The sequence below is a fragment of the Planomonospora corallina genome (genome assembly GCF_042650625.1).
Taxonomy (GTDB): Bacteria; Actinomycetota; Actinomycetes; order Streptosporangiales; family Streptosporangiaceae; genus Planomonospora_B; species Planomonospora_B corallina.
The window spans coordinates 108,008-206,268 of record NZ_JBHSBM010000005.1 but is presented as its reverse complement, the minus strand read 5'-3'; the positions used below and the strand labels follow the sequence as shown (position 1 = coordinate 206,268).

At 74.7% G+C, this 98,261-nt stretch carries 80 protein-coding genes and 1 pseudogene; 41 read left to right on the top strand and 40 right to left on the bottom strand.

Annotated elements, in window-relative coordinates; translation table 11 throughout:
- Positions 1 to 37: 37 nt before the first annotated feature.
- The gene (locus ACFOWE_RS01580; RefSeq protein ID WP_377284922.1) at positions 38 to 442 is read right to left on the bottom strand and encodes a VOC family protein; all 405 of its coding nucleotides are present in this window, start codon (positions 440 to 442) and stop codon (positions 38 to 40) included.
- Between the two features lie 88 nt (positions 443 to 530).
- On the opposite strand from ACFOWE_RS01580, the gene ACFOWE_RS01575 reads away from it, so the two are divergent.
- From ACFOWE_RS01575 to ACFOWE_RS01555, 5 genes are all read left to right on the top strand, one after another.
- Positions 531 to 1,547 (top strand): helix-turn-helix transcriptional regulator, encoded by a 1,017-nt coding sequence (locus ACFOWE_RS01575; RefSeq protein WP_377284921.1) that lies wholly within the window; start codon positions 531 to 533, stop codon positions 1,545 to 1,547.
- A gap of 113 nt (positions 1,548 to 1,660) precedes the next feature.
- Positions 1,661 to 2,230, top strand: a complete 570-nt coding sequence (locus ACFOWE_RS01570; RefSeq protein ID WP_377284991.1) for a PadR family transcriptional regulator — start codon at positions 1,661 to 1,663, stop codon at positions 2,228 to 2,230.
- Positions 2,231 to 2,346: 116 nt separating this feature from the next.
- Positions 2,347 to 2,727: an SgcJ/EcaC family oxidoreductase gene (locus ACFOWE_RS01565; RefSeq protein WP_377284920.1), complete on the top strand. Its 381-nt coding sequence runs from the start codon at positions 2,347 to 2,349 to the stop codon at positions 2,725 to 2,727.
- Positions 2,724 to 3,122, top strand: coding sequence for a hypothetical protein (locus ACFOWE_RS01560; RefSeq protein ID WP_377284919.1), 399 nt, complete (start codon positions 2,724 to 2,726; stop codon positions 3,120 to 3,122). The genes ACFOWE_RS01565 and ACFOWE_RS01560 overlap by 4 nt, the downstream gene beginning before the upstream one ends.
- Positions 3,123 to 3,304: 182 nt before the next feature.
- Entirely contained in the window at positions 3,305 to 4,009 is a 705-nt protein-coding gene (locus ACFOWE_RS01555; protein ID WP_377284918.1) for a class I SAM-dependent methyltransferase, read from the top strand.
- Between the two features lie 40 nt (positions 4,010 to 4,049).
- Here ACFOWE_RS01555 and ACFOWE_RS01550 read toward each other — a convergent pair whose 3' ends face one another.
- From ACFOWE_RS01550 to ACFOWE_RS01535, 4 genes are all read right to left on the bottom strand, one after another.
- On the bottom strand, positions 4,050 to 5,366 hold the full coding sequence (locus ACFOWE_RS01550; protein ID WP_377284917.1) for a threonine/serine exporter family protein: 1,317 nt from the start codon (positions 5,364 to 5,366) through the stop codon (positions 4,050 to 4,052).
- Positions 5,367 to 5,403: 37 nt separating this feature from the next.
- On the bottom strand, positions 5,404 to 8,619 hold the full coding sequence (locus ACFOWE_RS01545; RefSeq protein ID WP_449301194.1) for a chromosome partitioning protein ParA: 3,216 nt from the start codon (positions 8,617 to 8,619) through the stop codon (positions 5,404 to 5,406).
- A 157-nt stretch (positions 8,620 to 8,776) separates the two neighbouring features.
- Positions 8,777 to 10,138 (bottom strand): hypothetical protein, encoded by a 1,362-nt coding sequence (locus tag ACFOWE_RS01540; RefSeq protein ID WP_377284915.1) that lies wholly within the window; start codon positions 10,136 to 10,138, stop codon positions 8,777 to 8,779.
- The gene (locus ACFOWE_RS01535; RefSeq protein WP_377284914.1) at positions 10,125 to 11,345 is read right to left on the bottom strand and encodes a hypothetical protein; all 1,221 of its coding nucleotides are present in this window, start codon (positions 11,343 to 11,345) and stop codon (positions 10,125 to 10,127) included. The genes ACFOWE_RS01540 and ACFOWE_RS01535 overlap by 14 nt, the downstream gene beginning before the upstream one ends.
- Positions 11,346 to 11,563: 218 nt before the next feature.
- On the opposite strand from ACFOWE_RS01535, the gene ACFOWE_RS01530 reads away from it, so the two are divergent.
- Positions 11,564 to 12,220, top strand: coding sequence for a response regulator transcription factor (locus ACFOWE_RS01530; protein ID WP_377284913.1), 657 nt, complete (start codon positions 11,564 to 11,566; stop codon positions 12,218 to 12,220).
- A gap of 114 nt (positions 12,221 to 12,334) precedes the next feature.
- Here the strand turns inward: ACFOWE_RS01530 and ACFOWE_RS01525 are convergent, their stop codons facing one another.
- From ACFOWE_RS01525 to ACFOWE_RS01490, 8 genes are all read right to left on the bottom strand, one after another.
- Complete coding sequence (locus ACFOWE_RS01525) at positions 12,335 to 14,359, bottom strand: prolyl oligopeptidase family serine peptidase (protein ID WP_377284912.1); 2,025 nt, start codon at positions 14,357 to 14,359, stop codon at positions 12,335 to 12,337.
- 26 nt (positions 14,360 to 14,385) lie between these two features.
- Positions 14,386 to 16,110, bottom strand: coding sequence for an ATP-binding cassette domain-containing protein (locus ACFOWE_RS01520; protein WP_377284911.1), 1,725 nt, complete (start codon positions 16,108 to 16,110; stop codon positions 14,386 to 14,388).
- Complete coding sequence (locus tag ACFOWE_RS01515) at positions 16,107 to 17,960, bottom strand: ABC transporter ATP-binding protein (protein ID WP_377284910.1); 1,854 nt, start codon at positions 17,958 to 17,960, stop codon at positions 16,107 to 16,109. Before ACFOWE_RS01515 ends, ACFOWE_RS01520 begins: the two co-directional genes overlap by 4 nt.
- An 84-nt stretch (positions 17,961 to 18,044) precedes the next feature.
- Positions 18,045 to 18,176: a SapB/AmfS family lanthipeptide gene (locus tag ACFOWE_RS01510; RefSeq protein ID WP_377284909.1), complete on the bottom strand. Its 132-nt coding sequence runs from the start codon at positions 18,174 to 18,176 to the stop codon at positions 18,045 to 18,047.
- Positions 18,177 to 18,219: 43 nt separating this feature from the next.
- Complete coding sequence (locus ACFOWE_RS01505) at positions 18,220 to 18,354, bottom strand: SapB/AmfS family lanthipeptide (protein ID WP_377284908.1); 135 nt, start codon at positions 18,352 to 18,354, stop codon at positions 18,220 to 18,222.
- A 15-nt stretch (positions 18,355 to 18,369) separates the two neighbouring features.
- A complete protein-coding gene (gene lanKC / locus ACFOWE_RS01500) occupies positions 18,370 to 21,000 on the bottom strand; it encodes a class III lanthionine synthetase LanKC (RefSeq protein ID WP_377284907.1) in 2,631 nt (876 codons plus the stop codon).
- 145 nt (positions 21,001 to 21,145) lie between these two features.
- Positions 21,146 to 21,814, bottom strand: coding sequence for a sensor histidine kinase (locus ACFOWE_RS01495; protein WP_377284906.1), 669 nt, complete (start codon positions 21,812 to 21,814; stop codon positions 21,146 to 21,148).
- A 250-nt stretch (positions 21,815 to 22,064) separates the two neighbouring features.
- Complete coding sequence (locus ACFOWE_RS01490) at positions 22,065 to 22,772, bottom strand: M50 family metallopeptidase (protein WP_377284905.1); 708 nt, start codon at positions 22,770 to 22,772, stop codon at positions 22,065 to 22,067.
- A gap of 170 nt (positions 22,773 to 22,942) precedes the next feature.
- Here ACFOWE_RS01490 and ACFOWE_RS01485 point away from each other — a divergent pair, with 170 nt between their 5' ends.
- Entirely contained in the window at positions 22,943 to 23,419 is a 477-nt protein-coding gene (locus tag ACFOWE_RS01485) for a nuclear transport factor 2 family protein (protein ID WP_377284904.1), read from the top strand.
- Between the two features lie 81 nt (positions 23,420 to 23,500).
- Here ACFOWE_RS01485 and ACFOWE_RS01480 read toward each other — a convergent pair whose 3' ends face one another.
- From ACFOWE_RS01480 to ACFOWE_RS01465, 4 genes are all read right to left on the bottom strand, one after another.
- Positions 23,501 to 25,678, bottom strand: a complete 2,178-nt coding sequence (locus ACFOWE_RS01480; protein ID WP_377284903.1) for a thiamine pyrophosphate-dependent enzyme — start codon at positions 25,676 to 25,678, stop codon at positions 23,501 to 23,503.
- Between the two features lie 172 nt (positions 25,679 to 25,850).
- Complete coding sequence (locus ACFOWE_RS01475; protein ID WP_377284902.1) at positions 25,851 to 26,702, bottom strand: ABC transporter permease; 852 nt, start codon at positions 26,700 to 26,702, stop codon at positions 25,851 to 25,853.
- Between the two features lie 473 nt (positions 26,703 to 27,175).
- Positions 27,176 to 28,174, bottom strand: a complete 999-nt coding sequence (locus tag ACFOWE_RS01470; RefSeq protein ID WP_377284901.1) for an alpha/beta fold hydrolase — start codon at positions 28,172 to 28,174, stop codon at positions 27,176 to 27,178.
- Between the two features lie 106 nt (positions 28,175 to 28,280).
- Entirely contained in the window at positions 28,281 to 29,159 is an 879-nt protein-coding gene (locus ACFOWE_RS01465; protein ID WP_377284900.1) for an alpha/beta fold hydrolase, read from the bottom strand.
- A 109-nt stretch (positions 29,160 to 29,268) separates the two neighbouring features.
- Between ACFOWE_RS01465 and ACFOWE_RS01460 the strand changes: the two genes are divergently transcribed.
- Positions 29,269 to 30,156: a LysR family transcriptional regulator gene (locus tag ACFOWE_RS01460; protein WP_377284899.1), complete on the top strand. Its 888-nt coding sequence runs from the start codon at positions 29,269 to 29,271 to the stop codon at positions 30,154 to 30,156.
- A 68-nt stretch (positions 30,157 to 30,224) separates the two neighbouring features.
- On the opposite strand, the gene ACFOWE_RS01455 is transcribed toward ACFOWE_RS01460, so the two are convergent.
- Positions 30,225 to 30,824 carry an SACE_7040 family transcriptional regulator gene (locus tag ACFOWE_RS01455; RefSeq protein WP_377284990.1) on the bottom strand — a complete coding sequence of 200 codons (600 nt, stop codon included), beginning with the start codon at positions 30,822 to 30,824 and terminating at the stop codon, positions 30,225 to 30,227.
- 121 nt (positions 30,825 to 30,945) lie between these two features.
- Between ACFOWE_RS01455 and ACFOWE_RS01450 the strand changes: the two genes are divergently transcribed.
- From ACFOWE_RS01450 to ACFOWE_RS01435, 4 genes are all read left to right on the top strand, one after another.
- Positions 30,946 to 32,514: a carboxyl transferase domain-containing protein gene (locus tag ACFOWE_RS01450; RefSeq protein ID WP_377284898.1), complete on the top strand. Its 1,569-nt coding sequence runs from the start codon at positions 30,946 to 30,948 to the stop codon at positions 32,512 to 32,514.
- A gap of 94 nt (positions 32,515 to 32,608) precedes the next feature.
- Positions 32,609 to 34,669 (top strand): acetyl/propionyl/methylcrotonyl-CoA carboxylase subunit alpha, encoded by a 2,061-nt coding sequence (locus tag ACFOWE_RS01445; RefSeq protein WP_377284897.1) that lies wholly within the window; start codon positions 32,609 to 32,611, stop codon positions 34,667 to 34,669.
- A complete protein-coding gene (locus ACFOWE_RS01440) occupies positions 34,666 to 35,607 on the top strand; it encodes a hydroxymethylglutaryl-CoA lyase (protein ID WP_377284896.1) in 942 nt (313 codons plus the stop codon). The genes ACFOWE_RS01445 and ACFOWE_RS01440 overlap by 4 nt, the downstream gene beginning before the upstream one ends.
- Before the next feature lie 7 nt (positions 35,608 to 35,614).
- A complete protein-coding gene (locus ACFOWE_RS01435) occupies positions 35,615 to 36,769 on the top strand; it encodes an acyl-CoA dehydrogenase family protein (protein ID WP_377284895.1) in 1,155 nt (384 codons plus the stop codon).
- Positions 36,770 to 36,957: 188 nt separating this feature from the next.
- Here ACFOWE_RS01435 and ACFOWE_RS01430 read toward each other — a convergent pair whose 3' ends face one another.
- The 4 genes from ACFOWE_RS01430 to ACFOWE_RS01415 all read right to left on the bottom strand — a co-directional run bounded on the left by ACFOWE_RS01430 (position 36,958) and on the right by ACFOWE_RS01415 (position 40,650).
- Positions 36,958 to 37,443, bottom strand: coding sequence for a hypothetical protein (locus tag ACFOWE_RS01430; RefSeq protein ID WP_377284894.1), 486 nt, complete (start codon positions 37,441 to 37,443; stop codon positions 36,958 to 36,960).
- 541 nt (positions 37,444 to 37,984) lie between these two features.
- The gene (locus ACFOWE_RS01425; RefSeq protein WP_377284893.1) at positions 37,985 to 39,235 is read right to left on the bottom strand and encodes a glycosyltransferase; all 1,251 of its coding nucleotides are present in this window, start codon (positions 39,233 to 39,235) and stop codon (positions 37,985 to 37,987) included.
- Positions 39,236 to 39,445: 210 nt separating this feature from the next.
- Positions 39,446 to 39,838 carry a VOC family protein gene (locus ACFOWE_RS01420; RefSeq protein ID WP_377284892.1) on the bottom strand — a complete coding sequence of 131 codons (393 nt, stop codon included), beginning with the start codon at positions 39,836 to 39,838 and terminating at the stop codon, positions 39,446 to 39,448.
- Between the two features lie 47 nt (positions 39,839 to 39,885).
- On the bottom strand, positions 39,886 to 40,650 hold the full coding sequence (locus tag ACFOWE_RS01415; protein ID WP_377284891.1) for a Clp protease N-terminal domain-containing protein: 765 nt from the start codon (positions 40,648 to 40,650) through the stop codon (positions 39,886 to 39,888).
- Between the two features lie 347 nt (positions 40,651 to 40,997).
- Here ACFOWE_RS01415 and ACFOWE_RS01410 point away from each other — a divergent pair, with 347 nt between their 5' ends.
- Positions 40,998 to 42,380: a glycoside hydrolase family 6 protein gene (locus ACFOWE_RS01410; RefSeq protein ID WP_377284890.1), complete on the top strand. Its 1,383-nt coding sequence runs from the start codon at positions 40,998 to 41,000 to the stop codon at positions 42,378 to 42,380.
- A gap of 215 nt (positions 42,381 to 42,595) precedes the next feature.
- On the opposite strand, the gene ACFOWE_RS01405 is transcribed toward ACFOWE_RS01410, so the two are convergent.
- The 4 genes from ACFOWE_RS01405 to ACFOWE_RS01390 all read right to left on the bottom strand — a co-directional run bounded on the left by ACFOWE_RS01405 (position 42,596) and on the right by ACFOWE_RS01390 (position 47,142).
- The gene (locus ACFOWE_RS01405; RefSeq protein WP_377284889.1) at positions 42,596 to 43,408 is read right to left on the bottom strand and encodes a class I SAM-dependent methyltransferase; all 813 of its coding nucleotides are present in this window, start codon (positions 43,406 to 43,408) and stop codon (positions 42,596 to 42,598) included.
- A 59-nt stretch (positions 43,409 to 43,467) separates the two neighbouring features.
- Complete coding sequence (locus ACFOWE_RS01400; protein ID WP_377284888.1) at positions 43,468 to 45,072, bottom strand: hypothetical protein; 1,605 nt, start codon at positions 45,070 to 45,072, stop codon at positions 43,468 to 43,470.
- Positions 45,073 to 45,136: 64 nt separating this feature from the next.
- The gene (locus ACFOWE_RS01395) at positions 45,137 to 46,198 is read right to left on the bottom strand and encodes a carbohydrate kinase family protein (RefSeq protein ID WP_377284887.1); all 1,062 of its coding nucleotides are present in this window, start codon (positions 46,196 to 46,198) and stop codon (positions 45,137 to 45,139) included.
- Between the two features lie 5 nt (positions 46,199 to 46,203).
- Complete coding sequence (locus tag ACFOWE_RS01390) at positions 46,204 to 47,142, bottom strand: pseudouridine-5'-phosphate glycosidase (protein ID WP_377284886.1); 939 nt, start codon at positions 47,140 to 47,142, stop codon at positions 46,204 to 46,206.
- Positions 47,143 to 47,467: 325 nt separating this feature from the next.
- On the opposite strand from ACFOWE_RS01390, the gene ACFOWE_RS01385 reads away from it, so the two are divergent.
- From ACFOWE_RS01385 to ACFOWE_RS01355, 7 genes are all read left to right on the top strand, one after another.
- Entirely contained in the window at positions 47,468 to 48,373 is a 906-nt protein-coding gene (locus tag ACFOWE_RS01385; protein WP_377284885.1) for a LysR family transcriptional regulator, read from the top strand.
- Positions 48,374 to 48,637: 264 nt separating this feature from the next.
- Positions 48,638 to 50,155 (top strand): phytoene desaturase family protein, encoded by a 1,518-nt coding sequence (locus tag ACFOWE_RS01380; protein ID WP_377284884.1) that lies wholly within the window; start codon positions 48,638 to 48,640, stop codon positions 50,153 to 50,155.
- Positions 50,156 to 50,313: 158 nt separating this feature from the next.
- The gene (locus tag ACFOWE_RS01375; RefSeq protein WP_377284883.1) at positions 50,314 to 51,024 is read left to right on the top strand and encodes a response regulator transcription factor; all 711 of its coding nucleotides are present in this window, start codon (positions 50,314 to 50,316) and stop codon (positions 51,022 to 51,024) included.
- Positions 51,021 to 52,499 (top strand): HAMP domain-containing sensor histidine kinase, encoded by a 1,479-nt coding sequence (locus ACFOWE_RS01370; RefSeq protein ID WP_377284882.1) that lies wholly within the window; start codon positions 51,021 to 51,023, stop codon positions 52,497 to 52,499. Before ACFOWE_RS01375 ends, ACFOWE_RS01370 begins: the two co-directional genes overlap by 4 nt.
- A 137-nt stretch (positions 52,500 to 52,636) precedes the next feature.
- Complete coding sequence (locus ACFOWE_RS01365; RefSeq protein ID WP_377284881.1) at positions 52,637 to 53,923, top strand: glycosyltransferase; 1,287 nt, start codon at positions 52,637 to 52,639, stop codon at positions 53,921 to 53,923.
- Positions 53,920 to 56,067: a glycosyltransferase family 39 protein gene (locus ACFOWE_RS01360; RefSeq protein ID WP_377284880.1), complete on the top strand. Its 2,148-nt coding sequence runs from the start codon at positions 53,920 to 53,922 to the stop codon at positions 56,065 to 56,067. The genes ACFOWE_RS01365 and ACFOWE_RS01360 overlap by 4 nt, the downstream gene beginning before the upstream one ends.
- A gap of 201 nt (positions 56,068 to 56,268) precedes the next feature.
- On the top strand, positions 56,269 to 56,916 hold the full coding sequence (locus ACFOWE_RS01355; RefSeq protein ID WP_377284879.1) for a TetR/AcrR family transcriptional regulator: 648 nt from the start codon (positions 56,269 to 56,271) through the stop codon (positions 56,914 to 56,916).
- A 67-nt stretch (positions 56,917 to 56,983) separates the two neighbouring features.
- On the opposite strand, the gene ACFOWE_RS01350 is transcribed toward ACFOWE_RS01355, so the two are convergent.
- The 6 genes from ACFOWE_RS01350 to ACFOWE_RS01325 form a co-directional block, all read right to left on the bottom strand.
- Positions 56,984 to 57,244, bottom strand: coding sequence for a hypothetical protein (locus ACFOWE_RS01350; RefSeq protein WP_377284878.1), 261 nt, complete (start codon positions 57,242 to 57,244; stop codon positions 56,984 to 56,986).
- 64 nt (positions 57,245 to 57,308) lie between these two features.
- Positions 57,309 to 58,160 (bottom strand): helix-turn-helix domain-containing protein, encoded by an 852-nt coding sequence (locus ACFOWE_RS01345; RefSeq protein ID WP_377284877.1) that lies wholly within the window; start codon positions 58,158 to 58,160, stop codon positions 57,309 to 57,311.
- Between the two features lie 100 nt (positions 58,161 to 58,260).
- The gene (locus tag ACFOWE_RS01340) at positions 58,261 to 58,467 is read right to left on the bottom strand and encodes a hypothetical protein (protein WP_377284876.1); all 207 of its coding nucleotides are present in this window, start codon (positions 58,465 to 58,467) and stop codon (positions 58,261 to 58,263) included.
- A gap of 197 nt (positions 58,468 to 58,664) precedes the next feature.
- Positions 58,665 to 59,501 (bottom strand): enoyl-CoA hydratase-related protein, encoded by an 837-nt coding sequence (locus ACFOWE_RS01335; RefSeq protein WP_377284875.1) that lies wholly within the window; start codon positions 59,499 to 59,501, stop codon positions 58,665 to 58,667.
- Positions 59,502 to 59,664: 163 nt separating this feature from the next.
- Positions 59,665 to 61,446: a serine/threonine protein kinase gene (locus ACFOWE_RS01330; RefSeq protein WP_377284874.1), complete on the bottom strand. Its 1,782-nt coding sequence runs from the start codon at positions 61,444 to 61,446 to the stop codon at positions 59,665 to 59,667.
- Between the two features lie 149 nt (positions 61,447 to 61,595).
- Positions 61,596 to 62,957 (bottom strand): FAD-binding oxidoreductase, encoded by a 1,362-nt coding sequence (locus ACFOWE_RS01325; protein WP_377284873.1) that lies wholly within the window; start codon positions 62,955 to 62,957, stop codon positions 61,596 to 61,598.
- A 321-nt stretch (positions 62,958 to 63,278) separates the two neighbouring features.
- Between ACFOWE_RS01325 and ACFOWE_RS01320 the strand changes: the two genes are divergently transcribed.
- The 3 genes from ACFOWE_RS01320 to ACFOWE_RS01310 all read left to right on the top strand — a co-directional run bounded on the left by ACFOWE_RS01320 (position 63,279) and on the right by ACFOWE_RS01310 (position 67,357).
- Positions 63,279 to 66,014 (top strand): immune inhibitor A domain-containing protein, encoded by a 2,736-nt coding sequence (locus tag ACFOWE_RS01320; protein WP_377284872.1) that lies wholly within the window; start codon positions 63,279 to 63,281, stop codon positions 66,012 to 66,014.
- A 153-nt stretch (positions 66,015 to 66,167) separates the two neighbouring features.
- A complete protein-coding gene (locus tag ACFOWE_RS01315) occupies positions 66,168 to 67,106 on the top strand; it encodes a diacylglycerol/lipid kinase family protein (RefSeq protein ID WP_377284871.1) in 939 nt (312 codons plus the stop codon).
- 77 nt (positions 67,107 to 67,183) lie between these two features.
- On the top strand, positions 67,184 to 67,357 hold the full coding sequence (locus tag ACFOWE_RS01310) for a hypothetical protein (protein WP_377284870.1): 174 nt from the start codon (positions 67,184 to 67,186) through the stop codon (positions 67,355 to 67,357).
- A 151-nt stretch (positions 67,358 to 67,508) separates the two neighbouring features.
- Here ACFOWE_RS01310 and ACFOWE_RS01305 read toward each other — a convergent pair whose 3' ends face one another.
- Positions 67,509 to 68,510 (bottom strand): LacI family DNA-binding transcriptional regulator, encoded by a 1,002-nt coding sequence (locus ACFOWE_RS01305; RefSeq protein WP_377284869.1) that lies wholly within the window; start codon positions 68,508 to 68,510, stop codon positions 67,509 to 67,511.
- A gap of 272 nt (positions 68,511 to 68,782) precedes the next feature.
- On the opposite strand from ACFOWE_RS01305, the pseudogene ACFOWE_RS01300 reads away from it, so the two are divergent.
- A pseudogene (locus tag ACFOWE_RS01300) lies at positions 68,783 to 68,971 on the top strand (beta-galactosidase); the annotation flags it as partial.
- A 160-nt stretch (positions 68,972 to 69,131) separates the two neighbouring features.
- Here the strand turns inward: ACFOWE_RS01300 and mads6 are convergent.
- Positions 69,132 to 70,688 (bottom strand): methylation-associated defense system protein kinase MAD6, encoded by a 1,557-nt coding sequence (gene mads6 / locus ACFOWE_RS01295; protein ID WP_377284868.1) that lies wholly within the window; start codon positions 70,686 to 70,688, stop codon positions 69,132 to 69,134.
- Between the two features lie 204 nt (positions 70,689 to 70,892).
- Between mads6 and ACFOWE_RS01290 the strand changes: the two genes are divergently transcribed.
- On the top strand, positions 70,893 to 72,839 hold the full coding sequence (locus tag ACFOWE_RS01290) for an ABC1 kinase family protein (RefSeq protein WP_377284867.1): 1,947 nt from the start codon (positions 70,893 to 70,895) through the stop codon (positions 72,837 to 72,839).
- Between the two features lie 28 nt (positions 72,840 to 72,867).
- Here the strand turns inward: ACFOWE_RS01290 and ACFOWE_RS01285 are convergent, their stop codons facing one another.
- Entirely contained in the window at positions 72,868 to 73,533 is a 666-nt protein-coding gene (locus ACFOWE_RS01285) for a response regulator (RefSeq protein WP_377284866.1), read from the bottom strand.
- Positions 73,530 to 74,795: a sensor histidine kinase gene (locus ACFOWE_RS01280; protein ID WP_377284989.1), complete on the bottom strand. Its 1,266-nt coding sequence runs from the start codon at positions 74,793 to 74,795 to the stop codon at positions 73,530 to 73,532. The genes ACFOWE_RS01285 and ACFOWE_RS01280 overlap by 4 nt, the downstream gene beginning before the upstream one ends.
- Positions 74,796 to 75,198: 403 nt before the next feature.
- On the opposite strand from ACFOWE_RS01280, the gene ACFOWE_RS01275 reads away from it, so the two are divergent.
- From ACFOWE_RS01275 to ACFOWE_RS01255, 5 genes are all read left to right on the top strand, one after another.
- Positions 75,199 to 75,600: a phage holin family protein gene (locus ACFOWE_RS01275; RefSeq protein ID WP_377284865.1), complete on the top strand. Its 402-nt coding sequence runs from the start codon at positions 75,199 to 75,201 to the stop codon at positions 75,598 to 75,600.
- Positions 75,597 to 76,610 carry a DUF3618 domain-containing protein gene (locus ACFOWE_RS01270; RefSeq protein ID WP_377284864.1) on the top strand — a complete coding sequence of 338 codons (1,014 nt, stop codon included), beginning with the start codon at positions 75,597 to 75,599 and terminating at the stop codon, positions 76,608 to 76,610. Before ACFOWE_RS01275 ends, ACFOWE_RS01270 begins: the two co-directional genes overlap by 4 nt.
- Positions 76,611 to 77,639, top strand: a complete 1,029-nt coding sequence (locus ACFOWE_RS01265; RefSeq protein WP_377284863.1) for a YihY/virulence factor BrkB family protein — start codon at positions 76,611 to 76,613, stop codon at positions 77,637 to 77,639.
- A 248-nt stretch (positions 77,640 to 77,887) separates the two neighbouring features.
- Complete coding sequence (crtI, locus tag ACFOWE_RS01260; protein ID WP_377284862.1) at positions 77,888 to 79,354, top strand: phytoene desaturase family protein; 1,467 nt, start codon at positions 77,888 to 77,890, stop codon at positions 79,352 to 79,354.
- Complete coding sequence (locus ACFOWE_RS01255) at positions 79,351 to 80,298, top strand: phytoene/squalene synthase family protein (protein WP_377284861.1); 948 nt, start codon at positions 79,351 to 79,353, stop codon at positions 80,296 to 80,298. The genes crtI and ACFOWE_RS01255 overlap by 4 nt, the downstream gene beginning before the upstream one ends.
- 17 nt (positions 80,299 to 80,315) lie before the next feature.
- Here ACFOWE_RS01255 and ACFOWE_RS01250 read toward each other — a convergent pair whose 3' ends face one another.
- The 4 genes from ACFOWE_RS01250 to ACFOWE_RS01235 are packed head-to-tail and all read right to left on the bottom strand — an operon-like array spanning position 80,316 to position 84,623.
- A complete protein-coding gene (locus ACFOWE_RS01250; protein WP_377284860.1) occupies positions 80,316 to 81,173 on the bottom strand; it encodes a spheroidene monooxygenase in 858 nt (285 codons plus the stop codon).
- Positions 81,170 to 82,408 (bottom strand): glycosyltransferase, encoded by a 1,239-nt coding sequence (locus ACFOWE_RS01245; protein ID WP_377284859.1) that lies wholly within the window; start codon positions 82,406 to 82,408, stop codon positions 81,170 to 81,172. The genes ACFOWE_RS01250 and ACFOWE_RS01245 overlap by 4 nt, the downstream gene beginning before the upstream one ends.
- Positions 82,405 to 83,838, bottom strand: coding sequence for a phytoene desaturase family protein (locus tag ACFOWE_RS01240; RefSeq protein ID WP_377284858.1), 1,434 nt, complete (start codon positions 83,836 to 83,838; stop codon positions 82,405 to 82,407). Before ACFOWE_RS01240 ends, ACFOWE_RS01245 begins: the two co-directional genes overlap by 4 nt.
- A complete protein-coding gene (locus ACFOWE_RS01235; RefSeq protein WP_377284857.1) occupies positions 83,826 to 84,623 on the bottom strand; it encodes a carotenoid biosynthesis protein in 798 nt (265 codons plus the stop codon). The genes ACFOWE_RS01240 and ACFOWE_RS01235 overlap by 13 nt, the downstream gene beginning before the upstream one ends.
- Before the next feature lie 409 nt (positions 84,624 to 85,032).
- Here ACFOWE_RS01235 and ACFOWE_RS01230 point away from each other — a divergent pair, with 409 nt between their 5' ends.
- From ACFOWE_RS01230 to ACFOWE_RS01180, 11 genes are all read left to right on the top strand, one after another.
- Positions 85,033 to 85,551: a MaoC family dehydratase gene (locus tag ACFOWE_RS01230; protein WP_377284856.1), complete on the top strand. Its 519-nt coding sequence runs from the start codon at positions 85,033 to 85,035 to the stop codon at positions 85,549 to 85,551.
- Between the two features lie 112 nt (positions 85,552 to 85,663).
- Positions 85,664 to 86,824, top strand: a complete 1,161-nt coding sequence (locus ACFOWE_RS01225) for an acyl-CoA dehydrogenase family protein (protein WP_377284855.1) — start codon at positions 85,664 to 85,666, stop codon at positions 86,822 to 86,824.
- A gap of 119 nt (positions 86,825 to 86,943) precedes the next feature.
- Entirely contained in the window at positions 86,944 to 87,495 is a 552-nt protein-coding gene (locus ACFOWE_RS01220; RefSeq protein ID WP_377284854.1) for a TetR/AcrR family transcriptional regulator, read from the top strand.
- A 65-nt stretch (positions 87,496 to 87,560) separates the two neighbouring features.
- A complete protein-coding gene (locus ACFOWE_RS01215) occupies positions 87,561 to 89,789 on the top strand; it encodes an MMPL family transporter (RefSeq protein ID WP_377284853.1) in 2,229 nt (742 codons plus the stop codon).
- A gap of 285 nt (positions 89,790 to 90,074) precedes the next feature.
- A complete protein-coding gene (locus ACFOWE_RS01210) occupies positions 90,075 to 91,271 on the top strand; it encodes a sensor histidine kinase (RefSeq protein WP_377284852.1) in 1,197 nt (398 codons plus the stop codon).
- Between the two features lie 67 nt (positions 91,272 to 91,338).
- Positions 91,339 to 92,637, top strand: coding sequence for an MFS transporter (locus tag ACFOWE_RS01205; RefSeq protein ID WP_377284851.1), 1,299 nt, complete (start codon positions 91,339 to 91,341; stop codon positions 92,635 to 92,637).
- Positions 92,638 to 92,693: 56 nt separating this feature from the next.
- Complete coding sequence (locus tag ACFOWE_RS01200; protein ID WP_377284850.1) at positions 92,694 to 93,455, top strand: LytR/AlgR family response regulator transcription factor; 762 nt, start codon at positions 92,694 to 92,696, stop codon at positions 93,453 to 93,455.
- Positions 93,452 to 93,919, top strand: coding sequence for a hypothetical protein (locus tag ACFOWE_RS01195; RefSeq protein ID WP_377284849.1), 468 nt, complete (start codon positions 93,452 to 93,454; stop codon positions 93,917 to 93,919). The genes ACFOWE_RS01200 and ACFOWE_RS01195 overlap by 4 nt, the downstream gene beginning before the upstream one ends.
- A 67-nt stretch (positions 93,920 to 93,986) precedes the next feature.
- Positions 93,987 to 95,717 (top strand): sodium/solute symporter, encoded by a 1,731-nt coding sequence (locus ACFOWE_RS01190; RefSeq protein ID WP_377284848.1) that lies wholly within the window; start codon positions 93,987 to 93,989, stop codon positions 95,715 to 95,717.
- A 349-nt stretch (positions 95,718 to 96,066) separates the two neighbouring features.
- Complete coding sequence (locus ACFOWE_RS01185) at positions 96,067 to 96,357, top strand: DUF485 domain-containing protein (RefSeq protein WP_377284847.1); 291 nt, start codon at positions 96,067 to 96,069, stop codon at positions 96,355 to 96,357.
- The gene (locus ACFOWE_RS01180; protein ID WP_377284846.1) at positions 96,354 to 97,964 is read left to right on the top strand and encodes a solute symporter family protein; all 1,611 of its coding nucleotides are present in this window, start codon (positions 96,354 to 96,356) and stop codon (positions 97,962 to 97,964) included. Before ACFOWE_RS01185 ends, ACFOWE_RS01180 begins: the two co-directional genes overlap by 4 nt.
- The last annotated feature ends 297 nt before the right edge of the window (positions 97,965 to 98,261 follow it).

Below are 98,261 nucleotides of genomic sequence, written 5' to 3'. Positions count from 1 at the left end.
GGTCACGTGTCCCGGCCGGCGCCGTCCGGGAAGCGCGTCACCGGTCCAGCATCTCGAGATAGTGCCGGTTGTACATGACGCCGAGGACGTTGCCGAAGGGATCGACCACGGAGGCGGTGACGAAACCGGGGCCGCGCTCGACCGGCTTGTCGTGGACCGTGGCGCCCAGGGACAGCAGCCGCTCGAAGGCGGCCTCGACGTCGTCCACGTGCCAGTAGACCACCACGCCGCCGGCCGTCCCGGAACGGGGGTGGGGCGCGAAGCGGCTGTCGACGATGCCGAGCTCGTGCAGGTGGTCGCCGGCGCGGAACTCGACGTAGGCGGGCGGCCCGTCCACCGGGCGCGTGAAGTACGGCTCGACGCCCAGCAGGCCGGCGTACCAGCGGGCGGCGGCGGTGACGTCGTCGGCGAAGAGGCTGACGGTGGTGAGGCCTCGCAGCATCGGGGGTTCCCCTCTCGGTGGGTGACGTCTCCCATGCTCCGCCGTAAAGTGCTCATCTTCTGAGCACTTTGCGGGAGAATCCGGGACCATGCGCGCTGACCGTCTCGTGGCCGCCCTGCTGCTGATGCAGGTCCGCGGCAGGGTGACCGCGGCCGAGCTGGCCGCGGAGCTGGAGGTGTCCGTCGCCACCGCCCGCCGGGACCTGGAGGCGCTGTCGGCGGCGGGGGTGCCGGTCTACCCGCAGCCCGGCCGCGGCGGCGGCTGGTCCCTCGTCGGCGGCGCCCGCACCGACCTGTCCGGCCTGACCGCGGCCGAGGCGCAGGCCCTGTTCCTGCTCCTCGGCCCCGCCGCGGCCGTCTCCGCCGAGGCCCGGGCGGCGCTCCGCAAGCTCGTGCGGGCCGTTCCCCGCACCTTCCGGGCCGACGCGGAGGCCGCCGCCGACGCCACGATGGTCGACCCCGCCCGGTGGGGCGGGCGCGACCGCCCCCGGCCCGCGATGGTCACCCTGCTGCAGACCGCCGTGGTCCGCCGTCGCAGGGTCCGCCTGGCCTACGCCGGCCGTACCGGGGAGCCGTCGCGGCGGCTGGTCGACCCGTGGGGCCTGGTCGACAAGGACGACGTCTGGTACCTCGTCGCCGGGACCGGCCGGGGGCGGCGGACCTTCCGCGTCGACCGGATCACCGGCGCCGAGGTGACGGACGAGCCCGCCGAGCGTCCCGGCGACTTCGACCTCGCCGCCGCCTGGCAGGAGATCGCCGGCGAGATCGAGCTGCGCCGCTCCCGCACCTGGGCGACCGTGCTCGTCGAGGAGCGGTTCGTACCGGTCCTGCGCGACCAGTTCGGCCGGCACTGCCACCCCGAGGAGGGACCGGGCGGCCGCCCCGGGGACGGACCGGGCGGCGGGACCGGCCGGGGGCGCGTCCGGGTCCGCCTCGCCGCCCCCACCCCCCTCGACATCGCCCGCCACCTCGCCGGCTGGGGCGCGCTGATCGAGGTCGTCGAGCCGCGCTCCGTGCGGGACGAGCTCGCCCGCATCGGCGCCGAGCTCGTCGCCCGCCACGGCGGCGCACCGCGCCCGGCCGCTCCCGCCGCACCGGAACGGTAGGAATGACCGCACGGCGGATCTACCGGAATTTCCTTGAAGATTGCTATAGTGCGTAATGCAATATAGAAGGAGGCATCACCGTGGCCAGGCGTCCTGATCTAGTCGGATTGACCGTGCTGGCCATGCTCTCGGTGCGCGCCTGCCACCCCTACGAGCTCCACCGCCTCATCGTCGACACGCACAAGGACTATGTGACGGGGTTGCCCAGAAGCCTCTACCACGCGGTCGAGAGGCTCGCGGGCGAGGAGCTGATCATCCCGGTCGCGACCAGCAGGGAGGGGCGCCGCCCGGAGCGCACGGTCTACGAGATCACCGACGAGGGCCGCAGGGAACTGTCGACCAGGCTCCGCGCCCTCCTCGAGAACCCCACCCCCGACCGCCGAGCGTTCGCCGCGGCCGTCTCCCTCGTCGGCACCCTGCCGGTGCCCGACGCGCTGCGCGCCCTGCGCACCAGGGCGGCGGCGATCGAGGGACTGCTGGCCGGAATGAACGCCCATCTGCGCGTCATGAAGGACAGCGGCCTGCCCGACGTCCTGATGATCGAGGTCGACTACGAGCGCATGCTGAACGAGGCCGAGCTGTCCTGGGTGCGGGCCGTCATCGCCCGCCTGGACTCGGGGGAGCTCGGCTGGTCGGACACCACCCGGCATGACCTGTTGTCACAGGTGCTCGACGAACCATGAGAAAGCGGCTGCCAGGGTGCGCCAACACCCTGGCAGCCGGAGATCCGAACAAGGCGCCCGCCCTGTCTGGACTCGCGATCCCCAGGATAGGCGCCACGACCGGAAGGAATCGCGCCATGTCCGTGCACACGGAGATCATCGGCCTGCTCACCCGCCTCGCCGAGGCGTGGAACGCGGGCGACGCCACCGCCTACGCCGGCCTCTTCACCGAGGACGCCGACTACATCACCTTCAACGGCATGCACAGCGAGGGGCGGGTGGCCATCGAGTCCTCGCACCGCCGGCTCTTCGACGGCCCGCTCAGGGGCTCGACCATGTCCGCCCCGGACGGCCGGACCAAGGTCAAGCCGCTGGCCGACGAGGCGGTCCTGGTGGTCGCGAGAGGCGGCACCGACCTGGCGGGCGAGCACCGCGAGTCGATCGTCTCCTTCACCGCCGTCAGCACACCCGGAGGCTGGCGGTTCGCCTCCTTCCAGAACACCCGGGTGGCGCGGTGAGCGCGAAGAAACTGATCACCGAGGTCGCCGGGATCGTCGAGGCGCCGGTCGCCGCGGTCTTCGACGACCTGGCCGGCGCGCTGCTGCCCGAGGGCAGGCGCACCGGCCGCTTCACCGTCGAGGACCTGCCCGGGCACACCTCCACCGTGGAGGTCGCCGGCCACACCATCTCCTTCCAGGGCGGCTGGTGGTACCGGGGCGAGTGGAGCGTCGAACCGCACCCCGAGGGCGCGCTGCTCGTGCACCGGGTCTTCAACATCGCACAGAGGATGCGGTGGGGCGTGCCGGCGGCCAACCGCTTCTTCATCGGCTTCGCCGGCAGCACGCGGCGGAGGTTCGCCGAGAACCTCGCCCGGATGGGGCAGCGGTTGGGGTGCGGGACGCGCCTGCTGTAGGAGACCTCCGGATGCCCGGCCCCCGCCGTGGACGGCCGCGGGGGCCGGGCATCCGGAGGGCGGGTGCCGCGCCCGGGTCGCGTCCCGGCGCCGCCCGGGACGGCGGGTGCTCCGCGCCCCGGAGAAGCGTCGCGCCCCGGAGAATCGCGCACGGCCGCCCGCGACGTCCCAGAATGGCGGGCATGACCCCAGAGCGGATCTACCACGGCACGGGCCCGGGACCGATCACCCCGGACGGGTGCGCGGTCGACTACTACGCCACGCTCACCGCGGGCGGCGAACCGGAGCTCGTCCACGCCGCCGTCCCGCCCGGGGCGAGCATCCTCGAGCTCGGCGCCGGAACCGGGCGCGTCACCCGCCCCCTGCTCCGACTCGGGCACGAGGTCGTCGCCGTCGACGAGTCCCCCGAGATGCTCGCCCACATCACCGGCGCCGAGACCGTCTGCTCCCCGATCCAGACCCTGGCCCTGCCCCGCGCCTTCGACCTGGTGCTGCTGATGTCGTTCGTCGTCGAGACCGCCGACGACGCCCTGCGCGCCGCGTTCCTGCGCACCTGCCGCCGCCACGTCGCCGACGACGGCTGCGTCATCCTGCAGCGCAAGCCGCCCGAGTGGTACGACACCGTCCGGCCGTTCGAGCGCCGGACCGATGACGGCCGCATCGTCCGCATGACGGCCGTCAGCCGCCCCGGCCCCGGTCTGCTGGAGGCCACCATGGAGTACACGATCGGCGAGCGGCGCTGGACCCACACCTTCGTCAGCCGCCGTCTCGACGACGACCGCCTCGGCCGCGAGCTCGACCGGACGGGCCTGGCGCTCGCCGGGTTCCTCGACGACGAGCGCGAGTGGGTGCGCGCCGTCCCCGCCGGCCCGCCGTACCAGGGATGACGCCCCGCCGTACCGGGGCCGGCGGATCCGGGGCCCGCCCTCAGTAGCCCCTGGTACGGCGGGCGGCCGGGCGCCGGATCCGCCTGGCCACCTCCACGCCGCCGAGGGCGCGCAGGATCTCCGCGCCCAGCATGACGCCGGCGCCCAGGGCCAGCGCGGTCGACAGGGCCTGCAGCAGGCTCGTCAGGCCCGCCGAGGTGTGGTCGAGGCTGATCTCCAGCATGGCGCGGTACAGGGCGGTGCCGGGCAGCAGCGGGCAGATGGCGGGGACGGTGAGGACCAGCGAGGGGATCCGGGCGCGCGTGGCGTAGGCGGTGCCCAGCAGGCCGACCGCCGCCGCCGAGACGGCCGTGGCCAGCACGACCGGGACCTGCCAGTAGGTGGTCAGCTGCACGAAGACCGCCCAGATCAGCGCACCGCCGACCGCCGTCTGCAGCAGGTGGCGGGGCGGCACGAGCAGCGCGACGGCGAACGCCAGTGTCACCCCGACGGCCCCGAGGAGCTGCTCGGCCCGCAGCGAGAGCGGGGCGACGGGCACGTTCTCCACGCTCAGCGGCACGCCGAGCCGCACCGCGACGTACAGCGTGAGGCCGATCCCGCAGATCACCGCGGTGATGGTGAAGAAGACCTCGAAGAGCCGCCCGGTCGCCGTCACGTACTCCCCGGCGATGCCGTCCTGCACGCAGGCCACCATCAGGCGGCCGGGCAGCAGCGCGACCACCGCCCCGACCACCACCGCCGAGGCCGTGACCGGCGCGTCGGCCCAGATCAGCAGGACCGCGACCAGTGAGCCGAGCATCGCCGCCACCGCGAGCTGGAAGAACTCCGCCACGCCCCGCCGGGCCAGCCACGCGCTGGCCCGGTCGCCCAGCACGGTCGCGAAGAACGCGGCCAGCGCCACCTGCGGACCGCCGCCGACCAGGATGCTCGCCGAGGCGGCGATCAGCGCGAGCGCGACCACCAGGAGCCAGTTCGGGTAGACCGGCACCCGCCGGGTGATCCGCCGCAGCCGCGCCCGCGCCTCACCGATCGGCACCGACCCGGCGGAGATCTCCCTCACCAGGTCGTGGACCGCGATCAGCCGGTCGTAGTCGGGCAGGCGGCGCCGGACCCGCCGCTCGGCCGTGGTCGGGGCGCCGCCGTCGGCGGGCACGTGCGACAGCGTGATGGCCGACAGGTTGACGTCGGCCTCGCAGTGCGGCACCCCGTAGGCGTCGGTGACCCCGCGCATCGTCGCGGAGACGATCTCGGTGGCCTCCCCGCTGCCGAGCAGGAGCTCGCCGACCCGCAGCGCCAGGGCCATGGCGCGGTGGACGTCGGACGTGTCGGCCTCCCGGCCCGGTGGCGAGGCCGGCACCCGCTGATCCCTCCCAGAGACGGACTCCTCCACGAGGCTAACGGCTCACCGCCGCCGCCAGCGCGCGCACCCGCCCGGCGTGCCGGTCGTGGCCGACCACCACCGGCGGCTCGTTGTACGGCAGGGCGTCGGAGGAACGGCGCAGCTTGACGTACTGCCCGCAGGCGTCCACCGCGTAGGGCTCCATGTCGTCCTGGAGGGCGCCGATCACCGTGATCCCGTAGGTCTCGCCGATCCGCCGGAACAGCGCCACGGCCTCGCGCCGGTGCTCCTTGCCGAGGTTGCGGCCCAGCTCGTCCAGGACCAGGCAGAGGTGCCCGCCGCCGGAGGAGGCGATCGCCGCGGCGCAGACGAGCTTCACGGCCTTCTCGTCCATCAGCGCGGTGTTGGCCCGCCGGTTGTAGGGCACGAAGGGCTGCCCCTCGCCCCGGCGCCACTTGGGCGTCACCCGCCACGCCCAGCGCTGCTCCGGGTCGGCGGGGGCGGCCGGCACCGGGAACTCCAGCGTCGCGCCGTACCCGCCGTAGGCGGTGTCCAGCTTGTCGAACTCCTCGGCCACCCGGGCCAGCCGTGCTTTGATCGCCGCGGTCAGCGCCGCCCGGTGCACGGCGGTGGACTGGGCGGCCTCCTCGGCGCCCTTGGCGGCGGCCGTCAGGTCGCGCTGCCGGGTGGCGAGCTGGGCCTCGATCTGGCGGCGCTGGTGGCGCTCGTACTCCTCCTGGCCGCGCAGGTAGGAGGCGAGCGCCGCGCACACGCCGGGGAACGTCGCCTGCTCCCGCGCGGTCCGGCCCGCGCCGGGCTCGGTCCGCCGCCGGATCAGGAACAGCAGCTCCTCCGGCATCTCGCCGTCCTCGCCGGAGGACCCGGCAGGGGACTCGCCGGAGGACCCGGCGGGGAAGGTGTCGCGCAGCGCCTCGTCCAGGCGGCGCTCGGCCGTCCGCCACCACTCCTCGGCGGTCAGCGGGCGCTCGGCCTCGGGCAGCGCCCGCAGCCACTCGCGCCCCTGCTCGGCGGTGCCGCCCCACTCGCGGGCCAGCTCCGCGAGGCCGAGCGCCTCGCGCTCCGCCTCGACCGCGGCGGCCCGCCCGGCGGCCTGGTCCCGCTCGGCCTCGTGCCGGGCGCGCAGGCCCTCCAGCCGTTCGATCTCCATGTTCCTGGTCCGGGAGCGGAAGTCCAGGGCGCTCGCCCGCCGTTCGGCCTCGGTGACGGCCGGGGCGAGCCGGGCCAGCGCCTCGGTCAGCTCGGTCAGGCGGGCCCGCCGCTCGGCCAGCCGCCGCTCGACGTCGGCCAGCTGCACGGCCGCCCGGGCGCCCTCCAGCCGCCGCCCGGCCTCGGCGACGGCGTCCTCGGCGGCCCGCACCGCCTCGGCCGCCGTCTCCTGCAGGTCGCGCGCCCGGTGCAGGCGGAGCTCGGCGGCCTTGATCCGGGCCTCCCGGCCGGTGGCGACCGCCTCGAAGGCCCCCACCACGGTGACGCCCGCCGCGCTGACCAGCACCGAACCGGGCAGCGCGGCCAGGGCCCGCGCGGCCGCCGGAAGGTCGGCGGCGTCCACGACGACCGCGTGCTCCTGCGGCCAGCCCCGCAGCCCCGTCACGGCCGCGGGCACCACCGCCCCGCTCCCGCTCCCGGTCCCGCTCCCGGTCCCGCTCCCGGTCCCGCTCCCGGTCCCGCTCCCGGTCCCGCTCCCGGTCCCGCTCCCGGTCCCGCTCCCGGTCCCGCTCCCGGTCCCGCTCCCTGTCCCGGCCCCGGTCCCGGTGCCCTTCCCGCTCTCCGCGGCCTCCGTCCCGCTCCGGTCCGCCGCGGCCCCGGCTGCAGCCCCGGCGGCCCCGGTGGCCCCGCCGTCCCGGGCGTGCTCGGCCACGTCGACCGCGTCGAGCAGGCCGGTCGCGCCCACCCCCGCCTCGGCCAGCGCCCTCAGCTGGGCGGCGGCCGGGCCGCCCTCGGCGTCGTCCAGCGCGGCCCGGGCGTCCGCCACCTCGCGGTCGGCCACGCCCAGCGCCTTGAGCACCGCGCTCAGCCGGGTCCTGGCCTGCGCCAGCTCCCGCTCGGCGGCGGGCACGTCCCGGCCGTCGGCCAGCCGGCGCCGCTCCTCCAGGCCGGGGATCCGGCCGCGCAGCTCGTCGGCGGAGTTCTCCGCCACCGCCCGGTCGGCGTCCAGCCGCGCCGCGCGGGCCTGCAGCGCGGCCAGCTCGGCGCGGGCCTCGGCCAGGCCGCGGTCCAGCGTGTCGTCCTTCAGCGTGGCGATCTCCGCCCGGACCGTCTCGGCCGCCTCCGCCGCCCGCTCGCCCCCCTGCCGGAGCAGCTCCAGGGCGGCGGCGAACTCCGCGTCCCGGTCCGCCGCGTCGGTGAGCCTGCGGGCGAGCCTTCCTCGCCAGCAGCGCAGCGCGTCCGCCAGCCGCACCCGGGCCCGGTCGCGCCGGTCGAAGGTGTCCAGCAGCGTCCGGGACTCCTCCTCGAACTCCCGGAGCATCTCCACGGCCCGCTGGGCGCGCACCCGCTTGGCGTGCTCGTCGCGCCGGGCCTCCCGCTCCTGGTCGAGCTCGGCGTCCAGCCCGGTCAGCGCGGCGATCGCCTCGAAGACCCGCTCGGGGGAGATCTCGTTGAGCGGCTGGGAGAGCAGGTTCGTGGCGACCTTGCTCCGCACCGAGGTGGACAGGAACGACACGCATCGCACCCGGTCGCCGTAGAGGAACCTGGTCAGGTCGCGCGCGACCACGTCCCGCCGGCCCGCCGAGCGCGGCAGGCCCGCCCACACCTCGTCGGCGCGGGCGACCCGCTCCGCCTCCGAGACGCCGCCGGCCATCCGCACCCCCCGCGTCCAGCGGACCTCCAGGTGCGGCGCCTCCTGGTTGACCCGCAGCCACACCGTCACCGCGTCGGGCAGGCCCTCCTCCCAGACCCCGGGGTGGTCGAAGACCCCCACGATGTAGCCGTGGCCGGCGCTGGCCCACGTCCTGCCGCCGCCCCCGGCCGCCAGCTCGGCGTTGAACAGCAGCTCCGTGACCGACCGGGCGCCGGAGGCGAAGCGCCACTGCTCGTCGCCGAGCAGGGCGGTGATCATCGCGATGAACGAGGACTTGCCCGCTCCGTTGGAGTCCTTCGGGCCCGCCCCGGCGACCACGACGAGCGTGCCCGGCACGATGGGGACCGGGTGGGTCGACAGGCGGGAGATGTTGACCGCCTGCACGGCGATCAGCACGCGGTCGCCGACCACGTCGGTGTCCGGTCCCGCCGTCCGGATCTCCACCGGCATCAGGCTCGGCTGCTCGGCCAACCTCGTCGTTCCTTTCCTGCTGTCGTGTGCTTCAGCCGGGACCGGCGCTCCGCCGGTCCCGGACGGCCCGCGCGGCGGGGTGCCGCGCGGCCGCTGCCGTCATCTGACCCGTACGGCCGTCATCGCCGTCCGGCCGCTACCGCCGCCTGGCCCGTACGGCCGCCGCCAGCGGGGTGTGCGGCCCGGCGGCGAGGATCAGCTCCTCCTGCAGGCGCCGCCGGGCCGCCGGGGTCAGCCGGTGGAACTGCGGGCCCGGCACGTAGCCGCCCGCCTCCTCCCCGGACTTCACCTGGGTGACCAGCCCCGCGTGGCGCAGGGTGCGCAGCGCGGCCTCCAGCTCGCCGATCGGCAGCCTGGTGTGCCGGCGCAGCTCCTCCGTCTGGGCGGGGAACGGCGACAGCCAGCTGTCGGCGGGCAGCAGGCCCTCGGCCCGGGGGATCGCCACGGAGTGGACCAGCACCAGCACCAGGACCGCCCGCTCGGACTCGTCCAGGGCCCCGGCCCCTGATCCGGACCCTGACCCGGACTCTGACCCGGCCCCGGACTCGGCCCCTGACCCGGCCGCAGGGCCGTCGGCGCCGCCGAGTTCGTCCGCGTAGCCGGAGGTCCATGCCTGACCGGCGGAGACCAGCACCCGGCCCCTGCGCCGGAGCATCTCCGCCAGCACCCGGCGGAGCACCGGGTCGCGCAGCGCGGCCAGCCGCGCCTCGTGCACCGGCTCGGCCGCGTGCTCCACCGCCATGAACGCGGCGACGAGCTCCGCACGGCGGCGCTCGTCGAACGGTCCGAGCAGGTCCTCGTCCACCTCCTCGGGGAACTCGGCGCCCGTGCCCTCGCCGTGCCGCCCGGGGCCGTCCGCCTCCGCCACGGGCAGCACGCCGGGGACGGCCGCCTCCTCACCCGGACCGGGCAGGCGGCGCACCAGCTCCCGCAGCTGCGCGTGGGAGGCGGCGGGCCAGGAGGCGCACCGGGGGCCGAGCCGCACGGTGCCGTCGGCCACCACCAGCCAGGCCGAGTCGTGCAGGCGGCGCAGGGCGCCCACGGCCCAGTTGCGCATGAGGTCGTCGGAGCGCCCGATCAGCGCCCGGTAGGCCGCCAGCACGTCGTCCACCGGCGCGGGCACGCCCGGCCACGGATCGGCGGTCAGGTCGCTCCAGCAGCACTTCAGCGCCGCGGCCAGCACCCGGCGGGTCTCCCCGGAGCGTTCCACGGGCACCGGTGCGACCTGGTACTCGGCCAGGAGCGAGGGGGTGACCCCGTCCGGCCAGACGGGCAGCGCCACGGCGCCGCCGTCGCCGCGGCCCAGCCGCGCCATGCCCGGCGGCGCGGGCTCGCCGGGGCCCAGCGGGAGCGGGCCGGTGGACCTGGCCCGCACGTGCGCGGCCTCGGCGCTCCAGGACGCCGGGCCCGCGGCGGCTCCGGCGCTTCCGGCGCTCCCGGGCGCCGTGTGTGCGGCGGCTCCGGCGGCCCCGGGCGGCGCGGTCTCAGCCGTCGTCATGGCCGGTCCTCTCCAGCACGCCGTGGGAGAGCCAGGAGGGCTCGGCGCCGGGCGCCGCGGACAGGCCGTCGGACCAGCGCAGCCGGTAGGGCGAGCCGGGACGCAGGTCGATCGAGACCAGATCGGCGAGCAGGCGGCGGGCGGAGACCCACTCGCCGTCGGCGGTGAGCAGCTCCTCCAGCCGGGCCGCGGAACGCCCGCCGAGCGCGGTCTCGGCGACGGCGGCCAGGCGGTCGAGGTCGCCGGACTCCGGCTCGTAGGAGCCGGCCGGGCCGGGGTCGGGCAGGTCCGGGCGCGGGGGAGCGGGCTGGACTGGGGCGGGGCGCGGGCTCTCGTCGACCGCCCGGACGATCGCCGCCGGGTCGTGCCACGGGGCCGGGGCGTCGAAGACGAAGCCGTCGAGCACCGCGGCCAGGCGCTCCTTCCCGGCGGTCTGCGCGAACGTCCGCCAGGTCTCGGCGGGCAGCAGCGTGAGGTTGCGCGTCGTGCCCGCGGAGTCGGCCAGCCGCCCGGCGGCGCGGCGGGAGGCGTCGCTGTAGGCGTAGATCGCGGCGCGCAGCTCGGTGCAGGTGCGGTCGAGGTCGGGCCAGCGGGTCAGGATCGTGGCGTGCAGGCTCTGCGCCCGCTGGGCGATCTCCTCGGTGCCCCAGAGCTTGGGCGCCTGCTCGCGCAGCTCCTCGATGGTGCCGGCGGTCAGCGTGATCAGCTCCAGCGCCCAGAGCCGGAACGCCCGCGCCAGGTTCTGCGCGCTGGCGCGGGCCTCCTCCATGGTCGTGCGCGGGTCGGCGACGTTGAGGTCCTCCAGGGCGAGCAGCCGGTGGACCTCGCTCTGGCCGCCGTCGTGGAGCATCCGCCGGATGAACATCAGGCCCACCATGCTGGTGAACGAGGCCCGGTAGCGGAGCTGGTGGGGCTTGGGGAAGACCTCGCGGATCGCGCCGAGCCCCTTGAGCACCCGCAGGCGGTTGTCGAACATCTCCTGCGGGTAGGCGCGGCAGGCGTGCCGCATCTGCTCGTGGGTCAGCCACTCCTCCCCGGCCTCGGCGAACGCCGCCAGCAGGGTCTCGGCGATGTCGACCAGCACCGGGTCGTCCACCACCGCGCCGCTGTCGCGGGCGAGCGCGGCGAACATCCGGCGGTAGGTCGCGAGCACGGCCTCCTCGCTGAGGGCCGAGTCCAGGGTGATCTCGTGGTCCGTCTCTGGCACGCGCCCTACCGTAAGGCCTGCGGCGGACAATCACGCCCTCGGTGTCCCGGGCGGCGCGGAACGGGGCATCGCACCGGATGAGACGGATTGTTCGGGGAAACGCTCGACGTTCACCGTTCGATCGGGTCAAATTTGGGTAACGCGGTAGTCGGCCGGTTCCTCTGAGTAGTACGGAACCGGCCGACGGCCCATGCGCCGCCGTTCGAGGGAGACGACGCGTGATAGATGTCCTGATCGCCGAGGACATGCATCTTGTTCGGGGGGCGATGGTCGCCCTGCTCTCGCTGGAGGAGGACATACAGGTCGTCGAGGACGTGGGGCACGGGGACGAGGTGGTCGAGGCGTGCCTGCGCCACCGGCCCGACGTCGCGCTCGTGGACATCGGGCTCCCGGGCACGGACGGCATCTCGGCGGCGGCGGACCTGAGCCGCAGGCTGCCCGGCTGCCGGACGGTGATCCTGACCGGCCTCGCGACACCGGTGGCGCTGCGCCGGGCACTGGACGCCGGCGCGCGGGGCTTCGTCGTCAAGGACAGCCCGGCCGGGCAGCTGGCCGAGTGCGTGCGGCGGGTCGCGGCCGGGGAGCAGGTCGTCGACCCCGACCTGGCCGTCGCCGCGCTCAACGCCAGGGAGAACCCGCTCACCGGCCGGGAGATGGACGTCCTCAAGGTCGCCGCCGAGGGGGCGCCGGTCGACGAGATCGCCGACCGGCTCTACCTGTCCGGAGGGACCGTCCGCAACTACCTGTCGCGGATCCTGTCCAAGATCGGAGCCCGGACCCGGGTGGAGGCGATCAGGATCGCGAAGCAGGACGGCTGGCTCTGGCCGGACGACCTGAGCGAGATCGGGCTGGTCCGCCACCGCCCGCGCACCTGAGTCCGCCACCGCCCGCGCACCTGAGGCGGGCCCTCCGCCGGTCCCCGTGAGGGCGGGATCCTCCGCAGACCCCGTGAGGGCGGGCCGCCGGCGGACCCGGCCCGCCCGGTGGCGCTACCGTCCCCGCGGCGGCGCCGCCAGCCCGGTGTGCGCGGCGAGGAACGCCAGCATGTCCGCGGCCAGGGCGGTCGCCCGGCCGGCGGCCCTGGCGCCGTGCCCGACGCCGCCCTCGTGGCGCAGCAGGACCGGCCGCGGGCCCGACGTGGCGTGCTGCAGCGCCGCGCACATCTTCCGCGCGTGCAGGGGGTCCACCCGGGTGTCGCCGCCGAACGAGGTCAGCAGCGTCGCCGGATAGTCCACGCCCTCGCGGACCCGGTGGTACGGCGAGTAGCCCAGCAGCCACCCCAGCTGCTCCGGATCCTCCGCCGAGCCGTACTCCCCGCGCCAGGCCGGGCCCAGGCCGGAGCGCTCGTAGCGGACCATGTCGAGCAGCGGGGCCGAGCACACCGCGGCGGCGAACAGCTCGGGCCGCTGCGTGACCGCGGCCCCGACCAGCAGCCCGCCTCCCGACTCCCCGCAGGCGGCGAGCCGGTCGGGCGCGGTCCAGCCGTCGGCGATCAGCCGCTCCGCGGCCGCGACGAAGTCGTCGACGGCGTTCTGCTTGCGCTCCAGCATGCCGTCGCGGTGCCACCGGGCGCCCTCCTCGCCGCCGCCGCGCACCTGGGCGAGCACGAAGACGCCTCCGGCCTCCACCCAGGGCAGGACGTAACCGGAGTAGGACGGGCTCAGCGCGCGCCCGAACCCGCCGTAGCCGTACAGGATCGCCGGGCGGGGCCCGCTCCCCGGCCGGGCGAGCACGACCATGCGCACCGGTGTGCCGTCGGCCGAGGCGTAGACGACCTGGCGGGCCGTCAGCTCGGGCACGTCCACGGCGCCGGGCGCGGCGGCCCACGGCGTGGTCCGCCCGGTGCGCGCGTCGTAGCGGTGCACGCCGGGCGGAGTGACGCTGTCGGTGTAGGAGAACCAGGCCTCGTGGCCGCCCTCGGGGCGCGTGGAGATCCGGCCCACCGCGCCGAGCCCGGGCAGCGGCACCCGGCCGGTCCGCTCGCCGGTGGCCGGGTCGTGGACCCCGATCTCGCTGATCGCGTGCCGGGTCCGCCCGACGAGGAGCACCGGGCCGCCGGGGAGCCCGGGGCCGTCGAGGAGGGCGAAGTCGCCGGTCACCGCCTCGGGGTCCTCGCCCACCAGCTCCCGCCACCCCTCGGGGCCCGGGTCGGCCGGGTCGGCGACGCACAACCGCCCGCGGGGCGCGTCCAGCGTGGTCAGCAGGTACAGGCGGCCGTCCCGGCCGACGGCGGGCACCGTGACCGCGCCGATCCCCTTCTGGACCACCCGCAGGCGGGGCCGCTCGGGAGGGGAGGCCGACAGGTCGGCCAGCCAGACGTCGTTGCCGCCCTCCGCCGCCGCCGAGACCACCAGCCAGCGGCCGCCGGGGCCGGAGCCCAGGCCGTAGGAGCGCTCCTCGGCGAGGATCACGACGTCGTCGTCGGCGGCCGTGCCGAGCCGGTGCAGGCACACCCGCCGGTCCCGGACGTAGAAGAACGCCTCGCCGTCCGGCAGCCACACCACCGGGGCGTAGCGGCAGCGGTCGATCGGGCCGTCCACGATCCGCCGGGTGGCGACGTCCATGACGTGCAACTGCGAGCGCTCGTCCCCGCCCCGGGACAGCTGGTAGGCCAGCAGCCGGCCGGACAGGTCGGGCTGCCAGTGGTCGAGGACGGTCAGGCCGGAGGGGTCGAGGGCGCCGGGATCGACCAGGGCCTCCTCGCCGCCGCCGGGGCCGGCGGCGTACAGCACCGGGTGCTGCCGCCCGGCCGTGCTCCGCAGGAAGAACCGGCGCCCTCCGCGCCACAGCGGCGCGGTGACCGTGCCGGCCGCGCCCAGCTCGGCCACCCGGGCGTGCCAGTGGTCGCGGCCGGGCAGCGCGGCGGCGCAGGCCCGCCACAGGGCGTCCTGGGCCGCCAGCCACTCCCGGGTCCGCGGGTCGCCGGGATCCTCCAGCCACCGGTACGGGTCCGGCACGGCGCGGCCGTGCAGGCGGTCGACGATCGGCTGCCGTTCGGCGGGGGGATAGATCACGGGACGGCTCCTGGCGTTCGATGGTGTCAGGCCGCGTGGCCGGGGGGAGCGGGCTGCGGGGAGTCGTGCCGGGGGCTCCACCGGCCGGCCAGGTCGGCGTAGAGCGGGGAGGAGGCGAGCAGCTCCTCGTGCCGCCCGAGCCGCACGCGCGTGCCGTCCATGACGAGGACGCGCCGCGCGCGCAGGGCGGAGGCCGGGCGGTGGGCGATGACGAGGAGCGTGCCGCCGCGGCGGGCGAACGCCTCCTCGACGCGGGACTCGGCCACCGGGTCGAGGTGGCAGGTCGCCTCGTCCAGGACGACCAGCCGCGCCGAGGTCAGGTAGGCGCGGGCCAGTGCGACGAGCTGGCGCTCACCCGGCGACAGCAGGCCCGCGGAGATCTCGGCGGAGCAGCCGCCGAGCCGCTCCACCAGCGCGGTCAGGCCGAGCGCCGCCACCGCCCCGTCCACCTCCTCCCGGGTGGCGCCGCGGGCGAGGTAGGTCAGGTTCTCCAGCAGCGTGCCCCGGAAGACGTAGGCCTCCTGGGGGATGAGCACCCGGTCGGCCGGGTCGACCCGGTGGGCGGGCACGCCGCCGACGAGGACCTCTCCGGCGTCCGGGCGGAGCACGCCGGCGACGAGCGCGGCCAGCGTGGACTTGCCGATGCCGCTGGGCCCGGCCACGGCCACGTGCTCCCCGTCGGGGACGGTCAGGTCGAGGCGGTCGATCACCGGCTCGGCGTGCGGCCCGTAGGCGAACGTCACCCCGCGCAGCTCGATCCCCCCGTCCGCGGCCGGCGACCGGGCCTCCGCGGCGCCGGGCCGGTGCCCGCCGGCCGGCCCCGGAGCCGTGATGCGGCGGAGAGACACGTGCAGCCGCACCGCGCTCACCCCCAGGCCCTGCACGAGGTTGCCCAGCGCGGGCGCCAGCGACTGCGTCACGTAGGCCAGGGCGCCCAGGACGGCTCCGGCGCCCGCCCCCTGGGCCAGCAGCCAGGGAGCGCCGGCGAGGATCAGCAGCACCGGCAGCAGGCCGCCCACCGCCAGTGAGAGCGTGCGGACCGCGGTCACCCGGGCGAGCGCGCGCCCGGCGGCGGCCTGCCCGGCCACCCGATCCTCCACCGCGGCGGCCACCCTCTCCTCCGCCGCGCAGGCCGCGATGTCCCGCAGCCCGCCGGCCACGGCCGTGACCGACTCGGCGGTGCGCTCGTCGGCCAGCAGGAACTCCCGCTGCCGCCGGGCCAGCACCGGGAGCGAGAGCAGGAAGAGGCCGAGCCCGGCCGCGAACGGGGGGAGCACGAGCACCAGCACCTGCGGCATCAGCGCCGTCAGCCCGAGCAGCACGCTCACCGCGGTGAACACGAACGACCGCACGACCGTGACGACCGAGGCGAGGGCGTCGCGGGCCAGCTCCACCTGGAGGTTCATCCGGGCCACCGCGGCGGTGTCCGGCCGGTGCCCCAGCGCGGCCGAGGCGGTCAGGGCGCTGTCGACGACATGGCCGAGCAGGTCCTCGCGGAACGGCTCCACGATCGCGGCGACGGCCAGTACGGCCTGCCGCGCACCGGCCGCGGCGACCAGCCAGGCGGTGCCGAGGACCGCCAGCCAGGCCAGGCCCGTGCCCGGCCGCCCGGCGGCGAAGCCGTCGTCGATCGCCCCGGCGACGGCCAGGCCGACCACGAGCGCGGGCGCGGTCTCGGCGACCGACCACAGGCCGAGCCGGGCCAGCAGGCGCGGATCGCGCAGGAGCGCCCGGCGGACCGGCCGGTTCACGGCGCGACCACCCGCCCCGCCGACGCCGTCGACGGCTCCGCCGCCGTGCGTTCCGGTGCGCCCGCCCGCTCCGCCGTTCCCACCTGCTCCGCCGTTCCCACCTGCTCCGGTGCGCCCGCCTGCTCCGCCCGCCCGTCCGCGCCGGCCCGCCGCACGCCGAAGACGGCGCGGTAGGCGGGGTCCTCCCAGAGCACCCGGTGCCGGTCGTAGCCGCGGACCCGGCCGCCCTCCAGCCAGATCACCCGGTCGGCCGCCGCCGCGGTCGCCGCCCGGTGCGTCACGATCAGTCGTGTACGCTCGCCCAGCTCGCCGGCGAGCGCCTGGCTCACCCGGCGCTCGGTGATGCTGTCCAGGCTGGAGGTGGCGTCGTCCAGGACGAGCAGCCTCCGGCCGTGCGCGAAGGCGCGGGCGAGGCCGAGCCGCTGCCGCTCCCCGCCGGACATCGGCGCGTCCCGCAGCGGGGTGTCGTAGCCGAGGGGGAGCCGCCGGACGAAGTCGTCGGCGCACGCGGCGCGGGCCGCCGCGCGCAGCCGCTCCATCTCCTGTGGGCTCCACCCGGTCCCGGCACCGTCCCCGGCGCGGTACGGCAGGCCGAGGCCGATGGCGTCGGCCACGGTCCCGCCGATCAGGACGGGGCGTTCGAACGCGTAGCCGACGGACGCGCCCAGGGCCTGCCGGGACAGCTCCGGCAGCGGGACGCCGTCGAGGAGCACCGTGCCGCGGGACGGGTCCGCCAGGCGGCCGGCGAGGGCGGCGAGCACCGACTTGCCCGCGCCGGAGCGGCCGACCACCGCCACCGCGGATCCGCCGGGCACGACCAGCCCGACGCCGGCCAGGCCGTCGGCGGCGACGTCCCGGAACTCCAGGGTGCCGGGACCCGGAGGCAGGGAGCGGTCACCGCAGGCCCTGCGCGGCTCCTCCGTCAGCTCGGTGATCCGGCCGGCGGCGGCCCGCGCCCGGGCCAGCCTGCCCAGGTGGCCCAGGGCCGAGCCGATGCCGGCGCCGAGCGCCGCGTACCGGGCGGCCGAGTACAGCTCTCCGGGGGACAGCTCGCCGGCGGTGAGCAGGAGTCCGCCCACGCCGAGCACGGCCACCTCCAGCAGCGGCACCACGACACCGGCCTGCACGCCGGCGCGGGCGCCGGCCCGCCACATGTCCATGGCGTGGGCGCGCAACCGGGGGAGCACGGCCAGCACCCGGGCCCTCTCCTCGGCCAGGGTGCCGGCGGCGCCGATCGTGCGCGCCCCGGCCAGGGCGTCGAGCAGGCGTGCCGCGATGTCGCCCTGCGCATCCTGGTAGCCGCCGGCGAGGGTGGTGCTCAGACGGAGGAAGGCCCGCAGCACGAGGACGATGACGACGAGGCCGGCGGCGAGCGTCACCGTCAGCCAGGGGTCGATGAAGGTGAGCGCGACCAGCCCTCCCGCCGAGGGGATGACCAGTGCCGCCCCGGTGACGAGGGTCTCCGGGGCGCGGCCCGCCTCCTCGGCGTTGACGCCCGCCCTGGCCGCCAGGTCCCCTTCCGGGAAGCGGCGGCCCAGCGCGGGACCGGCGCCCAGCACGTGCCGCACGATCCGCAGGCGCAGCCGGCGCGCGGCCTCGGCGCTCCCGGTCCCGGCCGCCCACATGCCGAGGGCGTCGCAGACCACGATGGCGGCCACGACGGCGGCGCAGACGACCGGCCACGTGCCCCACGCCGGCCCGCCCGCGACGAGGCCGTCGACCGTGCGCCCCAGGACGAGGGGGAGGGCCAGCTCGGCGCACGCGCCGGCCACGGAGGCGACCGCCAGGACGGCCGGCCACGGGCCGCTCCGCCGTACGGTCCGGACGATGAGCCGATCCGCGGGCCGCACCGGTCCCTCCTCCCTGCGTCCGGGGTTCACTGACGGCCGTGCCCGGGGCGGCCGCGGTGGCCGCCCCGGGCACGGGAGCATCGGCTAGTGGCAGAGCACGAGGCTCAGGTTGCTCGGGGCGGCGGATTCGCAGCCCAGGACGGTCAGCGTGCTGCCGCCGCCACCGCCGTGGCCGCCGCCGGGGGTCTCCAGGGACTGCAGGTCGAGAAGGACCATGGGATTGCTCCAGTTCTGTCGAAGCCGTCGAAGGGGGGGACTATCAGTGGCAGAGCACGAGGCTCAGGTTGCTCGGGGCGGCGGATTCGCAGCCCAGGACGGTCAGCGTGCTGCCGCCGCCACCGCCGTGGCCGCCCCCGCCGGGGGCTTCCAGGGACTGGAGATCGAGAAGTACCATGTCGTTGCACCTCCTTCAGTGACTCGTGGGGGTGAGAGGCCGCTCGGCGGTTTCACGGGCAGGCGGTTCCGTGGCAGCGGCGCCTGCCCCGCCGGGCGGCTGGACAAAGGGGAGGAACACCGGGCGCTCGTGCAGCGCGGTGCTCATCGCGAACAGGACTCCGGCCGTGCCGGTCGCGAAGTCCATCGAGAGTCTGAGCAGCTGGTCGCCGGGGAAGGCGAGCCCGCCGGCGTACGGCAGCGCGTGCCAGGCCAGCCCGTGGAGCAGCCCGCCCGCTCCGGCGCCGGGATCCTCGGGGGCGGGTCCCATGCCTCCGTGCAGCGCCGCGATGATGCCGCTCCGGCCGGCGAACATGCCGGGCTGCACGAAGTAGCGCGCCCGGGTGACGCGCCGGCAGGCGTCGAGCGCCGCCGCGAAGGCCTCGTCGTCGCGATGGGCCAGATAGCGGGCCAGGACCAGCCCGACGCCCGCCGAGCCCTCGGCGAGGTAGGGCAGCGTCCGCCATCCCTGGTCGACCTGGAGCGAGCCGTCCTCGGTCGTCGTGCAGCGGCGGAGGTCCTGCCGGAGCGCCGTGGCCGCCCGGTCGAGCAGCGCCGCCTCACCTGTGCGCTCGTAGGCGTGCAGGAAGAGCAGGGCGGGCCCGGACGAGCCGTACATCAGGCCCGCGCGGGGGTTGTCCCCGCCGCTGATCTCCGGCACGTCGCCGGGGCCGCCGAGCCGGTCGGAGCAGGCGGCGGCGATCCGCAGCGCCGTCTCCTCGAGGGCTGACTCACCGGTGGTCCGGGCCAGGTGGAGCAGGTTCAGGCCGATCCCGGCCAGACCGCCGAACAGGCCGAGTTCCAGGTCGTCCCAGGCGCCGCGGAGGGACGCCTCCACGAGGTCCAGCGCGTCCTGGCGGTGACCGAACCGGTCCAGGACGTGGGCGACGCCGTGCAGGCCGTCGTAGAACCCGGGGCGCATCCGCCGCCCGGAGGCGGAGACCCGGCGGCGCAGCCATTCCTCGTGCTCGGGGAAGCGCCCGGCTCCGGCCGCGTCCAGCGCGTAGAGCACCCCCGCCGCGCCGTACGCGAAGCAGAGGCCGCCGCCCGCCTCGAACTGCGCGGGGTCCCCGGGAAAGAGGCGGTCGTCCCGCTCGGGGGTCGCGCTGGCCAGGACCGCCCGGACCAGCGCGTCCCGCACCCGGGGCCAGCCGTCGCGGTCGGGCCGGGGGATCTCGGGCGCCGTCACCGCCTCCGCGCCGAGGACGGTGCGCACCGCCTCGCCGATCAGCTCCGGCGGGACCGGGAAGGTCTCCGTGATGAGGTCGGCGAGCTGGACCACCTTGGAGCGGCCGAGCGGCAGCATGATCGTCAGCTGGGGGGCGAACATCCCGAGGCAGAGGCAGGCCAGGGCGTAGACGTCCACCTCGGTGCCCCGCCGGTCGGGCGGCGCCGTGAACGCGGGATGGGCGAGGGCGGCGCGCTCGCCGCTCGTGGCGAGGGTCGCCACCTCGTAGTCGATCAGGACGACCCGGCCCTCGGCGGTGACGAGGACGTTGCTCGGGTGCAGGTCGCCGAAGACCACCCCGCGCCCGTGGAGGGACGCGACCGCCTGCCGGACCTTGGGCAGGACGTCGGCGACGACCCACGCGGTGTAGTCGTCGAGGGCCCGCCGGTCCCCGCTCGCCCGGCTCAGCGGGTACCTCTGCACGAGCAGCCGCTGCAGCGGATTGCCGTCGACGAACTCCTGGACCAGGAAGTGGTGCCCGCCCAGCGTGAAGTAGTCGATCAGCTCGGGCACCGCATCGAGCCCGGCCAGCCGTTCCAGCATCTCCCGCTCGTGCGCCAGCCGGGCGACCGCGTCCCGCCGGGCGGCGTCGAGCCCCGCGTACGGCCGGGCCTCCTTCAGCACCACCTGCCGGCCGGTGCGCGTGTCCCGCCCCAGGTACACCCCGCCGCCGTTGGAGAAGTGCATGACGCTCTCGATCGCGTACGGCAGGCCGGTGGTGGTGACCGCGTTGCGGGCGGCCAGGTGGGGCTCCAGGAAGGCCGGGAGCGTCACCCACGGGGGCACGCTGAAGGCGGGACCGCGGACGTCGGGGACCAGCCTCCCCTCGCCGTCCTCGATGGCCGGCACCAGCTCGCCGCTCCCGTTCAGGCAGTCGCGCGCCAGGAAGCCGCCGTACCGGACGAAGAGCGGGCCCTCGCCGTAGCGCAGGTCGCTGAGGACGTAGGGGCCCTCGACGCCGCGGAGCAGGACGTCGAGCTCCTTGAGGGCGAGCTCCAGCAGGTCCTCGTCCGCGGGGTAGATCGTCACCAGCTTGCCGCTCGACCCGCGGGGGGCGGCCTTGGAGCTCATCATCGTCATGACCGACGGGCTGCGCAGGAACTTGAACGCGATGCCCCGCGGCACGCAGTAGTCCCACACCGTCTCCATGGCGCGCTCGGCGTCCTCCGGCCGGGCCGACACGTGGATCTTCCATCCCTGCGACGGCATCGTCCCGCCGGCCGGCGCGTAGTGCATCCAGGTGTCGGTCGCCTGGTGCGTCCAGCCCTCCGGGACCTCGCGGGAGGCGAGAGGGAAGTCCGGGCGGTCGCCGCGGCGACCGTCGAGAACGTCGTAGAACAACGGATCCGCGAGGCAGTAAAGCTCATAGTGGTCATTCACGGCGATCCCCTCGGTTGCTTCCCCAGAGAGAATCGCGGATGGCCGGGACGGTTTCCAGTTACAAGTTCAACTGCTCTTATATGCGTAATTCACAGTCCAGATGGTGAAGAAGTGATCCACCTGGCGAAACCCGGTGCGGTGTGATTTACTCGTACGCCCTCAGGGGCGCTTCGGCGATGAGCCGGAACCAGCCGTCCGGACCGGGCGCCGCCTCCACGGTGCCCCCCACCCCGGCCATCCGCTCCCTGAGGTTGACCAGGCCGCTGCCCGCCGGGTGCGGAGCGGCGCCGGGCCTGGGGCCGCCGGCGGGGAAGCGCGGCGGGGCGGCGAGGCCGTCGTTGGCGACGGTCAGTGAGACGCGGTCTTCGTCCCGGTGGAGTTCGATCACGCACTTGTCGACCGCGCTGTGCCGCAGCATGTTGGTGACGCCCTCCCGGACCACCGCGGCCAGCGCCGCGTTCAGGTCGGAGGGCAGCCCGCCGGCGTCCACCTGGATCAAGCAGTCGGCCCCCAGGCTCCAGAGCAGGGCCTCGGCCCGGACGACCTCGCCCCGGAGGGAGAGGTTCCGGTCGGGCCTGGAGGCGTGCCGTACGGCATGGGCGGCGTGCCGTACCGCCCGGAGCGCCTCGGCGAGCTCGCCGCGGAGCCGGTCGTCGCCACGGGCCTGCCGGTAGGCCAGCTCGCTCTTGACCGACGCGAGCCAGAGCCAGTGGCCCACGAGGTCGTGCACGTCCCGGGAGAACTCCTCGCGCGCCCGGGCGATGGCTCGCTCCCTCTCGGCCGCCTGCTGGGCTCTGAGCCGCCTGAGCCGCACCCAGAGAAAGACTGCGGCGCCCAGGGAGGACAGGAAAAGCAGAAGCGCGATCGCCACTGCGGTTTTTACGTGGGGCGGCATCGACCGACTCTCGCCGGAGGGGATGATCTTCGCTATAAGACCACCAACTAGACTAACTGTCAACAATACATAACTAAACTAGATAAAGTCAATTCATCGGAAATATCCCGATTGGCCGGATATGTAAGTTTCATGGCGGCCCTCTCCGGGTGGGCGGGCCGGTGGGCCGTCAGCCGGCCGGGAGCGGAACCAGCAGGTAGGCGCCGGTCAGCAGCGCGGCCCCGGCGACCAGCAGGAAGAACACCACCCAGAATCCCGCGGGCAGGAAGGTCAGCCGGGCGAGCTGGTCGGCGTCGGAGTCCGGGACGCGGCCGTGGCGGCGCTTGCGGCCCAGCTCCAGGATCGGCCGGACGCCGCCGAACAGCAGGAACCAGACGGCCAGATAGGCGATGACCGCGTCCACCTCCGCCGGGGCGTACCAGGTGAGCGCCGCGAGCGCCCCGCCGACGGCCAGCAGGCTCACCGCCCCGAACAGGTTGCGGATCACCACCAGCATGCAGACGAGCAGCGCGATCACGACGGCGATGAGCACGGCGACGCGCCCGGAGGAGGTCAGCAGCGCGCCGCCCAGCCCCAGCAGGGACGGGGCGACGTAGCCGGCGGCGGCGGTCAGGATCATGCCGGGGCCGGTGGGCCGGCCGCGGGTGAGCGTCACGCCCGAGGTGTCGGAGTGCAGCCGGATGCCCTGCAGCTTGCGCCGGGTGAGCAGCGCCACCAGCGCGTGCCCGCCCTCGTGGGCGATGGTGACCAGGCCGCGTGAGATCTGCCACGACGTCGACCACGTCACCACCGTCAGGGCGGTCAGGGCGGACAGCAGCACGACCCACGCGGGCGGCTCCGGCTGGGCTGTGGTCAGGGCCACCCAGACCTCGGTCACTTCACTTCTCCTCGCTGACGCCGGGGAACGCCGGATCAAAGCGTCCCACGCTAGGAAGTCTGGCGTAGACGGCGCGGGAGCGCTCAAGGTCTGAGAGCTATCGGGTGATATTAAGCTTGGTGTGCACAGGATGCCTTGATGTGCAGATTGTCAAGGAACGGGAGAGGCCCGTGAACGACGCGGACGCCGCACTCATCAGGACCTTCTACGACGCGCTCGCGCGCCGGGATCTCGCGGCCATGGAAGGCTGCTACCACCCCGAGGTGACCTTCGGAGACCCGATCTTCCCGGAGGTCGAGGGCCGGGACCGGATCATGGCCATGTGGCGCGTGCAGCTGGGTCACGGCGCCGACCTGGACCTCACCCTCCGCGCGGTGACCGCGCTGCCCCACGCGGTCACCGCGAGCTGGAACGCCGGCTACACCTTCACCGCGACCGGCCGGAGGGTCGTCCACCAGGTGGACTCGCTGTTCCGCTTCGAGGGCGGGCTGATCATCCGGCACCACGACGAGTTCGACTTCAAACGCTGGTCGAAGATGGCCCTCGGCAGGCCGGTCGGGCTCGTCGTCGGCTGGACCCCGGCCTTCCGGACGAGGATCCGCGACCGGGCCAGGCAGGGCCTCGAGCGGACCGCGGCCGCCGTCTGAGGCCGTATCCGCGGGCTTCGGCGGTCGCATCCGCCGGCTCAGCGGTCGTATCCGCGGGCTTCGGCGGTCGCATCCGCCGGCTCAGCCCAGCAGCTTGCGGGCGGCCTCCTCGATCTCGCTCTCCGAGAGCAGCACGTGCCTGGCCGCCTCGCCCAGCGGGACGAAGCTGTCGCAGGAGGTGACCCGGGCGATCCTCCCGGTGAACCCGGCGTCCAGCAGCTCGGCGACGACCCCCTCCGAGACGCCGCCGCCGCGGCGGGTCTCGTCGGCGATCAGCACGTTGCCGGTCAGCTCGGCCGCGCGCAGCAGGTCCTCCACCGGGAGCGGCGCCAGCCAGCGCAGGTCGAGCACCCGGCAGCTGTAGCCCTCCGCGGTGAGCCTGACCGCGGCGCGCAGGCTCATCCGCAGGCCGTTGCCGAAGGTCACGATGGTCAGGTCGCGGCCGTCGCCGTAGCTGCGGGCGCGGCCGACCGGCACGTGGGTCTCCGCCCACCGGGACGGCGGCGCGTACGGCGCGAGCCAGCCGTTGTCGCCCTCCTCGAACATGTCGCGGGTGTTGTAGAGGGCGATCGGTTCGAGGAAGACGCAGACGCTGCCGTCGGTCCGGGCGGCGGCCAGGCAGGTCCGCAGCATCGCCGCGGCGTCGTCGGGCCGGGAGGGGGAGGCGATGACGAGACCCGGGATGTCGCGCAGCGCGGCGACGGAGTTGTCGTTGTGGAAGTGGCCGCCGAAGCCCTTCTGGTAGGCGTAGGAGGGCAGGCGCAGCACCATCGGGTTGCGGAAGGCGCCCCGGGAGAAGAACTGCAGGGTCGCGGCCTCGCCGCGGATCTGGTCCAGCGCGTTGTGCAGGTAGGCGAGGTACTGCACCTCGGGGACCGGGAGCAGGCCGGACACGCCCGCGCCCAGCGCCATGCCGAGCACGCTCTGCTCGTCCAGGAGCGTGTCGATGACCCGGCCCGCGCCGAAGCGCTTCTGCAGGCCGCGGGTGACGCCGTACACGCCGCCCTTGCGCGCCACGTCCTGGCCGAAGACCAGCACGTCGGGGCTCGCGGCCAGGGCGTCGGCCAGGGTCCGGTTGACCGCCTGGGAGAGGGTGAGCGGCCCCTCGTGCTCGGGCAGCCGCCCGCCGAAGGCCTTCTCCCGGACGGCGGGAGCGGCGCAGGCCGTGACCGCCTCGGCCACCGCCTCGGGCCGGCGCGGGGCGAGCGGCTCCATGATGTCGACGGCGGAGGTCAGCCTCGGGCGCCGGGAGCTCTCGCAGGCCATCCGCAGCACGTGCTCGCGCAGCGTCTCGTACCGGGCGACCAGCTCGTCGGGGGTGGCCAGCCCGGCCTCGACGAGCAGCCGGGCGGTGCCGACCAGCGGATCGCGCGCGATGTCGGCGTCGATCTCCCGCTTGGTCCGGTAGGCCAGCTCGACGTCCGAGCCGGCGTGGCCCATCAGCCGGACGGTGGCGATGCGCAGCAGCGCGGGGGAGCGGCGCGTGCGGACGTGGTCGGCGGCGGCCCGCGCCGCGTCGTGCACGCCGGCCAGGTCGCAGCCGTCGGCCTCGAAGTACTCCAGCGACCGGTGGCGGGCGGCCTCCACCCAGCCGCTCGGGGTCCGCACGCTGATGCCCAGGCCGTTGTCCTCGCACACGAACAGCAGGGGCATCGCCAGGCCCAGGTAGGAGACGTAGGCGGCGGTGTTGAAACCGGACAGGGCGCTGGCGTGGTTGACCGAGGCGTCGCCGAAGCTGCACACCGCGATCGCGTCCTCCGGCCACGGGCCGGGCACGCCGAGCTGGCGGGCGCGCTCGATGGCGAAGCCCACGCCCACCGCGCGCGGCAGGTGGCTGGCGATCGTCGAGGTCTGCGGGATCACCGCGAGGTCGGGATGGCCGAAGACCTTGTGCCGCCCGCCGGCGATGGGCTCCTCCGCCGCGGCGACCAGGCCGAGCAGCACGTCGCGCAGCCCCTGCTCGGGCAGGCGCCCGGCCATCGCCGAGCGGGTCAGGTAGAAGGCGCCGGAACGGTAGTGGAGCAGCGCGGGGTCGGTCGGGCGCAGCGCGTCGGCGACCGCGGCGTTGCCCTCGTGACCGGCGGAGCCGATGGTGTAGAAGCCGTCGCCCCGCTCGCGGAGGACCCGGGCGGCGACGTCCAGCAGCCGGCTGCCGAGCTGGAACTCGAACAGCTCGCGGCAGCGGGCGCCGGTCAGGCCCGTGCCCTCGCGCACCGGCAGTGCGGGGTCGCGTGGGACCCCGGGGATCAGAGCCGTCACCGCTTCGGAGAAATGAGTCTCAACAGTGTCGCGCGCCACAGACCCGATTATGTCCCCCGGAGCCGCCCGCGTCGCCGCCCTGGCCGCTTTTGGTCCGCCGGATCTCACCGGACCGGCCCGTACGGCGGGCGCCGGGCCCGGCCGGTCCGGCGGGAGCGGGTGCCCGCGGGGTTCAGCCGGTCCGGCGGAAGCGGGCGACCGCCACGCCGAGCAGGACGGCGCCGGCGGCGACCAGGCCCAGCTCCACGAGGACCGGGACCCGCCAGCCGGCCCAGCTCACGCCCGGGTCGAGCAGCGCCGCGGCCCGCGCGGGCACGTCCAGGTGGGAGAAGACCGCCTGGCGGAGCGGGTCGACGGCGTAGGTCAGCGGGTTCAGCGTGGTCAGCACGTGCAGCCACGACGGCAGGTTCCCCAGCGGGAACATCGCGCCGGACAGGAAGACCATCGGCATCACGGCCATCTGCATGAGCGCGAAGAACGTCTGCATGTTCTGCATCCGCGCGGCCAGCGTCACGCCGAACGCGGTGACGGCGAACGCGGCGAGGAACATCTCCGCCAGCAGAGTCAGCATCAGCACCGGGTCGTACGGCACGCCGACCAGCCCGCCGAGGGCCAGGATGACGACGCCCTGGCCCACCGCGACGATCGCCCCGCCCAGGCACTCGCCGGCCACGATCGCGCCCCGGCCGACCGGGGCGACGAGCATCTCGCGCAGGAAGCCGAACTCGCGGTCCCACACGATCGACCCGGCGGAGAACATCGCCGTCATGATCACCGTCATCGCGATCATGCCGGGGAACATGAAGGTGCGGTAGTCGACCCCGGGGATCGCCCCCTGCGCCAGCGAGCCGAACCCGGTGCCCAGGACGAACAGCCAGAGCACCGGCTGGACGACCGTGGAGAGCATGCGGGTGCGGTCGCTGGCGAAGCGCAGCATCTCCCGGTGGAGCACCACCTTGACCGCGCGCAGCTCGTGACCGAGGGAGCGGGCCGGCACCCGCACGCCCACCACGCCCGTGGTCATCTCCGCCTCCCTCCTCTCAGCGGCGGGCCATCGCCCGCATCCAGGCGTTCGCCGTGCCCTCGGCCTCGGCGTCGCGGATGGTGGAGCCCGTGTACGACATGAACACGTCGTCGAGGGAGGGCCGCGAGACGCTCACCGAACGGATCGGCACGCCCAGCTCGGCGAATCGGTCACCGGCGCCGTCCCCGGCCGGGATCCGGGGAGACGGACCGGCGGATCCACGGGACGGGACGGCGCGGGTGCATCGGGCTCCTCCGTTCCAGCTATCGAGATATTTTGAAGATATATCGAGATGGTCGGCGGGACAACGCTTCTCCCGGCTCTGCCCCGAGTGCGCTCCCGCCACCCGGGGACGCGGCGCCGCCGCTCTCCGGCAGGCCGTCACGCCGCCGCGCGCACCGGGAGGGGCCGTGGTTCCGGCGGGTGCACGGCAGGTCTCCACCGGGGCTTCGACCGGCGCGGGAGGTCGCCGGTCACCGTGGGCCGGCGAAGAACGCCCCCAGGTGCCGGTTGACCGCCTCCGGGCAGTCCAGCTGGGGGGCGTGGCCGCAGCCGTCCAGGATCCGGAGCCGGGCGTCGGGCAGCAGCTCGGCGAGGCGGTGGGCGCGCTCGACGGGCTGGACGGTGTCCTGCCTGCCCCACAGCACCAGGGTGGGGGTCCTGGTGGCGGGCAGGGCGCGTTCGGTCTGCGCCCAGTCCAGGCGGCGCTCCAGCAGGTAGGTGGCGCGGATGTTGTCGTGGAAGGTCATCGGCGCCCACCACTCGTCCAGCAGCTGGTCGGTGACGCGCTGCTTGTTGACCATCATGCCCTCGGCCAGGGCGCGGACGGTGGACTTGCCGGTGGACAGCTTGACGGCCAGCTCTCCGACGACGGGGATCTTCAGCGACTCCCACATCAAGGTACCGGGCAGGTCCAGTCCGGTGGCGTCCAGCAGGGCGAGCCTGGTGACGCGGTCGGGATGGCGCTGGGCGAAGGCCAGGGCCCAGCCGCCGCTCCAGGAGTTGCCCGCCAGGGCCGCCCGCCGTACGCCGACGGCGTCCATGAACGCCCCGACGGCGGTGGTCATGGCGTCCAGGTCGAAGGCGAAGCCGCGGTCCTTCAGCCGGGTGTAGCCCTGGCCGGGAAGGTCGACCACGTACACGGTGTGGTCGCGGGCCAGTGCCGGCAGCTGGTCCTTCCATCCGATGACCGAGGTGCCGCCGGGCGAGAGCAGGATCACCGGACTGCCGGAGCCGGCCTGGACGTAGTGGAAGCGGGCGATCGGGGTCTCGGCGTAGCGGGATCCGACCTGGGCCAGGTACGGCGAGCGGAAGGCGCGGCCGTCCTCGCCCGGCTGCCAGCCGTAGGCGCCGAACAGCAGCGCGGCCACCGGCAGCGTGATCGCGGCCGCCCACCGGCGGCGCCGGCGCCGCCCGCGCACCGGCTGCCCGGCGGAGGCCGGGGGCGTGTCGTCAAGGTGGACCATGGTCATCCTCTGTCCTGGTCGTCGGGTCGTTCACGCATACGGACGGGCGGGCGCCGGCTCCTGTGACGGTCGCGGCGCGTGATCCGGATCACACGCCGCCCGGCGGGCCCGCTCACCGGGCGTGCCAGACCCGGTCCAGGAAGCCGGCGACCAGGGGGGCGATCTGCGGCAGGTGGGTCTCGAGGGCGAAGTGGCCGGTGTCGAACAGATGCACCTCGGCCTCGGGCAGGTCGCGCAGGTAGGCGCGGGCGCCGGGCTCGGGGAAGAACGGGTCGTGGCGTCCCCATACGACGAGCGCGGGCGGGGTGTGCGCACGCAGCCAGGCCTGCCAGGCCGGATAGGACGCCACGTCGGTGTGGTAGTCGAAGGCCAGGGCGACCTGGGCGTCCTTGCGGCCGGGCAGCTCCAGGAAGTGCTGGTCGAGGGTCCAGTCGTCGGGGTCGACCAGCTCGCGGTCGGCCACACCGGCCTCGTACTGGCCCCGCGTGCCCTCCGGAGTCAGCAGGTCGCGGATCCGTTCCTCGGCCCCCGGGCGGCCGGGGCGCAGCGCGGTGAACTCGCGGGCGCCCTCGGACAGGCCCTCGGCGTAGGCGTTGCCGTTCTGCACCACCAGACCGGCGATCCACTCCGGCCGCCGGGCCGCCAGCCGGAAGCCGACGGGCGCGCCGAAGTCGAAGACGTACATGACGAACCTGGACAGTTCCAGCCTGACCAGGAAACCCTCCACGATGCCGGCCAGCCGGTCGAAGGTGTAGGCGAACCCCTCGGGGGCCGAGGTGCGGCCGAAACCCGGGTAGTCCGGGGCGACGAGCCGGTAGCGGTCACCGAGCGCGTCGAACAACCGCCGGAACTGGTGCGACGCCGACGGGAAGCCGTGCAGCAACAGCAGCACGGGCGCATCCGCCGGCCCGGCCTCCCGGTAGAAGACGCGTACGCCGTCGACCTCGACGGAGCGGTGCCGCACATGGGGGATGACGCGTTCGGACGGCATGCCGAAACCTCGCCTTTCGTCAGGGGATTCACCGACGCCCAGCATCGGCCGGGACCGCGGAGTGATCAACGTAGACTTCGTCCGCCATCAATAAACGGGAGTTATCGACGTGGAGACACGGGACATCGAGATCCTCCTCACCTTGGCGGAGGAACTCCACTTCGGCCGGACCGCCGAACGGCTGCACCTCTCGCAGGCCCGCGTCAGCCAGGTCATCCGGAAACTGGAGCGGCGTGTCGGAGCCCCCCTCTTCGAGCGCACCAGCCGCCGCGTGAAGCCGACCCCGATCGGCCGGCGCCTCTGCCATGACCTGCAGCAGGCCCTCGACCTGATCCAGACGGGGCTGGCCCGTGCCGAAGCCGCCGCCCTGGACACGGGCCGGGCACTGCGGCTGGGCGTCATGGGCATCCTGGGGCTCGAACTGCGCCGCCTCGTCGACGCGTTCCGCGACCGCTACCCGGGAAGCGAGGTCCAGATCACCGAGTTCCACTTCAGCGACCCCTTCACCCCGCTCCGCACCGGCCAGGCCGACCTCCACCTGCTGTGGCTGCCCGTCAGGGAGCCCGACCTCACCGTCGGCCCGGTCGTGCTGACCGAGGGCCGCGTCCTGGCCGTCGCCGCCGGCCACCCCCTGGCCGCCCGGGACTCGGCGTCCCTGGAGGACCTCGGCGACCATCTCGTCGTCGACGGCGGGGCCGGCGCGCCCGACTACTGGGTGGAGTCCATGGTCCCCTGGCGTACTCCGAGCGGCCGCCGCATCGGTCGGGGGCCGAGCGCGCGCACCTTCCACGAGGTGCTGTCCCTCGTCGCCGAGGGGCGGTGCGTCTCACCGCTGAACGCTCACGTCACCCGCTACTACAGTCACCCGGGTGTCGTCTTCCTGCCCATCGCCGACGCCCCCGCCACCCGGTGGGCGCTGACCTGGCGCACCGCCGGCGAGAGCGCGCACATCCGCGCACTGGCCCAGACCGCCCGCGACATCGGCGCGCACGCGTAGAGGGAGCGGGACGCCCTCAGGGCACGCCCCACGGCCGGCGCCTGGCCGCCAACGGAGGTTAGCGGCCGTTAACGTCGCACCTCGGCCAGGGCCGCGCGGGCCATGGCGCGCAGCAGCGGGGCCATCGTCTCCGGTGGCAGCTCGCCCGCGCTGTGCGGGGTGGAGTTGAGCAGGCCGAAGACCGCGTGGGTGGCGGCGCGCAGCCGGGCCGGCGGGCAGTCCGGGTAGAGCTCGCTGAGCACGGTCACCCACTCCTCCACGTACAGCCGCTGCAACCGCCGGATCCGGCGGCGGGCCGGCTCGGGGACGTTGCCCAGCTCGCGGTCGTGCACGGTGATCAGCGCCGGATGGCTGAGCGCGAACTCGATCTGCCCGGCCAGCAGGGCGTCCAGGGCGCTATCGGCGTCGGGCGCCGCGGTGACGCGCTCGGCGGCCGAGGCGTGCAGGCGCTCGCTGATGTCCAGCAGCATCTCCGCCAGCAGCGCCTCCTTGCCGCTGAAGTGCCGGTACAGCGCCGGGCCGGAGGTGCCGACCGCGCCGCCGATGTCCTCGATGGAGACGCCGTGGAAGCCGCGCACCGCGAACAGCTCCGCGGCGGCGTCCAGGATCTCCACGCGCCGCGACCGGCTCTCGCGGGTAGGGGTACGGGCGGTCGTCACGCATCGAATGGTAGACGGTGGCGTTAACGGTGACTAACATCGCCGGTGGAGTTAGCGGCCGTTAACCGCCGGCAACGGAGCCGGGCGGTGATCCACGGTGAACCGCCGTGGTCCAGGAAGGAGGCCCGCATTGAGCAGCTGGCCGGTGCTGCGCAGCACCTGCGACCCGGGCGGTGAGAGCTTCAAGGCGAACGCCGAGGTCAACGAGCGGCTCGTCGCCGAGCTGCGCGAGCGCGTCGCGACCGCCGCGCTCGGCGGCCCCGAGCGCTCCCGGGCCCGGCACGTCGCCCGCGGCAAGCTCCTGCCCCGCGACCGCGTCGACACCCTGCTCGACCCCGGCTCCCGGTTCCTGGAGCTGTCCCAGCTCGCCGGGTCGGGCCTCTACGACGACCAGGCCCCCGCGGCCGGGATCATCACCGGCGTCGGCCGGATCTCCGGCCGCGAGTGCGTCGTGGTCGCCAACGACGCGACCGTCAAGGGCGGCACCTACTACCCGATGACGGTCAAGAAGCACCTGCGGGCCCAGGAGGTCGCCCTCCACAACAACCTGCCGTGCGTCTACCTCGTCGACTCCGGCGGCGCGTTCCTGCCGAAGCAGGACGAGGTCTTCCCCGACCGCGAGCACTTCGGCCGGATCTTCTACAACCAGGCCACCATGTCGGCGCGCGGCATCCCGCAGATCGCCGCGGTCCTCGGCTCCTGCACCGCCGGCGGCGCCTACGTGCCCGCGATGAGCGACGAGGCCGTGATCGTCCGCAACCAGGGCACGATCTTCCTGGGCGGCCCGCCGCTGGTGAAGGCCGCCACCGGCGAGGAGGTCACCGCCGAGGAGCTGGGCGGCGGCGAGCTGCACTCGCGGGTCAGCGGCGTCACCGACCACCTCGCCGAGGACGACGCCCACGCGCTGCGGATCGTCCGCGACATCGTGGCCACCCTCGCCCCCCGCCCGGACGCGCCCTGGGAGCGGGTGCCCGTCGAGGAGCCCGCGCACGACCCCCGCGACCTGTACGGCATCGTCCCCGCCGACACCCGCACGCCGTACGACGTGCGGGAGGTCATCGCCCGGATCGTCGACGGCAGCAGGTTCCTGGAGTTCAAGGCCGAGTACGGCACCACGCTGGTGACCGGCTTCGCGCACGTGCACGGCCACCCGGTGGGGATCATCGCCAACAACGGCATCCTGTTCGCCGAGTCCGCCCTCAAGGGCGCGCACTTCATCGAGCTGTGCGACCGGCGCAACATCCCGCTGGTCTTCCTGCAGAACATCAGCGGCTTCATGGTCGGCAGGGCCTACGAGGCCGGCGGCATCGCCAAGCACGGCGCCAAGATGGTCACCGCCGTCGCCTGCGCCCGGGTGCCGAAGTTCACCGTCGTCATCGGCGGCTCGTTCGGCGCCGGCAACTACGCGATGGCCGGCCGGGCCTACTCGCCCCGCTTCCTGTGGATGTGGCCGAACGCCCGCATCTCGGTGATGGGCGGGGAGCAGGCCGCCAACGTGCTGTCCACCGTCGGCGACGCCGACCCCGACGCGATCCGCCGGCAGTACGAGGAGCAGGGCAACCCCTACTACTCCACCGCCCGCCTCTGGGACGACGGCGTCATCGACCCCCTCGACACCCGCACCGTCCTCGGCCTGGCCCTGTCCGCCGCCGCGGGCGCGCCCCTCGACCCCGTCGGCTACGGCGTCTTCCGGATGTGACCGCCATGACCCGTCCACCGGTTCCCCGCCCGTCCCTGGACCGGCCCGCCTCGCCGCGCCGGTCCCTCCGCTCACCACGCCGGGGGCAGCGCTGATGCTCTTCCACACCGTCCTCATCGCCAACCGGGGCGAGATCGCCCTGCGGATCATCCGGACCCTCCGGCGGCTCGGCGTGCGCTCCGTCGCCGTGTACGGCGACGCCGACGCCGGCGCCCCGCACACCCGCGCGGCCGACACCGCGGTCCGGCTGCCCGGCGGTTACCTCGACATCGAGTCGATCATCGAGGCCGCCGCGGCCACCGGCGCCCAGGCCGTCCACCCCGGCTACGGCTTCCTCGCCGAGAACACCGCCTTCGCCCGGCGCTGCGCCGAGGCCGGCCTGGTCTTCGTCGGCCCGCCCGCCGAGGCCGTCGAGGCCATGGGCGACAAGATCCGCGCCAAGGAGACCGTCGCCGCGGCCGGGGTGCCGGTCGTGCCCGGCGCGGCCGAGCCCCGCGACGACCTGCTCACCGCCGGCGTCGGCTTTCCCGCGCTCATCAAGCCGTCGGCGGGTGGCGGCGGCAAGGGCATGGTGCTCGTCCGCTCCGCCGCCGAGCTGCCGGAGGCGCTGGAGTCCGCCCGCCGTACGGCCGCCGCCGCGTTCGGCGACGCGACCCTGCTGATCGAGCGGTTCGTGGAGAACCCCCGGCACATCGAGATCCAGGTGCTGGCCGACGCGCACGGCAACGTCGTCCACCTGGGCGAGCGCGAGTGCAGCCTGCAGCGCCGCCACCAGAAGATCGTCGAGGAGGCCCCCTCCCCGCTGCTGGACGAGGCCACCCGGGCCCGGATGGGCGCCGCGGCGGTCGAGGCCGCCCGTTCCGTCGGCTACGTCGGCGCCGGGACGGTCGAGTTCATCGTCCAGGGCGCGACGGCCGACTACTACTTCATGGAGATGAACACCCGGCTCCAGGTCGAGCACCCGGTCACCGAGCTGGTCACCGGCCTCGACCTGGTCGAGCTCCAGCTCCGGGTCGCGGCCGGCGAGCCGCTCCCGCTCACCCAGGACGACGTGCGGCTGCGCGGCCACGCCGTCGAGGCCCGTGTCTACGCCGAGGACCCCGCCCGCGGCTTCCTGCCGACCGGCGGCCGGATCCTCGCCTTGCGCGAGCCCGGAGTCCAGGGCTTCTCCGGCGCGCCGGAGACCTCCCCGGCCGGCGTGGTCCGCACCGACTCCGGGATGGCCGCCGGCATGACCGTCGGCAGCGACTACGACCCGATGCTGGCCAAGGTCATCGCCTGGGGTCCCGACCGGGCGGGCGCGCTGGGCACCCTCGACCGGGCGCTGGCGGAGACGACCGTGCTCGGCGTGACGACGAACGTCGCCTTCCTGCGGGCGCTCGTCACCCACCCCGAGGTGGCCGCCGGCGACCTCGACACCGGTCTGGTCGAGCGCCGCCTCGGCGAGCTGGTCCCGCCCGCCGGAACGCCGGACGACGTGCTGGCCGCCGCCGCCCTGCTGCTCCAGCACGAGCGGGTGCCCGCCGCGGCGGCCGCCGACCCGTGGGAGGTGCCCGACGGCTGGCGGCCCGGCGCCGCGCCCGCCTGGACCGTCTGGCGCCTGGAGGGCCCCGGCGGGGTGCGCGAGGTCGCGGTGCGCGGGCTGCCCCCCCGCGGCGCCGAGGTCCGGCTGCCCGCGAGCGGGCCGTCCGGCGACGGCGACGGCGGTGACGGTGATGGCGGTACGGCCGCCGCGGCCCGGATCCTCCGCGCGGAGCTGGCCGTCGACGGCTCCGACGTGCTCGTCACCCTGGACGGCGTCCGCCGCCGCTACGCCGCCGCCCGCGACGGCGACACCGTCTGGCTCGGCCGCCAGGGGAGCGCCTGGGCGCTCACCCGCCACCACCTGGGCGACCCCGGCGACCGCGCCCGCGGCGGGGCCTCGGGCGACGGCGCGGTCCGCAGCCCGATGCCCGGCACCGTGCTCGTGGTGAAGACGGCCGTCGGGGAGCGGGTCGAGGAGGGCCAGGCGCTGGTGATCGTCGAGGCGATGAAGATGGAGCACACCGTGACCGCGCCGGTCGGCGGGACGGTGGCCGAGCTGCCGGTCCGCGCCGGGCAGGCGGTCGACATGGACGCGGTGCTCGCCGTCGTCCGGCGGGAGGAGGAGTCGTGACGGCAGGAGCCGCGGGGCCGGCGCCGTACCGGGCGGAGGGCCTGCCGGAGCGGGTCACGGTCTACGAGGTCGGCCCGCGTGACGGGCTGCAGAACGAGCCGGTGGTCGTGCCGGTCGAGGTGAAGGCCGAGTTCGTGGCCCGCCTGGCCGCCGCCGGGCACACGGTGATCGAGACCACCAGCTTCGTGCACCCGAAGTGGGTGCCGCAGCTCGCCGACGCCGCCGAGCTGCTCGCCGCCGTCGAGCGGGTGCCCGGGGTGCGCTACCCGGTGCTGGTGCCCAACGAGCGCGGGCTGGAACGGGCGCTGGAGCACGGCGTCACCGAGATCGCGGTCTTCGCCAGCGCCACCGAGACGTTCGCGGCCAGGAACCTCAACCGGACGCTGGCCTCCCAGTTCGAGATGTTCGAGCCGGTCGTCGGCCGGGCGCTGGAGCACGGCCTGCGGGTGCGGGCGTACGTGTCGATGTGCTTCGGCGACCCGTGGGAGGGACCGACCCCGGTCGCGCAGGTCGCCGAGGTCGGTCGCAGGCTGCTCGACCTGGGCTGCTACGAGCTCTCGCTCGGTGACACCATCGGCGTCGGCACCCCCGGCCACGTGGGCGCGCTCATCGAGGCGTTCGGCGGCCCCGAGCGGCTGGCCGTGCACTTCCACGACACCTACGGCCAGGCGCTGGCCAACACGCTGGCCGCGCTGCGCGCCGGGGTGACCGTGGTCGACGCCTCCACCGGCGGCATCGGCGGCTGCCCGTACGCCGAGTCCGCCACCGGCAACCTCGCCACCGAGGACCTGGTCTGGATGCTGCACGGCCTCGGCGTGGAGACCGGCCTCGACCTCGGCGCGCTGGTGGAGACCAGCACCTGGCTGGCCGGAAGGCTCGGCCGCCCCAGCCCGTCCCGGGTCGTCCAGGCCCTGTCCAAGGCCCTGCCCAAGGAGTGAGACAGCGATGAAGCTGACCGAAGAGTACGAAGACCTCCGCAAGACCGTCGAGGCGTTCGCCCGCGACGCCGTCGCCCCCGTGATCGGCGAGCTGTACGAGCGCGAGGAGTTCCCCTACGACATCGTCCGCCAGATGGGCCAGATGGGCCTGTTCGGCCTGCCCATCCCCGAGGAGTACGGCGGCATGGGCGGCGACTACTTCGCGCTCTGCCTCACCCTGGAGGAGCTGGCCCGGGTCGACTCCAGCGTGGCGATCACCGTGGAGGCGGCCGTCTCGCTGGGCGCCATGCCGATCTACCGCTTCGGCACGGCCGAGCAGCGCGAGCGCTGGCTGCCGAAGCTCGCCGCCGGCGAGATGCTCGGCGCGTTCGGCCTGACCGAGCCGGGCGGCGGCTCCGACGTGCCGGGCGGCATGCGGACCACCGCCGTGCTCGACGGCGACGAGTGGGTGATCAACGGCTCGAAGGCGTTCATCACCAACTCCGGCACCGACATCACCGGCGTGGTCGGCGTGGCCGCGATCACCGGGCGGCGCGCGGACGGCCGCCCCGAGATCTCCACGATCCTCGTCCCGGCCGGCACGCCCGGCTTCACGGTCGCCAAGAAGTACTCCAAGGTCGGCTGGAACTGCTCCGACACCCGCGAGCTGGCCTTCACCGACTGCCGGGTCCCGGCCGCCAACCTCCTCGGCGAGCGGGGCCGCGGCTACGCGCAGTTCCTGCAGACGCTCGACGAGGGCCGCATCGCGATCGCCGCCCTGTCCGTCGGCCTGGCCCAGGGCTGCGTGGACGAGTGCCTGCGCTACGTCCGCGAGCGCCAGGCCTTCGGCCACCCGATCGGCCACTACCAGGCCATCCAGTTCAAGATCGCCGACATGGAGGCCCGCACGCACACCGCCCGCCTGGCCTACTACCACGCGGCGGAGAAGATGCTGGCCGGCGAGCCGTTCAAGAAGGAGGCCGCCATCGCCAAACTCGTCTCCTCCAACGCGGCGATGGACAACTCCCGCGACGCCACCCAGATCTTCGGCGGGTACGGCTTCATGAACGAGTACCCCGTCGGCCGCTTCTACCGCGACGCCAAGATCCTGGAGATCGGCGAGGGCACCAGCGAGGTCCAGCGCATGCTGATCGCCCGCGAGCTGGGCCTGTCGGACCTCTGACCCGGGGACAGACGAGGCGGGGGGGGCGNNNCCCCCCGCGACGACCCGGGCGGGCCGCCGTGCGCGCCACCCGTGCCGGTTCGGGCATCTCAACGGCAGGCCGACCGATGTGAGCCGCCTCTGCTCCCTCGACGAGAGCGGCGAGGCCGGTGTCCGGTGCGCCCGCGCGAGGTTGCGGTGATCCCGGATCAAGGACATCTCCCGTCCGTGACCGTCACGTCGGCCGGTCTGTCCGAGGTGGCCGGTCGGGCGGACAGGCAGACGCGGAACTCCCCCCCGTTGTTGGTCAGTTCGTACCGGTGGTCGGACAGGTGGGTGACGCTCAATGCTCCGCGGTCCAGCGCATTCACCTCTCTTCTGAGCGAATAGAGCAGATCGTCCGGGTCCCGGCGTGCTTCGGCGGCCACGTGCTCGGCGACCTCCCGGACCTCGGACGCGCTGTAGGGGCCCGCCGCGAAGAAGAAGAAGAAGAAGAAGCCGAAGCCCGCGAAGAATGCGGCGGCTGCGAACATCCCGGCGCGCTCGGTCGCGTAGGCCCGATCCGAGGGCTCGTTGGCTTCCGGATGGCGGTATCTCGGCGCGTCGAACTTCCAGTAGAGCTTGCTCTGGTCGAGGCACCCCATGACGGCGAGAATCGCGGACAGTATCCAGAGCGTGATAGATACGAACTCCAATTCCACCACCTGTTCGTCCTGCCGTTCCTGATATGACGGTGACGGCTTCGTGCGGTGGTCGGCAGATGACGGTCCCGCCGCACCCGTCCGCGCCGGTGGCGCTTGAAGCCGGACGGAACCGCGAGCGACCTGCACCGTCCTCCGGGCCTGTGCTCGATCGCGGTCCTCCTCGAATCGGGTGGCCGCAGGCTCTGCACACCGAGGGCCGGTCCGCCGGGGGCTGGACGGTCCAGGGCGCTGCCGAGAGGCCTCGCGGGTCACTCTCTTCGGGGAAACGGTCCGGAACGGACCCGCATCGGCCCGGTCTCCGGTTTCCCAGGTGAAAGGCGGATGTTCTACGAGTGGGATCCTAATAACGATCTGAAGGATTCACGTCGTCTCGTCGCCGTATTCTCCTCCCGCGGACCGTGGTATCTCCTTGCGGGCCTCAACCCGCCGTCGTAGTCCGCCCGCGGTAGGCCACGACGGCGAGTGGTCCTGTCCAGATCCGTCCCTGAGCCGGATGCGGCCTCCTCGGGGCCGGGCGCTGGACGTCCGCGGCTCAGCGGGGTCTCCGGATGCGATCCACGTGATCTTCAGGGACGCGTTCCAGGGCCGCCAGGAGCCGCGCGGCGGCGTCCGCGCCGTCGGTGCGGACCTGCGCGGCGACGGCCCGGGCCTTCGCCGTCGCGCCGGGCTCCAGGGCGCGGGCGAGGACCGCCGCCAGCGAGTCGACGGTGGGCGGGCCGGGCGCGTGCGCGGCCCCGATCCCGAGGTCGGCGACCCGGCGCGCCCAGTAGGGCTGGTCGTAGACCTGCGGGATGACGACCTGCGGGGCCCCGGCGCGCGCGGCCGCGGTGGTGGTGCCCGCGCCGCCGTGGTGCACGACGGCGGCGACCCGGCGGAAGAGCGCCTGCTGGTTGACCTCCCCGACGGAGAAGCAGTCCGGTCCGCCGTCCACCGGCGACAGCCCGGCCCAGCCGCGGGAGACGACCGCGCGCCGCCCCAGCTCCCGGGCCGTCTGCACCATCACCCGGCCGATGTCCCCCGGGGCGGGCATGCTGCCGAGGCCGAAGTAGACAGGGGGGTCCCCCGCGTCGAGGAACGCCTCCAGGTCGTCCGGGAGCGGACGCGGGTCCGGCAGGATCCACGCGCCCGTCTGGACCACGTCCAGGTCCGCCGATCCGGGCCAGGGCCCCAGCACGGGGTCGGCGGCCAGCCAGGGCCGGTCGGTGAAGACGTGGCCGCGCACGTCGGTGACCGGCTCCAGGCCGGCCGAGGCCCGGTGGGCGTTGAGCGCGGCGCCGAAGACGGCGTTCCAGCGCTGCGCGTCCAGCTCCCAGAGCGCGGCGTCGTCCGCGCCGTCCGGCGGGACCAGGCCCGGCATGGGAGGCGGCGCGTGGTGCGGGGAGGGCAGGGTGACCGGGCAGTAGGAGGCGTGGACGTAGGGGATCTCCAGCGTCTCGGCCACCGAGCGGGCGGCGACCTGCAGGGCCCCGCACGCCACCAGCACGTCGCAGCCCCGGGCGGCCCGGCCGACCGTGGCGAACTGGGCGGCCACGGTCTCCTCCACCTGCCGGCGCAGGTCCTCCGGCGAGGGCAGGGACCGCCCGGCCGCGGGCTCCGGCGCCGCGGTCCCGCGCAGCTCGGGCCCGAGGGGGACCACGGGTATGCCGAGGCCGTCGATCCACTCCCGGAAGTCGGGAGGCGCGCACACCCGGACCTCCTCCCCGAGACTTCTCAGCCGTGACGCCAGCGCCACCACCGGCTGGACGTCACCCCGCGACCCGATCGTCGACAACAGCACACGCATGCGCATCCCCGTTCCTCGTCACCTGCTCGGACCTGGGATTCTGGACGACCACCGGGGTCTTGCGGCAAGCCCCCCACCCCGCTGTAGCTTGAAGGTGGCGGGGAGAATCCCCCGTTCCCGCCCGTCGCCCGCGATGACTCTCCGCACGATTTCTCCGGAGCGGCCCGGCCCCCTGTCCGGAGCGGCCCGGCCCCGGACCGCGAGGCCTCCTCAGGCCGGGCCGAGCAGGTCCCAGCGGTTGCCGGCCACGTCCAGGAAGACGGCGACCCGGCCGTAGGGCTCGGTGCGCGGCGCGGTCACGAACTCGACACCGGCCGTCGTCATCCGCGCACGGGCGGCCTCGAAGTCGTCCACCCGCAGGAAGAAGCCCACCCTCCCGGCGGCCTGGTCGCCGACGGCGGCGCGTTGCCGCTCGCCGTCCGCCCGGGCGAGCAGGACGCCGGTCCCGCCGCCCGGCGGACGGACGACGACCCACCGCTTCGGGCGGCCGTCGTTCGTCAGGGAGGGGGAGTCCTCGGCCAGTTCGAAGCCCAGGGCGCCGGTGAAGAACGCGATGGCTCGGTCGTAGTCGTCCACGATGATCGTGACCAGGTCGATCCGCATCCCGGTGATCCTAGGCCGCCGCGCCGTCACGTGGCGTCCCGCCGGTGTCACTCCTGCTCGCGGGCGGCCTCCGTCGCCAGGCCCTGGGCGGTGGCGACGGTGGCCGCCAGGGCCTCGGAGACGCCGGCCTCGGTGGCCTCCGTGGTGACGCCGAGGCCGGAGAGCACGCCCGTGCCGCCCTCGAGCTCCAGCAGGGCGAGCAGGACGTGCTCGGTCCCGATGTAGTTGTGGCCCAGCCGCAGGGCCTGGCGGAAGGTGAGCTCCAGCGCCTTGCGCGCCTGCTGGTCGTAGGGGACGAGGTCGGGCGCCCGCTCGGCGGCCGGGGGCAGCGCCGCGGTGGCGGCCCGCCGTACGGCCTCCAGGGTCACGCCCTGGGCGACGATCACCCGGGCGGCGATCGCCTCCGGCTCGGCGAGCAGCCCCAGCACCAGGTGCTCGGGGCCGATCTCGGCGCTGCGCGCGGTCTGGGCCTCGTTCGTCGCCGCCATGACGACGTTCCTGGCGCGGGGGGTGAAGCGGGTGAAGCCCTGGCCGGGGTCGAGGTCCGGAACGCCGGGGTCCTTCGGGGTGAAGCGCTTCTGGGCCGCCTGCTTGCTCACCCCCATGCTCCTGCCGATCTCGGTCCAGGAGGCGCCCGAGCGCCGTGCCTGGTCCACGAAGTGGCCGATCAGGTGGTCGGCGACCTCGCCGAGGTGGTCCGCGGCGATGACCGCGTCGGAGAGCTGGTCAAGCACGTCGGAGTGGACCTTCTTGATGGCCGCGATCAGATCGTCGAGCCGTACCGGGGTCGTCAGCTGAATGGGATCCGTCATGCGTCAACCATAGGTTGACGCTCTCATTTCGTCAACCAAAGGTTGACGATTCAGGTCTCCGAGGACTCCGGTGGGGACCCCGGCGGTGCGAGCCGGCCGTCACCGCCCCGACGCGGGGACGGGACCCGCCCCCCCGGCCGGGGACCGCGCCCTGCGGACCCCTCCCCGCCCACCGGGGCCCGGAGCGGGCGAGGTCGTGCGGTCCTGAAACTTTCATCCTCCGCTTCCGGTGTCCGCGCAGCTCAGCGGCCTGGCCGGTGGGCAGGGGAGCGGCTCCGGCTAGGTGGTGCGGGAGGCGGGCGGCTACGTTGCGAGCGCTCCCACCAGACCCTCTAAGGAGCCGTTCGATGTCGAGAAAGCCCATCCTGGCGGCGATGTGCGCGGCGGTCGCCGTGGCCTCCGGCGCCGCGGTGTCACTGACCGCCGGAGCCGCCGGAGCCGCCGAGGTCTCGAGGGCCTCCGCGGCCGAGTCCGCCTTCTACGTCGACCCGGAGACCGGCGCGGCCAGGTGGGTCGCCGCCAACCCCGGCGACTCGCGGGCGCCTGTCATCCGGGACCGGATCGCCTCCGTGCCGCAGGGCCGGTGGTTCACCACGACGAACACCTCGACCATCCGCTCGCAGGTGTCGGCGTTCACAGGCGCGGCGGCCGCCGCGGGCAAGACGCCCATCCTGGTCGTCTACAACATCCCCAACCGCGACTGCAGCGGCGCCAGCACCGGCGGCGCGCCCAGCCACACGGCCTACCGGCAGTGGATCGACGAGTTCGCCGCGGGGCTGCAGGGCCGGCCGGCCGCGATCATCCTGGAGCCGGACGTGCTCCCGATCATGACCAACTGCATGAGCTCCTCCCAGCAGCAGGAGGTCAACGCCTCGATGGCGTACGCCGGCAAGAAGCTGAAGGCGGCCTCCAGCCGGGCGAAGGTCTACTTCGACATCGGGCACTCGGGCTGGCTGGGCGCTGGCGAGGCCGCGGCGCGGCTGCGGGCCGCCGGGGTGGCCGACAGCGGGGACGGCATCTCGCTCAACGTCTCCAACTACCGCTGGACCTCCACCGAGGTGGCCTACGCCAAGAGCGTGCTGTCCGCCACCGGCGTCTCCCGGCTCCGTGCGGTCATCGACACCAGCCGCAACGGCAACGGCCCGGCGGGCAGCGAGTGGTGCGACCCGGCCGGGCGGGCGATCGGCACGCCGAGCACGACGGACACCGGCGACTCCATGATCGACGCGTTCCTCTGGATCAAGCTGCCGGGTGAGGCCGACGGCTGCATCGCCGGCGCCGGGCAGTTCGTCCCGCAGCGGGCCTACGACCTGGCCATGGCGGCCCCGAACACGCCGACCGCCACCCCCACGGTCACCCCCACGGTCACTCCCACGGCGACCCCGACCGTGACCCCGACGGTGACCCCCAGCTCCACGCCCATCGCCGGCCGGGCCTGCACGGCGGCCTACCGGCTGGTCAACTCCTGGCAGGGCGGCTTCCAGGCCGAGGTGACCGTCAAGAGCACCGGGACCGCGGCGCTGTCCGGCTGGACGGTGCGCTGGGCCTTCCCCGGCGGCCAGACCGTCGGCCAGCTCTGGAACGGCCGGCACACCCAGAGCGGGAGCCAGGTCACGGTGGAGAACGTGAGCCACAACGGAGGCCTGGCCCCGGGCTCCTCGGCCTCCTTCGGGTTCACCGGCACCGGGAGCGGGGCCGCGCCGTCCTCGGTGAGCTGCTCCGCCGGCTGAGCCGGTCCGGAGCACGACGAGCCGCCCCGCCCGCCTGATCCGGGCGGGGCGCACGACCCGGTACGGCCCGTGTCCGACGCGCATCCCCGCGGGCCGTACCGTTCCACGCCCGCGCGGGCCCGGACCGGCAGGGGACCACGACCCCGGTCCGGGCCCGCGCGTCCCCGCCGGGGACCCCGGTCCAGATCCGCGCGTCCCCGCCGGGAGCCGCCCGGCTATCCGGGCAGGACGCGGAGGGCGACGGTGACGATCGGGAGCTCGAACTCGCCCTCCGCCGTCTCGGGCGTGCTGTCCAGGTAGGCCCGGATCCGGGCCAGCGTCCCGGCGCGCTCGGTCTCGGGCAGGGTCAGGAACAGCGAGTGGGTGGCGATCGTCGCGACCATCGACTCCGCGGTGCGGCGCTGCCCGTGGGGGAACTCGGCCTCCTCGGCCCCACCGGCGCCCCGGCTCTCCAGCTCGGCGGAGGGGGAGCGCCAGTTCAGGAACGTCACCGTGCTCCCGGCGGTCTCCTTCAGCCCGCGCACCCAGGGCACGCGGTCGTCGTCGAGGTTCCACAGACCGGCCAGCACCCCGCCCGGCGCCAGCACGCGGCGGATCTCCGGCAGCGCCCGGTCGAGGTCGAACCAGTGCATCGCCTGCCCCACCACGACCGCGTCGACCGAGGCGTCCGGGAGGGGGATCTCCTCGGCCGCGCCGGGCAGCGCCCGGACCTCGGGCAGGGCGCGCCGGAGCTCGGCGAGCATGGCCGCGTCCGGCTCCACCGCGACGATCCCGGAGGCGTCCCCGGCCTGCCGCACCAGGGGCACCAGGGCCTCGGTGAGCTTCCCGGTCCCCGCGCCCAGGTCGAGGACGCGCAGCGGCGCGCGCCCGGAGACGGGCTCGAGCGCCCAGCGCACGGCCGCGGCGGGGTAGCCGGGCCGTTCCCGGGCGTAGGCGGCCGCCTGGCCGCCGAACGACGACGCCCGCGCGGAGACGGTCGCGGGATCGATCCCGCCGAAGGCGGCCGGGGTGCTCGCTGAGGTGCTCATGGGCTCACCCTAGCCAGCCGCCGCACTGCCGCCACACGGCCGCCGCACTGCCGCCGCGGTCAGCTGGGGAGCTGGGCCTCCAGGCGGTAGCCGTCCACGGTCACGTAGACCTGGTCGCCCGGGCGGGCGTTCAGGCGCATCAGCACGGGCTGGAGCGAGTCGAAGACCGGCTGGTCCCGCCAGACGAGGACCACCGCGTTGTCGCCGGGGCCGGTCACCGACAGCAGCGTGCCGGGGCGCATGCCGAGCCGGGTGGCGTACCCCTCGGGCACGGCCACCGGCGCTCCCCGCAGGTGCTCGCTGGTCACCTCGATCCGCTGCCAGCGGCTCGGGTCGGTCGCGGGGTTGGTCGGCGGCGGCATCGGGGCGCTCTCGCGCTGGCTGGTGATCAGGTGCGGACGGCCGCCTCCGGACAGCGCCGAGAGCGTGGCCAGGGCCGCGCGGGGGTCGATCGTGGAGGGGTTGACCTGGGGGATGGGCTGACCGCCGCGGTGGTGGCCGTTGGCGCCCGGAGTACGGCGGGGCAGCTGCTTGGCGCCCCCGCCGGGAGCCGCCGCGGCGGACTCCTCCTGCCGGTCGGAGGCGGCGAGCGCGTCCAGCCAGGCCTGCGCCGAGTGGGTGCGGATGCCGAGCTGGTGCTCCATGAGCGCGAGGACGTCGGCGTCGGCGGGCTTGCCGGCCAGCAGCCGGCGGGTCCGCTCCCGCAGGCTCCCCAGGTCGCCGACGACGAGCCAGCCGTCCTGGAGCCGCCGGTCCGGCATGAGGGTGACGAGCACCCGCCAGAGCGGGGTGCGGAGCGTGGGGACCTCGACGGGGTGGGCGGGGTCGGCGCCGATGAGCTGGTCCTCGGTGGCGGCGGAGCCCAGCCACTCGGTGAGCCCGAACATGTGCCCGGTCAGCGGGGCGGACTCCGAGGAGCGCAGCCAGAGCAGGAGACGCTCCTCGGCGGCGCGCTGGGCGGCCGACAGGGCGCCGAGGTCGGCGTTGAGCTTGTGCGCCAGCGCGCGCAGGCTGATCGGGTCGACGGCGAACAGGCGGTCCACGGCGACGGCGAGTTCCAGCGGGCCCCAGTCGCGGAACATGTTGTCCACCAGTCGCACCAGCGGGTACTCGGTGAGGTCGACCCGGGGCGGGGCGGCCTGCGCGGGCACGGCCGGGGCGGTCCGCGCGGGGGCGGGCTGCGCGGGGGCGGCCTGCACGGCGGACGCCGCGGCGGGGGCGGGGAGCTGCTCGGTGACCCCCGGGATCCGGCCGAGCACCTCGCGGAACATGGCGGTGACCACGACCTCGGGGGAGGCGGGCACGGAGGGGCCGGTGAGGTCTCCGGCGGTCAGGCGGCGCAGCCTGGACCAGCCGCCCAGGCCGGTGATGGCCGCGCGCGCGGGCTCCGGCCAGCCGGGGAGGGTGGGGTCGACCGTGTGCACGTGCAGGGCGGGGAGCACGTCGCTCAGCGGCAGGTGCTCCCAGCGGGAGACCGAGAGCCGGGCGAGCCGGTCGCAGACCCAGTCGAGCCCGGCGGTGCCGAGGGCCTTGGGGAGGGTGACGGAGGACCACCAGCCCGCGGGCAGGCGGGGGTCGGAGAGGGCTTCGGCGACCTGCTGCTGGCGGCTCCAGCGCAGGGCCGGGACCAGATCACTCAGGCAGATCGATGACTCGGCGTCCATCGGTTGACCGCAACCTCCCCAAAGTGACGCATGTGGCTAATGGTGCAGCCTACGCCGCAAGCTATCAATTCGTCTTAAGAGGGTAAAGCCGGTTGGAACCCAGATCAGACCGTAGGATACGCGGGCGACCACCGATGACCGTAACAGCTTCGGCTCCGGCCCGGCCCGCCGCTTCCAGCGCGGTCCCGTCGTCCGCCCCGGCCAGCAGCGCGGTCAGCAGCCCGGCGGCGAACGCGTCCCCTGCCCCGGTGGAGTCCACCGCCTCGGCCGGCAGCCCGGGGACCCGCGCGACGGGGCGGCCCTGCCGGGTCAGCACGGCCCCCTCGGAGCCGAGCTTCACCGCCGCCGCGCCGTACCGGAGGCCGAGCAGCTCGGCCGCCCGCTCGGCGGAGGTCTCGCGGGTCAGCAGCAGCGCCTCGTCCCGGTTGGGGATCACCAGGTCGGCCTCGGCCGTCTCCTGGACGAACCGCTCGGGCCCGAAGGACCGCAGGAACCCGGTGGAGGAGGGGTCCACGCTGCTGGACAGGCCGCGCCGGCGGGCCTCGGCCAGGAGCAGCCGGCCCAGCCGCAGGCCCGGTTCGGCGAAGAGCATGTAGCCGGACAGATGGATGTGCGCCACCCCGTCGAGCAGGGCCGGGTCCCAGTCCTCGACGCCGATCTCGCCGCCCGCGCCCCGGTTGGTGAGCATGGTCCGTTCCCGGGTGGCGTCCACGATGGCGATCACCACGGCGGTCGGCCGCCCGGGATCGGTCCGCAGGTGCGTGCGGACCCCCGCGCGCCGCAGCTCGGCATCGTGCCACTCGCCGGTGTCGTAGCCCACCCGCGCCAGCAGCCGCGCGTCGGCGCCGAGGTACGCGGCCCAGGCGGCGGTGTTGGCCGCGGACCCGCCAGGGCGCAGCACGATCTCGGCGGCGGTGTCCGTGCCGGAGGACAGGTCCGCGTACCCCTGGCGGTCGTGCAGCGCGACGACGTCGGTGACCACGTCGCCGACGACCAGCAGGCCCTTCCCGCCCGCCGTGCCGCCCGCCGTGCCGCTCGCCGTGCCCCTCGCTGTGGCCCTCGCTGTGGCCCTCGGGGCGTCCGCCGTGCCGTCGTCCCCCGCGGGCTTCCTGGCGGGTCTCCTCATGCGTCTCAGTCCCCTCGGCTCCAGGCCAGGGCGATCCGCCCCGCCAGGGCGGCGTTCCCGCGCACGGCGGCGAGGTTGGCCTCCAGCGAGGCGCCGCCGGTGCCGCGCACCAGGTAGCCGAGGAGGAAGGGGGTGATCGCCTGGCCGGTCACCTGCTCCCGATCCGCCGCGGCCAGGGCCTCGGCGAGGACCCGGTCGTGCAGGTCCGGGTCGAGCTGCTCACTCCGGGGCACCGGGTTGGCCACGATCAGCGCGGTCTCCGGCCCGCCGAGGACGTCCTGGGCGCGCATGACGCGGGCGGCCTCCTCGGGGGTCTCGAGCCGCCAGTCGACCGGCTCGCCGGAGGAGTGCAGGTAGAAGCCGGGGAACTCGCCGGTGCGGAACCCGGCCACGGTGACGCCCTTGGTCTCCAGCCGCTGCAGGGTGGCGGGCACGTCCAGGATCGACTTCACACCCGCGCACACGACGGTGATCCGGGTGCGGCTGAGCATGTCGAGGTCGGCCGACTCGTCCTGGGTGGCGGTCCACTCGCGGTGCACGCCGCCGAGGCCGCCGGTGGCGAAGACCCGGATGCCCGCCCGGGCGGCCAGGAACGAGGTGGCCGAGACCGTGGTCGCGCCGCTGGCCCCCAGCGCCGCGGCGGCGGGCAGGTCGCGGAAGCCCAGCTTGCGCAGGCCGGACCCGGTGGCGATCCGCTCCAGCCCGGCGGAGTCCAGGCCGATGCGCGCCACCCCGTCCAGCACGGCGATGGTCGCGGGTACGGCTCCCGCCTCGCGGACGATCTGCTCCAGCTCGATCGCGACCTCGAGGTTGCGGGGCTGCGGCAGGCCGTGCGAGATGATCGTGGACTCGAGCGCCACGACGGGAGCGCCCTGCGCCAGTGCCTCGGCCACCTCCTCGGACGGGCGGAGCGCGCTGTCGGTCGGCTGCTGGGTGGTACGCATGAGCGGGTTCTGTCTCCTAGGGCCTGTGCGGATGGGTCCGGGACCGGGTCCTCTGCCCCTCCGGCGCGGGGTGCACGGTTTTTTCCCTCCAAAAAAGCACGTTACGGGCATGGTGGGGTGGCGTCCACCCGGCCCGCCCGGTGGCCGGACGGGGAGGGCCGCCCACCTCCGGCTGATATGAATCTACATTGTAAAGCCGCCCGGGCGCCGACGGACCCGGAACCCCGCGGGCGCGGGAAGGGAGCCCCCGGAACCCGCCACGACGCGGAGGCCGGCGCCGCCGTCCGGTGAGCGGGTCGGGCCGCCCAGGCCATAGCCTGGAGCTATGAGCGACCTGCCCGACCTGGAGTCCCTGCGGCTGCTCGTCGAGGTCGAGCGGCTGGGCGGTCTGGGGCGGGCCGCCCGGTCGGCGGGGATCGCCCAGCCCTCGGCGAGCAAGCGGATCGCGCTGCTGGAGCGCCGGCTCGGCCTGACCCTGCTGGAGCGCACCCCCACCGGCTCCACGCTCACCTCGCAGGGGACGATGATCGCGGCCTGGGCGGCCCAGGTGCTGGCGGCGGCCGAGGAGCTGATGCGCGGGGCGCAGGCCGTACGGCACGCGCGGGCCGCGCACCTGCACATCGCGGCCAGCATGACCGTGGCCGAGTACCTGCTCCCGCGCTGGCTCGGGGAGCTGCAGAGCCGCCAGCCGCAGGTCCAGGTCGGGCTCGAGGTGCAGAACTCCGCGGAGGTGGCCCGGCTGGTCGGCGACGGCGCGGGCGGGATCGAGCTGGGGTTCGTGGAGGGGCCCTCGGTGCCGCAGGGCCTGGCTGCCCGGGTGGTGGCCACCGACCGGCTGGTGGTCGTGGTCGCCCCCGGCCACCCGTGGGCGCGCCGCCGTACCCCGCTGCTCTCCGCAGAGCTGGCGGCGACCCCGCTGGTGGTCCGGGAGCGCGGCTCCGGCACCCGCGAGACCCTGGACCGGGCGCTGGCCGGTCACGTCGCCGCGGCTCCGCGGCTGGAGCTCGGGTCGAACACCGCGGTCAAGGGCGCCGCCCGCGAGGGCTCGGCCCCGGCGGTGCTGAGCGGGTACGCGGTCGAGGCGGAGCTCGCCACCGGCCGCCTGGTGGAGGTGGCGACCGGCGGCATCGACCTGGAGCGCCGGCTCCGGGCGGTCTGGCGCCGGGGACGCCCGCCCACGGGCCCGGCCGCCGTCCTGATGGCGATCGCCCTCGGCGCGGCCAGGGGCTGACCACGTGGCCCATGGGGCCCGGGGCCGAGCGCGAGATCTGCAGGGCCAGGGGCTGACCGTGCGGCCCGCAGGCGACGGGTTTCCGGGATTCATGAGAGCTATAGACCTGTTTGTCTTTTTCGAATAGTGTGCGCGGCATGATGTCGGCCGAGGTGTCGGGTGCGCTCCGTCCCGAGCCGCACCGGCAGACCGGACTCCAACCGGAGGACCGCCCCCGCGGTCCCAGGTCCCGCTGACCGATCACCCCCGACTCCTGGATGCCCAATGCTCCGTTCCCGCTACGACGTCGTGGTCGCCGGAGGCGGCCACAACGGTCTGGTCGCCGCCGCCTACCTCGCCCGCGCGGGCCGCCGGGTGCTCGTCCTCGAACGCCTCGGCCACGTGGGCGGCCTCGCCGTCTCGACGCAGGCGTTCGACGGGGTCGACGCCCGCCTGTCGCGCTACTCCTACCTCGTCAGCCTGCTCCCGGCGAAGATCGTCAAGGATCTCGGGCTCGCGGTGGAGCTGCGCCGCCGCCGCTACGCGTCGTACACCCCGGTGGGGGAGACCGGCCTGCTGGTGGACGGCGGCGACGCCGAGCGCACCGCCGCGTCGTTCGCCCGCGTCAGCGGCGGGAACGCCGACTTCGACGCCTGGGGCCGCTTCTACGCGATGACCGCAGAGGTGGCCTCCCGGGTCGCGCCGACCCTGCTGGAACCCCTCATGGGCCGCGGCGCGATGCGCGACCTGGTGGGGCGCGAGGCCTGGCGGGACCTGTTCGAGCGGCCGATCGGCGAGGTCGTCGACCAGCGCTTCACCAGCGACACCGTGCGCGGGGTGGTGCTCACCGACGCGTTGATCGGCACCTTCGCCGACCCCCGGGACGAGGGACTGCTGGCCAACCGGTGCTTCCTGTACCACGTGATCGGTGACGGGACCGGCGACTGGAACGTCCCGGTCGGCGGGATGGGCGCGGTCTCCGGGGCCCTGGCGGACATCGCGCGGGCGGCCGGCGCGGAGATCCGCACCGGGGCCGAGGTCGTGGCGGTCAGCCCCTCGGGCGAGGTCGTCTTCCGCGACGAGGCCGGGGAGCACACGGTCACCGGCGACCGGGTCCTGGCCAACGTGCCGCCCGCCGTGCTGGCCCGGCTGCTGGGCACCGAGGAGGACCCGGTGCCCGAGGGCGCCCAGTTGAAGATCAACATGGTGCTCTCCCGGCTGCCCCGCCTGAAGGACCCCGAGGTCGGTCCGGCGGAGGCCTTCAGCGGCACCTTCCACATCAACGAGGGCCGCGACCAGCTCGCCCGTGCCCACGCCGAGGCCGCGCGGGGGGAGATCCCGAGCCTGCCGCCGGCCGAGGTGTACTGCCACTCGCTGACCGACCCGTCCGTCCTCGGCCCCGGGCTGCGCGCGGCCGGGGCCCAGACGATGACCCTGTTCGGCCTGCACATGCCCGCCCGGCTGTTCCGCGCCGACCCCGACGGAGCGCGGGAGCGGGCGGTGCGCGCGACCCTCGCCTCGGTGAACCGGGTCCTGGCCGAGCCGCTCGAGGACTGCCTGCTCCGCGGCCCGGACGGCCGGCCCTGCCTGGAGGCCAGGACCCCGGTGGACCTGGAGGACGAGACGGGCCTGCCGGGCGGGCACATCTTCCACCGCGACCTGTCCTGGCCGTTCGGCGAGGCCGGCGCGTGGGGGGTGGAGACCGGTTTCGAGCGGATCCTGCTCTGCGGCGCGGGCGCCCGGCGCGGCGGCGGCGTCAGCGGCATCCCCGGGCACAACGCCGCCATGGCGCTGCTGTCCTGAGAGGCACCCTCCCGGGAACGCCGCCCGGCCGGGCTCCGGGGTCTCCGGGACCGCGGGCTTCCCGGGGTCTCCAGGACCGCCACGCGCCGCCGGCGGATCCGGCGAGGACGGCCGGCCTCCTCATGGGCCTCTCATGATGGCCTCCTAGTTTGGGAGGCATGGGTGACGGTGAGGCGGCGCGGGTCCTGGTCGTGGACGACGAGCCCGCGCTCAGGGAGGCCCTGCAGAGCAGCCTGGAGTACGAGGGGTACCGCGTGGGCCTGGCCGGTGACGGGCAGGCCGCGCTGGAGGAACTGGAGCGCGAGCCGTACGAACTGGTGCTGCTGGACGTGATGATGCCCCGGCTGGACGGGCTGACCGCCTGCCGCAGGCTCCGGGCGGGCGGCAACCACGTGCCGGTGCTCATGCTCACCGCGCGCGACGCCGTGGGCGACCGCGTCTCGGGGCTGGACGCGGGGGCCGACGACTACCTGGTCAAGCCGTTCGAGCTGGACGAGCTGCTGGCACGGGTCCGGGCGCTGCTGCGGCGCGGCGCGCTGAGCGCGCCGCCGGAGACGGCGGACTCGGGCGTGCTCGCCTACGCCGACCTGAACATGGACACCGCCAGCCGCCAGGTTACCCGGGCGGGCGTCCCGCTGGAGCTCACCCGGACCGAGTACCTGCTGCTGGAGCTGTTCATGCTCCATCCCCGGCAGGTGCTCACCCGCGAGCAGATCCTCGGCGACGTGTGGGGCTTCGACTTCGAGCCGTCGTCCAACTCCCTCGACGTCTACGTGATGTACCTGCGGCGCAAGACGGAGACGGGCGGCCTGCCCCGGCTGGTCCACACCGTCCGGGGCGTCGGCTACGTGCTGCGGACCTCCCCGTGAGGGCGGCCCCGCGCTCGCTGCGCTCCCGGCTCACCGTGCTGGTCGCCACCGCGGTGGCGGTGGCGATCGCGGTGTGCGCGGGGGCCTGCTGGCTCATCGTCCGCACCGCGCTCCTCGACCAGGTGGACCGCTCCCTGCGCAGTCCGCGGGGAGGGCCGCAGGAGATGGCGTGGATCGACCGGTTCTGCACCGGCGCCGAGCCGAGCGCCCCGCAGCAGCCGCCCCCGCCCCGGCTCCTGGTGCAGGTGATCGACGCCCACGGCGGCTCGTGCGTCGTCGGCGGCACCGCGATCGAGGTGATCCCCGCCGACCGGGAGCTGGCGCTGGCGCCCGCCGGGACGCGGGTGGTCCGGGACGGGACGACCGCCGGCGGGGACGAGGTCCGGGTGGCGGTGCAGAGCGCCGGGGACGGTCTCGCGGTGATGGAGGCGCGCTCGCTGGAGGAGTTCCGGTCCACGCTCGCCACGCTGGCCTGGATCCTCACCGGGGTCGCCGCGGTCGGCGTGCTGGGCGCGGCCAGCGCCGGCCGGATCGTCGCCGTCGCGGCGCTGCGCCCGGTGGAGCGGCTGACCGGCGCCGTCGAGCACATCGCCAGGACCGAGGACCTGGACACCCGCATCCCGGTCGAGGGCACCGACGAGCTCGCCCGGCTCGGCGCGTCCTTCAACGCGATGACGGCCGCGCTGGCCGGGTCCCGGGAGCGCCAGCGGCGGCTGATCGCCGACGCCGGGCACGAGCTGCGCACCCCGCTGACCAGCCTGCGCACCAACATCGACCTGCTGCTGCGCAGCGAGAACTCCGGGCGCCCGCTGGACCCGGCTCCCAGGGGCAGGCTGCTGGCGAGTCTCAAGGCCCAGTTCGAGGAGCTGTCGACGCTGGTCGGGGACCTGCTCCAGCTCTCCCGCTCCGGGAGCGAGCGCGCGCGGCGGGCCGAGGTCGCGGTGCACGAGGTGGTCGGGTCGGCGGTGGGCCGGGTCCGGCTGCGCGCCCGGGACCTGCCGATCGAGGTCCACCTCGACCACTGGTACGTCCAGGGCGACCAGGCGGCGCTGGAGCGCGCGGTGGTCAACCTGCTCGACAACGCGGTGAAGTTCTCCGGAGCCCCGGCTGCGGGAACTTCCGGCGCGCGCCCCGGCGGCGGTGGCGCGCCGGCCGGGCGGGCGGGGGCCCCGGCGCCCGGCGGCGGCCCGGTGGTCGTGCGGCTGCGCGACGGCGAGCTGACCGTCCGGGACCACGGCCCGGGCGTCGCCCCGGGCGAGCTGCCGTACGTGTTCGACCGGTTCTGGCGCTCGCCCTCGGCGCGGGGCATGCCGGGCTCCGGCCTGGGGCTGGCGATCGTGGCGCAGGCCGTGCGGGACGCCGGGGGCGAGGTGTCGCTGGAGAACGCCGAGGGCGGCGGCGCCGTCGCCAGGCTGCGGCTTCCCGGATCCCCGGTGGCGGCCGGAGGGGCCGGGAACCCGGCCGGCGGGGCCTGACTCCTGCGGCGCGGCCCCGCTCCGCGGGTTCCCGCCCGGCCGCCGCAACATCCGGGAAATGGTGATCCGTACCTTTTCTTATCTCTTGTTAAGAAAGGACTTAGCTGACCCCAATATCACCAGCAGAATCTAGATCCATGACAGAGCAGAGCAGCTGTCCGGCGGGGGCGGCACAGAGCAGGCCGGCGGTGGCGACGCCGGTGTGCACGGATCGGGTCAAGAATCGGGTCAGGGAGCGGATCACGGATCGGGTCACGGAGCGGGTCGAGGTCGTGGTCCCGGTCCACAACGAGCAGCGGGTGCTCGCCCGGAGCATCCGCAGCCTGCACGACTACCTCACCGGCACCTTCCCGTACGGCTTCCGCATCACGATCGCCGACAACGCCAGCACCGACGCGACCTGGCGGATCGCGGAGGACCTGAGGCGGAAGCTGCCGCACGTGCACGCCGTCCACCTGGACGCCAAGGGCCGGGGCCGGGCGCTGCGCCGGGTCTGGTCCGGAAGCTCCGCCGACGTGGTCGCCTACATGGACGTGGACCTGTCCACGGACCTGAAGGCGTTCCTGCCGCTGGTGGCGCCGCTGCTGTCCGGCCACAGCGACCTGGCCATCGGCACCCGCCTGTCCAGGGGCGCGAACGTGGTGCGCGGACCGAAGCGGGAGCTCATCTCGCGGACCTACAACCTGCTGCTCCGGGGGGCGATGGGCGCGGGCTTCTCCGACGCCCAGTGCGGGTTCAAGGCGGCGCGCACCGAGGTCGCCCAGGCGCTGCTCCCCGCGGTCGAGGACGAGGAGTGGTTCTTCGACACCGAGCTGCTGCTGCTCGCCGAGCGGCACGGGCTGCGCATCCACGAGGTGCCGGTGGACTGGGTGGACGATCCCGACAGCCGGGTGGACATCGTCAAGACGATCAGGGACGACCTGAGGGGCATGGCCCGCGTGGCGCGCAGGACCTTGTCCGGCCCGGCCGGGCTCCCCGTCCCGCCGCGGGTCAGGGACGCCCGGCTGCCCGCAGGGATGGCCCGCCAGCTGCCGAGCTTCGCCCTCATCGGCGTGGTCAGCACCCTGGCGCACCTGCTCCTGTTCGTCCTGCTGCGCACGGTGATGCCGGCGGTCGCGGCCAACGGCCTCGCCCTTCTCGTCACCGCCGTCGCCAACACCGCGGCCAACCGCCGCTTCACCTTCGGGGTCACCGGGCGCGCCGGGGCGCTGCGCCACCAGATCGAGGGGGGCCTGGCCTTCCTGATCGGCCTCACGCTGAGCAGCGGCGGCCTGGCCCTGCTCGACCTCCTGGCCCCGGAGGCGTCCCCCGTCGCCGAGGTCGCCGCGGTCATCGCCGCCAACGCCCTGGCCACCCTGGTGCGCTTCCTGCTGCTGCGCTCCTGGGTCTTCCACCCCCGCCGCGTCCGAGGGACCGCGCGATGACCGCACCCGTCCCCGTCCCCGGACCCGCCTCCGAAGCCGCCCCCGCCGTCCCGGCTCCGGCCGCCCGTGACGGCGCCCGGCACGCGGCGCCGTCCGCCCGGCCGGTCGAGGACGCCTCATCGGCCGAGGGCGCCCCGCCGCGCTGGGCGCGGCCCGCGCTCTGGGCGGTGCTCACGCTGGCCGCGGTCCTCCACACCTGGGCGCTCGGCCGCAACGGCCACGCCAACGAGTACTACGCCGCCGCGATCCTGTCCGGCACGCAGAGCTGGAAGGCGTTCTTCTTCGGCGCGCTGGACGCCGGGTCGTTCATCACGGTGGACAAGCCCCCGTTCGCGCTCTGGGTGATGGGCCTGTCGGCGAGGATCTTCGGCTTCGGGACCTGGAGCATGCTCCTGCCCCAGGCGGTCTGCGGTGTCGCCGCCGTCGCGCTGACGCACTCGGCGGTGCGCCGCTCCCTGCCGGGTACGGCGGGACACGCCGCCGGGCTGGTCGCGGCGCTGGTCATGACGCTGACCCCGATCACGGTGGCCATCAACCGGGACAACAACCCCGACACGGTCCTCGTCCTGCTCCTGGTGGCGGCGGCGTGGTCCTGCCTGGAGGCCGTGCGCACCGGCCGGACGCGGACCCTGGTCGCCTCGGCGCTCCTCGTCGGGCTGGCCTTCAACACCAAGATGCTCCAGGCCTACCTGGTGGTCCCCGCGTTCGCCCTCACCTACCTGGTCCTGGCGCCGGGCACGGCGCCGCGGCGGATCGGCCGGCTGCTCGCGGCGGGAGCCGCCCTGGTGGCCTCCAGCGGCTGGTGGATGCTCGTCGTGGACCTGTGGCCCGCCGGGAGCCGGCCGTACGTCGGCGGCAGCACCGACGACTCCGTGTGGGACCTGGTCATCGGCTACAACGGCCTCGGCCGGATCTTCGGGCAGAGCGGCCGCGGAGACGGGGGAGGCGGGGGCTTCGGCGGCTTCGGCGGCGAGTCCGGCGCGGCGCGCCTGTTCAACGACGTCATGGCCGGGCAGATCTCCTGGTTGCTGCCCTTCGCGGCGCTCGCCCTGGCCTGCGGCCTGGTCCTGGCCACCCGGCGGCCGGCACCCGGCGCCCGCGCGGGCCTGCTGCTGTGGGGCGGCTGGCTGGCCGTGCACTATCTGGTCTTCAGTTTCGCCGGCGGCACCTTCCACCCCTACTACACCACCGCCATGGCCCCGGCGATCGCCGCCCTCACCGGCACCGGCGGGGTGCTGATGTGGCAGGCCCAGCGGGAGTCGCGCGCCTGGGCGTGGGCGCTGCCGGCCGGGATCGCGCTCACCGGGGCGTGGGCCTTCACGGTGCTGCGGCGCACCCCAGACTTCGTGCCCTGGCTGGCCTGGGCGGTGGCCGCGGCGGCCGCGGCGGCCGCGCTGGGACTGGCCGCGGCCCGTCTCGGGCGGAGGATCAGGCTGCGGATCGCCGCGGTCGCGCTGGCCGCCGGGCTGCTCGCCGGTCTGGCCGGTCCCGCGGCGTACGCGCTGACCCCGCTCGGCTCGCCGGTCAACGGCACCGACCCGACCGCGGGCCCGTCCGGCGGGGCGGGCGGCCCGGGGGGCTTCCGCGGCACGCGCGGCCCCGGCGGGACGGGGGAGGGAGCCCCCGGCGGGGCGCCGTACGGCATGCCGGTCCCCGGTGGCGGGGCGCAGGCTCAGCCGCCCGCCGGGGCCGCCGGGACCACGCCGGCCCCCGGCGCCGGCGACTCCGGAGCCGCGACCGGCCGCGACGGCGGGATGCGGGGCGGCCCCGGAGGCCCCGGAGGCCCCGGAAGCTCGGTGAGCGAGGAGATGATCGCCTACCTGGAGGAGAACCGGGGCGGCGCGACCTGGCTGGTGGCGGTCGGCAGCGCGCAGAGCGCCTCGTCGGTCATCCTCTCCACGGGCCTGCCGGCCATCGCGATGGGCGGCTTCACCGGCAGCGATCCCGCCATGACCGCGGACGGGCTCGCCGGGCTCGTCTCCACCGGGCGGCTCAGGTACGTGATGCCCGGCGGCGGCCGGGGCGGTCCGGGCGGCGGCTCCTCCGAGGTGACCGCGTGGGTGCAGGCCAACTGCACCGTCGTCGACGCCTCGGCGTACGGCGGGACCGCGGCGGGCGGGTCCCCCCTCTACCGCTGCGGCTGAGCCGGGGCGACCGGGCGCCGGGGCGGGGGAGGGAGCCCCTCCCCCGCCCCGGCGACGCGCCCTCCCGCCCCGGATGCCGCGGCGACGTGCCCTCCCGCCCCCGGAGGCCCCGGTGGCGCGCCTCTCCCGTCTCCGCCGTCCCGGCGGGCCCACGGTTCCCGCCGGATCGGGCGCGAGGGCGCACTGCTGTAGTCTTGCGCCGTGCAGAGCGGAGGAGGGGCGCGAGGCAGCCGCGCGGACCAGGCTGACCAGCGGCGGGCGGAGCTGCTCGAGGCCGCCCGGAAGGTCGTGCTGGAGCGGGGCCTGGCCGGCACCCGCGTCGCCGACATCGCCAAGGCGACCAACGTGAGCGGCGGGCTGATCCACTACCACTTCGCCACCAAGGACGACCTCATCACCGAGATGCTCCGCAGCACCACCGAGTCGGAGATCCAGCGGCTGCGGGAGATCGTCGACGGGCCGGGGAGCGCGGTTGAGCGGCTGGACAGCGTCCTGCGCCTGTGCATCCCGGCCACGCGGGACGACCAGGGCTGGATCCTCTGGCTCGACGCCTGGGCGGTCGGGGTGCGCGAGGAGCACGTGCGGACCATCCTGCTGGAGTTCGAGGGCGCCTGGATCGAGATCCTCCGTGAGGTGATCACGCAGGGCGTGACGCTGGGGGAGTTCGCATGTGACGACCCGCAGGGCGCGGCCGAGCGCCTCGACGGCATGCTCGACGGGCTGGCCATCCGCTACACCCTGGACGCCGGGAACATGTCCAGGAGCCGGCTGCTCCACCACGCGCGCGTCGCCGCCGCCCGCGAGGTCGGTCTCGACCCCTCGGTCTTCCCGGCCGCCGAGGCCTCCTGACCTCCGGCGGTCGCGGGGAGGATCGCCCGGCCGCCCGTGGGCCCGGGCCGTCCCCGCGGGAGAGCCGTCAGGCGGGGAGGGCCGCCAGGAGGTAGGCCAGGCGGGCTGCGGCGGCCTCGATGTCGTCGGCGGTGCCGAGCCGGTAGCCCCACGAGGTGATGAAACCGCCGTCCGGCGAGCAGGTGACGGTCTCGGCGAGGTTGTCGCTGAACCGGTTGCGGACGCGGACGTAGGCGGGGTCGCCGAGCGACACGTTGAGCAGGGAGAGGTCGGCGTGCGACCGGGTCGCCGCGGCGAACCGCTCCAGACAGGACAGCGTGTCGAGCATCGTGCGTCACCTCCGTGCACCGAGGATTGCACGATCTTGCCCGACCGATCAAGCAATTGCTGGATTATTCTTCTGATTGCCGGGCGAAATCCTCCAGCACCTGGACGATCAACGCCCGGGCCTCCTCGTGGAAGACCGCGACCTCGTGGAACTCGTCGAAGGTCCGCTCGTAGAAGGCGATGTCCTCGGGGTCGCGCAGGATCAGGTCCCTGGTCCTGGTGGGCACCGCGACGTGGTCCCGGTCGTAGATCCAGAAGCCGTTGAGCAGGGCGGACGGCAGGGGTGCGGTGAAGGGCACGATGCCGAACTCCACGTTGGGCAGCGCCGTCACGGCCAGCAGCCGGTCGAGCTGGCCGCGCATCACGTCCAGCGGCGCCAGCCGGTAGCGCAGCACGGACTCGGGCAGGACGAACCGGAAGCGCCTGCGCTGGTCGTAGAGGATCTCCTGGCGCTGCATGCGCACCCGGATGGCCGCGTCGACCTCGTCGGGCGCGTTGTAGAGGCGCTTGATGCGGGTGAAGATGCTCCGCGCGTACTCGGTGGTCTGCAGCAGGCCGATGACCACCCCCGGTTCGAAGGCGCGGAACAGGGTGGTCCGCGCCTCCAGGTCGCGGATGTCCTCCTGGAGCGCGGCCAGGCCGCTGCGGTGCCGCTGCCGCCAGGAGTCCTGGCGTTCCAGCAGTCCCTCCAGTTGCTCGACGAGCTCCTCGACGACCTCGGGGGCCGCCTCCACGGACCGCCCCCACGCGGCGATGTCGTCCGCGGTGGCGGTCTGCCGGGCGTTCTCGATCCGGGAGACCTTGGAAGGCTGCCAGCCCAGCCGTTCGGCGAGATCCTTGCCGGACAGCCGGGAGGCCTCCCGCAGCTGCCTCAGCTGCATGCCCAGTTCGGCCCGGGCCTGCTGGAACCCACTCATGCGTCCTCCCGTTCGCGGTGCGCACGAGGGTAGACCCCCGAAAGGGGATCATGCCACCGCGCCCGTCCCGACCGTGAACGGCGAACGGGGCGCCGGCGGGCTACGGGAGGACCCGGCGGGCGATGTCCGCCAGCAGCTCCCGGGGGACCTCGACGGCGGTCTCCCCGTCCAGGACGTGCCGCAGGTCGGCGAGGGCCGCGGGGTCGGTCACCCGGAGCCCCTGGACGACGATGGTGCCGCGGTCGGTCTCGTAGAGGGAGGGGCAGGCGCCCGCCTCCGACGTGGAGCCGAGAAACCGCAAACGCATGGCCGAGTCCTTCCCCGAGCGAGCCTCAGATGCAATTGCGCGCAATCATAGAGGCACTAAACGGAGAAGATCGTACAAACCATCAAACTCCGGCTATCCGTGATGTTCCAGGGTCTTCTCCGCTCCCCCGGCCGTGCGCGGGGGCAGAAAGCTCAGCGTGCCCGGGGCAGAAAGCTCAGCGTGCCCGGGGGCAGAGCTCAGCGGCGGGCGCCGGAGCCCTCCGCGGCGGTCTCCGGCTGCGGCACCCAGGACGGCGGGCGCTTGGCCATGAAGGCGGCGATGCCCTCCTGTCCCTCGGCGGAGGTGAAGCGCTGGGCCGACAGCTCCGCCATCCGGCGCATGCCCTCCTCGAACGCCAGGTCCGGCACGCTCCGCACCAGCTGCTTGGTGATCGCCAGCGCCTCGGGGCCGCCGCGTAGCAGCATGCCGGCGTAGTGGGCGACCGTGGCGTCCAGCTCCTGTTCCGGGACGGCCCGGGTGAGCAGTCCGATCTCCTGGGCGCGGGCGGCGCTGAACACCTCGCCGGTGAGGAGGTACTCGGCCGCGGCCCGCGGGTCGAGCCGGCGGAGCACGGTCACCGCGATCATGGCGGGCACCACGCCCAGCCGCACCTCGGTGAACGCGAACGACGCAGAGTCGGGCGCGATCGCGAAGTCGCACGCCGCCACCAGGCCGAGCCCGCCGGCGCGCGCGGTGCCGTTCAGCCGGCAGATGACCGGCTTGGGGCTCTCCCAGATCATGCTCATGATCTCCGGGAAGGAGGCCGTCACCGGCGCCTCGTGCGCGTTCCCCGGCTCGGCCCGCTGCTCCTTCAGGTCCGCCCCGGCGCAGAACACGGGGCCGGTCCCGGTCAGCACGATCACCCGCACGCTCTCGTCGGCCAGCGCCCAGTCGAGCCGGTCCTCCAGGTCGCCGAGGAGCCGCACGGACAGCGCGTTGCGGTTGCGCGGGGAGTCCAGCGTGATCGTGGCGACGCCGCCGGACACCTCCTTGTGCACCAGTCGCTCCACCGGCCACCCACCGTCGCTGTTCATCGATCTCCTCCAAGCACGCATGTCCCGGCACCCGGCCCGGGGAAGTCCGCCCGCGGCCGTGTGGATCCCCCGCGTGGTGCAACCGTAGCCGTACTCCGGCCCGGACGTGGCGGCGCCGGCGCCACCCGGGAGGCGGGCGACCCGCCTCCCGGTCCGGCCGCGGTCAGCCGCAGTGGCTCCAGCCGCTCTTCCAGGAGAGCGAACCGTACGAGCCGCCCCAGATCACGCACTTCTTGGCGGCGGACAGCTTCACCGGGCCCGCGTAGGAGGTGAAGCTGCCGGGGTCGCTCGCCGACGCGCCGCCCTTCACCTGGAGGATCGCGTTCATCCTGACCTTGCCGGGGTGGTAGTACCGGGACCGGGTGACGACGCAGTTCTGCTTGCTGGTGGCGTTGTAGAACAGGTGGATCATCGCGCGGGAGCCCAGCGCGTGGGAGCCGATCTGCTTGAAGCCCGGGCCGCACGCCTGGGCCGCGGTGTAGGGGTTCAGCGTCGGCCGGGGGGTCGGCTTGGGCGTCGGCTTCGAGCTCGTCCGGACGGTGGGCTCCGAGCCGGACCGGGGTGCGGCGGTGGCGGGCGCGGAGGACCTCCCGGCGCCCGGCGACGGCCGCGGCGATCCCGTTTCGGGCTCCAGGAACCCGTCGCGGGGAGCGGAGGCCGCCTTGCGGGTGGGACGCGGCGTCCTGTCCTCCGCCGGGCGGGAGCGGGAGGTGTCCCGCCCGGCGTCCGCCGGGTTCCCGGAGGGGACCCGCGGCTCGGACGAGGACGCCCGCCGCGTCCTCGCCGGGGTGGGCTGCGCGCCCCCGGAGGCGTCCGGCCCGTCGGCGGCGGGCGGCTCACCGGAGGCGGGCGGCTCGCCGCCGGCGGGCCTCGTGCCGGGACCGGCGGCGGGCTCCTGCCCTTGCGCGGACGAGGCCGACGGCCCGGCCGCCCGCGTCGATGCGGCCGTTTCGCCGTCCTGCAGGACGACCACGGTCCCGGTGGCCACGCCGAGTGCGGCCACGGTCGCGACCCCGGCCAGCAGCAGGCCGACCGGGCGCCGCGCCGGGCGGACCGGGCCTCGCCCGGCGGGGACGGGGTGCGGGATCCGGGGCGCCGGGGCGGCGTGCGGGGGCCGGGGGGTCCGCGGCGCGGGGGCGGTGCCCTCCGTCAGGTGCCGGACGAGCTCCTCGGCGCTCGGCCGCGCCGCCGGGTCCTTGGACAGGCAGGCGGCCACCAGGTCGCGCAGCGGACCGGGGTCCATCGGCCCCAGGTCGGGCTCGGCGGTCAGGACCCGGTTCATCACCACCGGGATGGAGTCCTGGCCGAAGGCGGGCGTGCCGGTGGCGGCGAAGACCATGGTCACGCCCCAGGCGAACACGTCGGCGGCCGGGGTGACCTCACCGCCGCCGAGCTGCTCGGGCGCCAGGTAGGAGGGCGTCCCCATGGCCGTCCCGGTGGCGGTCATGCCGGGGGAGTCCAGGGCCCGGGCGATGCCGAAGTCGATCACGACCGGGCCCTCGGGCCCCATCAGCACGTTGGCGGGCTTGAAGTCCCGGTGCAGGACGCCCGCGCGGTGGATCGCCGAGAGCGCGGTGGCGGTGCTGACGGCCAGGCGCTCCAGCGCGCCGCCGCGGCGCGGGCCCTCGGCGTCGACGAGCTGCCGCAGGGAGGGTCCCGGCACGTACTCGCTGACGATGTACGGCCGGCTGCCCGCCAGGTCGGCGTGGAGCACCGGCGCGGTGCAGAAGCGGGCCACCCGCTGGGCGACCGAGACCTCCCGCAGGAAGCGGGCGCGGGCCTCGGGGTCGGCCGTCAGCCCGTGGTGGAGGAGCTTGACCGCGACCTGCTCGCCCTGGGGCCCCCGCCCCAGGTACACGACGCCCTGGCCGCCCTCGCCGAGCCGCCCGGTCAGCTCGAACGGCCCCAGCCGCGGAGGATCCTCCGCCATGAGCGGCTGCACCACGATGACCCCCGTCAAAGCCCTCAAATCCGGTTAGGTGGGGCAGCACGCTACCAGTGCGGGCGGCGGAGCGGATGATCCACCGGGACCCGTCCCGGTGGCGCGCCCCGGCGGGGAGCGGGGCCGGGGAGTGCGGCCGGGGAGCGGGGACTTCAGATGGCCTTGCCGGGATTGAGGATGCCGAGCGGGTCGAACACCCGCTTGATGCCCTGGTGGATCTCCTCGGTGACCGGACCGGTCTCCAGCGCCAGCCAGCGCCGCTTCAGCAGGCCGACCCCGTGCTCGCCGGTGAGCGTGCCGCCGAGCCTGAGGGCCTCCCGGAAGACCTCGTCGGCGGCCGCCCAGACCTGCGGCGGCGGCTCGGGCAGGCCGCGGTCGAAGACGAACACCGGGTGCAGGTTGCCGTCCCCGGCGTGCGCGACCGTGCAGATCAGCACGTCGTGCCGGGTGGCGATCCCCTCGATCGCGGAGATCATGTCCGGCAGCGCCGAACGCGGCACGCACACGTCCTCCACCAGGCAGGCGCCGAGCCGCTCCTTGGCGTGGTAAGCCAGGCGCCGCACGCCGATCAGCTCCTCGGCCTCCTGAGGGCTCGCGGCGACCGCGACGAACGAGGCCCCGGCGGCCCGGCACAGCTCGCTCATCCGCTCGGCGGCCGCCTGCCCGTCCGCCGCGTCGGACTGCGCGATCAGCATGGCCTGCACGGACGGCTCCAGGCCGATGTTCTTCCAGTCGTCGATGGCCTTGAGGGTGGCCCGGTCGAGCATCTCCAGCAGCGACGGCTGGCAGCCGGCGGCGATGATCGCGGCCACGGCCGCCGCGGCGTCCCGCAACGAGCCGAACTCCGCGGCGATCGTCGCCGGAGGGGCCAGGGGGGCGCGGCGCAACCGCAGGGTGGCGGCGGTGATCACGCCCAGGGTGCCCTCCGAGCCGACGAACAGCCCGGTCAGGTCGTAGCCCGTCACGCCCTTGACGGTCCGCCTGCCGGTGTTCAGCACCCGCCCGTCGGCCAGCACGACCTCCAGTCCCAGCGCCGAGTCACGGGTAACGCCGTACTTAACGCAGCGCAGCCCGCCGGCGTTGGTGGCGAGGTTGCCGCCGATGGTGGAGATCTCGTAGGAGGAGGGGTCGGGGGCGTACATCAGCCCGAAGGCGCGGGCGGCCCGGTCCAGGTCCGCCGTGATGACGCCGGGCTCCACCACGGCGATCTCGTCGGCGGGGGAGATCTCCCGGATCGCGGTCATCTTCTGCAGCGCCAGCACGACGCATCCCGGCACGGCCGTCGCGCCGCCGGCCAGGCCCGTCCCGGCGCCCCGGGGGACCACGGGCACCCGGTGCCTGCTCGCCCACGCCATGACGGCCACCACGTCGGCGGTGCTCTCCGCGACCGCGACGGCCAGCGGCCTGCCCGGCTCCAGGAACGTGCGGTCCCGGGCGTAGGAGTCCGTGACGCCGGGGTCGGTGAGCACCTGCCCGGGCCCGAGTGCGGCGGTGAGTTCAGCGATAGCGGTCACATCGGGACTGTACGGCCCCGCGGGGCGCGTTCCGGCCCGGCGAGCGACCTCCATCCTCCCGGTCCGAATTGTCCTATTTATGCATATTTATTACCTAGTGAGACGTATGCCCATGTCCATATATATCCTCCAACAAACCAGTTGATCACGTTTTGACAACATCAGTCGGACGGTTTACCTCTGCTTTATTTCGTCCTCTAACGTCCCGCACGGTGCGCAATTACCGGCGTGCCGGGATCGTCCGCGCCCGGCGAACCCGGGCAGGGAGGGTATTCGTTGTCCAGCAGAGGCAGAGGCGCAAGGAAGCGTCTTCTCGCGATCGTGCCCGTCATCGGGCTCGCCGCCGCGGGACTGTCCGTCAGCGCCGCGTCGGCCCAGGCCGACGACTCGGTCGCGCGGTACGCCCCGTCGCCGAGCGACTACTACATCAACTACGCGCCGCCGCTGGTGCAGAGTGACACCACCACCACGGCCGAGCGCTTCGAGCGCGGTACCGCGAAGAAGTCGGGGATGGCCTTCGCGCAGGAGGTCGACCGCAAGTTCAACCAGGGCAACCCGGTCGCCGCCAAGACGCTCGCGGAGCGGGAGACGCGGGCGGTCAAGACGGGCAAGAACCCCTTCGACTTCATGCCCATCAAGAAGGCCGGTCAGACCCAGCAGGCGAAGCTGCTGACGCTGCTGATCGAGTTCAACGAGAACGCCAACGACGACTTCTCCGGCTTCAGCCGGCCCAAGTCGATCGACGACGTCAACGACTGTGTGACCGAGCCGCCGGGCACCAAGCTCAACGGCCCGCTGCACAACCGGATCCCGAACCCCGCCACCTCCGGCGCGGGCAAGGACAACAACACGATGTGGGTTCCGGACTTCAGCCCGGAGCACTACAACAAGATGCTCTACTCCAAGGAGGGGATCACCCAGCGGGTCCGCACGGACCTGACCGACCCCCGGGACGGGAGGAAGGGCATCGACATCTCCGGCTACACGTTGAAGAACATGTACGAGGAGATGTCGAAGGGCGCCTACACCGTCACCGGTGAGGCGGTCGGCTGGATCAAGGTCCCGCACTCGGAGGCCTGGTACGGCGCCGGCCGCTGCGGCACCATCCCGCAGGACATGGCCGGTCACCCGGACAACCCGGACGGCCCCGCCGCGCTCAGCAAGGACGCCGTCAACGTCCTGGCCCAGCAGCGGCCGGACTTCCCCTGGGCCGACTACGACGTCGAGGACGTCAGCGACGCCGACGGCGACGGCAACTACCTCGAGCCGGACGGCGTGATCGACCACCTCGTGCTCGTGCACGCCGGCGCCGACAAGTCCGGCGGCGGCGGCGCCGAGGGCTCCTACGCCATCTGGGCGCACGCCAGCGCGATCCCCGGCGGCTACACGATCCCGGGCACGGACAAGAAGATCTCCAACTACATCGTGCAGCCCGAGGACTCCGGCGTCGGCGTCTTCGCGCACGAGTACGGCCACGACCTGGGCCTGCCGGACCTGTACGACTCCTCCGGCGGCGGCGAGACCAGCGTGGACTTCTGGGACCTGATGTCCTCCGGCTCCCACGCCGGCCCGCTCATGCAGTCGATGCCGACCCACATGGGCCTGTACGACAAGTGGCTGCTCGGCTGGGCGGACCCGGTGGTCTTCGAGGCCGGCGCCGGCAAGCAGCGGGTGGCGATCGGCCAGACCTCCCGCACGCCCCAGCACACCGCGGACGGCGTGCGCATCAACCTGCCCGACAAGACCGTCACCATGGCCGTCCCGCACAGCGGCGGCAACCTCTGGTGGTCCGGCAACGACCAGAGCTGGGCGGACGTCAAGCTGACCCGGACCATCCAGGTCCCGGCCGAGGGCGGCCCGCGCTTCTGGATGTGGAACCAGTACGCCATCGAGTCCGACTGGGACTACGGCTTCGTCGAGGTCTCCGCCGACGGCGGCGCCACCTGGGCCGAGCAGAAGGTCTACGACGAGGCCGGCACGCTGGTCTCCACCGGTGACGACTACGCCGACCCGAACAACCGCCTGTCCGACTTCGGCGGCAAGAAGTACGGCCTCACCGGCGCGACCGCCGGCTGGCGGCACGACTACGTGGACCTGGCGCCGTTCGCCGGCAAGACCATCCAGCTCCGCCTGCGCTACGCCACCGACGCCGCCTTCGAGGACACCGGCTGGTTCGCCGACGACTTCTCCGTCACCGCCGGCGGCGCCACCGTGTGGAGCGACGACGTCGAGGGCGGCGACAACGGCTGGACCGCCGTCAAGGGCACCTTCACCGACACCTCCGGCGCCGGCTGGAAGACCCACAGCGGCAGCCTGAAGAGCGCCCAGTACTACCTGGCCGAGTGGCGCAACCTCGACGGCTTCGACAAGGGCCTGGAGTACACCTACGACACCACCTGGGCGCACGAGAACGCCTGGAAGGTGGAGAAGATCAAGTACAACGTGCCCGGCATGCTCGTCTGGTACCGCGACGCGGCCTACCCGGCCAACAACGGCGACGCCCACACCTTCGACCTCCCGTCGGTCGGGCCCAAGGGCGAGGTCCTCGTCGTCGACTCGCACTACGAGCCGCTCCGGCGGACCGGCGAGGCGGCCGAGAAGGACACCTCGCTGCTGAAGAACATCCCGTCGCGCCCGCAGTCCTCCAACGCGGCGTTCACCCTCGGCAAGACGTACCCGTTCACCGAGTGCATCGAGGGCGAGCCGTTCACCGAGTACTGCACCAAGTTCCCGGCGCTCCCGGCGGTGAAGACCTTCACCGACGCCAAGACCTGGTACCCGGGCCTGGAGGTCCGCGACGGCAGCCTGTACTACCGCCACCGCGACGCCTCGGCGGTCGTGCCGTCCAAGGACGGCCAGCCGTACACCACCCGGGTCGTCAACGCCGACGGCACCCCGGCCACGGAGATGTACGGCACCGACATCGGTGACGGCCACATCCTCGGCACGGGCAACCCCGGCGACGAGGGCAAGCAGCTGGGTGTCCAGCTCAAGCTGCTGTCCGCGTTCCCGGGGAACGTGGCCGCGCTCGTCGAGGTGACCCCGGCCAAGAAGTGACGCCGACCGGCCTGCCGGATGAATCCACCCGGTAGGCCGGCCGGAGGGATCGGCCGGACAGATCGGCCCGCGTCCCGCGGGTGAGGGGCCACGCCGTCGACGACGGCGTGGCCCTACGATTTGTCGGGGGCACCTGAATCGAAGAGGGGCAGCGTGGGAGAGCTTCGCAGCAAGGCCGAGCACACCGAGGCCATCCGGGCCGGACGGAGGGTCTGCGTGGTGGTCAACACCCGCTCCCGCCGCGGCCGCCGCCGCTACCCGCAGGTGCTCCGCACACTCCGCGCCCAGGGCTTCGACATCCTGGGGCTCTTCCCCGTGGAGGACCCCCGGCACCTGCGCGCGATCCTGGACGCCGCGCTGGAGGCCGGCCCGGACCTGCTCGTCGTCGGCGGCGGCGACGGCACGCTCAGCGCCGCCGTCAAGCACGTCGCCCACCGCGACGTCGCGCTCGGCGTGCTGCCGCTGGGCACCACCAACAACTTCGCCCGCAGCCTCGGTCTCCCGCTGGACCTGGCCGGCGCGATCCGGGTGCTGCGCACCGGCAAGGTCGCCGACATCGACCTGGGCATCGCCGGGGACCGGGAGTTCGCCAACCTGGCCAGCTTCGGCGTCTCGGTCGAGGTCGCCGGGACCGTCAGGCCGTGGCTGAAGCGCCTGCTCGGCCGGGCGGCCTACCCGCTCACCGCGCTGACGATCCTCCCCGGCCACCGGCCCTTCCGCGCGTTCATCACGGTCAAGGGCCGCCGCCACGAGCTGCTCACCCACCAGCTCAACATCGCCAACGGCCGCTTCCACGGCGGCTGGCAGGTCGCCCGCGACATCAGCATCGACAACGGCCTGCTGGTCGCCTACCAGCTCGGCTCGGGCAAGCGGCTCCGGCTGCTGCTGGAGACCCTGGTGCGGGCGGGCACCGGCCGCTGGCGCAGCCTCGCCGGGGGCCCCTTCGTCATCGGCACCGAGATGTACCTGGAGACCGACCCGCCGATGGCCGCCGACGTCGACGGCGAGGTCCGGCTGATGACGCCCATCACGATCCGGACCGTCCCCAACGGCCTGCGCGTGATGGTCCCCGAGGACTTCGTCGACTCCTGAGCGGGCCCGGAGCCGATTGGACCCCTCCGCGGTGGGTAGCCGTACCTCCTCGGCACGCATGGAGAGGACCAGGAGACATGGCATCGCTGATATCCCGCATCCGCGGCTACCTGAGCAGCCCGCAGGGGCGCAGGAACATCGAGCAGGCCAAGCGGATGGCGCGCGACCCGCGCAACCGGCAGCGGGCCCGCGGCCTGCTGGCCCGCCTCCGCGGCGGCCGGACCCGCCACACGACCGGCGGCCGCTACTGACCGCCCGGCCGGAGGGCCCGCCTGCCGCGGGCCCGCCGTGGGTCTGCCGTGGGTCTGCCGTGGGTCTGCAGTGGGCCCGCCGCCGGGCGGTCGTGCGAGGCGACGGCGGTCACCCGTGAGGTCCAGCCGATCTCCTCGGCGGCCTCGCCCGTCAGCGGGTCGACTCCCTGGCCACGAGCTCCGGCTGGAACATGATGTGCTGGTGGGCGTGGGTCCCGGGGTTCTCGCACTCGTCGAGCAGCAGTTCGGTGGCGATGCGCCCGAGCTGGTAGGTGGGCTGCCGCATCGAGCTGAGCGAGACGGCCGAGGCGGCGGCGAAGCCGATGTCGTCGTAGCCCATCAGCGCCACGTCGCCGGGCACCCGCACCCCGGCCTGGAGCAGCGCGCGCAGCACGCCCAGCGCGAGCAGGTCGTTGGCGCAGAAGATCGCGTCCGGCAGGCCCTCCGCGAGCAGGTCCGCGGCGGACTTCTCCCCGGAGCGCGCCGTCATCGCGGTCATCTCGGCCACCCCGAGCCGGTCGGGGCCCAGCCCGGCGGCCTCCAGCGCCGCCAGCGCGCCCTGCCGGCGCTCCCGGCACTGGCGGATCGTCAGCGGCCCGGTCACGTAGGCGACGCGCCGCGCGCCGCCGGCCAGCAGGTGCGCCACGGCGGCCCGGCCGCCCGCCACGTCGTCGACCGCCACCGAGCACTGGTCGGGGCGGTGGGCGGGATGGTCCACCAGGACCAGGCTGATCCCACGCTCGCGCAACCGGTCCAGCCGCGTGAGGTCCTCGTCCGTCGGGGTGATCAGCAGGCCTCGCACCCGCTGCTCGGCGAGCACCCGCAGGTTGCGCTCCTCCTTGGCGCGCGAGCCCGCGGAGTTGCCGAGGATCACGGCGTAGCCGCGCTCGCTGGCCATGCCCTCGGCTCCGGCCGCGACGTCGGTGAAGAACGGGTTGCCGATGTCGATGACGCTCAGGCCGAGCGTCCTGCTGTGGCCGGCGCGCAGCGTCGAGGCCGAGCCGTGCCGGACGAAGCCGAGTTCGCGGATCGCCTCCTCCACCCGCTCCCGGGTGGCGGCGGCGACCTTGCCGGGGTGGTTGAGCACGTGCGAGACCGTGCCGGGGGAGACGCCCGCGCGGGCGGCGACCTCCTTGATGCTGACCGTGGTCATGGCCCCTGATTAAAACGTGCCAACGACCTCTCCGTCAGCAGGTGACGCCGGTCCGCCGATCCTCTCGGTGCCCGGAGGCCCGGAGGCCCGGAGGCCCGGAGGCCCGGAGGCCTGGAGCCGGCCCGGCGGCACGCCGGGGGGCGGGGTCGTCTCCTCGGCTCGGGCTGTGGTTGAAACGTTCTTCCCCGGAGGGCGCCGAGGTGGGATCCGGTGGTCCGTGAGTCTGCAACGTTCGGGCAACCCGGGTCGGCGTCGGGATCTTCTCCTGGTCGATGCCGGAGCCCGTCGAGGGCGTGCACGACTTCCTGGAGGCGCTCAACGACGCCTGGGGTACGGCGTTCTGGTCCCCGCGCTACGGCGACTGGGCACAGATCCCGCCGCCCCGTGCCACCCCGAGCCCCACCGACCCCGGCCAGCAGCTCGGCTTCCGCCGGTTCAGCTCCGACGCGCTGGCCGGCCTCTGCGCCGCCGAGCTGGGCGCGCACGGCATCCGGGTCAACGGGGTCAACCCCGACGGGGTGGTGCGCGGCTCGGGCATCTTCGCCGCCGGCCCTCCCGCGCCGGGGACCGCCGCACCTCGCAAGGGCCGCCCACCTCACCCCGGCCCGCTCGGCGGTGGCCCTACTCCCCGCCGCCGGAGAGCCGGCGCAGGACCCGCCGGAGCAGACCCGGCCGGGCGGGCTCGGCGGCGGCCCCGCGCGCGGGCGCCGGGGGCGCGGGGAACGCCGGGGGAACCGCGGGAGGCGCCACGGGCGCCGGGAACGCCGAGGGGACCGCCGGGGACGCCGCGGGCGCCGGGGAGGCCGCGGGGTCCTGCCGGGCCGGCGCCGCGGGATGCCGCCCGGAGCGGAGCGCGCGCAGCTCCGCCAGGGCCTCGGCGGCGGAGGGGCGCTTGGCCGGCGTGTGGTCGCGCATGCGGCGCAGCAGGTCCATGACCGCGGGATCGGCGGCGTGCGAGGCGGGCGCGGCGTCCGGACCGGCCGGGGGCGGCGCACCGGTCAGCAACCGGAAGGCGATGACCCCGGCGGCGTAGACGTCGGAGGAGGCCGTCATCAGGTCGGGTCTGGCCTGGCACTCGGGGGCGACGTAGTGGGTGTCCAGCACGTTGGGCAGCTCGTTCGCCACCGTGTGCGCACGCGGGCCCGGCTTGGCGTAGTCGAAACCGGTCAGCATCGCGCGCCCGCCCTCGGCGACCAGCACGCAGGCGGGGCTGAGCGCCCGGTGGACCACGTTGTTGGCGTGCACGTGGGCCAACCCGGCCAGCATGTCCTCCACCACGTCCAGCCGCGCGGCGGCCGGGAGCGCGTGCCGGGCGCCGAGGTGCAGCTGGAGCGCCTGGCCGTGCACGTCGTCGAGGACCAGCACGAAGCGGCTCTCGTCGTCGACGGCGAAGAAGTCGCGGGAGCGGACGACGCAGGGGTGCGGCGGGATCCTGGTCAGCGCCTGGTAGGCGTTGGTGATCAGGTGCCGCTCGGCCTCCCGCGGGCCCTCCTCGGCCAGCGGGTCGGCCCGGTAGACGCGGAGCAGGACCGTCTCGCCGCCGCGCACCGTCGCGTTGACCGCGCGGTACTCGGTGACCCGGGCGTCGCCGCCGAGCTCCTCCTCCACCTCCCAGTTCCCGAACCTCGGCGGCGCCGTGGAGCGCCGCACGCTGCCGTTGAGCGCCTCGATGATCGCCGTCCGGTACGGTCCGGTGTCGGTGCTGTAGCCGCGCCGGACCCGGGAGGGGTCGCCCAGCACCGTGATGAGCCCGTCCAGGTCGGTGACGTTGCGCACGTCGCGGCCGGCCGGGTCGACCAGCTCGGCCCCGGCCCCGGTCAGCACGACGACGCTGTCGACGTACACCCGCTCCAGCTCCCGGCCGCGGCGCGTCAGCAGGCCCTTGAGCGCCCGGCCGTTGGCCCGCAGCTTGCTCACCGGGGAGCCGAACGAGCTGCGCCGCTCCGGGAACCACCGCGTCCCGGCCACCTCGATCCGCCCCCGGGTGCCCTTGACGTCGACGAGGCAGAGCGAGTGGCCGGTCAGCACGAGCAGGTCGACCTCGAAGGAGTCGCCGGCGCGCGGCACCTCGATGTTGTGCAGCAGCAGCCAGTCGCCGGGGGCGTTGTCCCGCAGGTGGGCGATGACCCGCCGCTCGGCGTCGTTGACCGGGCGCCCGCCACCGACGATCTGTGCCATGTCGCGCGTGCCGCCTCTCTCACGTGTCCCGGACGGACCCAGGTTCCCATCCTCAGGTGAGTGCCCGCACCCGCGCCACCCGACCCGGACCGCCGCTCCGCCCGGGGCGCCGGGCCGCGGCCCCGCCGGAGTGCGTTTCATCACGTTACCCGGGCTGATGATCTACTCTGTCCGGGATCACTGTCGGCCTCGGACGGGAGACGGATGGGCTTCCTCGTGACGGCGGTCTTCGCGATCACGGTGGTCGTGGCCGTGGCGGGGGTCGCGGCGGTCGTGCGGCGGCTGCTGGACCTCCGCTTCGGAGCGGTCCGCACGCTCCTGGCCGTCGGGCTCGTGCTCGCCGTCGCCGGGCCGCTGACGCGGTCGATGATCACCGGCGTGGACCCGGACGACCCCGGCCTCGGCCCGTTCTGGCTCCTCCTCCTCGGGGCGGTCTGCGCGCTGCTGGCCGGGATGGTGTTCCTGGTGGTCGCCGAGGCGCTGGTGCCGCCGGGCTCGCTGCCCGGGCCGCTGGAGCTCGTGCGGGGGCTGCGCGGCCGCCTCGCCCGCTCGCGGCGCTACCTGGCGATCACCCGCGTCCTGGTACGGCACGGCCTCGGCCCCTACCTGCGCGGCAGGGACCCCGACCTGGGCGCCCCCGGCAGCCGGGCCCGCCTGGCCCGCTCGCTCCGGGAGGCCCTCGACGACGCCGGCGTCACCTTCGTCAAGCTCGGCCAGATCCTGTCCACCCGCGGAGACCTGCTGCCCCCGGAGTTCGTCGAGGAGCTGCGGCTGCTCCAGGACCGGGTGGCCGCCGCGCCCTGGGCGGAGATCGAGCCGGTGCTCGTCGCCGAGACCGGCGGGCCGGTGGCGGAGACGTTCGCGGAGTTCGAGCGCGAGCCCCTGGCCGCGGCCTCGATCGCGCAGGTCCACCGGGCCCGGCTCACGACCGGCGAGGAGGTCGTGGTCAAGGTCCAGCGGCCCGGCATCGCCGCCGTGGTGGAGCAGGACCTCGACATCGTGGCCCGCCTCGCCCGGTCCCTGGAGCGGCGGACCCGCTGGGGCCGCGCGGTCGGCGTGGGCGACCTGTCCCGGGGGTTCGCCGAGGCGCTCCGCGAGGAGCTCGACTTCCGGGTGGAGGCCGCGAACATGGCGGCCGTGGCCGCCGCCTCCGCCGGCGGGCCGGTCCGCATCCCCGCCCCCCGCCCGGAGCTGTCCGGCCGGCGGGTGCTCGTGATGGAGCGGCTGGACGGGGTGCCGCTCGGCGGCGCCGTACCGGACGGGGTGGACCGCCAGGAGCTCGCCAGGACCCTGTTCGAGACGCTGCTCCGCCAGATCGTGGTGCACGGCGTCTTCCACGCCGACCCGCACCCGGGGAACATCATGCTGCTGTCCGACGGGCGCCCGGCCCTGCTGGACTTCGGCTCCGTGGGGCGGCTCGACGGGGCGCTGCGGGAGGCCCTGCAGCGCCTGCTGGCCGCGATGGACCGGGGCGACCCGCTCGGGGTCGCCGACGCCCTGCTGGAGGTCGTGGCGCGCCCCGACGAGATCGACGAGCGCGAGCTGGAGCGGGCCCTCGGCCGGTTCATGGCCCGCTACCTGGCGCCCGGCGCCGCCCCCGACGCGCAGATGTTCGGCCACCTGTTCCGGATCGTCGCCGCGCACGGGCTGTCCGTCCCGCCCGAGGTGGCGGCGGTGTTCCGGGCGCTGGGGACGGTCGAGGGCACCCTGGCCCGCCTCACGCCCGGATTCGACGTCGTCGCCGAGGCGCGCGCCTTCTCCGCCCGCCACCTCGCCGCGCGGAGCGAGCCCGCGGGCATCCGGGAGGCGGCCACCCGAGAGGCCATCGCCCTGCTGCCCATGCTGCGCCGCCTGCCCCGCCGGATCGAGCGGATCGCCGGCGCCGCCGAGCACGGCCGGTTCGGCGTCAACGTGCGGCTGTTCGCCGACGAGCGCGACCGGCGGCACCTGACCGGCCTGCTCCACCAGGCGCTGCTCACCGTCCTGGCCGCCACCACGGGGATCATGGCCGTGCTCCTGCTCGGCACCGACGGCGGTCCCGCCGTCATGCCGGACCTCGGTCTCCTCGACCTCATCGGCTACAGCCTGCTGGTCGTCAGCTCGATCCTGGGCCTGCGCGTGCTGGTGGTCATCTTCAGCTCCGGCCGCTGATCCCCGAGGACGGGCGGGACCGGCGCCGTCACGACCGGCGCCGGGGGGCGACCAGCCCGGTCTCGTAGGCCAGCGCGACGGCCTGGGCGCGGCTGGACAGGCCGAGCTTGGTCATCGCCCGGTTGAGGTGGGTCTTCACCGTCGCCTCGCTCACGCACAGCTCGTCGGCGATCTCCGCGTTGGACAGCGCGCGGCCGACCAGGCGCAGCACCTCCATCTCGCGGGCGGTGAGCGCCTCGAGCCCCGCCTCCGGAGCGAGGGCGGAGTCGCGGCCGCTGGTGTAGGCCTCCACGAGGCGGCGGGTCACGGTCGGGGCGAACAGCATGTCGCCGGAGGCGATCGTGCGGATCGCGGCGATCAGCCGCTCCGGCGGGGTGTCCTTGAGCAGGAACCCCGAGGCCCCGGCCCGCAGCGCGTCGTAGACGTACTCGTCCAGGTCGAAGGTGGTCAGGATCAGCACCTTCGGCGGCGCGTCCGCGGAGGCCAGGACGCGTTCGGTCGCCGCGATGCCGTTCAGGCCCGGCATCCGCACGTCCATCAGGATCACGTCGGGCCGTACGGCGGCGGCCAGCGCGACGGCCTCCTCACCGCCGGAGGCCTCACCGGCCACCTCCAGGTCCGGCGTCGCCCGGATCAGCGCGGAGAAACCCGCGCGTACCAGGACCTGGTCGTCGACGACCAACACCTTGATCATTGGCTCCCTCGCTCAGCGCTCGCCGGCTCGCCGCCGCCTGCGGACGGCAGCGGCAGCACGACCGCGACCTCGAACCCGCCCTGCGGGCGCGGCCCGGAGATCACGGTTCCCCGGTAGAGCCTGACCCTCTCACGCATCCCGATCAAGCCGTGCCCCCCGGACGTCCCGCGGCGCCCGGGGGGCACGGGCTCCAGAGGGCCGCGGGGTCCGGCCGGGGGAGAGCCGTCGTCGGTGACCGTGACGCGCAGCGCCTGGTCGCCGTAGTCCAGCCGGACCCCGGCCCGGGCGGGGAAGGCGTGCTTGATCACATTGGTGAGACCCTCCTGGACCACCCGGTAGACGCACAGCTCCATGCCGGGACTGAGCGGCCGGACGCTCCCGGTCACCTTCACGTCCACCGGCACCCCGGCGGTCCGGACCCGCTCGACGAGCGGGCCCAGCTGGGACAGTCCGGGCGTGGGGTCGTAGACGCCGTCACCGTCGCCGTCCGCTCCGCCGCGCCCCCGGTCGAGGCGGAGCACTGCGAGCAGCCGCCGCATCTCCTCCAGCGCCTCGTGGCTGGTGTCGGCCACCGTGGCCAGCGCGGTCCTGGCGGTGCCGGGATCGCTGGCGAACACGTAGCGGGCCAGCCCCGCCTGCACGGAGATCACGGACATGTGGTGGGCGACGATGTCATGCAGCTCCCCGGCGATGCGGACCCGCTCCTCGGTGACCGCCCGCCGGGCCCTGTCCTCCTGCTCCTGCCGGAGCCGCTCGGTCAGCTCGGCCAGCCGGCGGTTCCGCTCGGCGAGCCTGCGGACCCCGGAGCCGAACGCCGTGGCGACGGCGACCAGCGCGACGCTCTGGACCCCGTTCAGCACGACCAGCCCGCCGGCGGCCATCGCCGAGGCCGTCCACCACGCCGCGGTCCCGACCGCGGCGGCGGCGAGCGCGGTCCGGGGAGACCGGTGGACGGCGACGGTGTAGACGGCCAGCAGCACCGCGACGTTGTTCACCGTCGGCTGGTAGCCCAGCAGGTGGTGGCAGGCGGCGGCGGCCGAGCAGAGGACGAGCACGGCGACGGGGGCCCGCCGGCGCAGCGCGACCGGCAGATTGGCCAGGCAGATCAGCAGGACCGCGACCGCGTCGGGCCGCCGCCACGGGCCGCTGTGGTCCATCGCGCTCCACAGCACCGTGATCACGGTGAGCCCGGCGGCGGACGCCGCGTCCGCCAGAAGGGGGTCGATCCGGCCGATCAGGCCCGCCCACGCCGTCACTCGCATCCGCACCCGCGAATGCTAGCCAGAGCGGCCCGCCGGTTCATCGCACGGCGGATCGATCGGGCATACCGCGGAAGTCGTACGGCGGGAGCGCGCGTACCGCGCAGGTCACGGCCGGATCAGACCTCAGGACGACGCGGGGAGCGGCACGGCGATCTACCGTGGGTCCGGTCATGGCCCGCCGCCCTGGCCGGAGACCCGCGGGCGGGGGCGGTCTCCGCGGCGACGAGGGCGGGACGGCCGTGTCATGTCCCGGGCGGTGGCCGGGGCCGGAGGGGAGACCGGGCCCGGCCACACCGGCCGGAGAGGCCGCCCGCGGCGGACGTCACGGTGCGTGGCGGCCACCCCCGCATGTTTGCCGTGGGTGGGGAGGGTAGCGCCTACCTCTGTAGGGAGGAGGCGCGTCATGGCGAACGCTACGAAAGAAGCCCTGTCCACCGGCGAACTGATCCGGCAGGTCTCCGAAGAGGTCTCCCGCCTGGTCAGGGACGAGATCCGGCTGGCCAAGATCGAGCTCGCGGAGAAGGGCAAGTACGCGGGACGCGGAGCGGGCCTGTTCGGCGGGGCCGGGGTCGTCGCCCTGTACGGCGGCGGCGCGCTGGTCGCCGCGGTCGTTCTGCTGCTCGCCCAGGTCATGCCCGCGTGGGCCGCCGCGGCGCTCGTCGGCGCCGTGCTGCTCGTCGCGGCCGCGATCCTCGGGTTCCGGGGCAAGCGCCAGGTGTCCGCGATGGGTTCGCCGACCCCCGAACGGACCATCCGCAGTGTCAAGGACGACATCGACGCCGTGAAGGAGAGGGCACACCGATGAGCGAGACCGATCCGGGTCCCGGCAGGGACATGTCGGAGGCGGGCGTGACCGGCGCCCGCAGACAGGAGATCGGCACCCCCATCCCCTCGGACGAGCGCGGGTCGCTGAACATCCCGCCGAACGAGCCGGAGACCAGGCCCGGCGCCGGCTCGGGGCGGGGGGCGTCCACCGGCGACCTCGGGCTCCCGCCCTGGGAGGGCGGGACGCCCCAGTCGTTCGGGAGCGACGCGGGTGCCGTCCGAGGACCGCAGAGTCCGGAGGAAGCCGTGCGGCGGGAGATCGAGGAGACCCGCCGCGAACTGGGAGACAGTGTGGAGGCGCTGATGCACAAGACCGACGTGAAGGGGCGCGTGCAGGAGAAGGCCGCCCACATGGGTGACGACCTCAAGCGCATGGGCGCGGCCACGGCCGGTACCGCCACCGGGCTGGTGGACCGCGTCAAGGGGGCGGCCCCCGAGATGCTGGACAAGGCCAAGCAGGCCACGCCCGCCGAGGTGAGGCACGCGGCGGAGAGGGTCTCGACCGAGGCCGGCCGGCGGCCGGCCGCGACCCTGGCGGTGCTCGGCGCCGTCGCGCTGGTCGTGGTCCGCGTCCTGCGGAACAGGAGGAGCAGCCCGTCCGGGACGGGCAAGGCGAAGCTCGTGACGGGCGGAGCGGTCGCGGCCGGCGTGTCGAAGCTCATGAGGAGCAAGTCGCCGGCGACGCGCATGCCGAGGATCACCAAGGGCGGGACGTCCGCGACGCGCATGCCGCGGCTCATAACGAGCAGCCCCACCGGGACGGGCATGCCGCGCCTGCGCAAGCACAACCCCACCGGGCTGGGGAGGCTGAAGTTCCGGCAGAGCAGGCCGTTCGGGGCCGGGTTCCTGAGCTCCGGCAAGGGTAAGCCGGTCGACATCGGGATCCTGCGCTTCCAGCGGAGCAAGCCCGCCGGGACCGGCATCCTGCGCTTCGGGAAGAAGGAGCCGGCCGGAGGCGCCCTCGCGCGGCTGCGGGGGAAGAGCCGGTAGATGAGCACGCCGCACGCGGCCCGGTCCAGCCACCAGGCGGACCGGGCCGCTCCCGAGACCCCCGCCCAGCTGTCGCCGAGGGACTGGTGGGGGGTGCTCAAGCGCACGGTCCGGGAGTTCCGCGACGACAGCCTGATGGACTGGGCCGCCGCGCTCACCTACTACGGGGTCCTGTCGATCTTCCCGGCGCTCATCGTCCTCGTCTCGCTGTTCGGCCTCGTCGGGCAGGACGTGATCTCCACGCTCCTGGCGCAGGTCTCGGCGGTGGCCCCCGCCGACGCCACCGAGCTGGTCGAGCAGCAGGTGCGGAACCTGCGGACCACCCAGGGCACGGGCCTGGTGGCGATCTTCGGTCTGCTGCTGGCCCTCTGGTCGGCCTCCGGGTACGTCGGGGCGTTCGTCCGGGCGGGGAACGCCATCTACGACATCGAGGAGGGACGGCCCTTCTGGAAGCTGACCCCGCTCCGGGTCGGCCTCACCCTGCTCCTGGTCCTCCTGCTGGCCGTCAGCGCGGTGATCGTCACCTTCACCGGGCAGCTCGCCCGGCTGGCGGGCGACGCGCTGGGGGTCGGCGACACCGCGGTGACGATCTGGAGCATCGCCAAGTGGCCCGTCCTGGTGCTGATCGTCTCGTGCCTGGTGATGCTGCTGTACTGGGCCGCCCCCAACGTCCGCCAGCCGGGCTTCCCCTGGATCAGCCCGGGAGGCCTGCTGGCGGTGCTGCTGTGGATCGCGGTCTCCGCGGGATTCGCGGTCTACGTGGCCAACTTCGCGTCCTACAACAAGACCTACGGCGCGCTCGGCACGGTCGTGGTCTTCCTCATCTGGCTCTGGCTGTCCAACATGGCGATCCTCCTGGGCGCCGAGTTCGACGCCGAGCTGGTGCGCGGCCGGAAGATCGCCCAGGGCCACCCCCCGGCCGCCGAGCCGTACGTCGAGCCGCGCGACCCCGCCGAGGAGGACCCCGGCCGTCCCGGCGGCGAGGGCCTCGGCCGCCCTGATGACGGAGGTCCGGCCCGCCCGGGCTGAGCCGCTCCGGGCGCAGGCCGGGCCGGTGGACGACGACTGCGCGACGGAGGGGCGGGGCCCTCCGGCCGCGGAGCGTACGCCGGACGGCCGGTCGTCCGCGGCCGGCCCGGTCGTTCCCCGTTTCCCCGCCTGTCCGTGCCGAAGGTCTCTTGGGCCGTTCCCGGGGGAGTCACGGGCCGGGGAAGGGCAGAGAGTCACCGCAGGGACCACCCGCGGGCCACGGCCCCCGGTGACGAGGAGGAGCGCGCATGGGGCGGACCGTGGTGATCGGAGCCGGGCTCGGGGGCCTGGCCGCGGCGATGCGGCTGGCCGCCGCGGGGCGGGACGTCACCGTGGTGGAGGCGCGGGACGCGCCGGGCGGCTGCTGCGGCAGCGCCCGGCTGGGGCCCTACCGCTTCGACACCGGGCCGTCGGTGCTCACCATGCCGGACGTCCTGGCCGGAGCCTTCGCCGCCGCGGGCGAGGACATGGACGACTGGCTGCCGCTGCGCCGGCTGGACCCGTACTACCGGCTCCGCTACCACGACGGCTCCCACCTGGACGTCGTGGCGGGCGAGGAGGCGATGGCCGAGGAGGTGCGGCGGCTGTGCGGCCCGGCCGAGGCGGACCGCTACCGGCGGTTCCGGGCCCGGCTCGCCGAGCTGTTCGCCGCCGAGTGGCCCGCCTTCATCGACCGGGACATGACGCGGCTGCGCGACCTCGCCGGGCCGGCGGCGCTGCTCCGCATGGCCCGCCTGGCCGCCCTGGGCGGCTTCCGGCGGCTGGACCGGCTGGTGGGCGCCCACCTCACCGACCCCCGGCTGGTCAAGGCGCACACCTTCCAGGCGCTGTACGTCGGCCTGTCGCCGCGGCAGGCGCTCGGCGTCTACGCGGTGATCGCCCACATGGACACGGTCGGCGGCGTCTACTTCCCCCGCGGCGGCGGCATGCACGCCATCCCCCAGGCGATGGCGGCCGTGGCGGAGAAGGCCGGGGCACGCCTCAGGTACGGCGTGCGCGCGGTCAGGGTCGAGACCGGCGCCTCGGGCGTCAGCGGCGTCCGGCTGGACACCGGGGAACGCCTGCCCGCGGACAGCGTCGTGGTCGCCTGCGACCTGCCGCACGCCCACGCCGGGCTGCTCCCGCGCGGCGCGGGCGACTGGCGGCTGCGCCGCCCCCGCTACTCGCCGTCCTGCCTGGTCCTCCACTTCGGCCTCGACCGGCGCCTGCCCGGCCAGGCCCACCACACCCTGCACTTCGGCGCGGACTGGCACTCCTCCTTCGCCGCCCTGGCCCGCGGCCGCCCCCAGCCGGACCCGAACCTGCTGGTCACCTACCCCGAGTCCGACGGCGAGGCCGCGCCCGCGGGCCACGCCACGCTCACCGTGCTGGAGCCCGCCCCCAACCTGGCGCACGGCCGCTGGGACGGGCTGACCCCGCGCCTGGAGGAGCGGCTGCTGGCGAGGCTCGCCGGCCTGGGCTACGGAGACCTGTCGGGCGCCCCCCGGATCACGTTCGACCCGCCCGGCTGGGCCCGGCTCGGCCACTCGGCGGGCACCCCGTTCGCCCTGGACCACCGCTTCCGCCAGACCGCCTGGTTCCGTCCGGCGGGCGCCGCCCGGCGCGTGCCCGGCCTGCACTTCGCGGGCATGTACACCGCGCCGGGCGTGGGCGTGCCCCCGGTGCTGATCTCGGGGCGGCTGGCCGCCGAACGCATCCTGGAGGCCGGCCGGTGACGTCCGCGCACCCGAGGGCGGCCGGGGCGCCGCCGGTCTCGCTGACCCGCAGCTACGAGCTCTGCCGCAGGCTCAACGCCCGGTACGGGCGCTCCTACTACCTGGCGACCCTGCTGCTGCCCGCCTGGAAGCGCCCCCACGTGCACGCCCTGTACGGCTTCGCCCGGTACGCCGACGAGATCGTGGACTCCTTCACGGTGACCGGGGACCGCGCGGCGGCCCTCGACCGGCTGGCGGGGCGGCTCGCCCCCGCGCTGGCCGGCGAGGCCACCGGCGATCCCGTGCTGCCCGCGTTCGCGCAGACCGTGCGCTGCTTCGGCATCGACCACGCCGACATCCGGGCGTTCCTGGCGTCGATGCGGGCCGACCTGACCGTCACCCGCTACGCCACCTACGACGACCTGCTCGGCTACATGGAGGGGTCGGCCGCGGCCATCGGCACGATGATGCTGCCCGTCCTCGAGCCGCTGCCGGGCCTGGCGGAACGGGCCCGCGAACCGGCCCGCCAGCTCGGGCTGGCCTTCCAGCTCACGAACTTCCTGCGCGACGTCGCCGAGGACCTGGCACGCGGCCGGGTCTACCTGCCCCTGGCCGACCTGGACCGGTTCGGCGTATCCGTCGCCGACCTGGGGCGGCCCGCCGCGGGTGCGGCCCTGCGCGAGCTGCTGGCCTTCGAGGCGGAACGGGCGCGCGGGCACTACCGGCGGGCCCGGGAGGGCGTGGACATGCTCACCCCCTCCTCCCGGCCGTGCGTGCGCGCCGCCTGCGAGCTGTACGGCGGAATCCTCGACCGGATCGAGGCCGCGGGGTACGACGTCCTGCGGGGCAGGACCACCGTGCCGCGCCGCCGCAGGCTGGTCGTCTTCGCCCGCCACCTGGTCGCGTCGGCCGCGGCGGACCGGGCGGAGCGCCGGGCGCCCGCCGGGACGGGACCGCGGCGGTGAGCCGGCCGGCGCGGCGGCTACGGCGGCGGGCCCGCGGCAGGACCGGGAGGACCGGGAGGACCGGGAGGACCGGGAGGACCGGAGGGGCCGAGAGGATCCGTGCCGTCCCAGGTTCCTTCGCTGCCGTACGGGGCGAACCGGGCGAACAGCTCCTCGGAGTACCAGTCCTCGTCCCGGGTCCGGCCGATCACCCGCCGGTGCGCCCCGTCCCGGTAGGCGAAGCCCCGCACGGCGGCGGCGTCACGCCAGAGCGAGAACGTGGCCTGCCGGGCCAGCGGCCACTCCCCGACGCCGAGTGAGGCCAGGCAGCCGTCCTGCTCCCGCAGCAGTCCGTCCACCGCCGGGACCGACCGGTAGAACGCGACGAGCCGGGACGGCCGGACCGACGCCCGGGTCAGCACCGCGACCGGCCCGCCGGCCCCGTCTCCGGCCGGGCCCGGCCCCCCGCTCCGGCGACCGCCCTCCGCCGGGCTCCGGTCCACCGGCCGGCCGGTGCACGGGGCACTCCCGGACGGGCCTGTCCGGTGCAGGCCGAACGGGTCGGCCCCGCCCCACCTCCCGCGCGAGGACAGCGGTGCCAGCCGTACCTGCCACCGCTCCAGGGCCCGGCGCCGCCAGCGCCCCGCCACCGGGGAGCGGGCCAGGAAGGCGTCCAGGTCCCGCTCGTCCCGCCAGACCGCGAACAGCGCCCAGCGGCGCAGGTCCGCGCCGAGGCCCGTGGAGGCGCCCCGGCCGGTGCCCAGCAGCCGCCAGAACACCAGCCCGGGGGTGCGCGCCAGTACCGGCCGGTCGAACGCCATGTACCGCATGGCCCCCGGATCCGCGTACCGGACGAGGTGGAACGAAGCGATGGTCCCCGTGCTCGTCGCCGTCATCGTGCGCTTCGGCCAGACCGCCCGGGCCGCGCGCGACCGGCCGGCGCCCGTGCGGGACCGCCCGGGGCCGCCGGAGCGGACCCTTCCGGAACGGGACCGGCCAGGACCGGTCCCGGCCCTTCCGGAACGGGACCTGCCGGACCGGCGCCCGCCCTGACCGACGGGTAGGTACGGCCCCGCCAGCGGCGCACCGGCTGGAACGTCGCGGCGGTCAGCCGCACCGCCGCCACCGGGTCCAGCAGCGGCGACAGCAGCACGCCCGGCCCCGGCCGCCGGTAGCTGCCGCGCAGCGCCCCGGCCAGCAGCAGCCGCACCGCCAGCAGCCCGAGGTCGAGCCGGGTGGGGCGGCCCGCGAGCAGCCGGAGCGCCGGCAGGGCGGCGGTGAGCCAGACCACCGCCAGGTCGGCCGCCTGCCGGGCGGGGGAGGTGACGTCGGCCAGCGACAGCGACCGGCCCCACTCCCGCCAGACCCCGGCCGCGGACTCGTGCATGTCGACCTCCAGCAGCCCGCCCGCGTCCAGGAACCCCACCCTCCAGCCGTCGGCGGCCAGGGTGCGGGCGAGCGCCACGTCGTCGGCCATGTGCCTGCGGGCCCGGGCGAACCCGTCCGCGGCCAGCATCGCCGTACGGCGGAAGGCCATGCACTGGCCGTTGGCCGGCATCCGGTGCGGGGGCGGCGGCACGCGCGGGCCGACGGGGCCGAGCCGGTAGACCAGCGTCGCCAGGAACGCGGCGTGCAGCGCCTGCTCGGCGGCCCCGTCGCAGACGAAACGGGGGCCCACGGTGACCAGGTCGTAGGCGTCCAGGGCCGCGGCGAGCGCCCCGAACAGGCCGGGCGCCGGGCGTGTGTCGGCGTCGAGGGTGACCACGACGTCGCCGCGGGCCGCCTCGACCCCGTGCCGGAGCGCCCACTGCTTGCCCACCCAGCCGGCCGGCAGGGGCGGGGCGGGGAGGACATCCGCGCCGAGAGCGGCGGCCAGCCGCGCCGTGCCGTCCGAGGAGCCGTCGTCGACCACGACGACCTCGGCCACGGCCGGGTCGGCGAGCGCCGCCGACAGGCACGGGCCGATGCGGTCCTCCTCGTCCCGGGCCGGGACCACCACCGAGATCCGCGCGGCGGGGGCGTGAACCGGGGCGAGCGGCGGCAGCCGGGTCCGGCCGCGGGCCAGCCGCGCGGCGGCGGTGACGGCGGCGGCGGCCTGCAGCGCGGTCAGCACCGCGGTGCGCGGGCTCACCGGGGGAAGTCCTGCGCCACCAGCGCCGCCACGATGCGGCCGCCCATCGCCACCAGCGGCAGGCCGCCCCCCGGGTGCGCCGAGCCGCCCACCAGGTACAGGCCGCGGCGCGGCCCCCGGTTCCCGGGGCGGCGCAGCGGGGCCAGCGGGCCGCCGTGCGCGCCGCCGTAGATCGCCCCGCCCCAGGCGCCGTAGCGCTCGCGCAGGTCGGCGGGGGTGAACAGGTCGACGAAGCGGAGCCGGCCCGACAGGTCGAGCCCCCGCTCCGCCAGCCGCTCCAGGACCAGGTCCCGGTAGGCCTGCGGGGACATCGGCCACCGGGAGGGGTCGCGGGCCGGGACGTTGGCCAGCACCGTCCAGCTCTCGCACCCGTCCGGCGCCTGCGACGGGTCGTCGACGGCCGGGCAGCCGACGTAGAGCGTCGGATCCTCCGGCGGGCGCCGCCGGTCGAAGACGTCGGCGAACTCCCGCCGGTAGCCGGAGGAGAAGAGCACCGAGTGGTGCGCCAGTCCCTCCGTCCGCCCCTCCACCCCGGCCAGCAGCAGGAAGGCCGAGGACGACAGGCCGAGCGAGGCGATCCGGCGCAGCCGCCGCCGGTCCGGCAGCAGCCGCCCGTACAGCGCGGCCGCGTCGGTGTTGGCGACCACCGCGTCGGCGCGCACGCGCTCGCCGGAGGCCAGCCGCACCCCCAGCACGCGCTCGCGGTCGGCGAGCACCTCGGCGACCTCGGTCTCCAGGGAGACCTCCACGCCGGCCTTCTCCAGCGCCGCGGCCAGCGCGTCCGCGAGGCGGGGCAGCCCGCCCGCCACGTACCAGCCGCCCCCGCCGTGCTCGAGCGCGACCGCGCTGCCCAGCGCGGCGGGCGCCCTGTAGGGACTGGACCCGGCATAGGTGGCGTAGCGGCCGGCGTACTGGCGCAGCCGCGGGTCGGTGAAGAACCGCCGGGCCAGCCCGTCCAGGGTCCGGCCGGGCGCGACCGCCAGCAGGTCGCGGGGGCGGACGCCGCCGTGCGGCCGGGAGAGCGCGGGCCCGGCGAAGAAGGTGCGCCGCGACGCGGCGAGGCACTCGCGGGCCCAGGCGTGGAAGGCACGCCAGCCGTGCCCCTGCCCGGGAGCGAGGCGCTCCACGGCCGCGGCCATGCGTTCCGGGTCGCGGTGCGCGGTCAGCACCGAGCCGTCGGCGAAGCGGTAGCGGCACAACTCGCGCGGCTCGACCAGATCCAGCGCCAGGCCCAGGCCGGTGAACAGCTCCGGCAGGGTCAGCAGGGACGGGCCGAGGGAGAAGGCGAAGCCGTCGCGCCGGTGCTCGGCGAGCTTGCCGCCCAGCCGGGGCAGCCGCTCGCAGACGCGGACCCGGTGCCCTGCGCGGGCCAGCAGCAGCGCGGCCACCATGCCGCCGACGCCGCCGCCCGCCACGATCACCTCCGCCATCGCCGCCCCCAGGCGAGCAGGACGAACACTCCCATGCAGCTCCCTCCGGCGGCGGAGACCAGCGGGTCGGGCGGGTCGAAGACCGCCGCGAACCCGATCGTCTCCATGACCGCCATCACGGTGTAGATCGCCAGCAGCCCGGTGCTCCGCGCCGCCGGTTCGGCCGTCGTCCGCTCGACCACCGCCATCACCAGCAGCGAGACCAGCAGCCAGCCGGCGAAGTTGGCGAGCGGGACGCCCCGGTAGGGGCCGGGATCGTGCCAGACCCAGAGCCCCAGCCTGATCATCTGCGGATCGAGGAACAGGTCCCACGCGGTGAGCGCCGCCGCGCCCAGCGCCACGCGGCCGGCCCGGCCGCCCGGCAGCGCGGCGGAGGCCGCCGCGTGGGCGGCCAGGCCCATGCCGCCCCAGGCCAGCGCCACGACCACCGGGACCCCGCCGAGCTGCGGCTGGAGCACGCCGGTGTAGTGGTAGTCGCCGAACGGCAGGCCGGTCCTGAGCCCGATCCACTCCGCGGCGTACCCGATGGCGGACGCGGCGCCGAACGCGGCGGCGGCCCGGGGGAGGGTGTGGACCGCCGCGGCGAAGGCGAGCGCGCCCGCCGCGAGTAGGAGCACCACCACGCCGGTGAGGAGGATCGGGCGCGGATGCAGTCCGGTCGCCACCTGCGCCGCCACCATGGCCGCCAGGAGCGCGGCCCCGGCCCGGTTCCACGCCGTGCGGGCGGCGGGCCCGCCCGCCGGGCGCGCCGTACGGCCCGCGGCCACGGCCTGCTCACCGGTCACGGTGTCCTCCCACCCGTGTCCTCCCGCCCGTGTTTTCCCGCCCGTGTTTTCCCGCCCACCCGCGTCCTCCTGCCGTCCGCACGCGCGCCGCTCGCGATCCGTCCCACGGATGGTTCTCTCCCGCCGCATGCATCCGGCACCTCCTGTCCGGACCTGGTTCGGGGAAACCCGGTGGTCACCGGGGCGGACGGCCGTACGGCCGGGGCGGGGCGGGCCGGGGCGCGGGGGAGCGCGAGGGAGGAGGGAGAGGCCATTGACCGCGCAACGATCCTGCCGCTAGCGTCGGGAACCCCGTCGTCAGGGGGCCGGGCGGCACCGGGGAGCACCGGGGAGCACCGGGGAGCACCGGGGAGCACCGGGGAGCACCGGGGAGCAGGGCCCGGGCGGCTCCGGGGAGCAGGGAGAAGGCGTGACCGTGCACGGACCCGGCCTCGGCCGGTACTACGAGGACTTCACCGTCGGCGACGTCTACCGGCACCCGCTCGGCCGCACGATCAGCGAGGCCGACAACACCTGGTTCACGCTGCTGACGATGAACACCAACCAGAACCACTTCAACGCCCACTTCGCGGCGGGCGCCCCGGTCGGGAGGATCATCGTCAATTCGGGGCTCACCGTGGCGATCGTGCTCGGCCTCTCGGTCGTCGACGTCAGCCAGAACGCGTCGATGAACCTCGGCTGGGAGGAGATCCGGCTGACCCACCCGGTCTTCGTCGGAGACACGCTCTACGCCGAGTCGATCGTGCTGGACAAGCGCGAGTCGGGCTCGCGGCCGTACGCCGGGATCGTCACCTGCCGCACCCGCGGCCTCAACCAGGACGGCGACGAGGTGCTGTCCTGGCGGCGGAGCGTCATGGTCTACAAGCGCGACGCCCCGCACGACAAGGGCTTCTTCCCGGAGGCCAGGAACGGCCCCATGACGATCTAGCGGGCGGCGCCCCACCCGGACGGCGCCCCCCACCGGGCGGCCCCCACCCGGGCGGCCCCCACCCGGGCGGCGCCCGCCCGCCCCCTCCCGCACGGCTGAAAGGACGCAAGGAGTGGATTTCGAGCTGAACGACGAGCAGCGGCTGTTCCGGCAGACCCTGCGGGAGTTCGTCGACGCGGAGATCGTCCCGGTCGCCCCGGAGTGGGAGCGGACCGGCCGCTACCCGGCCGAGATCGTCGAGCGGTTCAAGGAGATGGGCCTGTTCGGGATCACGGTCCCCGAGGAGTACGGCGGGCTCGCGCTGGACCGGGTCTCCTTCGCCCTCGTCTTCGAGGAGATCGCCCGCGGCTGGATGGGCGTGGCCGGGGTGCTCGGCTCGCACTCCCTGTCGGCGTGGATGATCGCGAAGTACGGCACCGAGGAGCAGCGGAAGGCCTACCTGCCGGACCTGGCCACCGGCGCCCGCCGTACCGGGATCGCGCTGACCGAGCCGGGCGCGGGCACCGACCTGCAGGGCATCGCCACCCGCGCGGTGCGCGACGGCGACCACTACGTGATCAACGGCACCAAGACGTGGATCACCAACGCCCGGCACGCCGACCCGATGCCCGTCCTGGTCAAGACCTCGGTCACCGATCCGGCGCACCGGGGCATGTCGCTGATCCTCGTCGAGGCCGGCACCCCCGGCTACTCCGTCAGCCGCGACCTGCCCAAGCTCGGCTACAAGGGCACCGAGACCTGCGAGGTCGTCCTCGAGGACGTGCGGGTCCCGGTCTCGGCCCTGCTCGGCGGCGTCGAGGGCCGGGGCATGCAGCAGGCGCTCTCGGCGCTGGAGCTCGGCCGGATCAACATCGCCGCCCGCGCGGTCGGCGTCTCCCAGTGCGCCTACGACGCCGCGCTGGAGTACTCCCGCCAGCGCCGGGCCTTCGGCAGGCACATCTCCGGCTTCCAGGCGATCCAGCTCAAGCTCGCCGACATGGCCACCGAGATCCAGGCGGCCCGGCTGCTCACCTACTGGGCGGCGGTCCGCTCGGAGGCGGGCGCGGTGAACGCCGAGGCTGCGATGGCCAAGTACTTCGCCTCGGAGACGGCGCTGCGCACCACCATGGAGGCGATGCGCATCCACGGCGGCTACGGCTACTCCCAGGAGTTCGTGGTGGAGCGCCTCTACCGCGACGCGCCGCTGATGGCCATCGGCGAGGGCACCAACGACGTGCAGCGCATGGTCATCGCCAAGTCGCTCGTCTCGGGGGCCGCCCGGGTCGGCTGGTGAGCCGGCCGAACGGAATATCGGAAATATCCAGAAATGTGAGGTAAACCACCTCCGGAAACTGTCCGATCGGTCAGATCCTGACCGATCGGACAGGCATCCTTGAAGGAGGAGGTGGTTCCGTGTCGCGCAGCGCCCGCCCGGGCACCCGTGAGGAGATCCTGGACGCCGCGTCCAGGCTGTTCGCCGCCACGGGGTTCAAAGGCACGTCGTTGCAGGACATCGCCAGCGCGGTCGGCTGCTCCAAGGCCGCCCTGCTGTACCACTTCGACGGCAAGGACGCGATCCTGGGCGAACTGCTGGCCCCGGCCGTCGAGGCGTTCCGCGACCTCGACGCCCGCCTGGCCGCCCTCGGCGACGAGGCCGTGCGGTCCGCGGCCGTCGAGGGCTACGTGGACCTCGTGCTCCGCTTCCGCCGCGAGGTCACGGTGCTGTACGGGGACATCCCGGAGCTGCTCCAGCGCCCGGCCTTCGCCGGCGTGCACGAACTGATCGAACGGCTCAAGGACGCGCTGGCCGGGCGCTCCCGCACCCCGCAGGCGCACGCCGCCGCGCTGCTGGTGCTCGGCGGCGTGCCGATCGCCTGCATGGAGCAGCTCGACCTACGTGACGACGAGTTGCGCGCCCTCCTGGCCGGGAGCGCGGTCCGCGCCCTCGACCTCCCCGGCGCCTGACGGCGCCCCTCCGAACTCCCGCCTCCTCCTTCCGGTTTTTCCGATATTCCCGATAAGGATTTCTGATGGCCACCTTGCTGTACCGGCTCGGCCGAGCCTCCTTCCGCCACCGGCGGATGGTCCTCGCCCTGTGGCTGGCCGTACTGGCCGCCCTGGGCGGGTCCGCCGCCGCCTTCATGGGCTCCATGGCGAGCAACTTCTCGATGCCCGGCACCGAGGCGCAGCGCGCGCTCGACACCCTGGCCGAGCAGTTCCCGCAGGCCTCCGGGGCGGCCGGCACCATCGTCGTGGCGGCCCCCGAGGGGCGGCAGCTGACCTCCGGGCAGGACGCCGCGACCGTCCAGGCGCTGGTCAAGGAGGCCTCGACCCTGCCCGGCGTGCTGGCGGCCCTCGACCCGTTCCAGACCAAGGCGTTCTCCCCGGACGGCCGGTACGCCCTGATCCAGGTGCAGTTCGCCACCCGCGGCGACGAGGTGACCGACGCCCAGCGCGAGGCCTACGCGAAGGTGGGCAAGGCCGCCGAGGGCACGGACCTGAAGGTGGCGGCCGGCGGTGAGGTCATGACCGCCGAGCCCGAGATCGGCTCCACCGAGGCCCTCGGCGTCGCCGTCGCGGCGGTCGTGCTCGTCATCACCTTCGGCTCGCTGGTCGCGGCCGGGATGACCCTGCTCAACGCGCTCATCGGCGTCGGCGCCGGCATGGCCGGCCTCTACGCCCTCAGCGGCGTCATCGAGCTGACCACCACCGCCCCGATCCTCGCCCTCATGCTCGGCCTGGCCGTCGGCATCGACTACTCGCTGTTCATCACCTCCCGGCACCGGCAGAACCTCGCCGAGGGCCTGGAGCCCGAGGAGGCCGCCGGGCGCGCCGTCGGCACCGCCGGCTCGGCCGTCGTCTTCGCCGGCGCCACCGTGGTCATCGCGCTCGCGGGCCTGGCGGTGGTCGGCATCCCGTTCCTGACCATCATGGGCCTGGCCGCCGCGGGCACCGTCGCCGTCGCCGTCGCCGTGGCGATCACGCTCCAGCCCGCGCTGCTCGGCTTCGCCGGCCGCCGCATCCTGCCCCGCAAGCACCGCGCCGCCGTGCCGGAGACCGGCGAGGGCGCCGGCACCGAGGAGAAGGACACCGAGGAGAAGGACACCGAGGAGAAGAAGGAGCGGCACCCCTTCAGCTTCCGCTGGGGCTACTTCGTCACCCACCACCGGCTCCCGTTCATCCTCGCCGGCGTGGTCGCCCTGGGCGCGCTGGCCGTCCCCGCGGCGGACATGCGCCTGGCGCTGCCCGACCACGGCACCGCCCCGGTCGGCTCCTCCGCGCGCGAGGCCTACGACCTCACCGCCGAGGGCTTCGGCCCCGGCTTCAACGGCCGGCTGGTCGCCGTCGTCACGGCCGGCTCCGCGCAGGCCACGCAGCAGGCCGTCGGGCAGGCCGTCCAGCTGATCCAGAGCACGCCCGGCGTGCTCGCCGTCGCCCCGCAGGGGGTCAACGCCGAAGGCACCACCGCGCTGCTGAGCGTGATCCCCAAGACCGGCCCGACCGACGAGGCGACCGAGACGATGGTCCACGAGATCCGCGAGCGGGTCTCCGGCGTCTCCGGCGCGGAGATCGCCCTGACCGGCGTCACCGCGATCGGCATCGACATCTCCGAGAAGCTCGCCGACGCCCTCCCCGTCTACCTGCTGCTCGTCGTGGGCCTGTCCGTCCTGCTGCTGATGCTGGTCTTCCGCTCGGTGCTCGTCCCGGTCAAGGCGGCCCTCGGCTTCCTGCTCACCGTCGGCGCCACCTTCGGCATCACCGTCGCGATCTTCCAGGAGGGCCACCTGGCCGGCCTGGTCGGCCTGGACACGCCCGGCCCGCTGGTCAGCTTCCTGCCGATCCTGCTCATCGGCATCCTGTTCGGCCTCGCCATGGACTACCAGGTCTTCCTGGTCTCCCGGATGCGGGAGGACTTCGTGCACGGCGACACCGCCCGGCAGGCCACCGTCAACGGCATGGGCCACGGCGGCCGGGTCGTCACCGCCGCCGCGCTCATCATGATCTCCGTCTTCGGCGGCTTCGTGTTCATGGACGACCCGATCATCAAGTCGATGGGCTTCGCCCTGGCCCTCGGCGTCGCCGTCGACGCCTTCGTGGTCCGGATGACGATCGTGCCGGCGGTCATGTCCCTGCTCGGCGACAGCGCGTGGTGGCTGCCCCGGTGGCTGAACCGCGCCCTGCCCAACGTCGACATCGAGGGCGAGGGGCTCCGCGCCCACCTCGACCGCGACGCCGAGAGGGTCCCCGCCGGGGTCTGACGGCGAGCCGCCGCCCCCGGGTCCCGCACCGCGAACCCGTCCCGGCCCCCGGACTCCGGTCCGGGGGCCGCCGCGTTCCGGGGCCGCTGCATTCCGGGGGCCGCCGCGTTCCGGGGCCGCTGCATTCCGGGGGCCGCCGCGTTCCGGGGCCGCTGCATTCCGGGGGCCGCCGCGTTCCGGCGGGCGGCGTGCTCCGGTGGGCGGCGTGCTCCGGGGCGCGGGCCGGGGCGCGGGCCGGGGCCGTGCGGGTCGCCGCGGGCGGACGGGGCGGATAGGGTCCGGGGCGTGGAACCCGTCGTCGCCGTCCTACTGGTCGCCGCCCTGGTGGGCGTGCCCACCCTGGTGCTCTGGCGGGTGCTGCGCGGCCGCCGGGAACTGGGCAGCAGCCCGGCGGAGCGGGCCACGTTCGAGACCCTGCACACAGCCTCCCTCGCGGCGCCTCCGCTGCGCGCCGGCCTGACCGAGGCCGGCGCGCAGAAGGCGTCCCGGCACCTGCGCGCGCTGCTCGGCTCCCCGGCGCTGGCGATCACCGACCAGGAGCGGCTCCTCGTCTACGACGGCGAGGGCGACCACCACGCCCAGCAGGCGTTCGAGCACGCCGGCGAGACCCTGGCCGACGGCCGCACCCAGGTCCTCGGCCCGGAGGTCATCGCCTGCGACGGCCCGGAGTGCCCGATCCGGTACGCGGTCGTGGTGCCGCTGGCCACCGACGGCCGGGTGGTCGGCTCGCTGGCCGCCTACGGCGGTCACGCCTCAGCGGGACTGGTCCGGGCCGCCCACGAGGTCGCCAACTGGGTCGACTCGCAGCTCGAGCTGGCCGAGCTCGACCGCTCCCGGACCCGGCTGATGGAGGCCGAGGTCCGGGCGCTGCGCGCGCAGATCTCCCCGCACTTCATCTACAACTCGCTGACCACGATCGCGAGCTTCGTGCGCTCCGACCCCGACCGCTCCCGGGAGCTGCTGCTGGAGTTCGCCGACTTCACCCGCTACTCCTTCCGGCAGCACGGGGAGTTCACCACGCTCGACGAGGAGCTGCGCTCCATCGACCGCTACCTGACCCTGGAGCGCGCCCGCTTCGGCGACCAGCTCGAGGTCACCCTCCGCATCGCGCCGGAGGTGCTCCCGGTGGCGGTGCCGTTCCTGTGCCTGCAGCCCCTGGTGGAGAACGCCGTACGGCACGGCCTGGAGAGCAAGCCCGGCGTGGGCCGCATCACGATCATCGCCGAGGACGCCGGGACCGAGTGCCGGATCAGCGTCGAGGACGACGGGGTCGGCATGGACCCCGAGCGGCTGCGCCGCATCCTGGCAGGTCACGCCGACACCAGGTCGGGGACCGGGGGAGTGGGCCTGGCCAACGTGGACGAGCGGCTCCGCCAGGTCTACGGCGACGAGTACGGCCTGGTGGTGGAGACCGGCCACGGCGCCGGGACGAAGGTGAGCGTCCGCCTGCCCAAGTACCATCCCGGCGTCTCGGCCCGTTGATCCGCCCCCGCCGCCCCCGCCGTCCCGCAGGCTCTCCGCGGGACGGGTCCCCCACCCCGGAGGTTCGATGAGCGTCAGCCGTACCGGCGTCCCCGGCCCGGCGGCCGGTCCGCGGAAACAGGAGAGACCGGCCCGGGACGGGCTGGGGCGGCGGTTCTGGACGCTCTTCTCCTCCAGCGCCGTCTCCAACCTCGCCGACGGCGTGGGCCGGGTCGCCCTCCCCCTGCTGGCGGTGACCCTCACCCGCGACCCGGTGCTCGTCGCGGCGCTGTCGTCGCTGACCATCCTGCCGTGGCTGCTGTTCGCGATCGTCAGCGGCGCGCTGGTGGACCGGCTCGACCGGCGCCGGGTGATGGTCGCCGCCCAGCTCGTGCGGGCCGCGGTCGTCGGCCTGCTCACGGCGGCGGTGCTGGCCGGTCAGGCGGCGCTCTGGATGCTCTACGCGGCGGCCTTCGTGCTCGGCGCCGTCGAGACGCTCTACGACAACGCGGCCCACTCCATGACGCCCTCGGTGGTCCGGCGCGACCAGCTGGAGAAGGCCAACGGCAGGATGGAGGCCGCCTCGACCGTCGCCGAGAGCTTCCTGGGCGCTCCGCTGGCCAGCGCGCTGTTCGTCGCCGCCGCCGCGCTCCCGTTCCTGGCGAACTCGCTGGGCTTCCTGCTGGCGGGGGTGCTGCTGCTCCTGCTGCCCGGCCGCTACCGGGCCGAGCCGGAGGGGGAGCGGGAGGCGAACCTGCGCGCGGAGATGGCCGAGGGCGTGCGCTGGTTCTGGAACCACCGGCTGATCCGCGGGCTCACCCTGGTGGCGGGCCTGACCGGGGCCGCGTTCACCGCCGTCATGTCGGTGCTGGTGCTGTACGTGACGGACGTGCTGGGGTTGCCCGCCGCCGCGTACGGCTGGTTCACTCTGGCCTCCGGGGTCGGCGGCGTGGCGGGCGGGCTGGTCGTGCCGGCGCTGGTGCGGCGGTGGTCGCGGGCCGCGGTGATGGCCGTCGCGCTGACGGTGCCCGGGCTCTGCTTCGTGCTCATCGGCCTGCTGCCGTCCCCGGCGGCGCTGGCGGCCGCGATGCTGCTGGGCGGCGGGTCGCTGCTGGTGTGGAACGTGCTGATCATGTCGGTGCGCCAGGCGCTGGTGCCGGCGCACCTGTTCGGCCGCGTGCTCGGGGTGATCCGCACGCTGCTGTGGGGCCTGATGCCGCTCGGCGCGCTGGGCGGCGGCCTGCTGGCCCGCCTGTACGGCCTGCAGACCCTCGCGGTGGCCGGCGGCTGTGCGCTGGTGGTGCTCATGGTGCCGCTCTCGGTGACGCTGTACCGGCACCGGGCCCTGCTCCGCACCCTGGACCGGCCGGAATCTGTTGACACGTGATGTCTGATTCATCACTCTTTAGGGGATTCCGTGGTGGACGATCCGGAGGGGCGAGTGTGAGCGGCCTGCGTGTCCTGGCGGTGGACGACGAGCTTCCCGCGCTGGAGGACCTGGCCTACCTGCTGCGGGACGACCCGCGCATCGAGGAGGTCGCCCTCGCCAGGGACGGCGCCGCGGCGCTGCGCGCGCTGGACCGCGCCATCGCCGACGGGCGCCCGATCGACGCGGTCTTCCTCGACATCCGGATGCGCGGACTGGACGGCGTGGTGCTCGGTAGGCTGCTCTCGCAGTTCGCGAATCCACCCCGGGTGGTCTTCGTGACCGCCTACGAGGAGCACGCCGTGGACGCCTTCGAGATCAAGGCCGAGGACTACCTGCTCAAACCGGTCCGCCCGGAGCGGCTCGCCGAGGCCATCCGGCGGGTGTGCGTCTCGGCCGAGATCCCCGACGCCGACGGCGCGGGCCGTACCGACCCGCAGACGATCCCGGTCGAGCTCGGCGGCGTGACCCGGTTCGTCTCCAGCAGCGACGTCCGCTACGTCGAGGCGCAGGGCGACTACGCCCGCCTGCACACCGCCGGGGGCAGCCACCTGGTGCGCATCTCGCTGGCGACGCTGGAGGAGCGCTGGGCCTCGGCCGGGTTCGTCCGGGTGCACCGCAGCCACCTGGTCGCGGTCAAGCACATCGACGAGCTGCACATCGACTCCGGCCGCTGCGTGGTCCGCGTCGGCGGCGCCGAGATCCCGGTCAGCCGCCGGCACACCCGCGAGCTGCGCGACCTGCTGGTACGGCGGGCCCGCAAGGGCAGGCCCGAATGACCGCAGGGCAGGACGGCGGCGCGGCCGAGCGGGGACCGGGGCAGCGGCGCCGGGTCGAGCGGGCGCTGCGGGTGGGCGACCGGCTGGGCCGGCCCGCGGAACGGCCCCGCCGCCAGGTCGTGACCAGCCCCAGGACGCAGGCGGCGCGCCGCTCCCGGTACCCCGCCACCCGGGAGATCGACGAGCAGACCCGCCTGGGCGAGGTCTACATGCGCTCCCTGGTGCGCACCCAGTTCAGGCTCGCGCTGTTCGTGTGCACCGTGCTCGCCTGCGTGGTGGGCGGCCTGCCGCTGCTGTTCCTGCTCGTGCCCGACCTGCGCGAGCTGCACCTGCTCGGGATCCCGCTCCCGTGGGCGGTGCTCGCCGGACTGGTCTACCCCGCCCTCGTCGGCGGGGCCTGGTTCTACGTACGGCAGGCCGAGCGCAACGAGCGCCACTTCGCCGACCTGATGGAGAGCGAATGACCGGTCTCTCCGGCGGCAGGGCCGACAGCAGGGCCGGCAGCGGGACCGGCGGCGGGGCCGGCCGCGCATGAACACCGCCTACGGGCTGGCGGCCGTCGTGGTCGTGGTGCTGGCCGCCGTCCTCATCGGGGCGTTCGGCCTGCGCCTGTCGCGCACCACGTCCGACTTCTACGTGGCCTCGCGCACGGTCTCGCCCCTCTGGAACGCCTCCGCGATCGGCGGGGAGTACCTGTCGGCGGCGTCCTTCCTCGGCATCGCCGGGCTGATCCTGGCCTACGGCGCCGACATGCTCTGGCTCCCGGTCGGCTGGACGGGCGGCTACCTGGTGCTGCTGGTCCTGGTCTCCGCGCCGCTGCGCCGCTCGGGCGCCTACACGCTGCCGGACTTCGCCGAGGCCCGCCTGGAGTCGATGGCCGTGCGCCGCTGCGCCAGCGTGCTCGTGGTGCTGATCGGCTGGCTGTACCTCATGCCGCAGTTCCAGAGCGCCGGGCTGGTGCTGCGCACGATCACCGGGGCGCCCGCCTGGGCCGGGGGAGTGCTGGTGGCCGTCGTCGTCGCGGTCAACGTGCTCTCGGGCGGCATGCGCTCCATCACGTTCGTGCAGGCCTTCCAGTACTGGATCAAGCTCACCGCCCTCGCCCTGCCCGTGGTCTTCCTGCTGCTGGCCTGGCGCGTGGACGGCGCGCCCGCCCCGGCCGGGGAGACGCCCCCGGCCTTCGCCGAGCGGACCACGGTCACCGTGGCCGCGGACGTCACCGTGCGGGTGGACGCGCCCGTCCGGGTGACGGTCACCGGGCGCCTGGACGGGAGCTCCCACGACCGGGCGCCGCTGACGCTGGCCCCCGGCCCGCACACCGTCGGCCACGGGACGGAGATCACCTTCCCTGCGGGGGCCTCGGTCCCGCACGCCGAGCACCTGCCCGCGCTCTCCGACCGGCAGTGGGCGCTGCCGCTGGAGAGCCGCGACCACCCGCTGTACGCCACCTACTCGCTTATCCTGGCGACCTTCCTCGGCACCATGGGCCTGCCCCACGTGCTGGTCCGCTTCTACACCAACCCGGACGGCCGGGCGGCCCGCCGTACCACGCTGGTGGTGCTCTCGCTGCTGGGCGCGTTCTACCTGCTGCCGGCGATCTACGGCGCGCTCGGCCGGATCTACACCCCCGAGCTGCTGATGACCGGCCGGACCGACGCCGTGGTGCTGACCCTGCCGGGACGGCTGGTCGGGGGGACGGCGGGGGACCTGCTCTCGGCGCTGGTGACGGCCGGGGCGTTCGCCGCGTTCCTGTCGACCTCCTCCGGGCTGACGGTCTCGGTGGCCGGGGTGATCGGGCAGGACATCCTGCGCGGAGGGGTGAGCTCGTTCCGGGTGGCGACCGTGCTCGCGGTGGCCGTCCCGCTGGCCCTGGCCACCGCGGCGCGCGCGCTCCCGGTGGCCGACGTGGTGGGCCTGGCGTTCGCGGTGGCCGCCTCGTCGTTCTGCCCGCTGCTGGTGCTCGGCATCTGGTGGCGGCGCTTCACCGACGCCGGAGCTCTGGCCGGGCTGCTGGCCGGCGGAGGGCTGGCCTGCGCGGCGGTGCTCACCACGATCATCGGCGGCCCCATCGAGGGCTGGGCGGGGGCCCTGCTGGCGCAACCGGCCGCCTGGAGCGTGCCGGTCGCGTTCCTCGTCATGGCCGTCGTCTCGCTGCTCACCCCCGGCCGCGTGCCGAAGGGGGTGGCCCGCACGATGGTCCGCCTGCACACCCCCGAGACGCTGAACGTCGACCGCGGCGACTGGCGGCCCCGCGGCGCCTGACGCCGGTCCCGGCCGCCCACCCGGGGGGTCCCGCTGTTCGCGGCATCTCTGTCGTTCCCGGCATCTCTGTCGTTCCCGGCATGCCCGCCGTTCCCGGCCGCTCGGAGGGGCCCTGAACAGGGAGCGCGGGACGAAAGGTCCATCCCATGTGCCGTTCGGCGCACGGGATGGACCTTTCGCCGCAGGCCGTACCCGGTTGAACGCGGCCCGGCGGCGGCTGGGCGACGGACCGTCCCGGGGGTCTCCTCGCGGACCGCCGCCCGCTCCTACGGTGTCCGTGACTCAGATCACACCTGTGGGAGGTCTCCCCTTGACCACCAGACAACATGACGCATCGGTTTACGAACAGGTGCAGGAGAGTGAGCGGTTCCAGGAGCTGAAGCGCCGCTTCCGGTCCTGGACCTTCCCGATGACCGTCGCCTTCCTCGCGTGGTACCTGCTGTACGTGGTGTTGTCCGGCTGGGCGCGCGACTTCATGGGCACCAAGGTCCTGGGCAACATCAACATCGCCCTCATCTTCGGCTTCCTCCAGTTCGTCTCCACGTTCGGGATCGCCTGGGCCTACTCGCGGCACGCCGAGAAGAAGCTCGACCCGATCGCGGACGAGATCCGCCACGACATCGAGGGGCGGACCGAATGAGCTCCCAGACGCTGTCCACCGTCCTGTTCCTGCTCTTCGTCGCCGCGACGCTGGGCATCACCTTCTGGGCCAGCCGGCAGACCAAGGACGCCGCCGACTACTACGCCGGCGGCCGGTCCTTCAGCGGCGCGCAGAACGGCCTGGCCATCGGCGGCGACTACATGTCGGCCGCCAGCTTCCTCGGCATCGCCGGCATCATCGCCCTGTCCGGTTACGACGGCTTCCTCTACTCGATCGGCTTCCTCGTCGCCTGGCTGGTGGCGCTGCTGCTGGTCGCGGAGCTGATGCGCAACTCCGGCAAGTTCACCATGGCCGACGTGCTGGCCTTCCGGATGAGCCCGCGCCCGGTCCGCACCGCGGCGGGCGTCTCCACCATCGTCGTGTCGATCTTCTACCTGCTGGCCCAGATGGTCGGCGCGGGCGCGCTGGTCGGCCTGCTGCTCGGCATCGAGGGCGAGGCGGCCAAGGCCTGGACGATCGTCGGCGTCGGCATCCTGATGATCGTCTATGTGGTCGTCGGCGGCATGAAGGGCACCACCTGGGTGCAGATCGTCAAGGCCGTGCTGCTGATGGGCGGCGCGACCCTGGTCACGCTGCTGGTCCTCGGCAAGTACGGCTTCAACCTCTCCTCCCTGCTCGGTGACGCCGCCGCGCAGAGCGGCAAGGGCGACGCCTTCCTCAACGCCGGAGGCAAGTACGCCACCGAGGCGCAGGGCCTGGCCGGCAAGCTCGACCTGATCAGCCTCGGCCTGGCGCTGGTGCTCGGCACCGCCGGCCTGCCGCACATCCTGATCCGCTTCTACACCGTGCCCACCGCGAAGGAGGCGAGGAAGTCGGTTCTGTGGGGCATCGGCATCATCGGCACCTTCTACCTGCTCACCCTCGTGCTGGGCTTCGGCGCGGCGGCGCTGGTCGGAGGAAAGGCGATCATCGCGCAGGACCCGGCGGGCAACACCGCGGCGCCGCAGCTCGCGCTGGCGATCGGTGAGGCGATCTTCGGCGAGGTGGGCGGCACGATCCTGCTGGCCGTCATCGCGGCCGTCGCCTTCGCCACCATCCTGGCGGTGGTCGCCGGCCTGACGCTGGCCTCCAGCTCGTCCTTCGCCCACGACCTGTACGCGCACGTGTTCAAGCGCGGCAACGTCACCGACAAGGAGGAGGTCCTGGTCGCCCGGATCTCCGCCTTCGTCATCGGCGCCTTCTCCATCGGGCTGGGCATCCTCGCGCAGGGGCAGAACGTGGCCTTCCTGGTCGCGCTGGCCTTCGCGGTGGCCGCCTCGGGCAACCTGCCCGCGATCCTCTACAGCCTGTTCTGGAAGAACTTCAACACCGCCGGCGCGACCTCGGCCATCTACGGCGGCCTGGGCTCCGCGCTCCTGCTGGTGATCTTCTCGCCGGTCGTGTCGGGCAAGCCCACCTCGCTCTTCCCGGACGCGGACTTCGCATGGTTCCCGCTGAGCAACCCCGGCCTGGTCTCCATCCCGCTCGGCTTCCTGGCCGGATGGCTCGGCACCAAGCTCAGCAAGGAGTACAACGCCGCCAAGTACGCCGAGATCGAGGTCCGCTCGCTCACCGGCGTCGGCGCCGAGAAGGCCGCCCAGCACTAGTCCGGACCCCTCACCGGACGCGGCGCCGTCCCCGGTGGCGACCAGGTCGCCACCGGGGACGGCGCATGCCGCCGCCCAGGCCGTGCACCGCCCGGTCCAGGCCGTGCACCGCCCGGCTCAGGCCGTGCACCGCCCGGCTCAGGCCGTGCACCGCCCGGCTCAGACCGTGAACCGCTCGACGATGCCGTGCAGCTCGGCGGCCACCTGGTCGAGCCGGTCGGCGGTACGGCGGGTCTCCGCCGCCCCCGAGGTGGTGACCGCGGCGGCCGCGGCGACGTCGCCGATGCCGGCGGCGAT

What these genes read in the sequence shown, in the direction of transcription:
- ACFOWE_RS01555 (WP_377284918.1), top strand. Translation starts at nt 3,305, where the DNA reads ATGACCCCAGAGCGGATCTACCACGGCACGGGCCCGGGACCGATCACC.
- ACFOWE_RS01545 (WP_449301194.1), bottom strand. Translation starts at nt 8,619, where the DNA reads ATGCCGGTGGAGATCCGGACGGCGGGACCGGACACCGACGTGGTCGGC.
- ACFOWE_RS01565 (WP_377284920.1), top strand. Translation starts at nt 2,347, where the DNA reads ATGTCCGTGCACACGGAGATCATCGGCCTGCTCACCCGCCTCGCCGAG.
- ACFOWE_RS01270 (WP_377284864.1), top strand. Translation starts at nt 75,597, where the DNA reads ATGAGCGAGACCGATCCGGGTCCCGGCAGGGACATGTCGGAGGCGGGC.
- ACFOWE_RS01380 (WP_377284884.1), top strand. Translation starts at nt 48,638, where the DNA reads ATGCTCCGTTCCCGCTACGACGTCGTGGTCGCCGGAGGCGGCCACAAC.
- ACFOWE_RS01265 (WP_377284863.1), top strand. Translation starts at nt 76,611, where the DNA reads ATGAGCACGCCGCACGCGGCCCGGTCCAGCCACCAGGCGGACCGGGCC.
- ACFOWE_RS01190 (WP_377284848.1), top strand. Translation starts at nt 93,987, where the DNA reads ATGAACACCGCCTACGGGCTGGCGGCCGTCGTGGTCGTGGTGCTGGCC.
- ACFOWE_RS01400 (WP_377284888.1), bottom strand. Translation starts at nt 45,072, where the DNA reads ATGGACGCCGAGTCATCGATCTGCCTGAGTGATCTGGTCCCGGCCCTG.
- ACFOWE_RS01280 (WP_377284989.1), bottom strand. Translation starts at nt 74,795, where the DNA reads ATGCGAGTGACGGCGTGGGCGGGCCTGATCGGCCGGATCGACCCCCTT.
- ACFOWE_RS01420 (WP_377284892.1), bottom strand. Translation starts at nt 39,838, where the DNA reads ATGCGGATCGACCTGGTCACGATCATCGTGGACGACTACGACCGAGCC.
- ACFOWE_RS01305 (WP_377284869.1), bottom strand. Translation starts at nt 68,510, where the DNA reads ATGACCACGGTCAGCATCAAGGAGGTCGCCGCCCGCGCGGGCGTCTCC.
- ACFOWE_RS01405 (WP_377284889.1), bottom strand. Translation starts at nt 43,408, where the DNA reads ATGAGCACCTCAGCGAGCACCCCGGCCGCCTTCGGCGGGATCGATCCC.
- ACFOWE_RS01415 (WP_377284891.1), bottom strand. Translation starts at nt 40,650, where the DNA reads ATGACGGATCCCATTCAGCTGACGACCCCGGTACGGCTCGACGATCTG.
- ACFOWE_RS01410 (WP_377284890.1), top strand. Translation starts at nt 40,998, where the DNA reads ATGTCGAGAAAGCCCATCCTGGCGGCGATGTGCGCGGCGGTCGCCGTG.
- ACFOWE_RS01335 (WP_377284875.1), bottom strand. Translation starts at nt 59,501, where the DNA reads ATGAACAGCGACGGTGGGTGGCCGGTGGAGCGACTGGTGCACAAGGAG.
- ACFOWE_RS01285 (WP_377284866.1), bottom strand. Translation starts at nt 73,533, where the DNA reads ATGATCAAGGTGTTGGTCGTCGACGACCAGGTCCTGGTACGCGCGGGT.
- ACFOWE_RS01375 (WP_377284883.1), top strand. Translation starts at nt 50,314, where the DNA reads ATGGGTGACGGTGAGGCGGCGCGGGTCCTGGTCGTGGACGACGAGCCC.
- ACFOWE_RS01470 (WP_377284901.1), bottom strand. Translation starts at nt 28,174, where the DNA reads ATGACCATGGTCCACCTTGACGACACGCCCCCGGCCTCCGCCGGGCAG.
- ACFOWE_RS01395 (WP_377284887.1), bottom strand. Translation starts at nt 46,198, where the DNA reads ATGAGGAGACCCGCCAGGAAGCCCGCGGGGGACGACGGCACGGCGGAC.
- ACFOWE_RS01390 (WP_377284886.1), bottom strand. Translation starts at nt 47,142, where the DNA reads ATGCGTACCACCCAGCAGCCGACCGACAGCGCGCTCCGCCCGTCCGAG.
- ACFOWE_RS01365 (WP_377284881.1), top strand. Translation starts at nt 52,637, where the DNA reads ATGACAGAGCAGAGCAGCTGTCCGGCGGGGGCGGCACAGAGCAGGCCG.
- ACFOWE_RS01475 (WP_377284902.1), bottom strand. Translation starts at nt 26,702, where the DNA reads ATGACCACGGGCGTGGTGGGCGTGCGGGTGCCGGCCCGCTCCCTCGGT.
- ACFOWE_RS01465 (WP_377284900.1), bottom strand. Translation starts at nt 29,159, where the DNA reads ATGCCGTCCGAACGCGTCATCCCCCATGTGCGGCACCGCTCCGTCGAG.
- ACFOWE_RS01195 (WP_377284849.1), top strand. Translation starts at nt 93,452, where the DNA reads ATGACCGCAGGGCAGGACGGCGGCGCGGCCGAGCGGGGACCGGGGCAG.
- ACFOWE_RS01445 (WP_377284897.1), top strand. Translation starts at nt 32,609, where the DNA reads ATGCTCTTCCACACCGTCCTCATCGCCAACCGGGGCGAGATCGCCCTG.
- ACFOWE_RS01505 (WP_377284908.1), bottom strand. Translation starts at nt 18,354, where the DNA reads ATGGTACTTCTCGATCTCCAGTCCCTGGAAGCCCCCGGCGGGGGCGGC.
- ACFOWE_RS01350 (WP_377284878.1), bottom strand. Translation starts at nt 57,244, where the DNA reads ATGCTCGACACGCTGTCCTGTCTGGAGCGGTTCGCCGCGGCGACCCGG.
- ACFOWE_RS01310 (WP_377284870.1), top strand. Translation starts at nt 67,184, where the DNA reads ATGGCATCGCTGATATCCCGCATCCGCGGCTACCTGAGCAGCCCGCAG.
- ACFOWE_RS01345 (WP_377284877.1), bottom strand. Translation starts at nt 58,160, where the DNA reads ATGAGTGGGTTCCAGCAGGCCCGGGCCGAACTGGGCATGCAGCTGAGG.
- ACFOWE_RS01340 (WP_377284876.1), bottom strand. Translation starts at nt 58,467, where the DNA reads ATGCGTTTGCGGTTTCTCGGCTCCACGTCGGAGGCGGGCGCCTGCCCC.
- ACFOWE_RS01275 (WP_377284865.1), top strand. Translation starts at nt 75,199, where the DNA reads ATGGCGAACGCTACGAAAGAAGCCCTGTCCACCGGCGAACTGATCCGG.
- crtI (WP_377284862.1), top strand. Translation starts at nt 77,888, where the DNA reads ATGGGGCGGACCGTGGTGATCGGAGCCGGGCTCGGGGGCCTGGCCGCG.
- ACFOWE_RS01575 (WP_377284921.1), top strand. Translation starts at nt 531, where the DNA reads ATGCGCGCTGACCGTCTCGTGGCCGCCCTGCTGCTGATGCAGGTCCGC.
- ACFOWE_RS01385 (WP_377284885.1), top strand. Translation starts at nt 47,468, where the DNA reads ATGAGCGACCTGCCCGACCTGGAGTCCCTGCGGCTGCTCGTCGAGGTC.
- ACFOWE_RS01580 (WP_377284922.1), bottom strand. Translation starts at nt 442, where the DNA reads ATGCTGCGAGGCCTCACCACCGTCAGCCTCTTCGCCGACGACGTCACC.
- ACFOWE_RS01215 (WP_377284853.1), top strand. Translation starts at nt 87,561, where the DNA reads ATGGCCACCTTGCTGTACCGGCTCGGCCGAGCCTCCTTCCGCCACCGG.
- ACFOWE_RS01180 (WP_377284846.1), top strand. Translation starts at nt 96,354, where the DNA reads ATGAGCTCCCAGACGCTGTCCACCGTCCTGTTCCTGCTCTTCGTCGCC.
- ACFOWE_RS01205 (WP_377284851.1), top strand. Translation starts at nt 91,339, where the DNA reads ATGAGCGTCAGCCGTACCGGCGTCCCCGGCCCGGCGGCCGGTCCGCGG.
- ACFOWE_RS01360 (WP_377284880.1), top strand. Translation starts at nt 53,920, where the DNA reads ATGACCGCACCCGTCCCCGTCCCCGGACCCGCCTCCGAAGCCGCCCCC.
- ACFOWE_RS01240 (WP_377284858.1), bottom strand. Translation starts at nt 83,838, where the DNA reads ATGGCGGAGGTGATCGTGGCGGGCGGCGGCGTCGGCGGCATGGTGGCC.
- ACFOWE_RS01425 (WP_377284893.1), bottom strand. Translation starts at nt 39,235, where the DNA reads ATGCGTGTGCTGTTGTCGACGATCGGGTCGCGGGGTGACGTCCAGCCG.
- ACFOWE_RS01290 (WP_377284867.1), top strand. Translation starts at nt 70,893, where the DNA reads ATGGGCTTCCTCGTGACGGCGGTCTTCGCGATCACGGTGGTCGTGGCC.
- ACFOWE_RS01250 (WP_377284860.1), bottom strand. Translation starts at nt 81,173, where the DNA reads ATGACGGCGACGAGCACGGGGACCATCGCTTCGTTCCACCTCGTCCGG.
- ACFOWE_RS01435 (WP_377284895.1), top strand. Translation starts at nt 35,615, where the DNA reads ATGAAGCTGACCGAAGAGTACGAAGACCTCCGCAAGACCGTCGAGGCG.
- ACFOWE_RS01540 (WP_377284915.1), bottom strand. Translation starts at nt 10,138, where the DNA reads ATGACGACGGCTGAGACCGCGCCGCCCGGGGCCGCCGGAGCCGCCGCA.
- ACFOWE_RS01510 (WP_377284909.1), bottom strand. Translation starts at nt 18,176, where the DNA reads ATGGTCCTTCTCGACCTGCAGTCCCTGGAGACCCCCGGCGGCGGCCAC.
- mads6 (WP_377284868.1), bottom strand. Translation starts at nt 70,688, where the DNA reads ATGGCACAGATCGTCGGTGGCGGGCGCCCGGTCAACGACGCCGAGCGG.